Annotated in this window: 107 protein-coding genes and 1 tRNA gene (2 of these 108 only partly in view); 66 read left to right on the top strand and 42 right to left on the bottom strand. The window is 62.6% G+C overall.

What is annotated here, in order from left to right; translation table 11 throughout:
* Window positions 1–398: the 3' portion of a 50S ribosomal protein L16 gene (rplP, locus tag VOI21_RS15310; RefSeq protein ID WP_218450187.1), read on the top strand. Its footprint begins 16 nt before the window's first position; 398 of the gene's 414 nt are visible here — the last part of the coding sequence; its start codon lies beyond the left edge, outside the window; the stop codon is at window positions 396–398.
* Between the two features lie 76 nt (window positions 399–474).
* Here the strand turns inward: rplP and VOI21_RS15305 are convergent, their stop codons facing one another.
* Window positions 475–1,212, bottom strand: a complete 738-nt coding sequence (locus tag VOI21_RS15305) for a hypothetical protein (protein WP_323770804.1) — start codon at window positions 1,210–1,212, stop codon at window positions 475–477.
* A 91-nt stretch (window positions 1,213–1,303) separates the two neighbouring features.
* Here VOI21_RS15305 and VOI21_RS15300 point away from each other — a divergent pair, with 91 nt between their 5' ends.
* Together VOI21_RS15300 and VOI21_RS15295 are read left to right on the top strand one after the other, a co-directional pair.
* On the top strand, window positions 1,304–1,921 hold the full coding sequence (locus tag VOI21_RS15300) for a 2OG-Fe(II) oxygenase family protein (protein WP_323770803.1): 618 nt from the start codon (window positions 1,304–1,306) through the stop codon (window positions 1,919–1,921).
* A gap of 151 nt (window positions 1,922–2,072) precedes the next feature.
* Entirely contained in the window at window positions 2,073–2,564 is a 492-nt protein-coding gene (locus tag VOI21_RS15295; protein WP_323770802.1) for a hypothetical protein, read from the top strand.
* Between the two features lie 130 nt (window positions 2,565–2,694).
* On the opposite strand, the gene VOI21_RS15290 is transcribed toward VOI21_RS15295, so the two are convergent.
* Window positions 2,695–4,290: an ATP-binding protein gene (locus VOI21_RS15290; RefSeq protein ID WP_323770801.1), complete on the bottom strand. Its 1,596-nt coding sequence runs from the start codon at window positions 4,288–4,290 to the stop codon at window positions 2,695–2,697.
* 171 nt (window positions 4,291–4,461) lie between these two features.
* Window positions 4,462–4,752 (bottom strand): hypothetical protein, encoded by a 291-nt coding sequence (locus tag VOI21_RS15285; protein WP_323770800.1) that lies wholly within the window; start codon window positions 4,750–4,752, stop codon window positions 4,462–4,464.
* A gap of 257 nt (window positions 4,753–5,009) precedes the next feature.
* On the opposite strand from VOI21_RS15285, the gene rpmC reads away from it, so the two are divergent.
* The 11 genes from rpmC (at window position 5,010) to rpmD (ending at window position 9,485) form a co-directional block, all read left to right on the top strand.
* On the top strand, window positions 5,010–5,222 hold the full coding sequence (gene rpmC / locus VOI21_RS15280) for a 50S ribosomal protein L29 (protein WP_089280188.1): 213 nt from the start codon (window positions 5,010–5,012) through the stop codon (window positions 5,220–5,222).
* A 3-nt stretch (window positions 5,223–5,225) separates the two neighbouring features.
* On the top strand, window positions 5,226–5,534 hold the full coding sequence (gene rpsQ, locus VOI21_RS15275; RefSeq protein ID WP_323770799.1) for a 30S ribosomal protein S17: 309 nt from the start codon (window positions 5,226–5,228) through the stop codon (window positions 5,532–5,534).
* A gap of 95 nt (window positions 5,535–5,629) precedes the next feature.
* Entirely contained in the window at window positions 5,630–5,998 is a 369-nt protein-coding gene (gene rplN / locus VOI21_RS15270) for a 50S ribosomal protein L14 (protein ID WP_323770798.1), read from the top strand.
* A gap of 1 nt (window position 5,999) precedes the next feature.
* Window positions 6,000–6,311 carry a 50S ribosomal protein L24 gene (gene rplX / locus VOI21_RS15265; protein ID WP_323770797.1) on the top strand — a complete coding sequence of 104 codons (312 nt, stop codon included), beginning with the start codon at window positions 6,000–6,002 and terminating at the stop codon, window positions 6,309–6,311.
* The gene (gene rplE, locus VOI21_RS15260) at window positions 6,304–6,885 is read left to right on the top strand and encodes a 50S ribosomal protein L5 (protein WP_323770796.1); all 582 of its coding nucleotides are present in this window, start codon (window positions 6,304–6,306) and stop codon (window positions 6,883–6,885) included. The genes rplX and rplE overlap by 8 nt, the downstream gene beginning before the upstream one ends.
* Window positions 6,886–6,897: 12 nt before the next feature.
* Window positions 6,898–7,203 carry a 30S ribosomal protein S14 gene (gene rpsN / locus VOI21_RS15255; RefSeq protein WP_089280193.1) on the top strand — a complete coding sequence of 102 codons (306 nt, stop codon included), beginning with the start codon at window positions 6,898–6,900 and terminating at the stop codon, window positions 7,201–7,203.
* Window positions 7,204–7,217: 14 nt separating this feature from the next.
* Window positions 7,218–7,610 (top strand): 30S ribosomal protein S8, encoded by a 393-nt coding sequence (gene rpsH / locus VOI21_RS15250; protein ID WP_089280194.1) that lies wholly within the window; start codon window positions 7,218–7,220, stop codon window positions 7,608–7,610.
* A gap of 12 nt (window positions 7,611–7,622) precedes the next feature.
* Window positions 7,623–8,156, top strand: a complete 534-nt coding sequence (gene rplF / locus VOI21_RS15245) for a 50S ribosomal protein L6 (RefSeq protein ID WP_323770795.1) — start codon at window positions 7,623–7,625, stop codon at window positions 8,154–8,156.
* Between the two features lie 11 nt (window positions 8,157–8,167).
* Window positions 8,168–8,527: a 50S ribosomal protein L18 gene (gene rplR / locus VOI21_RS15240; RefSeq protein ID WP_323770794.1), complete on the top strand. Its 360-nt coding sequence runs from the start codon at window positions 8,168–8,170 to the stop codon at window positions 8,525–8,527.
* A 184-nt stretch (window positions 8,528–8,711) separates the two neighbouring features.
* On the top strand, window positions 8,712–9,293 hold the full coding sequence (gene rpsE / locus VOI21_RS15235; protein ID WP_323770793.1) for a 30S ribosomal protein S5: 582 nt from the start codon (window positions 8,712–8,714) through the stop codon (window positions 9,291–9,293).
* 3 nt (window positions 9,294–9,296) lie between these two features.
* On the top strand, window positions 9,297–9,485 hold the full coding sequence (rpmD, locus tag VOI21_RS15230) for a 50S ribosomal protein L30 (protein WP_323770792.1): 189 nt from the start codon (window positions 9,297–9,299) through the stop codon (window positions 9,483–9,485).
* Between the two features lie 124 nt (window positions 9,486–9,609).
* On the opposite strand, the gene VOI21_RS15225 is transcribed toward rpmD, so the two are convergent.
* On the bottom strand, window positions 9,610–10,872 hold the full coding sequence (locus tag VOI21_RS15225) for a DEAD/DEAH box helicase (protein ID WP_323770791.1): 1,263 nt from the start codon (window positions 10,870–10,872) through the stop codon (window positions 9,610–9,612).
* A 334-nt stretch (window positions 10,873–11,206) separates the two neighbouring features.
* Between VOI21_RS15225 and VOI21_RS15220 the strand changes: the two genes are divergently transcribed.
* Window positions 11,207–11,992, top strand: coding sequence for an MBL fold metallo-hydrolase (locus VOI21_RS15220; protein WP_323770790.1), 786 nt, complete (start codon window positions 11,207–11,209; stop codon window positions 11,990–11,992).
* Between the two features lie 52 nt (window positions 11,993–12,044).
* Here the strand turns inward: VOI21_RS15220 and VOI21_RS15215 are convergent, their stop codons facing one another.
* Window positions 12,045–12,791, bottom strand: a complete 747-nt coding sequence (locus VOI21_RS15215) for a hypothetical protein (RefSeq protein WP_323770789.1) — start codon at window positions 12,789–12,791, stop codon at window positions 12,045–12,047.
* Window positions 12,792–12,892: 101 nt separating this feature from the next.
* Between VOI21_RS15215 and VOI21_RS15210 the strand changes: the two genes are divergently transcribed.
* The 9 genes from VOI21_RS15210 (at window position 12,893) to rplQ (ending at window position 20,045) form a co-directional block, all read left to right on the top strand.
* Window positions 12,893–14,098, top strand: coding sequence for a cytochrome P450 (locus VOI21_RS15210; protein WP_323770788.1), 1,206 nt, complete (start codon window positions 12,893–12,895; stop codon window positions 14,096–14,098).
* Window positions 14,099–14,107: 9 nt separating this feature from the next.
* Window positions 14,108–14,560: a hypothetical protein gene (locus VOI21_RS15205; protein ID WP_323770787.1), complete on the top strand. Its 453-nt coding sequence runs from the start codon at window positions 14,108–14,110 to the stop codon at window positions 14,558–14,560.
* A 120-nt stretch (window positions 14,561–14,680) separates the two neighbouring features.
* On the top strand, window positions 14,681–15,151 hold the full coding sequence (rplO, locus tag VOI21_RS15200) for a 50S ribosomal protein L15 (RefSeq protein ID WP_323770786.1): 471 nt from the start codon (window positions 14,681–14,683) through the stop codon (window positions 15,149–15,151).
* A 136-nt stretch (window positions 15,152–15,287) separates the two neighbouring features.
* Entirely contained in the window at window positions 15,288–16,655 is a 1,368-nt protein-coding gene (gene secY, locus VOI21_RS15195) for a preprotein translocase subunit SecY (RefSeq protein ID WP_323770785.1), read from the top strand.
* Window positions 16,652–17,299, top strand: a complete 648-nt coding sequence (locus VOI21_RS15190; protein ID WP_323770784.1) for an adenylate kinase — start codon at window positions 16,652–16,654, stop codon at window positions 17,297–17,299. Before secY ends, VOI21_RS15190 begins: the two co-directional genes overlap by 4 nt.
* A gap of 261 nt (window positions 17,300–17,560) precedes the next feature.
* A complete protein-coding gene (gene rpsM / locus VOI21_RS15185; protein WP_094033605.1) occupies window positions 17,561–17,929 on the top strand; it encodes a 30S ribosomal protein S13 in 369 nt (122 codons plus the stop codon).
* A gap of 15 nt (window positions 17,930–17,944) precedes the next feature.
* A complete protein-coding gene (rpsK, locus tag VOI21_RS15180; RefSeq protein WP_089279501.1) occupies window positions 17,945–18,340 on the top strand; it encodes a 30S ribosomal protein S11 in 396 nt (131 codons plus the stop codon).
* Window positions 18,341–18,459: 119 nt separating this feature from the next.
* Window positions 18,460–19,476 (top strand): DNA-directed RNA polymerase subunit alpha, encoded by a 1,017-nt coding sequence (locus tag VOI21_RS15175; protein ID WP_323770783.1) that lies wholly within the window; start codon window positions 18,460–18,462, stop codon window positions 19,474–19,476.
* 152 nt (window positions 19,477–19,628) lie between these two features.
* Complete coding sequence (gene rplQ / locus VOI21_RS15170) at window positions 19,629–20,045, top strand: 50S ribosomal protein L17 (protein WP_323770782.1); 417 nt, start codon at window positions 19,629–19,631, stop codon at window positions 20,043–20,045.
* Between the two features lie 107 nt (window positions 20,046–20,152).
* On the opposite strand, the gene VOI21_RS15165 is transcribed toward rplQ, so the two are convergent.
* The 3 genes from VOI21_RS15165 to dapF are packed head-to-tail and all read right to left on the bottom strand — an operon-like array spanning window position 20,153 to window position 22,870.
* Window positions 20,153–20,776 carry an FMN-binding negative transcriptional regulator gene (locus tag VOI21_RS15165; RefSeq protein ID WP_323770781.1) on the bottom strand — a complete coding sequence of 208 codons (624 nt, stop codon included), beginning with the start codon at window positions 20,774–20,776 and terminating at the stop codon, window positions 20,153–20,155.
* A 4-nt stretch (window positions 20,777–20,780) separates the two neighbouring features.
* Window positions 20,781–22,034 (bottom strand): tRNA (N(6)-L-threonylcarbamoyladenosine(37)-C(2))-methylthiotransferase MtaB, encoded by a 1,254-nt coding sequence (gene mtaB / locus VOI21_RS15160; protein ID WP_323770780.1) that lies wholly within the window; start codon window positions 22,032–22,034, stop codon window positions 20,781–20,783.
* On the bottom strand, window positions 22,031–22,870 hold the full coding sequence (dapF, locus tag VOI21_RS15155; protein ID WP_323770779.1) for a diaminopimelate epimerase: 840 nt from the start codon (window positions 22,868–22,870) through the stop codon (window positions 22,031–22,033). The genes mtaB and dapF overlap by 4 nt, the downstream gene beginning before the upstream one ends.
* A 118-nt stretch (window positions 22,871–22,988) precedes the next feature.
* On the opposite strand from dapF, the gene VOI21_RS15150 reads away from it, so the two are divergent.
* The 5 genes from VOI21_RS15150 (at window position 22,989) to VOI21_RS15130 (ending at window position 30,747) form a co-directional block, all read left to right on the top strand.
* Window positions 22,989–23,064: transfer RNA gene (locus VOI21_RS15150), tRNA-Lys, on the top strand.
* Between the two features lie 163 nt (window positions 23,065–23,227).
* Window positions 23,228–24,988, top strand: coding sequence for a carboxypeptidase-like regulatory domain-containing protein (locus VOI21_RS15145; protein ID WP_323770778.1), 1,761 nt, complete (start codon window positions 23,228–23,230; stop codon window positions 24,986–24,988).
* A gap of 22 nt (window positions 24,989–25,010) precedes the next feature.
* On the top strand, window positions 25,011–26,720 hold the full coding sequence (locus VOI21_RS15140) for an AAA family ATPase (protein WP_323770777.1): 1,710 nt from the start codon (window positions 25,011–25,013) through the stop codon (window positions 26,718–26,720).
* Complete coding sequence (locus VOI21_RS15135; protein ID WP_323770776.1) at window positions 26,717–29,617, top strand: cation-transporting P-type ATPase; 2,901 nt, start codon at window positions 26,717–26,719, stop codon at window positions 29,615–29,617. The genes VOI21_RS15140 and VOI21_RS15135 overlap by 4 nt, the downstream gene beginning before the upstream one ends.
* Window positions 29,614–30,747, top strand: a complete 1,134-nt coding sequence (locus VOI21_RS15130; protein WP_323770775.1) for a methionine adenosyltransferase domain-containing protein — start codon at window positions 29,614–29,616, stop codon at window positions 30,745–30,747. Before VOI21_RS15135 ends, VOI21_RS15130 begins: the two co-directional genes overlap by 4 nt.
* A gap of 132 nt (window positions 30,748–30,879) precedes the next feature.
* Here VOI21_RS15130 and VOI21_RS15125 read toward each other — a convergent pair whose 3' ends face one another.
* Both VOI21_RS15125 and VOI21_RS15120 read right to left on the bottom strand, forming a co-directional pair.
* Complete coding sequence (locus VOI21_RS15125; RefSeq protein WP_323770774.1) at window positions 30,880–31,362, bottom strand: HMA2 domain-containing protein; 483 nt, start codon at window positions 31,360–31,362, stop codon at window positions 30,880–30,882.
* Window positions 31,352–31,618: a DUF5132 domain-containing protein gene (locus VOI21_RS15120; protein ID WP_323770773.1), complete on the bottom strand. Its 267-nt coding sequence runs from the start codon at window positions 31,616–31,618 to the stop codon at window positions 31,352–31,354. The genes VOI21_RS15125 and VOI21_RS15120 overlap by 11 nt, the downstream gene beginning before the upstream one ends.
* 375 nt (window positions 31,619–31,993) lie before the next feature.
* Between VOI21_RS15120 and VOI21_RS15115 the strand changes: the two genes are divergently transcribed.
* Together VOI21_RS15115 and ppsA are read left to right on the top strand one after the other, a co-directional pair.
* On the top strand, window positions 31,994–34,588 hold the full coding sequence (locus VOI21_RS15115; RefSeq protein WP_323770772.1) for an HAD-IC family P-type ATPase: 2,595 nt from the start codon (window positions 31,994–31,996) through the stop codon (window positions 34,586–34,588).
* Between the two features lie 64 nt (window positions 34,589–34,652).
* Entirely contained in the window at window positions 34,653–37,052 is a 2,400-nt protein-coding gene (gene ppsA, locus VOI21_RS15110) for a phosphoenolpyruvate synthase (protein ID WP_323770771.1), read from the top strand.
* Between the two features lie 146 nt (window positions 37,053–37,198).
* Here the strand turns inward: ppsA and VOI21_RS15105 are convergent, their stop codons facing one another.
* A complete protein-coding gene (locus VOI21_RS15105) occupies window positions 37,199–37,678 on the bottom strand; it encodes an Lrp/AsnC family transcriptional regulator (protein WP_323770770.1) in 480 nt (159 codons plus the stop codon).
* A gap of 110 nt (window positions 37,679–37,788) precedes the next feature.
* Between VOI21_RS15105 and VOI21_RS15100 the strand changes: the two genes are divergently transcribed.
* The 3 genes from VOI21_RS15100 to VOI21_RS15090 all read left to right on the top strand — a co-directional run bounded on the left by VOI21_RS15100 (window position 37,789) and on the right by VOI21_RS15090 (window position 44,509).
* Entirely contained in the window at window positions 37,789–41,220 is a 3,432-nt protein-coding gene (locus VOI21_RS15100) for an indolepyruvate ferredoxin oxidoreductase family protein (RefSeq protein ID WP_323770769.1), read from the top strand.
* 79 nt (window positions 41,221–41,299) lie between these two features.
* On the top strand, window positions 41,300–43,345 hold the full coding sequence (locus tag VOI21_RS15095; protein WP_323770768.1) for an FAD-dependent oxidoreductase: 2,046 nt from the start codon (window positions 41,300–41,302) through the stop codon (window positions 43,343–43,345).
* A gap of 138 nt (window positions 43,346–43,483) precedes the next feature.
* Complete coding sequence (locus tag VOI21_RS15090; RefSeq protein ID WP_323770767.1) at window positions 43,484–44,509, top strand: Fe(3+) ABC transporter substrate-binding protein; 1,026 nt, start codon at window positions 43,484–43,486, stop codon at window positions 44,507–44,509.
* A gap of 150 nt (window positions 44,510–44,659) precedes the next feature.
* On the opposite strand, the gene VOI21_RS15085 is transcribed toward VOI21_RS15090, so the two are convergent.
* From VOI21_RS15085 to VOI21_RS15075, 3 genes are all read right to left on the bottom strand, one after another.
* Complete coding sequence (locus tag VOI21_RS15085) at window positions 44,660–46,297, bottom strand: iron ABC transporter permease (RefSeq protein WP_323770765.1); 1,638 nt, start codon at window positions 46,295–46,297, stop codon at window positions 44,660–44,662.
* Between the two features lie 135 nt (window positions 46,298–46,432).
* Entirely contained in the window at window positions 46,433–49,756 is a 3,324-nt protein-coding gene (locus VOI21_RS15080; protein WP_323770764.1) for a DUF4214 domain-containing protein, read from the bottom strand.
* Window positions 49,757–49,897: 141 nt separating this feature from the next.
* Window positions 49,898–50,938, bottom strand: coding sequence for a calcium-binding protein (locus VOI21_RS15075; RefSeq protein ID WP_323770763.1), 1,041 nt, complete (start codon window positions 50,936–50,938; stop codon window positions 49,898–49,900).
* A 227-nt stretch (window positions 50,939–51,165) separates the two neighbouring features.
* Here VOI21_RS15075 and VOI21_RS15070 point away from each other — a divergent pair, with 227 nt between their 5' ends.
* Together VOI21_RS15070 and VOI21_RS15065 are read left to right on the top strand one after the other, a co-directional pair.
* Complete coding sequence (locus VOI21_RS15070) at window positions 51,166–51,876, top strand: metallophosphoesterase (protein ID WP_323770762.1); 711 nt, start codon at window positions 51,166–51,168, stop codon at window positions 51,874–51,876.
* Between the two features lie 441 nt (window positions 51,877–52,317).
* A complete protein-coding gene (locus VOI21_RS15065) occupies window positions 52,318–52,866 on the top strand; it encodes a sugar transferase (RefSeq protein ID WP_323770761.1) in 549 nt (182 codons plus the stop codon).
* Window positions 52,867–53,002: 136 nt separating this feature from the next.
* On the opposite strand, the gene VOI21_RS15060 is transcribed toward VOI21_RS15065, so the two are convergent.
* Window positions 53,003–53,218, bottom strand: coding sequence for a hypothetical protein (locus VOI21_RS15060; protein WP_323770760.1), 216 nt, complete (start codon window positions 53,216–53,218; stop codon window positions 53,003–53,005).
* Between the two features lie 394 nt (window positions 53,219–53,612).
* Between VOI21_RS15060 and VOI21_RS15055 the strand changes: the two genes are divergently transcribed.
* Window positions 53,613–53,759 (top strand): hypothetical protein, encoded by a 147-nt coding sequence (locus tag VOI21_RS15055; protein WP_323770758.1) that lies wholly within the window; start codon window positions 53,613–53,615, stop codon window positions 53,757–53,759.
* A gap of 74 nt (window positions 53,760–53,833) precedes the next feature.
* Window positions 53,834–54,631 (top strand): SLBB domain-containing protein, encoded by a 798-nt coding sequence (locus tag VOI21_RS15050; protein ID WP_323770757.1) that lies wholly within the window; start codon window positions 53,834–53,836, stop codon window positions 54,629–54,631.
* A 173-nt stretch (window positions 54,632–54,804) separates the two neighbouring features.
* Here the strand turns inward: VOI21_RS15050 and VOI21_RS15045 are convergent, their stop codons facing one another.
* Window positions 54,805–55,077: a hypothetical protein gene (locus tag VOI21_RS15045; RefSeq protein ID WP_323770755.1), complete on the bottom strand. Its 273-nt coding sequence runs from the start codon at window positions 55,075–55,077 to the stop codon at window positions 54,805–54,807.
* 171 nt (window positions 55,078–55,248) lie between these two features.
* Between VOI21_RS15045 and gmd the strand changes: the two genes are divergently transcribed.
* Window positions 55,249–56,370: a GDP-mannose 4,6-dehydratase gene (gene gmd, locus VOI21_RS15040; RefSeq protein WP_323770754.1), complete on the top strand. Its 1,122-nt coding sequence runs from the start codon at window positions 55,249–55,251 to the stop codon at window positions 56,368–56,370.
* 43 nt (window positions 56,371–56,413) lie between these two features.
* Window positions 56,414–57,385 carry a GDP-L-fucose synthase gene (gene fcl / locus VOI21_RS15035; RefSeq protein WP_323770753.1) on the top strand — a complete coding sequence of 324 codons (972 nt, stop codon included), beginning with the start codon at window positions 56,414–56,416 and terminating at the stop codon, window positions 57,383–57,385.
* Between the two features lie 78 nt (window positions 57,386–57,463).
* Here fcl and VOI21_RS15030 read toward each other — a convergent pair whose 3' ends face one another.
* Window positions 57,464–58,774 carry a cytochrome-c peroxidase gene (locus VOI21_RS15030; protein WP_323770752.1) on the bottom strand — a complete coding sequence of 437 codons (1,311 nt, stop codon included), beginning with the start codon at window positions 58,772–58,774 and terminating at the stop codon, window positions 57,464–57,466.
* Between VOI21_RS15030 and VOI21_RS15025 the strand changes: the two genes are divergently transcribed.
* Complete coding sequence (locus VOI21_RS15025) at window positions 58,760–59,245, top strand: tetratricopeptide repeat protein (protein WP_323770751.1); 486 nt, start codon at window positions 58,760–58,762, stop codon at window positions 59,243–59,245. The genes VOI21_RS15030 and VOI21_RS15025 overlap by 15 nt on opposite strands.
* Before the next feature lie 306 nt (window positions 59,246–59,551).
* Here VOI21_RS15025 and VOI21_RS15020 read toward each other — a convergent pair whose 3' ends face one another.
* The 12 genes from VOI21_RS15020 to VOI21_RS14965 all read right to left on the bottom strand — a co-directional run bounded on the left by VOI21_RS15020 (window position 59,552) and on the right by VOI21_RS14965 (window position 70,661).
* Window positions 59,552–60,316, bottom strand: coding sequence for a hydroxypyruvate isomerase family protein (locus VOI21_RS15020; RefSeq protein WP_323770750.1), 765 nt, complete (start codon window positions 60,314–60,316; stop codon window positions 59,552–59,554).
* Complete coding sequence (locus VOI21_RS15015; RefSeq protein ID WP_323770749.1) at window positions 60,313–60,963, bottom strand: aldolase; 651 nt, start codon at window positions 60,961–60,963, stop codon at window positions 60,313–60,315. Before VOI21_RS15015 ends, VOI21_RS15020 begins: the two co-directional genes overlap by 4 nt.
* Complete coding sequence (gene otnK, locus VOI21_RS15010) at window positions 60,960–62,231, bottom strand: 3-oxo-tetronate kinase (protein ID WP_323770748.1); 1,272 nt, start codon at window positions 62,229–62,231, stop codon at window positions 60,960–60,962. Before otnK ends, VOI21_RS15015 begins: the two co-directional genes overlap by 4 nt.
* The gene (gene ltnD, locus VOI21_RS15005; RefSeq protein ID WP_323770747.1) at window positions 62,228–63,130 is read right to left on the bottom strand and encodes an L-threonate dehydrogenase; all 903 of its coding nucleotides are present in this window, start codon (window positions 63,128–63,130) and stop codon (window positions 62,228–62,230) included. The genes otnK and ltnD overlap by 4 nt, the downstream gene beginning before the upstream one ends.
* A gap of 74 nt (window positions 63,131–63,204) precedes the next feature.
* Window positions 63,205–63,918: an RraA family protein gene (locus tag VOI21_RS15000; RefSeq protein ID WP_323770746.1), complete on the bottom strand. Its 714-nt coding sequence runs from the start codon at window positions 63,916–63,918 to the stop codon at window positions 63,205–63,207.
* Window positions 63,915–64,613 (bottom strand): alpha/beta hydrolase, encoded by a 699-nt coding sequence (locus tag VOI21_RS14995; RefSeq protein ID WP_323770745.1) that lies wholly within the window; start codon window positions 64,611–64,613, stop codon window positions 63,915–63,917. Before VOI21_RS14995 ends, VOI21_RS15000 begins: the two co-directional genes overlap by 4 nt.
* Window positions 64,603–65,400 carry an HpcH/HpaI aldolase family protein gene (locus VOI21_RS14990; RefSeq protein ID WP_323770744.1) on the bottom strand — a complete coding sequence of 266 codons (798 nt, stop codon included), beginning with the start codon at window positions 65,398–65,400 and terminating at the stop codon, window positions 64,603–64,605. The genes VOI21_RS14995 and VOI21_RS14990 overlap by 11 nt, the downstream gene beginning before the upstream one ends.
* The gene (locus VOI21_RS14985; protein WP_323770743.1) at window positions 65,400–66,527 is read right to left on the bottom strand and encodes a hypothetical protein; all 1,128 of its coding nucleotides are present in this window, start codon (window positions 66,525–66,527) and stop codon (window positions 65,400–65,402) included. The genes VOI21_RS14990 and VOI21_RS14985 overlap by 1 nt, the downstream gene beginning before the upstream one ends.
* A 19-nt stretch (window positions 66,528–66,546) precedes the next feature.
* Window positions 66,547–67,602, bottom strand: coding sequence for an ABC transporter ATP-binding protein (locus VOI21_RS14980; protein WP_323770742.1), 1,056 nt, complete (start codon window positions 67,600–67,602; stop codon window positions 66,547–66,549).
* Window positions 67,603–67,617: 15 nt separating this feature from the next.
* Window positions 67,618–68,433 carry a carbohydrate ABC transporter permease gene (locus VOI21_RS14975; protein ID WP_323770741.1) on the bottom strand — a complete coding sequence of 272 codons (816 nt, stop codon included), beginning with the start codon at window positions 68,431–68,433 and terminating at the stop codon, window positions 67,618–67,620.
* Window positions 68,430–69,314: a sugar ABC transporter permease gene (locus tag VOI21_RS14970; protein WP_323770740.1), complete on the bottom strand. Its 885-nt coding sequence runs from the start codon at window positions 69,312–69,314 to the stop codon at window positions 68,430–68,432. Before VOI21_RS14970 ends, VOI21_RS14975 begins: the two co-directional genes overlap by 4 nt.
* Before the next feature lie 69 nt (window positions 69,315–69,383).
* Complete coding sequence (locus VOI21_RS14965) at window positions 69,384–70,661, bottom strand: sugar ABC transporter substrate-binding protein (RefSeq protein WP_323770739.1); 1,278 nt, start codon at window positions 70,659–70,661, stop codon at window positions 69,384–69,386.
* Window positions 70,662–70,796: 135 nt separating this feature from the next.
* On the opposite strand from VOI21_RS14965, the gene VOI21_RS14960 reads away from it, so the two are divergent.
* On the top strand, window positions 70,797–71,450 hold the full coding sequence (locus VOI21_RS14960) for a GntR family transcriptional regulator (RefSeq protein ID WP_323770738.1): 654 nt from the start codon (window positions 70,797–70,799) through the stop codon (window positions 71,448–71,450).
* Between the two features lie 208 nt (window positions 71,451–71,658).
* Here the strand turns inward: VOI21_RS14960 and VOI21_RS14955 are convergent, their stop codons facing one another.
* The 8 genes from VOI21_RS14955 to VOI21_RS14920 form a co-directional block, all read right to left on the bottom strand.
* Window positions 71,659–72,102, bottom strand: a complete 444-nt coding sequence (locus tag VOI21_RS14955; RefSeq protein ID WP_323770737.1) for a DUF3592 domain-containing protein — start codon at window positions 72,100–72,102, stop codon at window positions 71,659–71,661.
* 41 nt (window positions 72,103–72,143) lie between these two features.
* On the bottom strand, window positions 72,144–72,419 hold the full coding sequence (locus tag VOI21_RS14950; RefSeq protein ID WP_323770736.1) for a hypothetical protein: 276 nt from the start codon (window positions 72,417–72,419) through the stop codon (window positions 72,144–72,146).
* Window positions 72,420–72,612: 193 nt separating this feature from the next.
* On the bottom strand, window positions 72,613–73,680 hold the full coding sequence (gene dctP / locus VOI21_RS14945) for a TRAP transporter substrate-binding protein DctP (protein WP_323770735.1): 1,068 nt from the start codon (window positions 73,678–73,680) through the stop codon (window positions 72,613–72,615).
* Window positions 73,681–73,712: 32 nt separating this feature from the next.
* Complete coding sequence (locus tag VOI21_RS14940) at window positions 73,713–75,281, bottom strand: TRAP transporter large permease (RefSeq protein WP_323770734.1); 1,569 nt, start codon at window positions 75,279–75,281, stop codon at window positions 73,713–73,715.
* A gap of 1 nt (window position 75,282) precedes the next feature.
* Window positions 75,283–75,879, bottom strand: coding sequence for a TRAP transporter small permease (locus VOI21_RS14935; RefSeq protein WP_323770733.1), 597 nt, complete (start codon window positions 75,877–75,879; stop codon window positions 75,283–75,285).
* Between the two features lie 80 nt (window positions 75,880–75,959).
* Window positions 75,960–76,469 carry a flavin reductase family protein gene (locus tag VOI21_RS14930; protein ID WP_323770732.1) on the bottom strand — a complete coding sequence of 170 codons (510 nt, stop codon included), beginning with the start codon at window positions 76,467–76,469 and terminating at the stop codon, window positions 75,960–75,962.
* Window positions 76,469–77,353, bottom strand: a complete 885-nt coding sequence (locus VOI21_RS14925; RefSeq protein WP_323770731.1) for an aldo/keto reductase — start codon at window positions 77,351–77,353, stop codon at window positions 76,469–76,471. The genes VOI21_RS14930 and VOI21_RS14925 overlap by 1 nt, the downstream gene beginning before the upstream one ends.
* On the bottom strand, window positions 77,353–78,507 hold the full coding sequence (locus VOI21_RS14920) for an LLM class flavin-dependent oxidoreductase (protein WP_323770730.1): 1,155 nt from the start codon (window positions 78,505–78,507) through the stop codon (window positions 77,353–77,355). The genes VOI21_RS14925 and VOI21_RS14920 overlap by 1 nt, the downstream gene beginning before the upstream one ends.
* A 129-nt stretch (window positions 78,508–78,636) precedes the next feature.
* On the opposite strand from VOI21_RS14920, the gene VOI21_RS14915 reads away from it, so the two are divergent.
* The 24 genes from VOI21_RS14915 to cysG all read left to right on the top strand — a co-directional run bounded on the left by VOI21_RS14915 (window position 78,637) and on the right by cysG (window position 109,626).
* Window positions 78,637–79,353, top strand: coding sequence for a GntR family transcriptional regulator (locus VOI21_RS14915; protein WP_323770729.1), 717 nt, complete (start codon window positions 78,637–78,639; stop codon window positions 79,351–79,353).
* Window positions 79,350–80,438 (top strand): Gfo/Idh/MocA family oxidoreductase, encoded by a 1,089-nt coding sequence (locus tag VOI21_RS14910; protein WP_323770728.1) that lies wholly within the window; start codon window positions 79,350–79,352, stop codon window positions 80,436–80,438. Before VOI21_RS14915 ends, VOI21_RS14910 begins: the two co-directional genes overlap by 4 nt.
* A gap of 137 nt (window positions 80,439–80,575) precedes the next feature.
* The gene (locus VOI21_RS14905) at window positions 80,576–81,304 is read left to right on the top strand and encodes an ABC transporter ATP-binding protein (RefSeq protein ID WP_323770727.1); all 729 of its coding nucleotides are present in this window, start codon (window positions 80,576–80,578) and stop codon (window positions 81,302–81,304) included.
* Between the two features lie 13 nt (window positions 81,305–81,317).
* Window positions 81,318–83,672, top strand: a complete 2,355-nt coding sequence (locus VOI21_RS14900) for an FtsX-like permease family protein (RefSeq protein WP_323770726.1) — start codon at window positions 81,318–81,320, stop codon at window positions 83,670–83,672.
* A 4-nt stretch (window positions 83,673–83,676) separates the two neighbouring features.
* Window positions 83,677–84,885 carry an efflux RND transporter periplasmic adaptor subunit gene (locus VOI21_RS14895; protein WP_323770725.1) on the top strand — a complete coding sequence of 403 codons (1,209 nt, stop codon included), beginning with the start codon at window positions 83,677–83,679 and terminating at the stop codon, window positions 84,883–84,885.
* A 214-nt stretch (window positions 84,886–85,099) separates the two neighbouring features.
* Window positions 85,100–86,131 carry a LacI family DNA-binding transcriptional regulator gene (locus VOI21_RS14890; RefSeq protein ID WP_323770724.1) on the top strand — a complete coding sequence of 344 codons (1,032 nt, stop codon included), beginning with the start codon at window positions 85,100–85,102 and terminating at the stop codon, window positions 86,129–86,131.
* A gap of 115 nt (window positions 86,132–86,246) precedes the next feature.
* A complete protein-coding gene (locus tag VOI21_RS14885; RefSeq protein ID WP_323770723.1) occupies window positions 86,247–87,551 on the top strand; it encodes a sugar ABC transporter substrate-binding protein in 1,305 nt (434 codons plus the stop codon).
* 118 nt (window positions 87,552–87,669) lie between these two features.
* A complete protein-coding gene (locus VOI21_RS14880; RefSeq protein ID WP_323770722.1) occupies window positions 87,670–88,536 on the top strand; it encodes a sugar ABC transporter permease in 867 nt (288 codons plus the stop codon).
* 12 nt (window positions 88,537–88,548) lie between these two features.
* Complete coding sequence (locus VOI21_RS14875) at window positions 88,549–89,379, top strand: carbohydrate ABC transporter permease (RefSeq protein ID WP_323770721.1); 831 nt, start codon at window positions 88,549–88,551, stop codon at window positions 89,377–89,379.
* A gap of 12 nt (window positions 89,380–89,391) precedes the next feature.
* Complete coding sequence (locus VOI21_RS14870) at window positions 89,392–90,396, top strand: ABC transporter ATP-binding protein (RefSeq protein WP_323770720.1); 1,005 nt, start codon at window positions 89,392–89,394, stop codon at window positions 90,394–90,396.
* Complete coding sequence (locus VOI21_RS14865) at window positions 90,396–91,181, top strand: L-iditol 2-dehydrogenase (RefSeq protein WP_323770838.1); 786 nt, start codon at window positions 90,396–90,398, stop codon at window positions 91,179–91,181. The genes VOI21_RS14870 and VOI21_RS14865 overlap by 1 nt, the downstream gene beginning before the upstream one ends.
* Before the next feature lie 65 nt (window positions 91,182–91,246).
* Complete coding sequence (locus tag VOI21_RS14860; RefSeq protein WP_323770719.1) at window positions 91,247–92,716, top strand: mannitol dehydrogenase family protein; 1,470 nt, start codon at window positions 91,247–91,249, stop codon at window positions 92,714–92,716.
* 389 nt (window positions 92,717–93,105) lie between these two features.
* Window positions 93,106–94,437 (top strand): flagellin, encoded by a 1,332-nt coding sequence (locus VOI21_RS14855; protein WP_323770718.1) that lies wholly within the window; start codon window positions 93,106–93,108, stop codon window positions 94,435–94,437.
* A 209-nt stretch (window positions 94,438–94,646) separates the two neighbouring features.
* Window positions 94,647–95,231, top strand: coding sequence for an ANTAR domain-containing response regulator (locus VOI21_RS14850; protein ID WP_323770716.1), 585 nt, complete (start codon window positions 94,647–94,649; stop codon window positions 95,229–95,231).
* The gene (locus tag VOI21_RS14845; RefSeq protein ID WP_323770715.1) at window positions 95,228–96,400 is read left to right on the top strand and encodes an ABC transporter substrate-binding protein; all 1,173 of its coding nucleotides are present in this window, start codon (window positions 95,228–95,230) and stop codon (window positions 96,398–96,400) included. Before VOI21_RS14850 ends, VOI21_RS14845 begins: the two co-directional genes overlap by 4 nt.
* Before the next feature lie 277 nt (window positions 96,401–96,677).
* Window positions 96,678–98,042: a CmpA/NrtA family ABC transporter substrate-binding protein gene (locus VOI21_RS14840; protein WP_323770714.1), complete on the top strand. Its 1,365-nt coding sequence runs from the start codon at window positions 96,678–96,680 to the stop codon at window positions 98,040–98,042.
* Between the two features lie 110 nt (window positions 98,043–98,152).
* Window positions 98,153–99,235, top strand: a complete 1,083-nt coding sequence (locus VOI21_RS14835; protein WP_323770713.1) for an ABC transporter permease — start codon at window positions 98,153–98,155, stop codon at window positions 99,233–99,235.
* A gap of 5 nt (window positions 99,236–99,240) precedes the next feature.
* Window positions 99,241–100,932 (top strand): ABC transporter ATP-binding protein, encoded by a 1,692-nt coding sequence (locus tag VOI21_RS14830; protein WP_323770712.1) that lies wholly within the window; start codon window positions 99,241–99,243, stop codon window positions 100,930–100,932.
* Window positions 100,929–101,870, top strand: a complete 942-nt coding sequence (locus VOI21_RS14825) for a GAF domain-containing protein (protein ID WP_323770711.1) — start codon at window positions 100,929–100,931, stop codon at window positions 101,868–101,870. The genes VOI21_RS14830 and VOI21_RS14825 overlap by 4 nt, the downstream gene beginning before the upstream one ends.
* 13 nt (window positions 101,871–101,883) lie before the next feature.
* Window positions 101,884–104,316 carry a nitrite reductase large subunit NirB gene (gene nirB, locus VOI21_RS14820; protein ID WP_323770710.1) on the top strand — a complete coding sequence of 811 codons (2,433 nt, stop codon included), beginning with the start codon at window positions 101,884–101,886 and terminating at the stop codon, window positions 104,314–104,316.
* Window positions 104,313–104,645, top strand: a complete 333-nt coding sequence (nirD, locus tag VOI21_RS14815) for a nitrite reductase small subunit NirD (protein WP_323770709.1) — start codon at window positions 104,313–104,315, stop codon at window positions 104,643–104,645. The genes nirB and nirD overlap by 4 nt, the downstream gene beginning before the upstream one ends.
* Window positions 104,645–107,275 (top strand): molybdopterin-dependent oxidoreductase, encoded by a 2,631-nt coding sequence (locus VOI21_RS14810; RefSeq protein WP_323770837.1) that lies wholly within the window; start codon window positions 104,645–104,647, stop codon window positions 107,273–107,275. The genes nirD and VOI21_RS14810 overlap by 1 nt, the downstream gene beginning before the upstream one ends.
* Window positions 107,272–108,216: a glycosyl transferase family protein gene (locus VOI21_RS14805; RefSeq protein WP_323770708.1), complete on the top strand. Its 945-nt coding sequence runs from the start codon at window positions 107,272–107,274 to the stop codon at window positions 108,214–108,216. The genes VOI21_RS14810 and VOI21_RS14805 overlap by 4 nt, the downstream gene beginning before the upstream one ends.
* A 9-nt stretch (window positions 108,217–108,225) precedes the next feature.
* A complete protein-coding gene (gene cysG / locus VOI21_RS14800) occupies window positions 108,226–109,626 on the top strand; it encodes a siroheme synthase CysG (protein WP_323770707.1) in 1,401 nt (466 codons plus the stop codon).
* Between the two features lie 70 nt (window positions 109,627–109,696).
* Here the strand turns inward: cysG and VOI21_RS14795 are convergent, their stop codons facing one another.
* The 5 genes from VOI21_RS14795 to argE form a co-directional block, all read right to left on the bottom strand.
* Window positions 109,697–110,728: an extracellular solute-binding protein gene (locus VOI21_RS14795; RefSeq protein WP_323770706.1), complete on the bottom strand. Its 1,032-nt coding sequence runs from the start codon at window positions 110,726–110,728 to the stop codon at window positions 109,697–109,699.
* Between the two features lie 20 nt (window positions 110,729–110,748).
* On the bottom strand, window positions 110,749–111,558 hold the full coding sequence (locus tag VOI21_RS14790; protein ID WP_323770704.1) for an ABC transporter permease: 810 nt from the start codon (window positions 111,556–111,558) through the stop codon (window positions 110,749–110,751).
* A 1-nt stretch (window position 111,559) separates the two neighbouring features.
* Window positions 111,560–112,480 carry an ABC transporter permease gene (locus tag VOI21_RS14785; RefSeq protein WP_323770703.1) on the bottom strand — a complete coding sequence of 307 codons (921 nt, stop codon included), beginning with the start codon at window positions 112,478–112,480 and terminating at the stop codon, window positions 111,560–111,562.
* Window positions 112,480–113,571: an ABC transporter ATP-binding protein gene (locus VOI21_RS14780; protein ID WP_323770702.1), complete on the bottom strand. Its 1,092-nt coding sequence runs from the start codon at window positions 113,569–113,571 to the stop codon at window positions 112,480–112,482. The genes VOI21_RS14785 and VOI21_RS14780 overlap by 1 nt, the downstream gene beginning before the upstream one ends.
* 200 nt (window positions 113,572–113,771) lie before the next feature.
* A protein-coding gene (gene argE, locus VOI21_RS14775) for an acetylornithine deacetylase (protein ID WP_323770701.1) crosses the window boundary here: on the bottom strand, window positions 113,772–113,795 show its final stretch. The gene runs 1,107 nt beyond the window's last position; 24 of the gene's 1,131 nt are visible here — the last part of the coding sequence; its start codon lies off the right edge, out of view; it ends in the stop codon at window positions 113,772–113,774.

The following is a 113,795-nucleotide window of genomic DNA, read 5'->3' as shown; positions in this document are numbered from 1 at the left end:
GTACTAAATTCCGCAAGGTACAGAAGGGCCGGATCAAAGGTCTGGCCAAGGGCGGATCCGATCTGAACTTCGGCACCTATGGCCTCAAGGCTCTGGAGCCCGAGCGCGTGACCGCGCGCCAGATCGAAGCCGCCCGTCGTGCTATGACGCGTCACATGAAGCGTCAGGGTCGCGTCTGGATCCGTATCTTCCCGGACACTCCGGTCACTGCCAAGCCCATCGAAGTTCGTATGGGTAAAGGTAAGGGCTCGGTCGATCGCTGGACCTGCAAGGTCAAGCCCGGTCGCGTGATGTTCGAGATCGACGGCGTCAATGAGGACATCGCCCGCGAGGCGCTGCGTCTGGCCGCGATGAAGCTGCCGATCAAGACCCGTGTCGTCGTTCGCGAAGACTGGTAAGCGGCTGGGGGAGACCCCGCTGCAATAGATTTGACCCCCGGCGCGCAAGCGGCGGGGGTTTTTTCTTGCCCAGAGGTCAGCCGGGAAAGATCTGCGCCATTGCGCTGTCAAAACGGGCCCATGTCATCGTCGCCTTGTTGCCGGCGTAGCCCTCATAATAGGACTCTCCCGAGGGCAGAGGCAGCCCGGCCCAGATCTTGGCCAGACGGTACATAAAGCTGCGGCGGGTCAGCTCGCCGCGCTGAAAGGCCAGCATCCCGGCCTCTGCCAGCAGTTCATCCGCCAGCCGGTCCTGTAGTTTGGCGTCAAAGCGTGTCGCCGGATTGACCCCGACCTTGTCCACCAGACGCCGCAGGGTGTCGGGAATGAACTGGTAGCGGCCAATGGCGTGGGGTTGGCCCGGTGTGGCGTCGATCCAGTCATAAACCTGTTGCACGGTCAGGTCAGTGGGGCGCTTGGGCGGTTTGACCTTGGCCCCGTGAATGACCGCATCATAACTGTCGGCCCCGGATTCCGCCTCTGCGATCAGGCTGCGCAGCAGGGCGGTGGCGCTGATGCCCGACAGCGGGCCGGTGGTTGTCTGCCGGGGCGGCGGCGGCGTGCGATCTGGCAGGGCGGCAAACAGCCCCTCTGTGTCCTTGCCGACAAAGAGGCTGGCGGCGCGCGCCTGCCCGGACAGGGGCGTTGCGCGGACAGGAATCAGCGGCGTGCGCGCCGCGCTATCGCCATGCGGGAACAGCGAGGCGGATTGCGCAGCGGCCACGCCGGGCAGGGCCAGCAGCGCCAATATGATCAGGCGGCGGATCGGGAACATTCTGTTCCTCCCTCAGGATTGGCCGCGACACTGCCACCCAGAGGTTGAGATTCCATTTCCCCCGCCCCGGCCTTTGGGCTAAAGCGCGGCCATGACCCAGATACGCTCGCTTTTCGCCACCCGCCTGTATCACGCCAAGCTGTCAGAGCAGGGCACCGTTGACGCCGATGAGTTGGACTCGTCGTGTTATTCCATCGCCGAGGACGACGAGGCCGGGCAGGATTGGTGCGAGGAACACGGCTATCCCGGTTACACCTCCTATGCCTCGCTGACCGATCTTCCGTGGCGGTTCCCGGTCTTTGCGGAACTGGTGAAGGTGCTGGACAAACACGTTACCGCCTTTGCCAAGGATCTGGAGTTCGATCTGGGCGATAAGGCGCTGGTGCTGGAGGATATCTGGATCAACATTCTGCCCGAGGGCGGCACCCATTCCAGCCATATCCACCCGCATTCGGTGATCTCGGGGACAACCTATGTGGCGATGCCCGAAGGCGCGTCGGCGCTAAAGCTGGAAGATCCCCGGCTGGCGATGATGATGGCGGCCCCGACCCGGCAAAAGGACTGCCGCGAGGAGTTGCGGCCCTTTGTCTACATCGCGCCCGAGGTGGGCGATGTGCTGCTGTGGGAAAGCTGGCTGCGCCATGAGGTGCCGCTGAACATGGCCGAGGAAAACCGCGTCTCTGTCAGCTTTAACTACAAGTGGGAATAAGACCCGCTCTGCCCTGTCCGGGAGACAGGTTGAGGATCGCAGGGCCGTAGCCCCCCGGCCCGTCGAATTGCGCGCAGTTTCCACAGGCCCGGTGGCCTCATGTTTACGCCCTTGGGCGAAGCTGTGAGGACAGTGAGAACGGGGGTATCACATGGAAACGCAATCCTGCTGCGCCGGACAGGGCGCAAAGCAAGGCCACCATCGGCGGGCGATGGCGGCAGAGACCACGGAACACGGCGGCTGCGGGAAATCCACGCAGTCGGTCGGGCATCGCGCCAAGGCGGCGGTGGCAGAGGCGGGCGGTTGCCTGAAACAGGGGCAGGCGGCCTCGGCCATTGCGCGAGGCGAGATGTCGATCGTGATCGAGGCGGTGTTCATCAGCCTCAGTTACAGCGAAACTTCGGTCAGCGTGACAGGCGACGCGGCCCCGCTTACGTCAGGGGCTGGGGGTCCCGGCACAGAGGTCCCGGTGGCGGCGTCCGAGACGCCCGAGCCCGAGGTGCCTGACCCTGTGGCGGCAGAGGACCCGCTGGCTGAGCCACCAGAGACAGAGGCCAGCGCCGGATACGTGGCCTCGGGGTATTATATTTCGGCTCAGGCCACGTATGTTTCGGCCAGTATCGCGCTGGAACTGCTGCGCTAGGGGCGCGACGGGCATCGCCGGGTCGTGTCGTCCTGTCCCCATCTGAGGGCGCTCTCAGGTCAGGACGGCGAGGAAGGTTGCGCAGACGGACGGCTCTGGGTCGAACGGCCCCTGTCGGCGCGGGATGTGTTCAGGCGGGTTCCGAGCTTGGCGGGTGCGCGGTTTCCAGCAGCCCGGCGATCCGCGCCCGCAACTCTCCGGCGGGGATGGGTTTGGCCAGAACAAGGTCTATGACAGCCCGGTCCGCCCCGCCTTCGAGGCGCGCCATGCCGGTCAGCAGTATCACCGGGGTCGCGGGGTTCTTGCCCTTGACCCGCGCCGCGATATCGACGCCGCTGAGGTCGCCGGGAATGTAATTGTCCAGCAGGGCAAGGTCGAAACGGTGCGCCGCGACCGCCGCGACCGCCTCTGCCCCGGTGCTGGCGACCGTGACGGTAAAGCCCCAGCGCGTCAGGTTGCGATGCAGGACATTGCGGATTGCGTCCTCGTCTTCGAGAAGCAGGACATGCAGCTTGTCGAAAGTGGACGGCTTGCCGAGGCAGGCTGCGTCGCCTTGGCTCATGGTCTCATGGTGGAGGGGAAAGAACAGGCGCACGCAGGTGCCCGCGCCGAGTTCCGAGGTGATCAGGATCTCTCCGCCCAGTTGCCGCATGAATCCGGCGGCCATCGACAGGCCAAGGCCTGATCCCTCGGAGCGCGACTTCGTCGTGAAAAAGGGTTCGGTCACGCGCGCCAGATTGTGCGGAGGAATGCCCATACCGTCGTCCTGAATGGTCAGGCAGGCATAGTCGCCCGCAACGGGCAGGGTGTTTGCAGCGTCTTTCGGGACACTTTGGATGGCGCTGGTGATCCGGATGGAGCCGCCTTCGCGAATGGCGTCGCGGGCGTTGATCAGGATGTTGAGGATCACCGACTGGAGATTGTCACGGTCGGCAAAGATCGGCAGTGCGCGTGTGCCGCGATCCACCTGAATTGTCGGCTTTTTCAGCGATGTCCGTTCGAACATAACCACGGCGCGCGCCGCCTCTTCGCCCAAGTCGAGCAGGACGGGGCGGATCGTGGCGCGCTGAGCGAAGTTCAGCAGGCTTTGGGTCAGGGTGCCACCGCGCCGGGCCGCCGAGACGATTTCAGACAAGAGTTGGCTGGGCAGGGCAGAGTCGATCCGGTCCTGCAACAGTTCGGCATTGCCCATGACCACGGCAAGGATGTTGTTGACGTCATGGGCGACACCGGCGGTCAGTTCCCCCAGCGCGGCCAGCCGGTTGGCCTGTGCCTTGCGCTCTTCGGCGCGGCGCGTGTCGGTGACGTCCACACTGCTGCCCAGACCGCGCACGACCTCGCCCGTGGCATCGTAATCCGGGGCGACGGTTTCGCGGATATAGCCGATGCTGCCGTCAGCGCGGAAAAAGCGATACTCCATCTCGATGGTTTCGCCCTTGATCAGCCGTTGATAGGCCTCCCGCAGAAGGTTGCGATCCTCCGGATGGATCATCGTCATCGGGCCTTTGAGGCCTGTAACGGTCTCGATGAAGTCACTGGGCGTCTGGCCAAAGATAGCGGCGTGTCGGACCGAGCAAAGCTCGACGATGGATTCCTTTACGTTGAAGACGAAGTAGCCCAGTTGAGCGATGCGCGCCGCCTGTTCCAGCATCACAGCATGGGATTCACCGCCTGCCCCGATACGACTATATAGCGCGTCGTCTTCGGACACGTTCTTATCGGACATGGTCAGTTTCCCTGCTGGACCCGCAACTTGTCTATCAGCTTGTCTTTGCAACGATCAACAGGCAGTCCCGGTCAGCTTGCCAATCCAGCGGTGTGGGAGGGAAAGCGGCGATTACCTGCCGCGCGGGTGCGCCGAGAGGGGCAGGGCAAAACCGCGACCGGTCCGCTTTGCCTAAAGGTGGGATTGAGGTTGCGGCGTGATTTCGGCAAAGCGCGGTGCGGGGCTGAACGGGTAGGGGGCCTGTGACACGACACAGCCATCCTGAATCCGGCGCCACGTGAGCAGGTTGAGCGACATGGAACAGCGCGCCAGAAAGCTCTTGCCGCCGACGGTCAGGCAGGCGATTTCACCCAAGGGCACCTCTTGTCCGTTGCGATTGATGCAGGCGCAGTCCGAAGTGGCCTCATCGGCGAGGGCCGGCTGAAGCGCAAGTATCAGGGCAAGGGTCAGTATCGGGCGCATGCCTTATGATACCGCAGACCGCCCGTTCCCCAAAGCCTGTGCTTTGCGGGCGGGGCTGTTGGCCGGGATATGGATCGGCGCGGCTGGTTTTTCGGGCGGAAAAGCGTCAGGCGCGCGACGTGCCTCAAAATCTATTGCCTTTCGGGGGAATCGCGCATAAAGGGGCGTTTCATCCACGGACTCCACCGGAATCAGGGTGACCTTGCGGCCAAGGCAGGCAGGGGCCTACCGGTGATGTTGTAATAAAGGAGAGGCGCATGAACGCCCACGAACTCCGTGACAAGACCCCGGACGAGCTCCGGGACACGCTTGTCCAATTGAAGAAGGAGGCATTCAACCTCCGTTTCCAGGCGGCCACCGGCCAGATGGAAAACACCTCGCGTATTCGCGTGGTCCGTCGCGACGTTGCCCGGATCATGACCATTCTCAATGAAAAAGCCGCCGCTGCGGCGTCGACTGCGGAGGCTTAACAGATGCCCAAGCGAATCCTGCAAGGCACCGTCACGTCGACCGCCAACAAGCAGACTGTGACCGTCCAGATCGTCCGCCGCTTTAAGCACCCGGTGCTGCAAAAGACGATCAAGAAGTCCAAGAAGTACCGCGCCCACGACGAGAACGAACAGTTCAACGTCGGCGACAACGTCATGATCCGCGAATGCGCGCCCAAGTCCAAGACCAAGCGCTGGGAAATCATGACCGAAGAAATGATTGCCGAGCATGAGAAGCAGCGCGCCGAAGTCGCCGCCGCCAATCTCAAGGCCGAAGCTGAAGCTGCCCACTAAGGGCGACCCGGGGCCGTTCACACGGCCCCGGTGACATTCGAAACCCCCGGGCCAATGTTCTCTGCAGAGCGGTTCGGGACGTCGGGAGAAAACTTATGATCCAGATGCAGACCAATCTGGATGTTGCTGACAATTCCGGAGCCCGGAAAGTTCAGTGCATCAAGGTTCTGGGCGGTTCACACCGCCGCTATGCCTCTGTCGGCGACATCATCGTGGTGTCGGTGAAAGAGGCCATTCCGCGTGGTCGCGTGAAAAAGGGTGACGTCCGCAAGGCCGTCGTCGTGCGCACCGCCAAGGAAGTTCGCCGTGACGATGGCACCACCATCCGCTTTGACCGCAACGCCGCCGTGATCCTCGGCAACAATGGCGAGCCGGTCGGCACCCGTATCTTCGGACCGGTTGTGCGTGAGCTGCGTGCCAAGAACTTCATGAAGATCATCTCGCTCGCCCCGGAGGTGCTGTAAGATGGCTGCAAAACTCAAGAAGGGTGACACCGTCATCGTCCTGACCGGCAAGGACAAGGGCAAGACGGGCGAGATCGTTTCTGTCGACCCCAAGGCCGGCAAGGCCGTGGTTGACGGCGTGAACACCGCCATCCGCCACACCCGCCAGTCGCAGAACAACCAGGGCGGTCGCCTGCCCAAGGCCCTGCCGCTGGACCTCAGCAACCTTGCGTTCGTCGACGCCAACGGCAAGCCGACCCGCGTCGGTTTCCGCATGGAAGGCGACAAGAAGGTGCGCTTTGCCAAGACCACGGGGGACGTGATCGATGCTTGATATGGATAACTACGCCCCGCGCCTGAAGGTCCAGTACAAGGACACCATCAAGGCCGCGATGAAGGAGCAGTTCGGTTACACCAACGACCTGCAAATCCCGTCGGTTCAGAAGATCGTTCTGAACATCGGCTGCGGCACAGAGGCCGTTCGCGATTCCAAGAAGGCCAAGAACGCCATCGAGGAACTGTCGAAGATCGCCGGCCAGCAGGCCGTCGGTACGGTTGCCAAGCAGTCCAACGCGGCGTTCCGCCTGCGTGAAGGCATGATCATCGGCGCGAAGGTGACCCTTCGTGACGTGCGCATGTACGAATTTCTGGACCGTCTGGTGACTGTCGCAATGCCCCGCATCCGTGACTTCCGCGGTGTGAAGGCCTCTTTCGACGGTCGCGGCAACTTTGCCATGGGTCTCAAGGAACACATCGTGTTCCCGGAAATCGACTTCGACAAGGTCGACGAGGTCTGGGGTATGGATGTGGTCATCACGACCAACGCCATTCCCTTTGGCGAGCACAGTGCCGATGCACAGGCGAAAGCCTTGCTGGCCCATTTCAACATGCCGTTCACCAAGGCGTAAGAGGAGCAAGACATGGCGAAAAAATCCATGATCGAGCGCGAGAAAAAGCGCGAGCGCCTGGTGGCCCGGTATGCCGCCAAGCGCGCTGAACTGAAAGAAATCGCAACCGACGAATCCAAGTCGATGGAAGAGCGTTTCAAGGCCCGGCTCAAGCTGGCCAAACTGCCGCGCAATTCCTCGCCCACACGGCTGCACAACCGCTGCCAGCTGACGGGTCGTCCCCACGCGTACTACCGCAAGCTCCGGATCAGCCGTATCGCCCTGCGCGAACTCGGTTCGAACGGCAAGCTGCCGGGCGTTGTGAAATCGAGCTGGTAAGGGAGGGTATATAGATGAACGATCCTATCGGCGATATGCTCACCCGTATCCGCAACTCGCAGATGCGCGGCAAGTCCACCGTCTCGACCCCCGCGTCCAAGCTGCGTGGCTGGGTTCTCGATGTTCTCGCGGATGAAGGTTACATCCGTGGCTACGAGTCCGGCACAGACGTGAACGGTCACCCGACGCTGGAAATCAGCCTCAAATACTTCGATGGCACCCCTGTCATTCGCGAAGTCAAGCGGGTCTCCAAGCCCGGTCGTCGCGTTTACATGAGTGTCGATGACATCCCGCAGGTCCGTCAGGGTCTGGGTGTGTCGATTGTCTCCACCTCCAAGGGTGTGATGTCGGACGCGAACGCACGCGCAGCCAATGTTGGCGGCGAAGTGCTTTGCACCGTATTCTAAGGAGGCCTACACATGTCTCGTATTGGCAAAAAGCCGGTTGAGCTGCCCTCGGGCGTATCAGCCAGCGTCTCGGGCCAGACCATCGAAGTGAAGGGGCCGAAAGGCACCCAGAGCTTTACGGCCACCGATGACGTCACACTTATCGTCGACGACAGCGCCATCAAGGTCGAGCCGCGTGGCAAGTCCAAGCGCGCTCGTCAGCAGTGGGGGATGTCGCGCACGGTCGTGGCGAACCTGGTGCACGGCGTTCAGAACACCTTCAAGAAGGAACTGGAAATCCACGGCGTGGGTTACCGGGCGCAGTTGCAGGGCAAGGTCCTGAAACTGAACCTGGGCCTGTCGCATGACGTCGACTTCCAGATCCCCGACGGCATCACCGTTACCTGCCCGAAACCGACCGAGATCATTGTCGAAGGTCACGACGGGCAGCAGGTTGGTCAGGTCGCCGCGAACATTCGCGACTGGCGCCGGCCGGAGCCGTACAAGGGGAAGGGTATTCGCTATAAAGGCGAATTCATCTTCCGCAAAGAAGGCAAGAAGAAGTAAGGACGCGGAACATGGCAAACAGCAAACGTGTACTGTTCCAGAAGCGCCGTCTGCGCGTCCGGAACAAGCTTCGCAAGGTGAACGCAGGGCGGGTCCGCCTGTCGGTTCACCGGTCGAACAAGAACATCTCGGTCCAGTTGATCGACGACGTGCAGGGCAAGACCCTCGCCGCCGCCTCGACGCTGGAGCCCGCGCTGGGCGTTGTCGGCAAGAACAACGTCGAAGCAGCGGCCAAGGTGGGTGCGGCAATCGCCGAACGCGCCAAGGCCGCGGGGATCGAAGAGGCCTATTTCGATCGTGGGGGGTTCCTCTTCCACGGCCGGGTGAAGGCCGTTGCCGACGCCGCGCGCGAAGGCGGTCTGAAGATCTGATGGCGGCGGGCCGGGCAAATGCCCGGCCTACCGTTTCTCCCGTCCGTTGTGGCGGGATGTAGGCCGGGCGTTTGCCCGGCGTGCTTTGCAGACGGAAACGTCTCGATGATCGAGGGGCCGCTTGCGGCTCACTGCGATTGAACAAAACGGTGCTCTTGGGCACCACGAGATAAAGGAATGCCTGATGGCAGAACGTGATAACAACCGTGGCGGTGGCCGTGGCCGCCGTGAGGAGCAGACGCCTGAGTTTGCCGATCGCCTCGTCGCGATCAACCGTGTGTCCAAGACCGTCAAGGGTGGTAAGCGCTTTGGCTTTGCCGCGCTGGTCGTCGTTGGTGACCAGAAGGGCCGTGTCGGCTTTGGCAAGGGTAAGGCCAAGGAGGTCCCCGAGGCCATCCGCAAGGCGACTGAACAAGCCAAGCGCAAGATGATCCGCGTGCCGCTTAAAGAAGGCCGCACCCTGCACCATGACGTCAAAGGTCATGCAGGTGCCGGCAAGGTGACCATGCGGACCGCGCCTCAGGGTACGGGTATCATCGCCGGTGGTCCGATGCGCGCCGTGTTCGAGATGCTGGGCATCCAGGACGTCGTCGCCAAGTCGACCGGGTCGCAAAACCCCTACGCGATGATCCACGCCACGCTCGACGGTCTGCGCAACCAGCAGTCGCCGCGCAACGTGGCCCAGCGTCGTGGCAAGAAAGTCGCGGACATTCTGCCCAAGCGTGATGAAGCCCCGGCAGCTGCCGCCGAGACCGAGGAGGCCTGATCCATGGCAAAGACTATCGTCGTCAAGCAGGTGGGTTCGCCCATCCGTCGCCCCGCCATCCAGCGTCAGACGCTGGTGGGCCTGGGCCTGAACAAGATGCACCGCGTGCGTGAGCTGGAGGATACTCCCTCGGTTCGCGGCATGATCCGCAAGATCCCGCATCTGGTCGAGATCGTCGAAGAGCGCGACTGACAGGTCGCGCCACTTTGGCACCCAACATAGAAAACGCCCCGCAGGAGACTGCGGGGCGTTTTTTTTGGTCTGAAGTCTGTCGGCCCGGAGGGCAGAGGGCGCGGCATGCCGCGCCCGTCGCCGATCAGGCAGCGCGGCGGCGACGCGGCGCGCGACCGCGCGACGGCTGTGCGCCACCCGGCTTACCGCCACCGCTGTTGCCCTGCGGCCTGCGGCCACTGCGGCCACCACGGCCCTTGGGTTTGGCGGCGGCGCCACCTTCCCATGCGGTGCCACCGGCCACCTCGATCTCACGGCCAAGGACCTTTTGGATGGCCTTGAACTCGCCCATTTCGGCGGGTGCGCAATAGGCCACGGCAGAGCCGTCACGCCCGGCGCGCGCGGTGCGGCCGATGCGGTGAACGTAGTTCTCGGCCACGTTGGGCAGGTCGAAGTTGTAGACATGGCGCACGTCCGGGATATCCAGACCGCGTGCCGCCACGTCCGTGGCCACAAGGATCATCGCCTCACCGCTGCGGAAGGCGCGGATGGCGCGTTCCCGCTGGCCCTGGCTCTTGTTGCCGTGCACCGAGGTGGCGGCAAAGCCTTCGGCGACCAGCGCCTTCATCAGGCGTTCGGCCCCGTGTTTGGTGCGCGAAAACACCACCGCCGCCTCATCGCGGTGTGCCGCGAGGTGTTGGCTGAGGAGGCGACCCTTGCCAGCCTGCTCGATGAAGAAGACCGATTGGTCGATCTTGTCGGCAGGTTTGCCCGGAGGCGCGGTTTCGATGCGCACGGGGTTGGTCAGGTAGGCGGTCGAGAGTTCGGCCATCTGCTTTGGCATCGTCGCCGAGAACAGCATGGTCTGGCGTTCTTTCGGCAGCAGCGACGCGATCCGGCGCAGGGCGTGGATAAAGCCAAGGTCGAGCATCTGGTCGGCCTCGTCCAGCACCAGAAACTGGGTCTGGTCCAGCTTGACCGCGCCGCGATCCAGCAGGTCGATCAGGCGTCCGGGCGTGGCGACCAGCAGGCCGGTGCCACGGGCCAGACGCTGGGCCTGTGCGTTCAGGGAGGCGCCGCCCACAACAAGGTTGACGCGCACAGAGGTCCCGTCAGCGTAGTCGCGCAGGTTGTCGTGGATCTGCTTGGCCAGTTCCCGGGTGGGGGCCAACACAAGGCCGCGTACCTGTTTGGCGTCTGGCTTGCCTTGCAGGCGCATCAGTTGGGATACCAGCGGCAGGCCAAAAGCGGCGGTCTTGCCGGTGCCGGTCTGGGCAAGGCCCATGACGTCACGGCCATTCAGCGCCTCGGGGATGGCACGCAGTTGGATAGGGGTCGGCTCTTTCAGGCCCAGAGCGTCGAGGTTGGCGCTCAGGCGGGCCGGAAGACCCAGTTCGTCGAATGTCAAATCTATGTCCTTTGTCGCGCCGCCTTTCACGTGCGGCACAGAATGGGGTCTCGTCCGTCAGGGACGATGACACGCCGTGGCTACCCATGACGCGCGAGGGGCCGAATGCCACCAGAGCCGTCAGGGGTGAGGCCCGCGCGTGAGGGGGACCCGATCGTATTGGGAATGGATCGCCGGGGACCATGTCCCACCGGCCCGTTCACGCGACGGGCAAGGCGATGGGGCTTAAGTGGGCGCTGGACGCTGAACTGTCAAGGTCAAAGAGTGCTTTGGACAGGTTGCCACACCTCGCACAGGGACTACGTTACCAAGGTGTCAACACGGAGCACATGTCATGACCCTTTCACGCCGCACTTTTCTGACCACTGCCGCTGCCGCCGGCAGCATCACGGTTCTGCCCTTTGCCGGTCGCGCTGGCGGGCATCTGCCCAATGAGTTTAAATCCTCGCAGGGTACGGTGCTGGTCCATCCCGTGCACCATGCCTCGATCGTGATGGAGACGCCGGTTGGCACGCTCTATATTGATCCGGTTGGCGATGTGGCGGACTATGCCGATTACCCCGCAGCCGATCTGATCCTGATCACGCATGAGCACGGCGACCACTACAACGCCGACGTTCTGGCCGCGCTAAAGGGTGAAAACACGCAGATGATCACCAACCCGGCGGTGTTCGACATGCTGTCGGACGCATTGAAGGTGAACACCAGCGTTTTGGCGAATGGCGACACCGCCAGCCTGACCGGCCTTCAGGTGGACGCGATCCCGGCGCATAACATCACCGAAGGGCGCGAGAACTTTCACCCCAAGGGGCGCGACAACGGCTATGTGCTGTCGATGGACGACTTCCGCGTCTATATCTCGGGCGATACCGAGGACGTGCCGGAAATGCGCGCGCTGGAAGGCATCGACCTGGCCTTTGTCTGCATGAACCTGCCGTTCACCATGACCGCAGAGGCGGCTGCCGACGCGGTGCGGGAGTTCAAGCCGACATATGTCTACCCCTACCACTATCGCGGCCGCGACGGCGGCACGCAGGATCCGGCGATGTTCGCCGAGATGGTCGGCGACGCGGCCACGGTGAAGATGGGCGATTGGTACAAGCCGGGTGAGCTAGGCTAAGACAGGCGACCAACGGCACAGGCAAAGGGCGGGGGGTTCCCGCCCTTTGTCGTTATTCGCCCCGGTGGACCAGATAGCGGATCGCCACGTCGAGATCGGTTGGGTCTGAGATCACCGGCGGCTCTCCCCATTCCTCGAACCGGAAAAAGGCGGGGGACTGCCAGTCGGTGAACTGATCGGTTGCCTTGGCATTCTTGCCAACGGACAGCGGGAAGACGGCAAAGAGATCACGGTCGATTTCCAGCGCAAGCTCGCGCTTTTCGACCTTGTAGACCATCACGTAGCGCACCAGACCAATGTCATACCCGCCTTCGGTCCGTGTCTCGATATAGGCGTAGGGGGTCACATAGGTGTCGGCGCGGTGGTAGAGCGGCGACAGCGGGCGATAACGGGTCTTTGTCTCGTCTATTGCGCCGCTGGCCACGCGGATTTCGACCAGCAGTTCGGGTCGGGGCGTGGCGAATTCCGGGGTTGTGATGCTCCATATCCGCAGGATCAGCGCCAGAGTGATCGCCAGAGGGACGCCGATCCAGACCGCCAGCGCCGTTTGCGACAGAAAAGGTTTTCCGGGCGGCAGTCGGTGCCAGCGGATCACCCCGATCAGCGCCACGATGGCCCCCAGACCCGCGCCAATCGGCGCGCCTGCGGTCGCTGCGCCCATGGCAAGCCCGCCGTCGCCAGCGTAGGTGCCAAAGGACAGGCCCAAGCCAATGACCAGAAAAAAGCCCGCGACCGCACCGACAAGCGCCCCGGCCATCAAGGTCAGGAGCGACAAAAACAGGGTCAGCGCATTCTTCATGCCTGATCCTACCAAGTTCGGGGTCGGGGCGCAGGCCCGGAATACCCGCCCCTTGTCTCTGCTTGCCGCTGGGCGCAGGATGGGGGCCGGGAGGATTGTTCATGCTGGATATCGCGGGGTTCGACCTCAACACGATCGGGCCCGATTTCATCGAGAACCCGCATCCGGTGTTGCATCGCCTGCGGGCCGAAGACCCGATCCATCGCAACGCCGACGGCTCTGTCTACCTGACGCGGCATGACGATTGTCTGAAGGTCTACCAGAGCCGGGATATGCTGTCGGACAAGACCGAGGCCTTTGGCGAGAAATTCGGCCGCTGTCCGCTGCACACCCATCACACGACCTCGTTGATCTTCAACGATCCGCCGTATCATACCGTGGTGCGCAAGCTGATCTCGGGCGCGTTCACGCCGCGCAAGCTGGCCGAGTTCGAGCCGCTGATCGGCGGTATCGTGGACCGGCTGCTGGACCGGGTCGAGGATCTGGGTGAGCTGGATCTGATCGAGGATTTCGCCAAGGAACTGCCGACCGAGATCATCAGTTTCATGCTGGGCATCCCCGAGGAATATCGCGCCCGCCTGCGCGGCTATTCGCTGGCGATCCTTGGTGCGCTGGACCCGGTGGTGCCGGCGGACCGGCTGGCAGCGGGCAGCACGGCGGTCACCGAGTTTGGTGAGATCCTTGGCGACCTGATCGACCACCGGCGCCGCAATCCGGACGGCGCACATGAGGGCGAGGTGCTGGAGGCGCTGATCTTTGGCGAGCACGAGGGGCGGCGTCTGACGCAGGAAGAGCTGATCCAGAACTGTATCTTCCTGCTGAACGCGGGCCATGAGACGACCACCAGCTTTGTCGGCAATTCCATCGGGTTGCTGCTGGACAACCCGGATCAGCACCGGCTGTTGCTGGACGATCCGGCCCTGATCGCCCCGGCGGTCGAGGAATTCCTGCGGGTGGAATCGCCTTTGCAGATCGGCAACCGGCTGGCGGGGGAGGATATCCAACTGTCGCATGGGGTGCTGCCGAAAGGCACCTATATCCATACTTCGATTGCGGCGGCCAACCGCGATCCAGAGGTGTTTGCCGACCCGGACCGCGTTGACATCACGCGTAAACCCAACCGTCACATCGCCTTTATCACCGGGATTCACGTCTGCCTTGGGGCGACGCTGGCGCGGGTCGAGGGACGGATTGCCCTTGGCCGGTTTGTGCAGCGGTTTCCGAAACTGGTGTCCAACGGACCACGCACACGGGTGCCGCTGGCGCGTTTCCGGGGCTATGCGACGCTGCCCGTGCGCGTCGGCTGAACCGCGCGGATGCCGATCTCTTATTGCATCTCGCATGAGTTGAACGTGCTTTATGCGCGCTACTTCGGCCAGATGCGGGCGGAACAGTTTGCCGATATCTACCGGGTTTATCTGGAGGATCCGGATTACCTGCTGGGGCGGCCGGAACTGATCGACATGTCGGATGCTTCGGCGATGGAACTGGACTTTGAACAGGTCAGGACGATCCTGATGGGTGTCGGGCGCGCCATCCCGAAAGACACGCCGCCGATCCGCACGGTGCTGTTGGCCCCCGGCGACGTGGCCTTTGGTCTGGCGCGGATGTACCAGTCTCTGGCCGATTACAGCGGCCTTCTGGAGGTGTCGGCACACCGCACGGAAACGGGCGCGCTGGCGGCGCTGGATTTGTCGTTTCCCAGCGTGACCACAATGCTGGCAGAGGGCGGATACACGGCCTTTCGGCACGGTCGTATCGAGACTTGAAACACCTGCGCGGCGGGGCTATACGCCCCCGGTGGTCCTATGGACCCGATTCACAAGATAAGAAAAGCCGTGGTTGGCCCAGTCCGCTTCGAGGGTCACATCCGGCAATGGAGAAGCGACATGAAACTGAATGAACTCCGGGACAATCCCGGCGCAACCAAGACCAAGAAACGCATCGGCCGTGGTGCCGGTTCGGGCAAGGGTAAAACCGGTGGCCGTGGTATCAAGGGTCAGAAATCGCGTTCGGGTGTGGCCATCAATGGCTACGAGGGCGGCCAGATGCCGCTGTACCAACGTCTGCCCAAGCGTGGCTTCAACAAGCCGAACCGCAAGGCATATGCCGTTGTGAACCTGGGCCTGATCCAGAAGTTCGTCGACGCTGGCAAGTTGGACGCCGCCAACATCAACGAGGACACGCTGGTCGCATCCGGTCTGGTGCGCCGCAAGCTGGACGGTATCCGCGTTCTGGCCAAAGGTGAGATCACCGGTGCCCTGACCATCGCCGTCACCGGCGCGTCCAAGTCGGCCGTAGACGCGGTCGCCGGCAAGGGCGGTTCGCTGTCTGTCGCCGCAGCGGCAGCCACGGAATAACGCATCGCGCCGCCCCGGCGGCGCATTCGTGACTTGTGAGTGACGTCTCAGCCGCTTACATGTCGCACAGTTTTCCAACGCACGCCGCCCGACGGAAAACCGTCCGGGCGGCGTTTTAGCGAAAAGAGAGATCCGCATGGTATCCGCAGCAGAGCAAATGGCCGCCAACACAAGCTGGGCGGCGCTTGGCAAAGCAACCGACCTGCGCAATCGCATCTTCTTCACCCTCGCCCTTTTGATCGTCTATCGCCTTGGCACCTATATTCCGGTGCCGGGGATCGATGGTGCGGCACTGCGCGAGTTTGTTGAACAGGCGGGGCAGGGCGTGGCCGGCATGGTGTCGATGTTCACCGGCGGCGCGCTGGGACGCATGGGGATCTTCGCCCTGGGCATCATGCCCTACATTTCCGCCTCGATCATGGTGCAGCTTCTGACGGCGATGGTGCCGGCGCTGGAGCAGCTCAAGAAAGAGGGCGAGCAGGGCCGCAAGAAGATCAACCAGTACACCCGCTTCGGCACCGTGGCGCTGGCGCTGATCCAGTCTTATGGTCTGGCGGTCAGCCTTGAGGCGGGCGACTTGGTGACCGATCCGGGCTGGTACTTCCGGGCTGCCTGCATGATCACGCTGGTTGGCGGCACGATGTTCCTGATGTGGCTGGGTGAGCAGATCACCGCGCGCGGCATCGGCAACGGTATTTCGCTGATCATCTTCGTCGGCATCATCGCCGAGGTGCCCGCAGCGCTGGCACAGTTCTTTTCCTCCGGTGTGTCGGGGGCGATCAGCCCGGCGCTGATCATCGGCGTCATGTTGATGGTCGTGGGGGTGATCACCTTTGTGGTCTTCATGGAAAGGGCCTTGCGAAAGGTCACGATCCAGTATCCGCGCCGTCAGGTCGGCATGAAGATGACAGAGGCACAGTCCAGCCATCTGCCGATCAAGGTCAACCCGGCGGGCGTGATCCCGGCGATCTTTGCCTCGTCGCTGCTGCTGCTGCCGGTCACGATCTCGACCTTCTCGGGCGGGTCCGACACCAGCCCGATCATGTCGACGATCCTTGCCTACTTTGGCCCCGGCCAGCCGCTGTACCTGCTGTTCTTCGGCGCCATGATCGTCTTCTTCGCCTATTTCTACACCTTCAACGTCTCGTTCAAACCCGACGACGTTGCGGACAACCTGAAGAACCAGAACGGTTTTGTTCCCGGTATCCGTCCGGGCAAGAAGACCGCAGAATACATGGAATACGTGGTGAACCGGATCTTGGTGCTGGGCTCTGCCTATCTGACGGCGGTCTGTCTCCTTCCGGAAATCCTGCGCACACAATACGCGATCCCGTTCTACTTTGGCGGCACTTCGGTTCTGATCGTGGTCAGCGTGACTATGGACACCATCCAGCAGGTCCAGAGTCATCTCTTGGCACATCAGTACGAAGGTCTTATTCAGAAGTCGCAATTGCGCGGTAAGGGTAAGGGCCGCAAGAAACGGGGAGCGCCAGCGCGTAGATGAACATTATACTTTTGGGACCGCCGGGGGCGGGCAAGGGAACGCAAGCGCGTATTCTTGAGGAAACACGCGGTCTTGTGCAACTGTCCACCGGGGACATGCTGCGCGAAGCCAAGGACAGCGGCACCGAGATGGGCAAGATCGTCGCGGACGTCATGGCTCGTGGTGAACTGGTCACGGATGAGATCGTGATCGGGTTGATCCGCGAAAAGCTGCAGACGGTGAAGGCGCCGGGTTTCATCTTTGACGGGTTCCCGCGCACGCTGGCGCAGGCCGACGCGCTGGGCGATCTGCTGGCCGAGATGGGGCAGTCGCTGGACAAGGTGATCGAACTGCGCGTCGACGATGAGGCGCTGGTGGCGCGGATCACCGCACGGTCGACCTGTGGCAACTGCGGTGAGGTCTACAATGACAACACCAAGCCGATCCCGGCGGATGGTGTCTGTACCTCCTGCGGCGAAAAGGCCGAGTTCAAGCGCCGCGCCGACGACAACGAAGACAGCCTGCGCACGCGCCTGATGGCCTACTACAAACAGACCTCGCCGCTGGTGGGATATTACTATGCCAAAGGCGTGCACAACGCGACCGACGGCATGGGTGAGATTGCGGAAATCCAGTCCGCGATCACCGCGCAACTGGACGGCTGACCGGGCAAAACCTCGCCCCGCGTTTGCTGCGCGGCGAGGTCCACAAAGCTGTTTGCAAAAAGCGCTTGACAGAGGGGTTGACCTTCTGTCCCACGGCCAATATTTAGCCCCATCCCGCGAGGGAGCCTCTGTCCGAATCGAACCACATTGATTCGGGTCAATCACCTGAGTAATGACAGACGCCTGGCTGCCGACTGGCCCGGGCTTCCGTTGTGAAAAAAGGGCCTGGAGCTACGGGCTCGCAACGAAAGGAATACAGACTTGGCACGTATTGCCGGCGTCAACATCCCGACCCACAAGCGCGTCCCGATCGCGCTCACCTATATCCATGGCATCGGCCCCGCCGCCGCCAAGGAAATCTGCACCGCCACCAACATCGACGTGTCCCGCCGTGTCAACGAGCTGTCGGACGCCGAAGTGCTGGCCGTGCGCGAATTCATTGACGCGAACCTGACCGTCGAAGGCGACCTGCGCCGCGAAGTTCAGATGAACGTCAAGCGCCTGATGGACCTTGGCTGCTACCGCGGCCTGCGCCATCGCCGCAATCTCCCGGTGCGCGGTCAGCGCACGCACACCAACGCTCGCACGCGCAAAGGCCCCGCAAAGGCCATTGCCGGCAAGAAGAAGTAAGGGAGACACACGGATATGGCACGTGATACGCGCCGCGCAGGCGGCAAGAAAAAGGTCTCCAAGAACATCGCAGCTGGCGTTGCGCATGTGAACTCGACCTTCAACAACACCAAGATCCTGATCTCGGACGTGCAGGGCAATGCGATCGCATGGTCGTCGGCTGGCACCATGGGTTTCAAAGGCTCGCGGAAGTCGACCCCCTACGCCGCACAGCTGGCAGCCGAAGACGCTGGCAAGAAAGCGCAGGAACACGGTGTAAAAACTCTCGAAGTCGAAGTTCAGGGCCCCGGTTCGGGTCGTGAATCGGCGCTGCGTGCGCTGGCTGCCGTGGGTTTCAACATCACCTCGATCCGCGACGTGACGCCGATTGCGCACAACGGCTGCCGTCCGCCGAAGCGCCGCCGCGTCTGATCCTCGGGATTTGAATTTCGCGGGGCCGGGCATTCTGCCCGGCCTCGTGCCGTCGTTTTGAAACCTCGGGCGTCAGCACCTACCGGACATGGGGCGCTGACAGGTATGGAGGGAACTGCATGATCCACAAGAACTGGGCAGAACTGATCAAGCCGACGCAGCTCGAGATCAAGCCGGGCGCCGATCCGTCGCGTCAGGCGACGGTCGTGGCCGAGCCGCTTGAGCGTGGCTTTGGCTTGACACTGGGCAACGCCCTGCGCCGCGTGCTGCTGTCGAGCCTTCAGGGCGCGGCCATCACCAGCGTGCAGATTGACAACGTGCTGCACGAATTCTCCAGCGTGGCCGGTGTCCGCGAGGACGTCACCGACATCATCCTGAACCTCAAGGGTGTGTCGCTGCGCATGGAAGTCGAAGGGCCCAAGCGCCTGTCCGTGACCGGTAAGGGTCCGGGCGTCGTGACCGCAGGGGACATCGCAGAGACCAACGGCATCGAGGTGCTCAACCGCGAGCACGTCATCTGCCACGTCGACGAAGGCGCCGAAGTGTACATGGAGTTCACCGTGAACACCGGCAAAGGCTATGTCGCCGCCGACAAGAACAAGCCCGAGGATGCGCCCATCGGCCTGATCCCGATCGACGCGATCTATTCGCCGGTCAAGAAGGTCGCCTATGACGTGCAGCCGACCCGTGAGGGTCAGGTGCTGGACTATGACAAGCTGACCATGAAGATCGACACTGACGGGTCGATCACGCCTGAGGACGCTGTGGCCTTTGCCGCGCGCATCCTGCAGGACCAGCTGTCGATCTTCGTGAACTTCGAAGAGCCCGAGTCCGCAAACCGTCAGGACGAGGACGATGGTCTGGAGTTCAACCCGCTTCTGCTCAAGAAAGTGGACGAGCTGGAACTGTCGGTGCGTTCTGCGAACTGCCTGAAGAACGACAACATCGTCTATATCGGCGACCTGATCCAGAAGACCGAAGCAGAGATGCTGCGCACGCCGAACTTTGGCCGCAAGTCCTTGAACGAAATCAAGGAAGTGCTGTCCGGCATGGGTCTGCACCTTGGCATGGACGTCGAGGACTGGCCGCCCGACAACATCGAGGATCTGGCAAAGAAGCTGGAAGACTCGTTCTAAGACCGGTGAGTCACAGACCCACCCTGCGCCTCGTGCGTAGGGTGGGTTTTCAACCCACCACACCGGGCCTTGTGCCCCAAGGAGAGCCGCTGACACGCATCGGTGGCCAGACAAAGCAAAACCGCCCGTAGAGGGCAACCGGAGTATATAAAATGCGTCACGCAAAAGGTTATCGCCGCCTCAACCGCACACATGAGCACCGCAAGGCGCTGTTGTCGAACATGGCTGGCTCGCTCATCGAGCATGAGCAGATCAAGACCACCCTGCCGAAAGCCAAGGAACTCAAGCGCGTCATCGACAAGCTGATCACCCTGGGCAAGCGCGGCGATCTGCACGCGCGCCGTCAGGCCGCCGCTCAGTTGAAAGAAGACAAGGACGTCGCCAAACTGTTCGAAATCCTCGGCCCGCGTTATGCCGAGCGTTCGGGCGGTTACTGCCGCGTTCTGAAGGCCGGTTTCCGCTATGGTGACATGGCCCCGATGGCGATCATCGAACTGGTCGACCGCGATGTCGACGCCAAAGGTGCCGCCGACAAGGCGCGCGTTGCCGAGGCAGAAGCCGCGGAATAAACGCCTCTCTTTGACACATGCGAAGGCCCTGCTGGTGACAGCGGGGCCTTTTTTCTATGTCGGTTTGTGGTCAGCGTCCCAGACGCCTGCGAGAGGGCAATGCCCTTTCATCCGGCGTCTGGTGGTGTCCGCATGTGCCGGGCAAGGTGTGTTAGCTCGCTGCCAAAGCCGGTCTCGACCGCGTCGGCAGCGGACTGGCGCACGGCATCGTCTTTGTTCTGGCCCAGCTTGAATGTGCTTTGCACCTCCGCGATCTCCAGCCGGAAGGGCAGGATCATGCGCAGAAACCGCGCCTTTGTCTCGGCGCTCATCTTGTCCATCGTCCACGGGGCCTTGCCGGTCAGGCGCGCCTCATAGGCGGCGGATTGGCGGGCCAGCAGGTCTGGGAGGTCGTCGATGGGCAGGGGGCGCAGCGTGCCGATGAGGTGAACGGCGACATAGTTCCACGTCGGCACCTGATCGTCGATGCCGTACCAGTCAGGAGAGATATAGCCGTCGGGGCCGGTGACGGCCAGTGTGACGGGCATTGCGGCGCCACAGGCGCGGACGATGGGGTTCGACCGCACAAAGTGCAGATCGGCCTTTGTGCCGTCTCCAGACAGCAGAAAGGGCACATGCGCCATCAGCGGCGCGCCGCCAGTCGAGGCGGACAGGGCGCCAAAAGTGCGGTCGCGGGCGAAGGACAGCGCCAAGGCCTGATCGGTCCGGCGAAAGGTCTGGTTCGGGTGCATGGGATCAGGCTGTCAGTTGGGTGCCGTCAACGCCGTTGATCGTGGCCCGCACGATCTGACCGACGGGCTGCGGCGTGGCAAAGCGGACCTCGGTGAACTGTTCGGTGCGGCCCATGTCGGGGGCCTCCATCAGGACGGCGTGATCCCGGCCAATCTGGGCTGCCAGATGCGCCTGCACCCGGTCGTCGCCAGCGGCGCGCAGGCGGGCGGCGCGCTGTTTGATCACCGTGCCGTTCACCTTGTTCGGGATGCGCGCGGCGGGCGTGCCGGGGCGGGAGGAATAGGGGAAGACGTGCAGCCATGTCAGGTCGCAGTCCTGCAGCAGCTTCATCGAGTTCTCGAAATGGTCTTCGGTTTCGGTCGGGAATCCGGCGATGATGTCGGCACCAAAGGTCATGTCGGGGCGCAGGCGGCGCGCCTCTTCACAAAACGCAATCGCGTCGTCGCGCAGGTGGCGACGCTTCATCCGTTTCAGGATCAGGTCGTCGCCATGTTGCAGGGACAGGTGCAGATGCGGCATCAGGCGTGGTTCGGTCGCTATGGCCATCATCAGGTTGTCATCCGCTTCGATCGAATCGATCGACGAGATGCGCAGGCGCGGGATGTCGGTCAGTTTCAGGATACGCATGACCAGATCGCCAAGGCGCGGCCCGCCGGGCAGGTCCGCCCCCCATGAGGTCAGGTCGACGCCGGTCAGCACCACTTCATTATAGCCTTGATCGCGCAGGCGCTTGATCTGGTCCACCACGACGCCCGCCGCGACGGAGCGCGAGTTGCCACGACCGTAAGGAATGATGCAGAAGGTGCAGCGGTGATCGCAGCCGTTCTGAACCTGCACATAGGCGCGGCTGCGGGTGCCAAAGCCGTCGATCAGGTGGCCTGCGGTTTCCGTCACCGACATGATGTCGTTGACCTGCACCGCCTCGCTTTCACCGATGAAATCGGCGCTCATGCCCTTCCATGTATCGGCAGCCATCTTTTCGGTGTTGCCGATGACGGCGTCGACCTCTTCCATCGCGGCAAAGCTGTCGGGGTCGATCTGCGCGGCGCAGCCGGTGACGATCACGCGCGCGTCGGGGTTTTCGCGGCGCAGCCGACGGATTTCCTGACGGGCCTTGCGCACGGCCTCTGCCGTCACGGCGCAGGTGTTCACGACCACGGCGTTGGTCACGCCCGCAGCCTCGGCCAGATCCTTCATGGCTTCGGTCTCATAGGCGTTCAAACGGCAGCCAAGGGTGGTGAATTTGGGGGCGGTCATGGGTTTGCATCCAGCCATTGGGCGGTGAACTGCGCGTCAAAGACATGGGCGGTGGGGCCAGTCATCCAGACACCATCGTCGCGCCAGTCGATATGCAATGTGCCGCCGTCTAGGTCGATTCGGACCTTGCGCCCGGTTAGTCCCCTGCGCGCGGCGGCCACAGCGGTGGCGCAGGAAGACGAACCAGAGGCCAGCGTCAGGCCGACGCCACGCTCCCACACCCGCATCCGCAGGTGATCGGGGCCGATCAGGCTGGCCACCTGCACATTGGTGCGTTGCGGATACAGCGGGTGATGTTCATAGCGCGGACCAAACTGGTCCAGCGCCACGGTCTCTGCATTCTCGACAAAGAAGGTACAGTGCGGATTGCCCATGCCGGTGGCGGTCGGGCTGCCCTCTATCGGCAGTTCCAGCGTGTCCATTTCCTCGGCCAGCGGGATTTGGTCCCAGTTCAATTGCGGTGGGCCCATGTTGACCGAGGTCAGACCATCCCCGGCATCGACCACATAAAGGGTGCCGTGGTCGGTGGTCAGGGTCAGGAGGCTTTCGCCAGTCTGATCCATCAGGTGCCGGGCGATGCAGCGGGTGGCATTTCCACAGGCTGCCGAAGTCGAGCCGTCGGAATTGTAAAAGGTCAGATGCGTCAGACCCGCGCGCAGCGAGATCACGGCCAACTGATCGAACCCGACGCCCCGGTGCCGGTCAGCAATGGCGGTGATACGGCTGGCCGTGAGAATCGCCTCACGCTCACGCGAGTCGATCACGACGAAATCATTGCCAAGCCCGTGCATTTTCATGAAGGGCAGCGGTGCGCGTGTCTGTTCCATGGCGGGCATATACGCCTGAAACCGCGTGCTTTCCAGTGTCCGAGGGGCGGTGGCGAAAATCCCGGCGAGATTCCCGATTTTTTGGGTTGACCCGGCGCGGTCATGTTCATAGTTAGGCCGCCACAGTGGGCCGTTAGCTCAGTTGGTAGAGCAACTGACTTTTAATCAGTGGGTCGCTGGTTCGAACCCAGCACGGCTCACCATTGTATACAAGGACCTCGTCAGAAATGACGGGGTCCTTTGTTTTTCCGGGCCGTCCGAAAGCGTTTTCGCTGGTTGCGGCAAATCAATGCATTTTTGCCCCCGCTCCGTTCCACTGGTCGTGTCGATCCGGATCGACGCAGGTCGCGACCGCAGGGGGGTAAGATGCGAAATCTGAACATAAGGCACGGATCGGCACGCCTGTTTCTGGCGATCCTGTGCTACCTTACGCTGGCGCATTCCCTGTCGGCACAGAGCGCGGATGCGATCAACGATTTGCTGCGTGGTGCCACAAGAGAGGCAGTCACCGCACCGCCTGCAGCAGCCCCCATGGCCGAGGCTGCGGGTTTCGGCGACCCACGGGTGGGCAAGACCGCGGATGGCAACACAACAGTCACCTACTTCGGGCAGGCGGCAGGTGACGGTCGCCAAGCGCGTATCGAATTGGTCTTTGCCGGGTCCGACGTGTCGGGCACGATCTGGATTCAGTCCGTCTGCGAAGACAATATTCGGCTGGGCGGCGCGGACCTTACCTTTGCAGCGACACTTTCGGGCGGGGCGTGGGAAAGCAAGGAGGCGGAAATCAGCGGCACTTGGCAAGGCACCGAGCATTTTTGCGGAACGGAGGTTGCGAACGAGGGAACGCTGCAGTTTTTCCTCAAGGACGATGGCTATTTCGACCCTGTCCTGCACCTGCGCCTGACGGGCAAACGCGGGCGCTATGGCTGGAACTTTGGTCAAAGCGGTCGTGTCATCGTCGAGGGGCCGGGGAATGTCATTGGTCTGGACGGCGATGTGGTGTCGCCAGGGGCCAAGGACCCGGCCGGGACAGACAAGAAAGACGACAAAAAGGGACCGCCGGTCGACGATGAGATCGATCCCGACACCGTGACAGGTTTCCAAATGTTGCCCGGATTGATGTGGCTGAAGCTGGGGGAAAGCATGCACGTGCCGTCAATCCGCGCCGTGCTTGAAGATGAGGCGCGCCTTGTCTGGGTGCCTGATACAGCGCTGAACTGGACCTTGGGGACCGGACTGGAGCGGAAGGACGGAAAGTTTTTTGTCGCGGCAAGCGCCAAGGACAAAACCGAGATTCCCTATGAGGTGCGTATCCGGCTGGGTCATCATGACACGACATTAAAGGGCCGGGTCAAGGTGATGAAGGATGTGCCTTTAGGGAGCATCTCGGGGCGAATATATTTCGAATACAGCCCACTCCTGAAACCGGTTCCGATCCTGCGCCCGCTGAGCGCCGAGGTAGAGTTGCATTTCGGCACCCGCGTCGGTGGTCCCGGTCGCGCGGTCAAGGTGGGGGCTGATGGCAGGTTTGCGTTCGACAAGTTGCGCGCCGATTATTACCGGGTCGTGGTGCGTTCCTTGGTGCCGCCTGCCTTTCCCGGCGGGTACGAACTGGACCGTGGCTCTGCGCCATGGCTGTCACAGACCATCGCCATCGGTGAGCAGCCTGTGCTTTACTCCACTCCTGAAACGATCTGGCACCATAAAACTGTTGCTGTGTTTGCCAAGGTGATCCTGCCGCCGGACACGGACGGGGCGATTTACGGGCGTGTGCATCACAATGACAAGGGTATCGAAGGAGTCACCGTCTGGGCGCATCAGGTGGGCAGCACAGGCGTCAAGCGTAAGGTAAGCTCCGGCAAAGACGGGTTCTATCTGCTGAAGATCGATGATCTGGCGGGCGGAACCTATGTGATCACTGCCGAGAAATATGTGCGGGCCGGTTGGGCCGGTCCTCAGGATCTGTTGGACGTGGCAAAGAACCGTCTGGAGAATCCGATTCTGGTTTCCAGCCCGCTGTCCGATCCACGTGGTGTCGAGATCAATATCGAGGTGGACACCCGCTACGACATCTTTGGCGGGTCAAAAACGCCCACGGAACCGATCAAGCTGCCGGGGGAGGAGTGATCGCCTGCGGCCTTGGGTGACGATGCGCGTAGACTTCGGTTTGGGTGCCGGACCATCGGGGCGGGCGAAAAGCGGCACTGCCCTGCCGGGATTGATGCGGATCAAGGGAGCAATCCGTCAGGCGTGGGATGAACGGGAACGGGCGCTGCCCGACGTCGCAGAACAAGAGGCCCGCGCCAAGATGGCAGATCAGGACGAGGTTATCGCCTTTCTGAAGCAGCCCGCGCTCTATTGTGGCGCGGAGGCCGTCGATGTGGTGCAAACGCACGGGGCCTACGTGTTTCTGGGCGGCGAAGAGGCGTTCAAGATCAAGCGCGCCGTGCGCTATGACTACCTTGATTATTCGACGCTGGACCGGCGGCGGGCATCGTTAGCGCGTGAGTTGGAGCTGAACACCCCCGCCGCGCCGTCGATTTATCGCGATGTCGTTGCCATCACGCGGGCTGACGGCGCTTTGTCTGTCGGCGGATCAGGTGAGGTTGTCGAGTGGGTCCTGCGGATGGCGCGGTTCCCAGACGCGGATCAACTGGACCGGGTCGCCGCGACGGGGGCGCTGGACCGTGAGATGGCCGAGACGCTGGGCGACAGCATCGCGCGCTATCATGCACGCGCTGTGGTGCATGAGGGGGCAGACGGCGCACGCCGGATGGCCGATATTCTGGCAGAGTTGGGACGCGAGTTTTCCGGCATGTCGGGGGATTTGCCGCAGGACGGGATTGGTACGTTTCTGGCGCGTGCGAATGCGGCTTTGTCGCGGCAGGGGGCCCTATTGGATCAGCGCGCTGCGCAGGGGCATGTGCGCCGCTGTCACGGCGACCTGCACCTGCGAAATATTGTGCTAATTGACGGTGTCCCGGTGCCCTTCGATGCGCTGGAGTTCAGTGAGGACTTGGGCACCTGCGACGTGCTGTACGACCTTGCCTTCCTGCTGATGGACCTGCGGCATCGCGGGCTGGCGGGGGCGGCGAATGCGGCGCTCAACCGCTATCTGTTACGCGCGGCAACGGGCGCGCATTTCAGTGGTCTGGCCGCCTTGTCGCTGTTTCTGGCGGTGCGGGCGGCGATCAGCGCCATGGTGTCGGTTCAGACGGCGCGGGCGCAGGGCGGCTGTGAGGATTTGTTGGCGGATGCGCGACGCTATCTGGACGATGCCTGTCGCGCTCTGGAACCGGTGCCCGCGCGGCTGGTGGCGGTTGGCGGCTTGTCGGGGACCGGAAAGACGACCGTGGCGCGGGGGCTAGCGCCCTTGTTAGGGGTGGCCCCGGGGGCTGTGCACCTTCGCAGCGACCTGATCCGCAAGGCGCTGTGCGGGGTCGATCCGCTCATACCGCTGGAGGCGACCGCCTACACGCCGGAAATCAACGCACAAGTCTATGACCGGATGGTTGCGCTGGCGCGAGAGGCCCTGAACGCGGGGCAGTCGGTGATCGTGGATGCGGTGTTTCTGCGTGAGAATGAGCGGCGTGCCATCGCGGAAATCGCCACACAAGCGGGCGTCGGGTTTGCCGGGCTCTGGCTGGAAGCCAAAGAAGAGACGCTGGTGGCGCGGGTCGCGGCGCGTGAACGCGATGCCTCGGACGCCGACGCCGATGTGGTGCGGTTTCAACTGGCAAAGGACGCGGGCCAGATCGGCTGGACCCGGGTCGATGCCTCGGGTGATGCCGATCAGACGCTTGCCGCCGGATGCCGCGCCTTGGGGATTGGCGTGCCGGCTGCGGACGGGGCGGCATGAGCCTCGCCAGCGGTATTCAGGTCATACATGAGACAGCACAAGGCCGTGTCCGCCTGCGCGTGGGCGGGATCAAGCACGCGCCCGATCTGTGCCATCGTCTGGAGTCGTTGCTGGCGGTGAGCGCGCTTTGCCTTGCGGTTGAGGTGCGGGCTGCCACGGGCAGTGTGATCCTGCAACGCTGCGCCGACGTCGCACTGGCCGAATTGGTGGGCTTGGTGAAGCAAAGTCTGCTGCGGGCACTGGCCGGCGAAGACGTGCAAGCCCCTGCGGCGGCCCCGGCACAAGAGGCCGATCTTGCGCTGCCGGTGTCTGTGTTGCTGTCGCGGCTTGGGGCGGACGGGGGTTTGGGACTGACCGAGAAAGACGCGGCGGACCGGCTGGCGCGCTACGGGGGCAACCGCCTGCCGGAAGAAGAGCATCGCTCGCAACTGGGGGTCTTTGCGCGGCAGTTCCAATCGCTGCCGGTGGGGATGCTGGGCGTGTCCTCGGCCGTGTCGCTGGCCAGCGGGGGCGTGGCGGATGCGGTGGCGACCCTGACGGTTGTCGCGCTCAACGCGGTCTTTGGCTACGTCACCGAAGGGCAGGCAGAGGCCGCGATCAACAGCCTGATGGATGTCTCAGGCACCAAGGTGCCGGTGCTGCGCGAGGGGCAGGAGGTGCTGGTGCCGGGCCGGTCGCTGGTGCCCGGAGAGATCATTCTGGCCCGTCCTGGCGTTCAGATCGGGGCGGATGCGCGGCTGATCTCGGATGATCGGCTGATGGTCGACGAATCCGTACTGACCGGTGAATCCGAAGCGGTGCGCAAGCGGCATGATGCGGTCGTGACCGCCGATGCGCCGACCGGAGCGCGGCCCAACATGCTACATGCCGGAACGCTGGTGACAGAGGGCTATGGCAAGGCGTTGGTGGTGGCGACAGGGGTGCAGACCGCCGCCGCGCGCATCGCGCTGCTGAGCGGCAAGGCGGAACGTCCGCGCGCGCCGGTCGAGGTGGAACTGGACGCGCTGGGCGAACGGCTGGCCAAGCTGTCGCTGGCAGCCTGCGCGCTGTTCTTTGGCGTCGGTTGGGCGCGGGGGCTGGCGCTGACCGAGATCCTGAAAGACACTCTGGCGCTGGCCGTGGCGGCGGTGCCGGAGGGGCTGCCGGTGGTGGCGACGACAACCATGTCGCTGGGGCTGAAACGGATGCAGAAACGCGGCATCCTCGTGCGGCAACTGGGCGCGGTCGAGGCGCTGGGCGCGATGCAGGTGATCTGTGTCGACAAGACCGGGACACTGACGCAGAACCGCCTGTCGGTCGAGATGGCAGCACCGGGCACGGCAGAGGCCGACAGCGTAACAGGGGCGGACCTGAGGCCGCTGGCGCGGCTGGCGGCTTTGGCGAGCCTTGCACAGGTGCAGGCGGGCAAGGCGGCAGGGGCTTCGGCCACGGAACGCGCGATGCTGGATTTCGCGCTGTCGCATGGGCAGGTGCCTGAGGTGCTGCTGACGGAAGTGCCGGTGGTGGACCGGGTGGACCGGAACCTGCGGCGGCCCTGGACCGGGTCGCTGCATCAGGGGTCGTCACCTTTCATGGTGATCAAGGGCGCGCCAGAGCATGTACTGGCGATGTGCGACCGGGTGGCGGAGGGGGCGCAGACTCGCCCTCTGTCACAGTCAGATCGCGCGCAGATACAGATGCTGAACGACCGGCTGGCCGGACGGCCGGCCCGGGTTCTTGGTTTTGCCGAAGGTCCATGGCCGGATGACCCGGACGCCCCAAGCGGGCTGACGTGGCATGGCCTGTTGGGCATGGTCGATCCGCTGCGGGCGGATGCACCGCAATTTGTGCGCGCCATGCACCGGGCGGGGCTACGCACGGTCATGATCACCGGCGATCAGACCGCCACCGCCCGCGCGATTGCCGAGGAACTGGACCTGTCGAACGGCGCCCCCCTGCGCATTGTCGATGCGCCGCAACTGGGGCAGATACCGCCCGATCTGCTAAGCGCGGTGGCGCGCGAAACCCATGTTTTTTCCCGCGTCAGCGCCGAGCACAAGCAGGCCATCATCCGCGCTTTGCAGCGGTCGGGCGCGGTGGTGGGTATGACCGGCGACGGGGTCAACGACAGCCCCGCGCTCAAGACCGCCGATGTGGGCATCGCCATGGGTGCCAGCGGTACCGATCTGGCGCGCGAGGTCGCCAATGTGGTCGTGCGAGACGATGAACTGGCCACGCTGGCCGACGCTGTGGCGCAGGGGCGGACAATCTATCGCAACATCCGCCGCGCGCTGGAATTCCTGATCGCCTCCAACATGTCCGAAATCGCGGTGGGCATTGTCGAGGCGGCGCATGGGCCGGGTGAGTTGGAAACCCCGATGGAACTGCTCTGGATCAACCTTGTCAGCGATGTGCTGCCGGGACTGGGGCTGGCGCTGGCGGATCCGGACCACGACGTGCTGGACCAGCCCCCGCGCAGCCCGGAAGAGCCGATCATTCCGCCGCATCACTTTCGCCGGATGATCATGGACACGACCGGGATCACCGTCGCGGCGCTGACCTCTCATTTTATCGGTTTGGCGCGTTATGGTCCGGGACCCGAGACGCGCAGCATGACCTATCTGTCACTGTCTCTGGGGCAGCTTTTGTATACGCTGTTCTGTCAGCGGTCAGATGTACGCCACCTGCGGCCCGGCAAACTGCTGGAGAACCGGGCGCTGGACAGCGCGGTGCTGGTGTCGATCGGGCTGGCGGTTCTGCCGTTCTTTGTACCGCCCCTGCGGCGGTTGATGGGGATTGCGCCCATCGGCCCGGGGGCCGTGGCGGTGGCGCTAGGGGGCGCGGTGGCCCCGGCGGCGATGGTGCTGTTGCGGCGGGGCGTGGTGTTGGGACTGGATGAAGTGGAGGGACAGCCATGAAGAATTTCGTCATGGCCTCGGACGCGGTGACGATGGGCCACCCCGACAAGCTTTGCGATCAGATCAGCGATGCGGTGGTCGATGCGTGGTTGGCCGAGGGCGCGCGCGACGGGGTGAATGCCGAATGCGCGCTTGCCTCTGGCGTGGCCTTCCTGTCGGTGCGCTCTGGTGCGGCGGCGCCGGTGGATGCGGCGCAACTGGTGCGGAGGGTCGTAGGTGCTGCGGGCTATGATGGCATCGACGAGGACCGGATGTCTGTCATTTTAGACCTGTCCCGGGATGAGACGATGAGCGCGGATCTTCTGTCCGCAGGTATTGCGCGGCACATGGTGACGGCAATCGGCTATGCCTGCGAGGGGCCGGGCGCGATGCCCGCGCCGGTGATGCTGGCGCGCGGGCTGGCCGCTGGACTGGACAGCGCGCGGGCAAGCGGGCGGCTGGGATGGCTCTTGCCCGACGCCAAGGCGCAGGTCGCCGTGCGGTTTGAGGATCGCCGCCCGGTTCAGGTGACAGCGGTGGCGCTGAGCCTTGGCACGGTGGAGGCGATGTCGGAAGAAAGCATCGCGTCGATCCTGCGCGACGAGGTCATTGCGCCGGTTGTGGCGAGGCAGGGGCTGGCACAGGCCGAGGGGCTGCGCCTGTCGGTGCAGGCCCAAAATGGCCCGGGCGGGCCCGCGGTGCATACCGGCCTGACAGGACGTAAGACCGGCGAGGATAGCTATGGCGCGTTTGTGCGACACAGCGGGTCGGCTCTCAGCGGCAAGGACCCGTCGCGTATTGACCGTGTGGCGGATTACGCGGCACGCCACGCAGCGCGGGGGGTGGTGGCTGCAGGACTGGCGCGCGAATGTGAGGTGCAGTTGTCTTACATCCCCGGCGATGCGGCCCCGGCGAGCATCGAGGTGGATTGCCACGACAGCGGGTCGATGCCAGACGCCGAGATCAGGCGCTTGCTGACTGCGAAGATCGATTTTCGCCTTGTCGCGATGGTCGAACGGTTTGGCCTGTGGGATCTTCCGGCAGCTCGTGAGGGGCGGTTCTACCAGCGGCTGGCCACTTACGGGCAGATCGGGCGGGACGATCTGCAGACGCCTTGGGATGCGCCGACCTTGGCGGCAGAACTGGGGTGAAGGTGCGCCATAGGGGCATGTCGACCGTTGGATTGCGTGGCGCATATTCCGCCCCGGACCTGATCCGGGGCCTCGTGGGGCAGGCAGAGGCCCCGGGTCAGGCCCGGAACGTGGCCCGCTGACAAGGCGATGTCACTTGCGCCGCGACAACAGTGAGTAGGCGGACATGGCGAGCGAGGCCGCTGGACTGGCGATGCGCCCGCGAGTCAGTTGAACAACCGCCCCGGCGGCCAGCATCAGCGCGATCAAGGTGCGCAGGTCAAGCGCGCCGTCGGTCTGATTGCCAATCGCCATATCCGCCTGCGCAAGACCAAGGTCTATCACCTGACCCAGCGGAGGATGTTTGAGCGGTGCAAGTATCTTGACCAGTCCGCTGTCCTGAAGCGTCTGCAAAACCGTTTCCGTCGGAACCAGTGTATCGATGATCACGCTGGCGGTGTTGGGGCGGATGCGCACGCGGTGGGCGCCATCGACCCGCGCCAGCCGATTGGCCAGTTCGCCTGAGTCGCCACCGGGCGGCGCGGTCAGGCGCAGACGCAGCCGGTGGCCGGTCTGGTGGGCGACATAAGCCTTGACCGTGTACCGCGCGGGATGCGGCGTGACATTAGTCGGCATGGCCGTCTTGGGCCGTGGCCTCTGCGGCCTCGCGGCGCTCTGCCTCCATTTCTTCGCGGATTTCGGCGGCGATGTCCTCAAAGTGTTCATAGGCCTCGGCACCGGCTTTGCTGAACTCGGAAAAGGCGGTGCTGCCGGTGCGCATCGCCGCACGGGCGAGGGGGCGTCCCGCGCGCCCGACGGCCTGCGCCACACCCGGTATCAAAAGAACCGCGCCCGCAGTGACCAAAGCCCCCAGCATGAAGTTCTTGTTCAAGGCATTCTCTCCTGTTTTTGGGACCTAGCTAGCCCTGTCAGGCTCATTTCTGCAACATATTGGACACTGGCGCAGTGCCAATGTGCGACAGCCAATCACCCCACGCGGCCGCTGAGGCGTGGGGTCACATGCCGCCCCTGACGCGGGCAGCCGTGGCGCGCAGCACGAGATGTCAGGGACGACCCTAGGCGTTGGGCGATGAATTCCCGATGACATGGATCAAGTTTGGCCTGTCCTGCAAGCGACGGCATAGCGGCCATGCGTCATCGGTTGCTTGACGCACGTCAAACAGATCGCCGATGGCTGTGTCTAGGGTGCGGGACAGGCGGCGGTCCTTTCGGGATACGACAGACAGGCGGGACAGGAGCAATTGGCATGACGGGCGACAAAAGCTATGGGCTGACGACGCAAGAGGCCGCACGCCGCTTGCAAGAGGTCGGCCCCAACCAGTTGGCCGAAAAGAAACCAACCTCGCGCTGGACCATTCTGGCTCGGCAGTTCACCAGCCTGCTCATCCTGATGCTGATTGTCGCCGCAGCAATTGCAGCCGCCTTGGGGGAAACGGTCGATGCGATTGCGATCATGCTGGTTGTCGTGCTGAACGGCATCCTGGGCTTTGCGCAGGAATGGCGGACCGAGACGGCGTTGGCAGCGCTCAAGAACATGCTGGCGACCGAGGCGCGCGTTGTTCGCGACGGCGCGCAGGTGATGATCGACACGCGACAGATTGTGCCGGGTGACCTTGTGATCCTCGAGGGTGGCGACAAGGTGCCTGCGGATCTGGTGCTGACTACGGGGATGCGGCTGAAGGTCGATGAAAGCATCCTGACCGGTGAATCGGTGCCAGTGGACAAGACGCTGGGGGACGAGGCGACGCGCCTGTTCATGGGGTCGAACGTAGTGGCGGGCCGCGCCGAAGGCGTGGTGCATGCCACCGGGTCAAAGACCGAGTTCGGCAATATCGCGGAATTGACCGCCTCTATAGATGTCGGGCAGACTCATCTTCAGGCACAGCTTGGCCGCCTTGCCCGGCTGCTTGGCGGGGTCGCCGTAGGGCTTGCGGCGCTGGTGCTGGTGGCGGGGCTGATGACGGGCCGCCCGTTGCAGGAAATGTTCCTGACCTCGATCGCGCTGGCGGTGGCCATGGTGCCCGAAGGCCTGCCTGCGGTGGTGACGATCACGCTGGCGCTGGGGGCCTCGGCGATGTTGCGGCGGCAGTCGCTGGTGCGGCGGTTACAGGCGGTCGAAACACTGGGCGCTGCGACTGTCATCTGCACCGACAAGACCGGCACCCTGACCGAAAACGCGATGACGGTAACGCGGGTCTGGACACCGGCGCGCAGCTACGATGTGTCGGGCACCGGTTATGATCCCGCCGGGCATATTGCCACCGACGGCACCCGGGTGCGCACCGCGGACGACGCACGGCTGGCAGAGTTGATCGACGTCGGCCTGTCGTGCAACCACGCCGAACTGTCGCGCATCGGCGACGGGTGGCGCATGGTCGGCGACCCGACCGAAGGCGCGCTGGTCACGCTGGCGTTCAAAGGCTGGGCGCGTCTGCCCGATGTCGCCGACCGTCTGGCCGAAATCCCCTTTGACGCGGATCGCAAGCGGATGAGCGTGGTGATGCAACGTGGTGAGCATCTTGTGCAGATGGTCAAGGGCGCACCGGAATCGGTGCTGGATGTCTGCGACCGGGTACAGGGGCTGGATGGCACGGCGCAGGCGTTGACGCCGGAAGACCGCGCCGAGATAGAGCGCGTGGCAGCGGACATGGCCTCGGACGGGCGCCGGTTGCTAGGCTTTGCGCGGCGCATTGTCGACGATCCGATGGCCGAGGAACACGGGTTGGTCTTTCTGGGGATCGTCGGGATGATCGATCCGCCGCGCCCCGAAGTGCGACAGGCCGTCGGACTGTGCCGCAGCGCCGGTATCCGTGTGGTGATGATCACCGGCGACGCGCCCTTGACGGCGGCGGCCATCGCCCGTGAGATCGGGCTGGAGGTGCACAGCGTACTGACCGGGGCCGACCTTGATGCGCTATCGGACGACGAGCTTCAGGAAAAGCTGAACGGCAACACGCATTTCGCCCGCACCGCCCCCGCGCACAAGATGCGCCTGGTCGAAATGTTGCAACAACGGGGAAACCTTGTTGCCATGACCGGCGACGGGGTGAACGATGCGCCCGCGCTGCGGCAGGCCGACATCGGTATCGCCATGGGCCAGCGCGGCACCGATGTGGCCAAGGATGCCAGCGATCTGGTGCTGCTGGACGACAACTTTGCAACCATTGTCGGCGCGGTCGAGGAAGGCCGCCGCCAATTCGCCAACATCCAGCGGTTCGTGCGCTACCTGCTGTCGTCGAACGCGGGTGAGGTGGTGGCCATTGTGATCAACCTTTTCCTTGGTGGGCCGCTGATCTTTCTGGCAACGCAGATCCTGTGGATGAACCTTGTCACCGACGGGGTGACGGCGGTGGCACTGGGCATGGAAAAGGCCGCTCCCGATGTGATGGCCCAGCCTCCGGTGCCCAAGGATCACCCGATCCTCGATGCAACCGGGTTGGTGATGATCGTCTGTTTCGGCATCTACACTGGCAGCGCCAGCCTTTGGCTTTTCTACACACACCTGCCCGAGGGTGCGGATCTGGCGCGCACAATGGCCTTTACCGGCATGGTGCTGTTCGAAAAGGTCAGCGTCTTTGCCTTTCGGTCGTTCCGCCTGCCGCTGTTCCGCATCGGGTTCTTTTCCAACCGGCCCCTGCTGATCGCCTTTGCCGCCATGATGGGGGCTCAGGTGGCGGCGGTCTACTGGCCGCCGCTGCAAAACCTGTTGCACACTGTTCCGCTGTCGCTGGAGCAGTTGCAGGTGCTTGGGTTGCTGGCCTTGCCCCTGATTGTGGTGCCGGAGGTGTTGAAATTCGCCCGTGGGTCGCGCACGCGGGGTATTTCGCAAGCACCGCGTTGACCTGAATCAACGAAGCGGCGGCGGCTTTGGCTAGGCTCTCGGTCAATCTAGGGAGGATTGACCGATGGCGCATGAGAACGGCGGGGACACGCGGAACCTGATCTGGTTCGAGCATCTCAAGCGGGGGGATGTCGCCCTTGTCGGTGGCAAGAACGCCTCACTGGGGGAAATGGTGCAGTCGCTGGATGCCAGCCGCATCCGCGTGCCGCCGGGGTTCGCGACCACCTCGCAGGCGTATCGCACCTTTATCGAGGCGAATGCCTTTGGTGAGGTTCTGCGGCAGGAACTGGACGCGTTGGCAGCGGGGCAAAGGACGTTGGCGCAGGCGGGGCGCGCAATCCGCGAGACGCTGGCCACCGGGAGTTTCCCGACTGAGATCGAGACCGATATTCTGAACGCCTACCGCGAGTTGGGCCGCCGTTTGGGGCGCGAGAACCCGTCGGTCGCGGTGCGGTCGTCCGCCACCGCCGAGGATTTGCCGGACGCCAGTTTTGCCGGTCAGCAAGAGACATTTCTGAACGTGACAGGGGAGCGCGCGCTGCTATTGGCCTGCCGTCGCTGCTATGCCTCGCTGTTCACTGATCGGGCGATCACCTACCGCGAAATCAACGGGTTCGACCATCTGGAGGTGGCGCTGTCTATCGGTGTCCAGTTGATGGTGCGCTCGGATATCTCCGGGTCCGGAGTGATGTTCTCGATCGACACGGAAAGCGGCTTTGACAAGACGGTGCTGATCAATGCGGCCTGGGGTCTGGGCGAAAACGTGGTGCAGGGCGCGGTCAGCCCGGATGAATATCAGGTCTACAAGCCGTTTCTTGACCGGCGCGACTTATGCCCGATCACGCACAAGGCGCTGGGCGCGAAAGAGATCAAGATGATCTATGGCACAAGTGCGGGCATGGCGACGCGCAACGTGCCGACCTCGAAGGCGGAGAAAGAAAGCTTTGTCCTGACGAATGCCGAAATCCTTGAACTGGCGCGGGCGGCGGTGGAGATCGAACAGCACTACGGCTGTCCGATGGATATGGAATGGGCGCGCGACGGGCTGGACGGGCAGTTGTACATCGTGCAGGCGCGGCCTGAGACGGTGCAGTCGCGCCGGGGGGCCGGTGCCATGAAAAGCTATCGGCTGGACAGCCATGGCGACACGCTGCTGAAGGGGCTCAGCGTCGGCGGGGCGGTGGCCAGTGGCGAAGTCTGCATCATCGAAAGCGCGGCGGACATCGACCGCTTTGTGGATGGATCGGTTCTGGTGACATCGACCACCGACCCGGATTGGGTGCCGGTGATGAAACGCGCCGCCACCATCGTCACGGATCATGGCGGGCGGACATCCCATGCCGCCATAGTCAGCCGCGAGTTGGGGGTGCCGGCGGTGGTCGGCACCGGAAACGCGACCCATGTCCTGCACGACCACCAGCTTGTCACCGTTTCTTGTGCCGAGGGCGAAGAAGGGATGATCTACGCCGGATTGGCCGAGGTGACGGTCGAAGAGTTGGATCTGGAGCATGTGCCAGAGACGCGCACGCAGGTGATGCTGAACATCGCCAACCCGTCCACTGCCGCGCGCTGGTGGCGGTTGCCGGTGGATGGCGTCGGGCTGGCGCGGATGGAATTTGTGGTCTCGAACGAGGTCAAGGCACATCCGCTGGCCCTGACCCGCTATGATCAGATGGGAACGGACGAAGAGCGCGCGGCGATTGACGCGCTGACCAAAGGGTACGCGGCGCGGGAGGATTACTTTGTCGAGACGCTGGCGCGCGGGCTCTCGCGCATCGCGGCGGTCTGGTATCCGCGTCCGGTCATCGTGCGGATGAGCGACTTTAAGACCAATGAATACGCCGACCTGCTGGGGGGGCGCAGTTTCGAGCCGGAGGAAGAAAACCCGATGATCGGGTTCCGGGGCGCGTCGCGCTATTATTCCGATGACTACAAGGATGGTTTTGCGCTGGAATGCCGGGCGATCCGGCGGTTGCGAGAGGAGATGGGCTTCGACAATGTCGTGGTCATGATCCCCTTTTGCCGGACCGTGGACGAGGCCGACCGGGTGCTGGAAGTCATGGGCGAACAAGGGCTGGCACGTGGGGAGAAGGGGCTGCAGGTCTACGTGATGTGCGAAATCCCGTCGAACGTGATCGAGGCGGAGAAGTTCGCCGAGCGGTTCGACGGTTTTTCCATCGGGTCCAACGACCTGACCCAGTTGACGCTGGGGGTCGACCGGGATTCCGCCGCGCTGGCCGGGTTGTTCAACGAGCGGGACCCGGCGGTGCTGTGGATGATCCAGACAGTGATTGGCAAGGCGCGCGCGGCGGGGCGCAAGATCGGGCTTTGCGGGCAAGCCCCCAGCAACGATCCGGGTTTTGCGCGTCTGCTGGTGGAGGCGGGGATCGATTCCATTTCTGTTACGCCGGACAGTTTTCTGGCGGTAAAGAAGAACGTGGCAGCGGCGGAACAGGACGGCTGAGCGGGCGCAATCATGCGGAGCGCGCTGACGCGCGCGCAGGGTGTCTCGCACTACGGCCTTTGGCCTTGTGCTCAGGTGAGGGGGCGCTGCCCCCGTCGCCAAAGGCGCCTCCCCCGGATTATTTGTGCCAAGAAGAAGCCCGGGGGTCAGGCGGTGAGGGGAACCTCGGTGCCCTGCTTGATCCGGCGCAGGACGAACATCGTGGCGGTGCCTGCGACATTGGGGTGTTCGAGGACATGGCGCATCAGGATGGATTCCAGATCGGCGATGTCGCGCACAAGGAGATGCAGCAGGTAGTCCCATTCGCCTGAGATCGAATAGACCTCTGTTATGGCCGGTTCCACCTCCATCGCGCGCTGAAATTCGGCGCGGGCGCGGGAATCCTGTGATTTCATCCGCACCTGCACAAAGGCATCCATGCCAAGACCCACGGCGGCGGGTGTCACATGGCGCACCGGGGTGCCGATCACGCCGCGTTCCTCGAGACTCTTGAGCCGACGCCAGCAGGTCGCGGGCGAACTGTTCACAGAATCGGCAAGCTCCTGCATGCTGCCAGACGCGTCTTTTTGCAAAACGGCAAGGATGCGGCGGTCGAGGTCTGTTATTTGAGGCAAATCTCTCACCATTTTCGGGTGGATGAAATGTACTCTGCAATTATTGGCGGATTGCTGCAAGTTTGGCAGCCAATATTCAGCATTAAACGCGAAAATCGCCCATCCAGCCATGAGAGGGTGCCATGACCGATTTGACTCCGATTCTGACCGACTACACCTTGGAAGACCGTTACACGCGGTTGCAGGGGCGGGTGTTCCTGACTGGCACGCAGGCCATTGTGCGGATTGCGCTGGATCAGGCCCGGCGAGACCGGGAGCGGGGTCTGGATACGCGGGGCTATGTCTCTGGGTATCGCGGGTCGCCGGTGGGCGGCATTGATCTGGAGGTGGGACGCAACGCGCGGCTGGTCGAAGACGAAGGCATCACCTTTCTGCCTGCGGTCAACGAGGAATTCGGCGCAACCCAGATGATTGGCACCCAGCAGGTTGAGACGGATCCCCACAAGACTTGCGAGGCAGTGTTTGGCCTGTGGTACGGCAAGGGACCGGGGGTGGACCGGGCAGCGGATGCGTTGAAGCACGGCAATGCCTATGGTGCCTCGCCCAAGGGCGGTGTGTTGGTGGTGGCGGGCGACGATCATGGCTGTGTGTCGTCGTCGATGCCGCATCAATCCGACGTGGCATTCATGAACTTTTTCATGCCAACGCTGAACCCGACCAATGTGGCCGAGTTCCTGCCGTTCGGGGAGTGGGGCTATGCGCTCTCACGGTTTTCCGGGATGTGGGTCGGGTTCAAGGCGATTTCCGAGACGGTTGAATCCGGCATGTCGTTTGATTTGCCGGTAGATCGTGACTTTGTGGCACCTGAGTTTACCCCGCCGAAGACAGGGTTGCATTACCGCTGGCCCGACCTGCCGGGGCCGCAGATCGAAGAGCGGATGGAGGCGAAAAAGAACGCCGTGCTGGCCTTTGCCCGCGCCAATCCGATTGACCGGGCGGAATGGGGGCATGAGGCCCGGTTCGGTATTGTGACCACCGGCAAGGCGCATCTGGACACGCTGGAGGCGCTGCGCCTGTTGGGGTTGGATGAGGCGGCGGCGCGCGAACTGGGCATCGACATTTACAAGGTTGGCATGGTCTGGCCGCTGGAAGATGTGGGCGCGTTGGCCTTTGCCGCAGGCAAGCAGGAACTGCTTGTGATCGAGGAAAAGCGCGGCATCATCGAGAGCCAGCTCAAGGAGTATTTCTACGACTTCCCCGGCCAGAAACCGCAACGAATGGTCGGTAAGCGCGATGAGCATGGCGCGCGGCTGGTGCCGTGGACACATGAACTGGGCGCTTTGATGCTGGCGCGGATCATCGCGCAGCGGTTGGATTTGAACCTTGGCACATCGCTTACGGAACGGGCCGAGGGGCTGGTGCCGCCGCCGAACCTGATCGAGGTGCCGGGGGCCGCGCGGACGCCCTACTTCTGCTCGGGCTGTCCGCACAATACCTCGACCAAGGTGCCTGATGGCAGTGAGGCGCTGGCGGGCATTGGCTGTCACTTCATGGCCAGTTGGATGGACCGCAACACGACCTCACTGATCCAGATGGGCGGTGAGGGTGTGAACTGGGTCGCGCGGTCCAAGTTCAACGGCAACCGGCATGTGTTCCAGAATCTTGGCGAGGGGACGTACTATCATTCAGGGTCCTTGGCGGTGCGGCAGGCCATCGCGGCGGGCACCAACATCACCTATAAGATACTGTTCAACGACGCGGTGGCGATGACCGGCGGGCAGACGGTGGACGGGCCGATCTCGGTTGAGGCGATTGCCCATTCGGTTCTGGCCGAGGGGGCAAAGCGGGTGGTCGTGGTGTCGGATCAGCCCGAGCATTTCCACGCGGCGGACCTGCCTGCGGGCGTGGCGATCGAGCACCGGCGTGAGATGGACCGCGTTCAGCGGGAATTGCGCGAGATCCCCGGTACGACCGTGCTGATCTATCAGCAGACCTGCGCGACGGAAAAGCGGCGTTTGCGCAAGCGCGGCAAGATGGAAGACCCTGCGAAGTTTGCCGTGATCAACCCGCTGGTCTGCGAGGGGTGTGGCGATTGCGGAGTGGAATCGAACTGCCTGAGTGTCGAGCCGCTGGAGACGGAATTTGGCCGCAAGCGGCAGATCAACCTGAACTCCTGCAACAAGGATTTCACCTGTGTGAACGGGTTCTGCCCCAGCTTTGTCACCGTCGAGGGTGCGACCTTGAAGAAGGGGCGGGGGGTGTCCGAGGCGCAATTGGCAGAATTGCAAACGGGGTTGCCTGCCCCTGTGCTGCCGTCGCTGGACGCACCTTGGGACATTCTGGTGACGGGGGTTGGCGGCACGGGCGTCGTCACCGTCGGTCAGTTGATCGCCATGGCGGCAAACCTTGAGGGCAAAGGCGCCAGCGTGCTGGACTTTATGGGTTTTGCGCAGAAATTTGGCCCGGTGCTGAGCTATCTGCGCATGTCGTCGACGCCGCAGGAGGTCAATCAGGCGCGGATTGAGCCGTCTTCGGCGGATGCGTTGATTGGCTGTGATCTGGTGGTCAGTTCCTCTCCCAAAGCCTCGATGACGTATCGCGCGGGCCATACGCGCGGCGTGGTGAACACTGCGCTGATGCCGACGGGGGATTTCACCCGCAACCGCGACGCGGACCTGAAGGCCGGTGAGCGGCTGGCGCGGATCGGGGCGGCTGTGGACAGGGCGGCGCTGCACGGGCTGGATGCCAATGCGCTGTCAGAGGCGCTGTTGGGCGATACGGTTTTTGCCAACGTGTTGATGCTGGGCGCGGCATGGCAGGCGGGTCTGGTGCCACTGTCCGAGGCGTCGCTGATGCGGGCGATAGACCTGAACGGTGTCAAACCCGATGTGAACAAGCAGGCGTTCCATTGGGGCCGGGTGGCGGTCCATGATCCGCAGGCAGTTGAGCGGATTGCAGGCACGCAGGCGCAGCCGGTGCAGTCGCTGGAGCAGATGATCGACCGCCGGGCGGCGTTTCTGGTGGACTATCAAAATGATGCTTGGGCGCAGGACTATCGCGATACGCTTGCCCCGGTGATCGCCGCAGAAATGCAGGTGGCAGGTGCGCCGGGCGCGCTGACGGAGGCGGCGGCCAAGGGCCTGTTCAAGCTGATGTCCTACAAGGATGAATATGAGGTCGCCCGGTTGCACACCCAGACCGGGTTTCTGGACGGGTTGAAGGACCGGTTTGAGGGTGACTTTACCGTCAAACACCATCTTGCCCCGCCGATGCTGTCCAAAGGCGTGGACGCGCGCGGGCGTCCCCTCAAGCGGGCATTTGGGCCCTGGGTGCAGGTGGCGTTCCGGCAGTTGGCGCGGATGAAAGGCCTGCGCGGCACCGCTTGGGACATCTTTGGCCGGACCGAAGAACGCCGGATGGAGCGGGCCTTGATCGCGGAGTATCGCACGCTGTTGGAACGGTTGGTAGCCGGGCTGACGGTCGACAACCGGGAGGAGGCCGCGCGCATTGCGGGTCTGGTCATGGACATCCGAGGCTTTGGTCCGGTCAAGGCAGAGGCGGTCGACAGCACTCGCGCGCGCATCGCGGAGGCAATGACGCCCTATGGTGGTTGAACACCTTTAACCGACCGGTCGTTTGGGCTACGTCCTTGGGCAGACGCCCAAGGCAGGGGCGAGGAGAGGAGTCCGCACAATGACCACTGACAGCCCCGTTTCCGTCACCCGCGAAGGCGATCTTGCCTGGGTCACCATCGATAACCCCCCCGTCAACGCGACCAGCACGGCAGTGAGGGCCGGATTGGCGCGGGCCGTGGCTGAGGTTCAGGGCGCGCGGGTCGCGATCCTGACCTGTGCGGGCAAGACATTTGTCGCGGGCGGCGACATGTCGGAATTCGATGCGCCCCCGGTAGAGCCGCATCTGCCAGACGTGGTGCAGATGATCGAGGACAGCGGGACGCCGTTTGTGGCGGTGATGCAGGGCAATGTCCTGGGTGGCGGGTTTGAGATTGCTTTGGGCTGTGCGTGGCGGATCGCGGCAAAAGGGACGCGGTTTGGTCTGCCAGAGGTCAACGTGGGCTTGATCCCCGGTGCGGGCGGGACCCAACGCGCGCCGCGCCTGATCGGGATGGAGGCGGCCATTGATATGGCGGCCTCTGGCATGATGCTCGACGCCGATGCGCTGCTTGGGCTGGGCGGTCTGGATTTGGTCGCTGAAGGCGATCTTACGGCGGCCGCGCGCGGGTTTGCGGCGGAGTTGCCCGTCCGACCGGGCAAGGTTTCCGAACGTGAGGCCGCGCCAATCAGTGCCGAGACGCTGGAGGCCAAGCGCGCGGCGGTCGCCAAGCGCGCGCGCGGGCAGGCCTCGCCCCTGTTGAATATCGACGCGCTGCAATGGGCCTATCTGCCGTTTTCCGATGGCCAACCCAAAGAGCGCAAGTTGCATCTGGAGTTGCGGCAAAGCGCCGAAAGCCGCGCCTTGCGCCATGCCTTTTTTGCCGAACGAGACGTGGCGCGCCCCAAGGCGGCAGAGGGGGCCGTTCCGCGTGACCTGAAACGGATTGCCGTTGTCGGCGGTGGCCTGATGGGCGCAGGCATTGCGGTGGCGAGCCTTGGCGGTGGGCTGGAGGTTGTTTTGATCGAACGCGATGCGCAGGCGGCGGCCTGCGCAGCGGACCGCGTTGCCGGGTTGATCGACGGTGCCGTCAAGCGCGGCAAACTGAGCGAGGCAAAGGCGGCAGAGCAGAAAGCGCGGTTCACGGCGACGGCGGACTATGCGGATGCGGCGGATGTCGATCTGGCAGTCGAGGCAGTGTTTGAAGACCTTGAGGTCAAGCGCGCGGTGTTCCGGCAATTGGCCGACGTGGTGTCGCCGGACACGATCCTTGGCACCAACACCTCCTACATCGACCCGAGCGAAATCTTTGATGGTATTCCCAACCAGTCACGCTGCCTTGGGCTGCATTTCTTCTCACCTGCGCATGTGATGAAACTGCTGGAGATCGTGGCGTTGCCCGACACCTCGACCGATGTGCTGGCGACCGGCTTTGCCTTTGGCAAACGGCTGCGCAAGGTGTCGGTTCTGGCGGGCATCTGCGACGGGTTCATCGGCAACCGGATGTTGGCGGAATATCGGCGGGTGGCGGAATACATGCTGGCCGACGGGGCGCTGCCGCAAGAAGTGGACGCCGCCGCGCGGGAGATCGGTTTCCCGATGGGACCATTCGAATTGCAGGACCTGACGGGGTTGCAGATCGCCTGGGCCAACCGCAAGCGGCAGGCGTCCACGCGCGATCCGGCGCTGCGGTATGTCACCATCTCAGATCAAATCTGCGAGGCGGACAGGCTGGGCCAGCGCAGCGGAAAGGGCTGGTATGACTACGTCGAGGGGGACCGCAACCCGCGCCCGTCGGCAGAGGTCGAGGCGGTGATTGTCGGGTATTCCAAGGTGCAAGGCATCACGCGCCGCAGCTTTGACCGCGAGGAGATCGTGGCGCGTATCCTGTCGGTTCTGGCCAATGAGGGCGCGCGGATTGTCGAGGAAGGGATCGCCGAGACAGAGGCCGCCGTCGATATGGTGCAGATCCACGGCTATGCCTTTCCGCGTTGGCGAGGTGGGCCGATGCAGGCGGCTGAGGAACTTGGCTGGGACGAGGTCGCAGCGGTGATGGCGCGGTTGGCCGAGGAAAGCCCCGGCAGTTGGGTTCTGAGCGAGCGGGTTCGCAACGCCGGGGGTGTCTAACGCCGCCGGGCGGGTCTGATTGCGCCATCACAAACAGGGAAAACAATTCTGACTAAAATGATCAGCAAAGCTTGCATCGCGTCGCGGTTTCTGAAATTGACTAAAAGCATAAGGAATTGCACCCAAGAGGAGCACAGCATGAAACTGACGTCGGGACTTTCCGCGCTGACCTTGATCGCAACGGCGGGGTTGACCCCCGTGGCGGCCATGGCAGAGGGCGAGGTCAACATTTATTCTTCGCGCCACTACGACACCGATGAGCGGCTTTACTCGGACTTCGAGGACGCGACCGGCATCACCATCAATCGCATTGAAGGCAATGCAGATGAGCTGATCGCGCGGATGCAGGCAGAGGGGCGCAACTCGCCCGCGGACGTGCTGCTGACGGTCGACACCTCGCGTCTTGAGCGCGCCAAGGATGCCGGTGTGCTTCAGCCGATTGAAAGCGCCGTGCTGGAAGCGCGCGTACCGGGCTATCTGCAGGACGCCGGAAACGAGTGGTTCGGCTTTTCCCAGCGGGCGCGGATCATCTTTTACGACAAGCAGGACGTGACGACCCCGCCCGCGACCTATCAGGATCTTGCCGACCCGATGTACAAGGGTCAGGTCTGTATCCGGTCGGGCACCAACTCTTACATGCAGACGCTGCTGGCGTCGCTGGTCGAGCATCTGGGCGAAGACGGCGCTCGGGACTGGGCCGCTGGCGTGGTGGCGAACTTTGCCCGCGATCCGCAGGGCGGCGATACCGACCAACTGCGCGGCATCGTGTCGGGCGAATGCGATATCGTCCTGTCGAACACCTATTACTTTGCCCGCACTTTCCGCATGGATGTCAGCGGCGTGACCGAGGGTCTGGACCAGATCGGCTGGGTCTTTCCCAATCAGGACGGCACCGGCGCGCATATGAACCTGTCCGGCGGCGGCGTGGCTGTTCATGCACCGAACCGCGAGAACGCCATCAAGTTCCTCGAATACCTGTCGAGCGATCAGGCGCAAAAGTATTTCTCGGCGGGCAACGATGAATACCCGGCGGTTCCGGGTGTCGGTCTGAGCCCATCGGTGGCGGCGCTGGGGTTCTTCAAACCTGACGATGTGGACCTGAGTGCTGTGGCCAAGAAGATCCCGACGGCGCAGAAGATCTTTAACGAGGTTGGCTGGAAGTAAGCTCGCAGCAACAGGCAGAACAATAAGGCGCGGGGGCAACCCTCGCGCCTTTTTTCGTGGGTGTGGGGCGGAGGTACCGGGGTAAGCCCGGGATGGGGGCGGGGTCAGCAGTTGTGAGCCGGGCCCACCGACAGAGATCTCTGAACGGGCTCAGGTGTCCTTGCGCATCCGGTGGATCAGCAGCACCACCGGCAACAGGCCCAGCACCGCGATCACAAGGCTGGGCACGGCGGCCCCCTCCAGCCGTTCATCGGCCGCCAGCCGGTGGGCCTGCACCGCCAGCGTGTCATAATTGAACGGGCGCATGATCAGCGTTGCGGGCAGTTCCTTCATCACGTCGACAAAAACGATCAGCGCGGCGGTCAGCAGGCTGGGTCTGAGCAGCGGCATGTGGACCCGGCGCACCGTGCCCACGGCGTTCTGGCCCAAGACCCGCGCGGCGGCGTCCATATTGGGACTGACGGCGGAAATGCCGCCCTCATAGGCCCCGATGGCGGCGGCGAGAAAGCGGATCATATAGGCCCCGATCAGCACCCAGATCGAGCCGGTGAACAGCAACCCGGTCGAGACATCGAATGTGTCCCGCATCCAGCTATCCAGCGCATTGTCGAAGGCGGCGAAGGGCACCATCAGGCCAACGGCGATGACACCGCCCGGAACCGCATAGCCCAGCCGACCGGCATAAAGCGCGGTGGCCGAAAACCTGCCGGGCAGGATGCGGCTGACGCTGCCAAGGATGATTGCCGCGGTGACAGTCACCAGCGCGGCCACAGTGGCGAGTGTTAGTGAATTCTCGATAAAGCGGATGTAACGGCGGCTGAAGAGATCCTGTTCCGACCCGATGGCCATGGTCAGCAGCGCCGTGGCCGGGATCAGCGCGCCCAGAAGAACGGGCAGGCTGCACGCGGCGAGCGCGGCGACATTCATCCCTCCCGTCAGACGGGCGCGGGGGATCGGCTCATTCCGGCGTCCCGCGTGATAACGAGCCTGCCCCCTGCTGTTGCGTTCCAGCACGGCCAAAAGCAGGGCAAAAGCCAGCAGACCAAGCGCCAGTTGCGCGGCCCCGGCCCGATCGGCCAGGGAGAACCAACTGGTGTAGATTCCCGTGGCAAATGTCTGGACCCCGAAATAGGACACGGTGCCGTAGTCGGCGATGGTCTCCATCGCGGTCAGCAGCACACCCGCCGCGATGGCGGGGCGCGCCATGGGCAGGGTCACGGCAAAGAAAGCGCCCGCCGGCGTACGGCCCAGAGAGCGGGCGGCAAAGATGGTTGTTGCGCTCTGACTGACAAAGGCCGCGCGGGCCAGCAGGTAAACATAGGGGTAGAGCACCAGCATCAGCATGGCCGCTGCTCCGCCGGTGGATCGGATTTCCGGGAACCAGTAGTCGCGCGGCCCCCATCCGGTGATGTCCCTTAGGGTGGCCTGCACGATACCGGGATGGTCCAGCAGGTGCGTGTAGGCATAGGCGATCACGTAAGCAGGAAAGGCCAGTGGCAGCACCAGTGCCACCTCCAACACCCGCCGTCCGGTAAATTCGGTCATCACTATCAGCCAGGCCGCACCGGTGCCGATCATGAAGGTGCCGATGCTGACCATTACCAGCAGGATCAGCGTCGTCCCGGTGTAGCGACCCAGCACCGTGTCGGCGAGATGGGCCAACGTATCGCTTTCGGCGGACAGCGCCGCCAGCAGGACGCCGATGTGGGGCAGGGCGCAAAAGGCGGCGATCAGGACGGCAATCCCGACGATCAGCCGTTCGGTCACGGTCCGATGCTGTTTTTGCATGTGCTGCCTCCTTCGCACCCGGGCCTTGTAGCGGCACAGCTATTCCCGCACGATCCGAGCATTTTTATCGGGATTGGCGGGGATCGGAAGGAGAGTCAAGCATCCCGCCCGATGAGGGTGGGCGGGATGCGTAAGTTAGAACAGGGAGAGCATGTCGTCGGTGATGTCTTCCATCTCGACGTTCGAGAAAATCACCGTCACGCCCTGGTCGCGAAAGACGACATCGTCGCCCTGTTGGTGCATGTGGGCAAAGGCGGCATCAACATCGGCATAGTCAAACTGGGAAATATCGATGGTGTCCCACGATTCTAGGTCGGTCACGGTATGTGTCCCGTCGTCAGTTGGATCGAAGACGAAACTGTCGGAATAGAGCCCGCCGGACAGGATGTCGTTGCCGCTGCCCGCCTCCAGCACATCGTCGGGCCCCAGCGCCAGCATGAAAGCCTTGACCGCCGGTTCCAAGGCGGTGACGACCTGAGGTGAATTCATGACCTCCATAATCACGTCTGCCCGGTTGAGCCCCGCGTTCAACGCAGTTGTCCAGACCGCCATCTGGCTGCCTGCGGGGGGGCTGCCGAGTGCGTTTACGTACAGGAGGGTGACGAACTCTGCATTGGTGGTGGCCCCAAAGCTGTCCTGAAACTCCGGCGATGCCATCAGCGCGTTGACCGCTCCGTCGAGCGTTCCGCCGTTCGAGAGGTTCTGCATCCATTCCTCAAACTCGCCCGCATCGGGCGCACGGTCAAAGACGGTCTGAAACAGCCGAAAGACATCATCCGTGTAGGTGGTTGCGTCCCATTGCGTGTCGAATTCGATCTGGCCGTCCAGTGTCGAGACCTTGTTTTCCGGGCTTTCCGCGAAATGCCGAACCACCATCTGACGCGACATGCCGTCCGACAGGTTCGACAACCACGCGTTCAGTCCACCGGTGTCTGGCGCGCGCCCAAGCACGTTCTGGTAAAGGAGGGTGACAAACTCCACATCGGTCGTCGTGCCGTATGTGTTTTGGAACTCCGGCGACGCCATGAACCCCTGAGCGATTTCAGCGTGTGACTTGGCGGTCGAGGCAAGCTGCGTGACCCAATACTGGTGCCCATTGACGTCCGGCTCGCGCCCGAAAACCGCCTTGTAGATGCGGTAGACCTGTTCCGAGGCGTCGGTGCCGTACAGGCCGCGCGTCTCGGCAATCAGCAGATCTGTTCCGTCGCCGCCCATCAATGTGTCATGCCCGCTGTGACCGACCAGAATATCGTGGCCCGCGTCGCCGCTGAGCAGTTCATCATCGGATGAACCGTTCAACTTATCGTCGAAAGCGGTGCCTGTTTGGCCCTTGGGCTGGCTCCCCGAGCCGCCCAGCCCGTTCAGGTAGTTGGCGACGGAAATGGTCTGGTCCTTGAAGACAAGTGTTTCCACCCCGTCGATGCGCGCTTCGAAACCGTCACCGACAAGACGCAATTGGCCGTTGACCACCGTGGCGGTGTAGGTGTCGGCGTTCGCGTCAAGCTTCAGAGTGTCCGTCCCGGTGCCGCCATGAATGACCTTGGTGCCGCTGCCCGCGACGATAAAATCATCGCCAGCCCCGGCAAACACAGTGTCGTTGCCGCCTCCGGCGTTGATGGAGTCATCGCCCGATCCGGCGTCAAGAAGGTCGTCCCCAAAACCGCCTTTGAGCGTGTCGCTGCTTTCACCGGTCGAAATCGTGTCGTTTCCATCGCGCCCCAGCACCACGTCCATGCCGATCCCGCCAGTAAAGATCTCATCGGCGGTCCCGCCTTCCTGCACCCACTTCTTTTCAATCACGATCTGAGCCACGTCATAGGGCATCATATTCAGCGCAACGGTGCCGCTTTGCAGGAAGTTGCCAGTGACTGCGACAAAGAGCGGATCAACGTCGGTCTCGGTCGTGAAATAGTAATCGTCGATGGAGTCCGGGTTTCCCGTCAGTGCGACGATGCCTGTGGCCGTGGGCAAATAGGTCCGGTACTGGCCATCGCCGACCGTCTGGACATGGTTCTTGTTGGTGTCGTCGAAAAAGGCCAGTTGCGAAAGCACGGCGTATTCTTCGGCATCGATGTAGCGGCGACCAAGACGGTTGAGACCGTTGTCGTCGGCCAGGTCGCTGAACCCGTCGGACGACGAGGGGTCCATCGTCATGCGGGTGACCTCGACAGAGACGGCTTCGTCCAAAAAGGGCTGAATGTCGAAGTTGACGGTGCCCGGCTCTAATTCGCGCAGCGAGACGTAGATCACGTCATGGTAGGGGCTGGCGTAGTAGTTGACCTCGACCTCGCCATCGCTGCCGGACCATTCCGTGCGGATGCTTTCGAAACTTTCGATATGTCCGGTTTCGGCGCTGGTTTCCGGGCGCAGATTGTCGGCCATCATCTTGAATGCGCCGCCACCGGCAGAGAGATCCATGCCGTCGTCAGTGCGGTTCCCGGCAATGGTATTTGAGGTGCGGTGTTGCAGCGGCCAGATAAATGCATCGGCGGTTTCGACCTGCACCATGTACTCGAACATCTCCAACAGGGTTGAGGCGGCGGCCATCCCCTGCTGGTTCATGTTGGTGTTCAGCACGTTCCATTCCGTAATGTAGAGCGGGACGTCGCGGCCGAGGTGTTCGTTGAAATTGTCGATGCGCTGGTCGAGACTGCGCACTTCTTGATAGGTGCCTTCAAAGGCCTGCGTTTCGACGTGCGACTGGTTATAGTAGTAATGTGCGACAGCCCCGTCGATGGCGTCGAGCGCGCGCGTGTCCAACCATTCGAGGATCGCCTCGTTGGCCTCGTCCCAACTGCCGTTGCCCTTGTAGGCGCTGCCCGCGCCGTTGGTGTCGCCCAACTGGATCAGGATCGCCGGATCATGGCCAAGTCCGGGGCGGTCTGCGGCCAGTCGGTCGATGGCGTCCTGTGCCGCGTTGATCACCCGGTTTGCGGCAATGCCATATTCCGACTCTGTCATGGACGAGACAAAATCGCTGTCGGGGATGTCCTCTGGGTGGGTGCTTCGGTCAAAGCCTTCGACCCGTTTGCCGATCGAGTATTCGTTGCCGATCTCAAGGCCCGAAATGTGATCGCCATATTGTTCGAGCAGCAGGTAGACAAACGCCTCGATCTGCTCGGCCGGAATATCGATCTTGGTGGGCAGGACAATTGTGACCTGAATCATGTTGTCCGGCGTGCTGTTGGCGACAACCCAATCCATAAAGGCCCGAACCTCGGCGCGGATCTGCCCGTTTTCCAGACGCGTGACGTCCAGCGTGTTCTCGGTATGTCCGCCGGGATACCGCATATGCGTCAGGTCAAGCGCATCCACCGCCGCGGCAAACCCGTCGTGGGGCAGCATGTCGCCGGTCGTGCTGATGTTGACATCATGCAGCGCATTGGTCCCGAAATGATAATCTTGAACAAAAGTCCCGGTCGCGGTCGCCGACGCAAGGGACACGTTGTAGGACGCCATGTCTCACCCCTCATATTGTGGGGCAGAATTGCCATTGGCGGGGCCTTGGCTGCGGCCAATCTGTGGCGGAAAATGGAACTTAACTTGCTTTTTTAATTGGTTTTTATTTCTACGCGTCCGCTTTGTCAGGTGGCCGGGCGATTAGCCGAAATGGCGGACTGCCGCCTCTTCAAGGTCAAGGTCGGCCAGCGTGCTTTCGGCGATCAGAACGACATTGCCCAGATCCGGGGCATCCTCGGTCGGCAGAGTTGCCAACACGTCGTCCCCCAGCAGGATCTCTGTCATCGACGGATTTGTTGCGTTCAGGCGCATTTCCAGTTCGGGGGCATCGCCGTGTTCTGCGTCATCGTAGACCACCATCAGTTGATCCTCTTCGTCGTTGTAGTCGAGGACCTCTGCACCGGCGCCGGTCATCCATTCGCCCAGAACCAGAACGTCCGCACCCGCGCCGAGCGATACGATGTCGTCGTCCCCTGCAAAAACTGTGTCGTCACCATCACCGCCATTCAGGTAGTCGCGTTGATCGATGTCGTGGCCGTCGCCATCAAGCCGCAGGCCAGAGATCAGATCGTTGCCGTCGCCGCCGAACATTGTGTCCTCGCCACGGTCGCCAATAAGCGTGTCGTCGCCTGCGCGACCGTGCAAAGCGTCGTCGCCGGTGCCGCCCCGCAGGATGTCATCACCTTCGCCACCGTTCAGCGTGTCGTCCCCGGTGCCGCCCGAGAGCATGTCCGCACCGCCACCGCCGTAGATGTCATCCGTACCATCATTGCCCTCGACTGTATCATCGCCTTCGGCACCATCCAGCGTGTCGCTGCCGTCAAAACCTTGGATGAGTTCGTCGGCGTCGGTGCCAATGATCAGGTCATCCCCGTCGGTGCCGTAAAGAGAAAGGTCGTACTTGTCGGTTGCTGCGGCGGCATCCTCAGCTTCTGTCTGTACTGCAACCGCAGTTGCTGGCTGGTGGTCGCGTGCTGCGTCCTGCGACACCTCGGCGTCATCACCTTCCGGCTGCAATTGAAAGAGGTCATCGACTGGATCGCTTGAGGCAGACGACTCTTCCGATTCTTTCATCGGGTCGAAACCGTCTTCGTCTTCGATGTCATCGTCGTCAGATCCAAAGCTGAAGAACGCGAAGGATCCAATCGCCATCATGCCCAAAAGGCCGGTCAGAAAAAACATGGCTTTGCCTCTTGCAGCTTGCGTCGCATCGCGCGAAGTGTCGCGTTCAACGCGTCACAAGGCAAACCTCATCGTTCCAATAGGTTAATGGGGGATTAGTCCGAGGCGAGACCCTTGTGGAGTTCACCACGAACTTCTTCCCACTTTGCCTAAGTGGATGAAGTGCTTAAGTGTGTGCCATGATTCTGCGTAGCACAAAACAATCGTCTGGTGGAGCCGATAGGCCGATGTCCCAGATCCGCCCGGATGTCCCGTTCTTCGCTGTTGGGGACCTGCATGGATGCGACCGCCTTTTGGATCAATTGCTTCAAAAGCTGGATAGCTTGCGCCACCCCGAAGCATTGCTGGTGATGGTGGGCGACTACGTCGACCGCGGCGAGGAAAGCCGCCGTGTTCTGCGCAGGTTGTTCGTACTGAGCCAAGCGGCAGGGGACCTGATGCACTGCCTGATGGGCAATCATGAAAAGATGTTGCTGAACGTTCTGGATGATCCCGTGTCGCACGGCCCGCGCTGGCTGCGGCACGGCGGGCTGCAAACTCTGGCCAGTTACCGGGTGCAGCCCGTTCTGGGTGACGGCAAGGAGACGGCCTGGATCGACATGCGTGACAAGCTGGCCGAGGCCGTCGGCGATGAGGTCATCACTTGGTTGCGTGGGCTTCCTTTGTTCTGGCAGTCGGGCAATGTCGTCGTGGTGCATGCCGGTGCTGACCCCGATCTGCCAATCGGCGAACAGGAAGAAGGCAACCTTCTTTGGGGGCACCCAAAGTTTCGCCACAAGCCACGCGCCGATGGGCTTTGGGTGGTACACGGCCACACCATCACCGAACAGCCTCAGGTCGCTCATGGCCGGATTCCGACAGACACCGGAGCCTATGCAACGGGGATCTTGACTGCCGCGCTGGTCGAACCGGACAACGTCAGCTATATTCACGCCTGATGAGCGGCGCAGCGGGTATAGCGCTGGTTTGGCCAACTGGTCGTCGCGCATGCCCTGCTGTCAAACCCTGACAGGTCGGTTGAACGATGGTCTGACCGCTTGGAGCGGCTGGCCTTCGCGGTGCTTGAACCCTGCGGTTTTCTGCGCTTGCGAAGGCTTGAGGGGGCATGGCGCACACCCTTGAGTTGATTTTTTAAGCTCAGTATTCCTAATTAGGGAAAATATAGATTTGCGCCTCGCTACTCGCCAACTCCTTGGCAAAGGTGAGAAATCTGGTCTCGACTAAAATTCTAGGCAAAATTGCGCCACTAGCCAATCAGCACTTAATCTTTAATTTTTTGTTAATTGACTTGGCATCGAGGGATGACGTACACCAACGTATAGCTTCGTTTGTGTGCAGGTGCAGAGCGCCGACTTACTTATTACCTCTATGGGGGCAGCATGTTTGACCTAAGGCTTTTGGACGACACAGCAATTTCCGCTGGCCTGTCGCGCCAAAACTCCAATATCGTGAATACTGTGGCTTTTCGAGTTGCGAAACGCAGTTACGATATCGCCATGAGTGTACTTCTCTTGCCACCGCTGCTCGTGCTCGCGCTGGCTTTGTTTGTTTTGAACCCCTTCTACAACAAGGGGACTCTGTTCTATGTCCAGCCACGCATGGGGCGAGACTGTAAGCCCTTCAAGGCAATCAAATTCCGCTCGATGCGTGCCGTGAGCCAGATCAGCCGCGGCGCTGACAGCCCGCTTGAGACCGACCGTATCACCCCGCTTGGGGGGATTCTGCGCAAGTCACGTATCGACGAGTTGCCGCAGGTCATTAATGTCCTGCTCGGTCAGATGAGCCTGATCGGTCCGCGACCGGACTACTTCGACCACGCGGTCGAATATCTTGAGAAGATCCTCGGCTACCGCGAGCGTCGTACAGTGCGGCCGGGTATCAGCGGGTCGCGCTTTTTTTTGGGGGGGCACCCGAATTTCTTTAGATAGACACCTCCTATCTTGTCTGATGAAAGATTAATTCTTTTTTCTGCTGTGTCTGATCTGCTCCTTGTTGGTTTCAGGGAGTGGTGTTGCGCAAAGTCAGTGCTTCCTTTCCACTGGCGGTCTGAGCTATTCACGAGTTTCACATTGTAGAAGGCTCGCTTTTAGATGATAATTGGATTGGTCGATCATTCTCCCTTTGGCGCGCAATGGAAATCTTCCCTTCCGCGTTATTCATTTCTTTTTCAGCGATCTTCGCAAGAATACGGATTCCTTCTGCGGTATGGTTTAGACTTTCATTCTCGGCGAATTTGCTGAGGTCAGTTAGTACGTCAAGTATCCATTCGTAGTTCTTCATGCTTTTACCTGGTTCATTTTCATGGTGGGTTTTCCAAGAAGCGGTTCACATTTTGCACAGTTCGGACGCTGGCATATGTTGGTTAACGAGAAGCTAAGGAGGTTTAAAACGAAGTGTTTGCATCCCGTTCAACTGGTATTGTTGCCCAAGTGCCCTGTTTCCCTTTGCTTTTCCTTTGCTGGTCAACATATCACAACTGATTCCCTGCAAAGTGCGGCTATCCGTAAGTATACTGGGCGTATACATAGGTATACGCAGGCGCCTATGGCAGCACTGCGGGTGCCGGTGCGCTGCCGGCGGCACCCTACCTTCCGGATGAGACGCGTCGCCAGTTGGAATACCGCCCCTGCCGGACATCAACCCCCAGCCTTACCGGATTGGCGTCGGCGATGTTGTGCTGCTGGCAACCCGTGGCGCGGCGTCGACTATTGAGCAACTCTCGGGCCTGTTGGCCGCACAGAACCAACGTCAGGGCTACACGGTGCGCGACGACGGCAGCATCGCGATCCTAGAGATCGGCGCAGTACAGTTGGGGGGCTGACCCTTCAAGAAGCTGAAGACCGGCTCTTTCAAGCCCTCGTTTCAAACCAGATCGACCCGTCCTTCAGCCTCAAAGTGGCCGAGTTCAACTCGCAGCAGGTTGCCGTTGGAGGCGCTGTAAAATCGTCGACGCTGGTTCCGGTCACTCCCAGAAACCTGACCCTTGGTCAGGCGCTGATCACGGCTGGCGGCTTGGCGGTTCGGGACGTGGAATTTGCCTCTATCCGCATATACCGTGATGGTACTCTGTATCAAATCCCGGTCGAAACGTACCGTGCGCAACCGCAATTGAAGGACAAATTGCTGGTGGCCGGAGATGCGGTTTACGTGGACACGACCTATGACCTCGACCGTGCATTCGAATTCTACAAAACGAAACTCGATGTTATCTCGCTGCGCTCTTCGGCGCGTAGTGATGTTTTGCGGTCCCTCGAGACGGAAATTGGTATTCGGCGCGGTTCGCTTGACGAACAGCGACGGCTGTTTGAGACGCGGACGAAACTTGACGGCGAAAAGCGGGATTTCGTTTACCTCAGTGGCGAAGTGACCAAGCAAAACCGCTTTCCTCTGCCCTATGGGCACCAAGCGACGCTCGCGGATGTCCTGTACAATGAAGGTGGGTTTGACAACACAACCGGCGATCCGACAGAAATTTATGTTCTGCGCGGCAGCAGTGATCCTGCCAAAGTCGGAGAGATTGTCGCCTATCATCTGGACGCGGGGAACGCTGCGAACATCATCCTGGCGACCTCTTTCGAAATGCGTCCGAATGACGTGATCTTTATCGAAGAGCAGCCGATCACCAAGTGGGGTCGCGCGTTGCAACAGGCGTTCCCGGCGATCCTGAGCTCCGCAAGTCGGGCGGCACTCTGACATCGAAATTTCTGGCGCGCCCAAGACATGGCGCGCCAGATTGGATTTGTCGGGTGTCCTGAGGCGGTATTGTCGTCGAAGTGGATTTGACTACGCCTCAGCCCCACAACGTTTTGAATCTGCGGACCAGTCGGCCTGCGAAAGTGATTGCGTTCTGACCAGATTTTCCGTCGTTATAGCAGTGTAAGACCGGGCCGGGACACTGGCCGACGCCGATGGAAGTCGTGGCAAAGCAGCCGCATCCGGTCATCGTCGAATTGGTCCATGCCGGCCAGCGGCGGCACTCCCTGCGCAATGTTACCTTCAATGATCAGAACAACATTTCGCAGCTCGCCATCGTATGGATCGGACTGGTGCACCTCTGTCAGTCCTTGCCGCTCCAGCATGGCAGCAATGGACGTGGTGCCAGACCGGTCAGACTCAACCTGAAAATATCTGGACACCATGAGGCACCCGCCTGATGCGTGGGCTTTGATTGGGCATTTTTTCGCCCGGTTCGGCCCCCCCCGCGCCTCCAGCCGCTTTGGCGTTGCGCCGCTCCTCAAAGTTGGGATATTCGACAGCCGACGCCTACCCCGGTCACTTCGGTAGCCGATGCAGAAAAGAATGGTTGATTGATGAAGAAAGCTCTTATCACCGGTGTGACCGGTCAGGATGGTTCCTACTTGGCGGAATTGCTCCTTGAAAAAGGTTATGAAGTCCACGGCATCAAGCGACGCGCATCGCTTTTCAATACTGAACGCATCGACCACATTTACCACGACCCGCACACCAGCGGTAAGAATTTTACGCTGCACTACGGTGACCTGACCGACACCTCGAACCTGACCCGCATCCTGTCTGAAGTGCGCCCCGATGAGGTCTATAACCTCGGCGCGCAAAGTCATGTGGCCGTGTCGTTCGAGGCCCCCGAATATACCGCCGACGTGGACGCCACAGGCACTCTGCGCCTGCTGGAATCGATCCGCTTTCTGGGCATGGAAAAGACCACGCGCTTTTATCAGGCGTCGACTTCGGAACTCTACGGTCTGGTTCAGGAAATCCCGCAGACCGAAAAGACTCCGTTCCATCCGCGCAGCCCCTACGCTGTTGCCAAGATGTACGCCTATTGGATCACAGTGAACTACCGTGAGGCCTATGGTATGTATGCCTGCAACGGCATCCTCTTTAATCATGAGAGCCCGCGCCGGGGAGAGACATTTGTCACCCGTAAGATCACCCGCGGCATGTCCAATATCGCGCTGGGTTTGCAGAACTGCCTGTTCATGGGCAACATCGACGCACTACGCGACTGGGGCCACGCCAAGGACTATGTCCGCATGCAGTGGATGATGCTGCAACAGGACGTGGCCGAGGATTTCGTGATCGCCACCGGGGTTCAATATTCGGTGCGCGAGTTCATCAAGTGGACCGCCAAGGAACTGGGGATCGAACTGGAATTTTCCGGTGAGGGCGTGAACGAGATCGCCACAGTCGTGTCTGTCACCGGCGACAGCGCCCCGGCGGTCAAACCGGGGGACGTGATCCTGCGTATTGACCCGCGCTATTTCCGCCCCGCCGAGGTGGAAACCCTGCTGGGCGATCCCGCCAAAGCCAAGGAAGTGCTGGGCTGGGTGCCCGAGATCACGGCGCAGGAAATGTGCGCAGAGATGGTCGCTTCCGATCTCAAGGCCGCCCGCCGCCATGCCCTGTTGAAAGAACACGGTTACGACATTCCCGTCGCGCTGGAGAACGGCTAAGGCCAGTCGCGCGCGGCCGCCATTTGACGTCAGGAGGCACATTATGCCCAAGATCTACGTAGCAGGCCATCGCGGTATGGTAGGGGGCGCGATCACTCGCCAGCTCCAGCAGCGACAGGCGGCGGGGGAGGACATCACCCTTGTCACCCGCACCCACGCGGAGCTGGAACTGACCAATCAGGTGGCGGTCCGGGACTTCATGATGACCGAAAAGCCGGACATCGTGATCCTTGCGGCGGCCAAGGTCGGCGGCATTCTGGCCAACAACAGCTATCCGGCAGAGTTCATTTACGACAACCTGATGGTGCAGTGTAACGTGATCCACGCCGCTTGGGAGGCGGGGGTGGAGCGGCTGTTGCAGCTGGGGTCGTCCTGTATCTATCCGAAGGCCGTGCCGCAGCCAATGCGTGAGGCGGCGCTGCTGACCGGCCCTCTGGAGCCCACGAATGAGCCTTATGCGGTTGCCAAGATTGCGGGCATCAAGATCTGCGAAAGCTACAACCGTCAATATGGGGTGGACTATCGCTCGGTCATGCCGACCAACCTATATGGCCCCGGTGACAACTTTCACCCGGAAAACAGCCATGTGATGCCGGCCTTGATCCGCCGCTTTCACGAAGCCGCGCAAGAGGGCAAAGATGAGGTGGTGATCTGGGGCAGCGGCAAGCCGCGGCGTGAGTTCCTGCACGTCGATGACATGGCCGCCGCGTCGCTGTTCGTGATGGATCTGGACAAGGCAACCTACGATTCCAACACCCAGCCGCAGCTGAGCCATATCAACGTCGGCTCCGGCGTTGATGTCTCCATTCTGGAACTGGCGCAGATGGTGGCCGAGGTGACCGGCTACAAAGGCAAGATCGAGCTGGACCGGACAAAGCCTGACGGCACCATGCGCAAGCTGATGGATGTCAGCCGCCTTGCCGATATGGGCTGGAAGGCGTCGATCGATCTCGAAAACGGTGTGCGCGAAACATACCAGTGGTTCCTCGACAATCAGGACAGCTTTCGCCGCTGACCTTGTCTCCGGCCCACAATTGACAGTGAAACGCGTCGTGCCTTGGGTACGGCGCGTTTTCTTTTTCAGGTTCGAAACTCAGTCAATCGGCAGGCCGGAGGGGACACGGTCAGGCCGACCCAGAGGCCGCGCAGTCACGCTTTGCCCGGTCAGCGCGTGCAGGAAAGCCACAAGTTCCGCGACCTCTGCGTCTGACAAGGGCAGGGGGCGCACGTCTAGCGCCCGCGCTTGTCGTGCCATCTCGCGGCTGTCCTGTCGGATCAGAAAATCACCCTCGGCCAGCCACGGCACATCCGGCAGCGCGGCCTCGGCCACTTGCCACGCGTCCGCGCTGGCTCCGGGATCAAGGTGATGCCGCACGATCCCATCGAGTGAGGCAAAGGCCCCGTTGTGGCCATAGGGCGCGGTCAGTGCGACGTTGCGCAGCGAGGGCGTGCGAAAGCGGTACGCGTCCTCTATCAGGTTCGTCTCCCCCATCCGGCCGACGTCTCGGGGCATCGGGTCAAATGCCCGCGTCCGCCCCGGCCCAAAGGCGGGCAGCCCTAGCGCGTGAAACTCTTGATCGGTGAAAAGCGGGCCGGAGTGGCAGGTGCTGCACTGGGCCTTGCCAAAGAACAATTGGCGTCCGCGTTCGGCGTTGCCTGGCAAGGGCGTGCCGTCGCGTTGCCAGGCATCATAGGGGCTGTCGATGCTGATCCATTCCGACGCCATGAAGGCCCCCAGCGCGTTGCCGATCTCGACAATCGTCACCTCCGCCGGGGTGTCGATGTGATCGTAGGCCCCGACAAACAGCGCGCCGTATTCCGGGATCGTGCGCACGCGTTTGGCGATGATAGGCCAGCCAAGGTCGATCCGGTCGTGGACCGCGCCGGTGACGTCGTTCTCACCCACGTTGCCTGCCATCTCGAACTGGGCGGTCAGGGGGAAAAGCGCCTGCGCGGCGAGGATGCTGTTCAGTCCCTGCGGCAGCCATTCCTCAGCCGGGCTGTCAAAGCCGTTGCCGTATTGGTCCGAGATTTCCAGCCGTCCGTCGTGAAAGAGGACACGCACGGATTTGTGGCCAAGGTTCCACAGGGCGGGGGCGTTGCGGGGGATGCGTTTGCGGATCGCTTCGGGGCCGGTTCCGGGCGTTCGGTCCCGGCCAAGGCCGCGCCCGCCCTCGCCGATGCCAAGGCTGAGGCCGTCACCGCTGGCGAGGCTGTGGTGATGGCATGTCCCGCAGGAGATGTTGCGATTGCCGCTGAGAATGGGGTCGTAGAACAAAAGCTGGCCCAAGCGGGCTTGCGCCGGGTCGACGCTCAGGAAATCATCCATCGTGATGGGGTCGGCCCGGGAAGGGCCGGTGAGGATGAGGAAGCAGAGAAGATGCAGGGCATGAGACAGGCGCATGGGATCATTCTGGCAGGGTTGCTGGCGCTCTCAAGTCCTGTTTTGGCCGCCGATCTGGAGGAGGCGCGCGATTTGATGGAGGCGGGGGCGTTTTCCGCCGCGATGGATCAGTTTCGGGTGCTGGCGCGGTCGGGCAATGCCGACGCGGAGGAATTGATCGGGGTGATGTATGCGCTGGGATTGGGCGTGGAAAAGGACCCGGAGCGGGCGTTTGAATGGTATCTGAGGGCCTCGATGAAGGGCCATCCGGGGGCGCAATCGGGGCTGGGGTGGTATTATGAACTGGGCCTTGGGATGCCCGCGCCGGACCTTGTGCGGGCCTATCTTTGGTATGCTTTGTCGGCCATCGGGGGGGATGTGGACGCGCCGGATTCATTGGAGGAATTGACCCCGAGGATGGGCCGGGACGCGCGGAAAAGGGCGCAGGTTCTGGTCGAGGATTATCGGGTCTGGATGTATCCGTTTCGGTGAGGCGAAAAGGACGTGTCCACGCGTGGACAGCTTTGCGCCTATGGAAAATCAAGGGGTTACAGAGGCGAATTTAGAGATCGTTAACCTTTGTGCCTTGCGCGGACGTGGCTGCGGTTCGTTGACAGCCTGTGATTTTTGGGCATCCGGAAGCCGCCGTTGGACAGGTCGGCGCAAACCGGACCTTGTCCGCAAGAGGGGTTTTTGTCAGTCGCGGATAGGGAGGCTGACCGTCCAAGGGCGGACAAACCAAAGGTGGAAAATCCGCAGGCATCAGGACGGGTCGGCTAGAGTTAGACTACGCCGCAGTCAGTCCCGATAACGCGGCAGCCAGCCGAGTGTCTTTTCGGTTGGGCCTTGCGGCTTGTACTCGGCACCCAGCGGTGCCGTGTATCCCAGTTTGGCGATCAGGTTGAAAAGATGCTCATAGCGCAGCTCTCCCTGATCGGGCGGACCGCGGTCAGGGACTGAAGCGAACTGGATATGACCGATGCGGGGCAGCAAGGACTCGATCCGGTGGCTGAGATCCCCTTCCATCAATTGCACATGGTAGCAATCGAACATCAGCTTCAGGTTGGCGGCCCCGACGTCATCCATGATCGAGATGGCCTGTTGGGTCGTTGTCAGGAAGTAGCCGGGGGCGTCGTACCGGTTCAAAGGTTCGATCAGGATCGTGATGCCATATGGCGCGGCGGCACTGCATGCGTAGGAAAGGTTATCGCAGAACGTCGCATGAGCCTGCTGCCCCTGCGCAAAGCCAGCCATGACATGAATACAAGCGGCCTCTATGGCGCGCGCATAGGCGATCGCCTCGTCTATGGCGGCTCTGGCGTCGTCGATCCGGTTCGGCAACGCGGCCAGACCATTGTCACCCGCAGCGACATCGCCGCGGCGCGTGTTGAGACCCAGCATCCGCAAACCGGTCCGGCGCAGGGTGTCGGCGACGTCTGCCGCGGGCGTGTCATAGGGCCAGTGGCATTCCACGGCGTCAAAGCCAGCGGATGCAGCGGCCTCTATCGCCTCTGGCAGCGAAAGCTCGGTCCAAAGAAATCCAAGGTTCGCTGAAAACTTCATTGGTCCCACTCCACATTGAACGTTTTGACCAGATTGGCCACTTCGCTGTCTGACAAGCTGCGCGGGGACATGCCACGTGTCATCATCGCAAGCCGTGCCGTGTCTTCGAGTTCTTCAATCGCATTACATGCGGCCTCGACGTCTTTGCCCGCAACAACGGGACCGTGGTTTGCCAGCATGACGGCAGACCTTTTGCCCGCCAAGCCGCGCACCGCTTCGCCCATCCCGGCATCTCCGGGCAGGAAGAACGGCAACAGCTTGACCTTGCCCAATTTCATGATCGCATAGGGCGTGAGCGGCGGCAGGAAGTTGTCGACATCCACGTCCGGCATCATCGAAAGCGCAACCGAATGACACGAGTGCAGGTGGACAACGGCACCGGCTGTCGAACGGGTGTCGTAGAACGCCTGATGCAACGGCATTTCCTTTGTCGGCGGATCGCCATCGACCAGCGTTCCGCTGTCATCGAAGCGGCTGAGGCGGGCCGGATCGAGCCTGCCAAAGCTTGTCCCGGTCGGACTGACCAACAGCCCCCCGTCCGGCGTCCGGGCAGAGATATTGCCGGTGCTGCCACCGGTCAGGCCACGGTCAAACATGGATTTGGCAAGCAGGCAAATCTGCTCTCTCAGGCGGGTCTCTGCGGTCATTGGGTGTTGAGGACCTCTTGTGCGTCGGTAAAGAACGTCGCCTCACCAAAGTTCCCCGATTTGAGCGTCAGGGCGATGTGATGCCCGCCCGAACGACAGAATGTCCACGGGACGCCGGGGGCGATTTCCGCGCCGATGTCCAGCCGATCCGCCCCGAGTGCCTGTGTCACCGCGCCGGATGTCTCGCCACCTGCGACGATGATCCGCCGCGCGCCGGCATCCCGCGCGGCAACAGCACAAGCGGCCAGCGTCTTTTCGATGATCTCACCGGCCTTCGCCACGCCGAGCTCTTTTTGCGTCGCCCGCACGCTGTCCGGATCGGCAGTGGCATACATCAGCGGCGCGCGACCAAGGTCCTGGCCTGCCAACCAGTCCAAGACTGGTTCTTGCCCGGTTTGTGCCAAGGTAAGCGGGTCCAGCTGGTATGCGGGTGCGCCGGTGTCAAGATAGGCTGCGACCTGCCGGTTGGTCATCGCCGAACAACTGCCTGACAGAACAACGCTGTGTGGCGGGATCTGCGGCACCGCCATGCGCGGTGCATCCGCTGACAACAGCCCGTCCGCAAGGTAGAGCGCAGGCAGCGGCATGGCGACGGCCGATCCGCCTGTCATCAGCGGCATGTGGCGACAGGCCTTGGCAATGACCGACAGGTCCGCATCGGCAACCGCATCGACGACGACATGGGCGATACCGTTTCGCGCGTGCTCATCCAGAGCGTTGCGCAGAGCGTCCGCCCCCTTGTCCACTGTCAGCCGGTCCGCAAGGCCGACGGGCCGTGTGACCTGTGGGGCCAGCAGTCGCAAAAGATTGCTGTCGCGCATGGGGGTCAGCGGGTGATCCTTCATCGGGCTTTCGGCCAGCGGCTGCTGCCCGACAAAGAGGTTGCCCATAAAGATCGCGCGGCCATTCTCGGGGAAAGCGGGGCAATAGATCGTCTGTTCGGTGCCAAGCTCGGCCATCAGCGCCTCGGCCACCGGTCCGATGTTGCCCTCGGGCGTGCTGTCGAAAGTGGAGCAATACTTCCAGAAAAACCGCTGGGCGCCTGCGCGTTGCAGCCATGCCAGAGCGGCGCGGGCCTCGGCGACGGCCTGATCGACGGGCGCGGTCCGCGATTTCAGGGCGATCACCTCGAACGGGCTGGTTTCGTCTGGCGGCTCTGACGGGATTCCGATCCGCAAAGAGACACGCACGCCACTGCGCGCCAGCAGGCCCGCAAGGTCTGTGGCACCGGTGAAATCATCCGCGATGCAGCCAAGGATCGTGGTCATGGGTTCCGCTCCGCGTCGCCGGGCAGGGTCAGCCCGACGTTCCGGGCGTATACTTTGGCCACGGCGGCGTCGTCCTCGGCACCCAGCCCCATTCCGGCGGCGACAAGGAATTGCTGCAGGGCGGCGGCGGTGACTGGCGCGCCGAACTTTGCGCCGTGCGCGATGTCCAGCACGATGCCCAGATCCTTGGGCCAGATATTGACGGAACTGTGGGGGGCATAATCGCCCGCCACCACATGCGGTGCCCGGTTTTCCAGCATCCAGCTGGTGCCCGCGCATTTGCTGATGACGTCGACAAAGGTTTCTGGCGCAATGCCTTGGGTCATTCCGAAGGTCATCGCCTCGGCCATGGCGGCAATGTGTATCCCCGCTAGCATCTGGTTCACCGCCTTCATCGCGCTGCCGGTCCCGGGGGTATCTCCAAGCGCGAAGACGGTTTCCGCGATGCTGTCGAGCGCGCCGCGCAGCGCCGCGAACGCCTCTGGCGTGCCCGAGGCCATGACGGACAAACGCCCCTCTGCCGCCTTGATCGACCCGCCAGAGATCGGCGCGTCAAGATAATGCACGCCGTGGTCTTCGCAGCGCGCGGCCATTTGCCGGGCGAAATCCGGCGGCACTGTCGCGCTGGACAAGACCGCAGCGCCCGGGCGCAAACGGGGAACGATACCGTCGGGTCCGAAAAGCACCGTCTCTGTCTGCGCGGCGTTCAGGACGACAACGATGACCGCATCAAGCTGGTCCGCGTGGGCGTCAATGCCGCCGGGCTGCCCGCCGTCGCCCTGGAACCGCGCCACGGCGTCCGGATTGATGTCGACGCCCCAGACAGAGTGCCCGCCGCGCAGCGCTGACTTGGCGATGCCATAGCCCATTGAGCCCAGCCCGATGACCGCCAGTTTCATGTTTTGATCCTTGCCCAATTCTCATCCCCCGCAATGTGTTTGGCGTGCCACGTTAGGTGGTCGCGCGCCGCGTGTCATGTCCTCGCCCGTTCGAAACGCGCCCAGAGGGCCTCGAATTGAGCGAAATCGACTGGCCCCTCCTGCAAGGGGTAAAGGACGATGGCTTCTGATGAAAGGAGCCGATCAAGCGCCGCGATCAGCGTGTCCTGCACATCACTCGGAATGTTGACAGCGCCATGTCGGTCCGCGTGGATCAGATCGCCCTCGTGGACGGTCATGCCGAACACCTGCACCGGCGTGCCGATCTCTTGGACATGCACGAAACCGTGGCTGGGACCAATCGCTCCGGCCAAGACCGGGAAGCCCTGAGGCATGTCGTCGAGGTCGCGCATGACGCCGTTGGTCACGGCACCGTTCAAGCCAAAGACCTTGTCGTGGATTTGCGCGTGGATCTCACCCCACCAAGCCCCGAAGGCGGCGTCACCATCCATATCCTCGACCACCGCAATTCCGGGTCTTGGGCCGTTTGCCATCGACCGGAAATATTCCATCCGACGCGACCGGATAACCTCGGGAGGGTCTTGCGGCGGGAGGCGTCCCGCGATGCGCGCGGTGCGCGCAAAGCCGACAATGCGGCGGTCGGACGGCGCAGACCAATGCATTGTCCGCTGCGTGAAGCCGTCAAACCCACGGCGGCCTTGGGCCACTTCGATTGCATTGCAGATCGTCGGCGTATCGTGGGTTTTCAGCCGTTCAATCAGGGCTTCATCATGATCCAGCGACCTCATCGAAATGTGTCCTCCATCGCGACAACGGCCTGCGCACAGGCGGCAGGGTCTTCCATCAAGGCATAATGACCAAGCTGCGGCAGCAGCCTGAACCGGCCGCACGGTGCGGCCTCTGCCGCGGCCTGTCCCTGCGCTGCCGGGGTCATGCGGTCTTCGGCCCCGGTCAGGATCAGGACCGGCGGCACTGCGCGCGACAGGGCCGCAATCGCGCCGGGCCGGGTCAGCGCAAGGTGTGTCTGCGCCTCGATCTCCGGGGCGGTGGCGTCGGCCATGGCAAGCAGATCGGCGCGGGCCTGATCAGGGGTGGCCCCCAGAAGCGGAGGCAGGCGTGCCCCCAGGGCAGACGCGCCGCCCATCGCCATGACATCGCGGGCAAGGTCATGCCGCCCAGCCTCCTTTGCCGGATCATCGGGAAAGGGATTCACCCCAAACAGGATGATCCGGTGCGCGGACAGCCGGTCCGCATGGTGCGCCGCAACGATCGCCCCAAGGGAGAACCCGCAAATGATGCTGCCCTCAGACTGAGACGTCAGAGCGGTCTGGTAGGCGGCGATTTCAGGGTGACACAAGGACACCGGTTTCCTACGCGCAGCGGCTATGCCCAATGCATCCAGAAACCCGCGAAAGACGTCGCCGGTACACAATGTTCCGGGCAACAGAACCCAGTCGCGGTTGCGCAGGTCGTCAATAGCCATGCTTTGCGACAGCTTGGGCCGGAGGTGCGAGCGTGTCATCGGCCAGCACGCGCACTGCGTCTTTCATACTGCGGGTCAGGTGGGCGAAATCGTTGGCTGGGGTGACAAGCTGGAACCCTTGGGTGGCACGGTCGCGGGCCTCTTCCGCCGATCCGCAGAAAATCCCCGCAGGAATGCCGCGACTGTTGGCGGCTTTGAGAACCTCGCCAAGTGCCGTTTCGGACTTTGGACGCGGGTAGCCGACATGGCCATCAAGTTCGAACGCCAGATCATTCGGACCGACGTAGACCATGTCGATCCCGCCGACGTCCAGAATCTCGTCGATCCGCCGGACCGCTTCGGCGGTCTCGATCATCGGGATGACCATGATCGTCTCATCGGCGGTGGCCACATAATCGGAACCGCCATAGAGAAAGCCGCGCGACGGCCCAAAGCTGCGTTTGCCATTTGGGGCATATCGGCAGGCCGCGACCAGTTCCGCCGCCTGTTCCGGCGTCGAGATCATCGGGCAGATGATCCCGTACGCCCCCGCGTCCAGAAGATGCATGATCTTTGCCGCATCCAGTGAAGGAACGCGCACAAGGGGCGTGGCTGGTGTTGATGAAATCGCCTGCATCATCGTCAAGGCGTCGGAAAAATCCAACATCCCATGTTGCAGATCGACCGTGACCGAATGCACGCCGCTATGGCCAACGCCCTCGGCGGAATAGCTGGACCCGATGGACAGCCAGCCGTTGACGACAGTCTTTCCGGCCTTCAGGCGCGTTCTTATCTGGTTGGGGCGCATCAGCTGGCCCGCCCATAGACGGGCAACAGCGATGCCTTGGCGACGAACCCGCTGGCATCCAGCCCCAGCCCGGCGTCCTGCGCCGCCTTGATCACCGCTGGCGCAAAGGTCGGGCGCTTGCGATGGTCGCCCGAGACAACGACGAGGATCTCGACCGGGGTGTCACCCAGCGCAGTTATCGACCGCATGATCCCGCCGGGGACAGAGTAGGTATCCCAAGCGTCCACATCGACAGAGACGTCATCGCCATCTGCGAGTTCAAGACGAAACCGGCCTTCGTGTCCGATCAGCACCATCTTGTCATCAATCGCGAAAGGCCCGACCGATTGCCCCGGCTGAAGACGCAGCCATTCGGTCGAAAAGCCGTGCGGATTGGTGATCGGAGCGCTGTGTTCACGGTTCTGGGTGATCCCGTAGCCGATGACCGGCGCGATCTGGGCACCGCCCCCCGGAGAGGCCTGATCAATAAAGCCCGGCCGGAAATCCCGGTTGTCACGGGCGACGACCCGCGACAGCATCTCTTCGCGCGACACCTCGCGCAGATCGGCCACGTCCTGATCCGGCATTGGCGGAATGCGGCCGTCCTCTGTTGGCACGTCATCGCCACGAGAGGTGTCGATCAGCCGGTTGTCGGAGGAAATGTAGAGCCCGTAGTCGGCGGCTTCGCGGATGATCTCGGGGTGGAAGATCACGCCACCGGTGTTGTCGCCCCCCAGTATCGTAAAGAGCCAGCCGTCATCCGGCCCGGAATTGGTGAAGCCGCGGAAAATCCATGTCGGCACAGAGACGATATCCCCGGCTTGGCCGACCACTTCGTTCTCGCCCTGCGATCCCCAGCGGAAGGTCCATGTCCCCCGCTGGACGATGAACACCTCGGCGGTGAAGTGGATGTGCAGGTTGTTGGTGATCCCGTTGGGCATGGCTGCCGCGCCGATGTTGAAACCGTGCGCTTCGGGCAGGTTGATGATCTGCTCATCCGACGAGGTCACACCCGGGCCGATGATCGAATAGTTCTCTTTCAGATGCGACCCGGGCTTCTTGCAGTCGATGAACGCGACCGTGCAAGACACGTAGTCATCCCGTTTCACGTGCCGCGCGTCGGCTTGTTCTTGCGTCATGGTTGCCATGCGTTTTCCTTTCGAGATTTCAGCCGTCTACCCGCTGACCGGACTTGCGGTCGAACAGGTGGAAACGGGCGCCCGGTTTGGGCGTGAGGTGACAGGGGGAATCGATGGGGGCCTCGAAATCGGCCGGGCCGCGGGCGCAAATCGACGTCTTGCCTGCGCGCAGCGTGACCAGCGTGCTGTCGCCCGTCAGCTCCAGCGCGTAAAGCTTGCCACCGATCGGCGCGGAGGCGTCTGGTGACAGCGCCAGTTCTTCGGGCCGGATGCCCAGCACAACGTCATCGCGGTCGGCAAGCGATACCGGCACCTCGATCCCTTCGGCGCGGAACTTGCCGCCCCGAACCGAGCCGTCGATCAGGTTCATCGACGGCGATCCGATAAAGCCAGCAACGAAGAGATCGGCAGGTTCGGCGTAGATCCGCTTGGGCGTGTCCAATTGCACGATCCGGCCTTCGCGCATGACCGCCACCCGGCTGGCCAGCGTCATCGCCTCCATCTGGTCGTGCGTGACATAGACCGTGGTCACGCCCAGTTCGTGATGCAGATGCTTCAACTCGGCCCGCATCGTGACGCGCAGTTTGGCGTCGAGGTTCGACAGGGGCTCATCCATCAGGAAGATCTTGGGCGTCCGGACGATGGCGCGGGCCAGAGCCACGCGCTGTCGCTGTCCGCCCGACAGTTCCGAAGGCCGCCGGTCCAGAAGAACGCCAAGTTCGACCTTGTCGGCGGTCTCCTGAACACGTTTCCTGCGCGCGGCCTTATCCATGCCGCGCAGTTTCAGCGGGTACTCGATGTTCTGGCGAACGGTCATGTGCGGATACAGGCCGTAGTTCTGGAACACCATTGCGATGTCGCGGTCCTTTGGTGGCTTGTCGTTGACCTTTTCGCCCGCGATCATCAGGTCGCCAGAGGTGATGTCCTCCAGCCCGGCGATCATCCGCATGGTTGTGGTCTTGCCGCAGCCCGAGGGGCCAAGCAGCACCAGGAATTCGCCTTCTTCAATGGTCAGGGTTTGTTTTGGAACGGCAAGAAAGTTGCCATAGCGCTTTTCGATGTCGACGAGACGGACCTCGGCCATAGGGGGTTCCTTTGTTTACTTGACCGCGCCGGCCGTCATGCCGCGCGTGAAATGTTTCTGGATTAGGAGGGCCATGATGAAGATCGGAACGGTGATCATGACGCCCGCCGCGCTCATCAATTCCCAAAGGTCGCCACGTTCGGTGCGAAAGCTGACAAGCCCCACCGGCAACGTGACCGCATCCCGACGTGAGAGGATGAGTGCGAAGAGGAACTCGTTCCATGTCAGGATGAAGCAGAAGATCGACGAGGTCAGGATGCCCGGCGCCGCCATCGGCAGGACGATGTCCTTGATCACGCGCAGGCGGGACGCCCCGTCGATCATCGCGGCCTCTTCGCTGTCGGAGGGAATTGCATCGATGAACCCTTTGATCATCCAGATCACAAAGGGTGTCACGATGGCGAGGTTGACGATGATCAGCGCGATCCGGGTATCAAGCAGGCCAAGGCTGCGGAACATCAGAAAGAAGGGCAGCACAACCACCACCGCAGGAATGAACTGCGTCGACAGGATCAGGAAGAACAGGAACTTGCGGCCACGGACCCGAAACCGGGAGAAGGAATAGGCCGCCAGTGACGCACAGGGCACGGCGATCGCAACCGTCACGGTTGCCACGATCACCGAGTTCATCACCATGCTGCCCAGGTTCCAGGGGTCCGAAAAGACGGTGACGAAGTTTTGCAGCGTCGGCGCAAAGTTCAGCGACACCGAATACGCATCGCGGGGCTGTTTGAACGCGGTGAGGAACATCCACGAGATCGGGAACAGCACCACGGTCGAGATCAGAACCAGAAGGGCGCGTTCCCCCCACCAAGCGAGAAGTCGTTTCATGCGGTTGCCATCTTTCGTTCACTGAGAAGCATGCGGACATACCAGGCCGAGATCAGCATCATGATCGCCGTCAGGATCCACGCGAGCGCCGAGGCATAGCCCATATCGAACCACTTGAAGCCGACGTTGAAGATGAAGAAGGCCATGGTTTCGGTCGAGGTGCCCGGCCCGCCGCCGGTCAGGGTCACGACCTGATCGAACATCTTGAGCGCGAAAATCGTTTTCAGAACTGCCGTGACCATCAGCACGCCGCGCATTTGCGGCAGGACGATCCCAAAGATGATGCGCAGGTTGGACGCGCCGTCGATGCGGGCGGCTTCTTCGGTTTCGCGTGGGATCGATGCCAGACCGCCAAGGCACATGAAGGTCATGTAGGGCGTCCAGTGCCAAACGTCCGTCAACACAAGGATCGCCATGGCAAGGTCGGGATCCGCCAGCCAGGGGGTGCCCTCCAGCCACGGGAAAATCGCGCCGATCCCTTTGGCCAGGACGCCAAATTCCGGGTTGAACATGAACCGGTAGCTGACGCCGATCAGGGCCGGGCTCATGGCGAAGGGAAGGATCAGAATGATCCGTGTAAAGGTGTGCATCCGGCCTTTGCGACGCAGCAACAGGGCAAGCGACATTGCAAGGATCAGGGTCAGGATGACGCTGGTGACAACAAAGATCGTGGTGACCCAGAGGGAATTCTGAAAGCCGCTTTCTGACGCGGCATGGACATAGTTTTCGACCCCGACAAAGCCTCCGGGGCGCCGCTGTTTGGTCAGGTCCCATTCCCGAAACGACGTGATGAAGGAATAGGCCAAGGGATACAACGTTGTCGCCAAGACGATCACGAAGGCCGGGACCAGTAGCAAGTAGGACAGTGTGCGCTCTTTCACGACAGGTCTCCGTGTCATGTTGCGTAAAAAAAGGGGCAGGTGCCATGCAGCCCGCCCCTTTCTGTGGGGTCAGCGGATCGCGGCGATCTCTGCGGCGGCCTTGTCGAGCGCTGCCTTGGTGTCGCTTTCCTCACCCGAGGCGAGGCTGGAAATCGCGGTTTCGAGGATTTCCGAGATGCGCGGCCAGTTGTCTCCGAAGTCGACGCCGTCAGCGGTTGCCAGTGCATCGGCCGCGGCCTGATGCATCCCGCCCCAGCGCGCATTTACATCCGGGTCGGTGAGGTTTGACATATGAACCGCCACGACTTCGCTGAGAGCGGGGTCAAGCAGCACGTCGCGCTCCAGCGCCGGGTCGGTCAGCCAACCGAGGAATTCCGCCGCCGCGCCCTTGTTGTTGGACTCGGCGGTGACGCTGAAAATCCACGTGTTGGTAAAGGTGGTTCGATCCGCACCGGCCACCGCGGGCAGGGAGGTAAAGCCGACCTGATCGGTCGTCAGTTTCGACTGTTCTGGATCGGTCAGCTGCGAGCGGACCCACCACCAGACCGGCAGCATCGCCGAATTGCCCTGCTTGAAGCTGTTGACGGCGTCCTGTTCGACAAAGACGGCTGATCCGGCCGGGGCGATCTTGTCGTTTCGCAAAAAGGCCACATACATGTCCGTTGCCGCGACGCCCGCATCAGAATTGAAGATCGGGTTGCCATCAGCATCGAACAGATCGCCGCCCTTGCCCCAGAGCAGGTTCATCCAGACCATCAGGTTCTGGCCGTTCAGCTTGCCATAGGGCAAGGCCACGCCAGCGGCATCGCTGCTGTCCTGAATGGCTTTGGCGGCTGTGACCATGTCTTCCCAGGTCTGCGGCGGCGTGACGCCCGCGGCCTCAAGAAGGTCTTTCCGATAGAACAGCAGTTGGACATGGCCGCGAACCGGCAGGCCGACAAGCTCTCCGTTCAGCATGCCGTGCCGAAGGTGTGCCTTGGGGAAGTCGCCCAGATCGGCGCCCTGCGCCGCGATTTCGTCGCCGATCGGCTGTATCAGCATCTGAAGCGACGGCACCCACTGATCCATGATCGACACGACGTCATAGTCGCCGCCCCCGGCGACCATTTCCGTGGTCAGGGCTTCTTTCATGTTGGGAAAGGGCACGTAGTCATAGACGACGTCGATCCCCGTTGCGTCTTCGAAGGCGGCCACCCGTGCCTCATGCGCTTCGAACTGGCTCGACTTCACTGCGAGCACGTTGACGGTCTGCCCGTCATAGGGGCGTCCCTCGGTGGCTTCCCAGGCGAATGCCTGCGCGCCAAAGAGCGAAGCTACGATCGCAAGGGTGCTGGTAATGGATCTCATGTCGTCCTCCCGGTTGTTTCGGCGAGAGTACGCAAAGTCAGGTCATTTCGTCAATAAGATTATCGATAATAATATCGTGGTGCGGCGACGGTGCCTGTGCTAAGGGAGTGTCAAGGCATCCAGCGGAGCACCCAAATGCCAGACTCTTTGGCCGAAGACTTGGAAAACGATATCATTTTTGGATTCTTCGCCCCGGGCGCGCGGATCATCGAAGATCGCGTGATGGAGCGTTACGATGCCAAACGACACGCGGTCCGGAACGCCTTTGCGGCGCTGGAAGCCCGGGGGTTGCTGGTCCGCAGGCCTAACCGAGGGGTCGAGGTCGTCGAGTTCACCCCTGACGAAGTCGATGCGCTGTATGATGTGAGAATCGTTCTGGAAAGCGCAGCGGCAGAGCGCACCCAACTGCCCTGTTCCGCGGACCTTATCGACCGGCTCGAAGATATTGCGCGGAGGCATGAAAAGGCCTCGAAGGAAAAGGATTTCCGCGCCGTGTTCTGGCTGAACCAAGAGTTCCACGAGGTGCAGTATTCCTGCTGCGGCAACCCGCGCCTTGCCGACCTGATCGGCAGTCACGCCCGGGCCGCGCAGCCTATTCGGGTGGTCAAATATGACGATGCGGACCACATGAAGACGATCGTGACCCAGCATTTCGACATCATCGATGCGATGCGCGGCACGTCGACCGAGGCGCTTGTCAAAGCGGTTCGTGCGCACCTTCCCGCCTCTGCCGAGGCGTATCGCACGCTTTATGAGCGTCGGTTCGGCGCGCGGGCGGCATCAGCCTGAGAGGCGCGGTTCTGGCGGGTTTGAGGAGAGGTAGAGCCGCCGGAATATTTTGAGGTGGGAGTGACCCAAGGGGTGGGCCGGAAAAGGCGTGTCCACGCGTGGACAAGGCTACCTGTGTTTGAAATCAATGGCTTACAGAGACGATTTTACGAGTCGTTAACCTTTGCACGCTTAGGGGCGCTACGTCCGGACTGTCGGTTGTGCTGGGTCACCCTTGGAACGCGACCGTCCCCCAGAGCGCCAGAAATGCCGCGCAGCCCAGGCCGAACAGCAGCATGACCGCGCCGAACACCAGCCGGGTCCAGCGCGACACGTACACGATGTCGGGCTTTTCAAAATCCACCAGAATCTTTTGCTGGCTTCCGACCATGGTGCCGTTGGTATGGTCATAGCTGCCGGCCTCGCCCCGCAGGAGTAAGCCGTCCGGGGCCGCGAACTCATAAATCGGCTGATACGAGAATTTCTGTGAGTTGACCTGACCGGCGTGGTAGATCTGCTTGACCTCAATCACGGTGCCGACAACCCACGTGCCATGTTTGAGCGCCCGCAACGCGCTGCGCAGGACGCCAAAGCCCAAGACCGCGAACAACAGCGCCAGCGCAATGCAAAACAGCATGATGACGGCAAGCACCCAGTCCGGCAGTGTGTCCATGCTGTTGCCCTTCCGCAAAGTCTATCAAAGGGGCGGTCGGTTCAGCCCCCGTGGTCGCCGCAGAAATCGCGGATCAGGGTGTATTGGTCGTCGCTGACGTTGGTGCCGATGGAATACGAGATATTGCCGTCTTCGGTCAGCCAGCGCACCTCAAATTCCTCGCCGTCCTGACATTTGCCCCAGATACTGCCGTATTCGCCGCCGTTGTAATCATCCTCCAGAAGGATCGTGTAGGCCTGTGCGGTGCTGGCAAGGGTCAGCGAGAGGGCCAAGGACGGGGCGAGGGCGGAAAACACGGCGCGGAATGTGAAAAACATGTTGGAGTCCTCTTCGATGAAAAAGTCATGCGTGGAAAAAGCGCGTTGGTGTCAGCCCGCCCACTGTCACACGGTAACGTCAGTTTGGACAGCGGCGTAGAGGGGCGGTCGTAAGAACGGCCCCGAAGATGCCTTCGGGGCCGTTAGGTTTGTCACAGCTTGGCCGGTGTCATGGCACGGGCCCCAAGCCCGCTTATTGCAGGTCCGCGCCGTAATCCGAGGCAAGCTCTGCCTCGGCCTGTGCCACGGCCGAGATCAGCGCATCGAGGATCTTGTCGCCGCCGTCTACATTCGCGCGGAACCAGTCCTGCACCGGCTTGGCGGCCTCGGCAAAGGCTGCCTTTTCGTCGGGCGAGGGGACGTAGATGTCCCCGCCGCCTTCGACGAAATCGGCATAGGCCTGGATCGCGCCGCGTTTGGGCGCGGCAAAGGTGGCCTGTTGCAGCGCATAGAAGCCGTCCACCACGACGCGCTTCATGTCGTCATCCATGCCCATGAACTTTTCATTGCTCATCCACCACAGCGCGCCCATGTAGGCGTGGCCGTCCAGCGTGACGTATTGCAGGCCCGCATCGGGGAACTTCATGCCCATGATGTCGGTGATGCCGTTTTTCGATCCGTCCACGACGCCGGTCTGGAACGAGGTGAACAGTTCCGGCCAAGGGATCGGGGTGGGGGCAGCGCCCAGAGCCTTGACCAGTTCCTGCGGCAGGTCGGCAACCACGGTGCGGATTTTCAGCCCTTCCATGTCGGCGGGCGAGGTGATGCGGCGCTTGGTATTGGCAAAGTTGCGCCAGCCGCCGGTGTTGCCGATGGTCATCAGGCGCACGGTGTTGTCGCTGTCCTCCAGCGCCATGTTGCGCATGGTGCGGACAAAATCGCCGGTCAGCACCTTTTCGGCGATGCGGTCATTGGCCATCAGGTAGGGCAGGTCGAGCACCTGCACATAGGGAAAGATGCCGGCCGCGCCGCCGGAGGTGGAGATGTAGACGTCGATGGAGCCCTCTGCCACGCCCTCGATACATTCCGCGCCGGTCGAGCACAGCTGCGTGCCCATGTAGATCTCAACCTCGATGGCGCCGTTCGAGGCGGCCTCGACGTAGTCCTTGAACACGATCAGGCCGGCGTAGTCCTCATCCGCCTCGTTCGAGTTGGCAGTGGCGACGATCTTGATCGGATCGCCATGTGCGGCGGCAAAGGCTGCGCCGCCGGTCAGGGTTGTGGCGGCGAAGGTCGCCGCGGTGAAGAGATGTTTCAGCATGAGTACCTCCCGTTAGGTGCTGTCGTTTCTGGTTACTTGGGTAGCGGTGCCGGACTGATGCAGGCCATGAAACCGGCATCTGGCGGACATTTGATGAAATCCGCCAGATAGGGGACGGTCATGGAGATCGGTGGAAAATAGGTGATCATGAAGATCACCAGAACCTCAACCGCGAGGAAGGGCAGGATCGCCCGTGCGATGGTTTCGACCTTTTCGCGGCTGACGGTGGAGGCGACAAACAGCACCAGCCCCATGGGCGGCGTGGCCAGCCCGACGGTGAGGTTGACGCTCATGATGATGGCGAAGTGGACGGGGTGGACGCCCAGTTGCACAAAGATCGGTCCAAGGATCGGGCCAAGGATGATGATGGCGGGGCCTGCGTCCAGAAACATGCCGACGATGAACAGCAGGATGTTGATGAGGAACAGCAGCACCAGCGGGTTTTCCGACAGGCCAAGGATGATGTCGGTCAGGATTTGCGGCGCGTGCGACAGCGAGACCACGGTTTTGAACGCCACCGCCGCGCCGACCAGCAGCAGGACGGCGGAGGTGGACAGGGCCGAGCGGGACAGGACCTGGCCGAGGTCGCGCAGGGTCATGGAGCGCAGGACGAGAAAGCTGATAACCAGCGCATAGGCGACGGCGACGGCGCTGGCCTCTGTCGGGGTCATGACGCCGATCAGGATACCGCCAAGGATGATGATGGGGGTTTGCAGCGGGGCGGCGGCCTTTTTGCAGATGATGCGGAAGTCAGGGTCGACGTTGCGACGCCAGTACATCATCAGCGCGTGGGCGATCACCAGCATCAGCGCGAAGACGATCCAGAGGTTCAGGCTGTGGATCTTGTCGCCGTTGTCATCGAGGCGGGCGAGGCCGAGGGGGACGGCAAGGCCTGAATAGGCGGCCATCAGCAGCCCGCCGGTGTTGAGGCGGACAAGGGCAAAGCTGACCCAGTATTCGGTTGTGCTGATGGTCTGGTTGCGGTGGACGATGCGTTCGGCCTTGGGCAGGTCGTAGCGGTCTGCCATGAGGCGCACCATGACCATCAGGCCGACCCCGACAAGGACGCCCGGCACGATGCCCGCAAGGAACAGGGCGGCGACGGATTCGCCCATGACATAGGCGTAGATGATCATGATGCCCGAAGGCGGGATGATCGGGCCGATGACGGAACTGGCGGCGGTGATCGCGGCGGCAAAGCGGCGGGTGTAGCCGTTCTTCTCCATCGCCGGGATCAGGGTGGACCCAAGGGCCGAGGTGTCGGCCACGGCGGACCCGGACAGGCCCGCAAAGAGGATCGAGGACAGGATGTTGACGTGGGCAAGGCCGCCGCGCAGGTGACCCATGATGGCTTGGCTGAACTCGACAAGGCGGATGGTGATGCCGCCGCGGTTCATCACCTCACCGGCCAGCATGAAGAAGGGCAGCGCCATCAGGGGAAAGCTGTCCATGCCGTTGTAGAGGTTGCGGTAGAGGACCGAAAGTTGGCGCGATTGGTCGTCCATCACCAGCAGGCCAAAAGGCGCGGCGAGCAGGGCAAAGACCACCGGCAGGCCGATCATGATGAGGATCAGGAAGACGGGCAGGAACCAGATCAGCATGTCAGTCGGCCCCCGCCATTTCGTCCGTGTTCAGGCGGGTCAGGCGATCGCCGCCGCCCAGAAGGGTGATGAGTTGGCGCAGGATCAGCTCGACGTTGACGAGGATCAGCAGGTTCACCCCGACCCAAAGCGCCGCGTATTGATACTGGTTGGCGAACTTGGCCTTGCACTTGCCGATCTCGATCCCGAAAGGCCAGCGCAGAGAAGAGGAACAGCCGCGACCAGAGAGGCTGTCGACGTGGTTGTTCAGGCCCTTGTCCCACGCGATGACCAGCACCCAGAGGGAGATCGCCAGCAGGACCAGCGTCAGCAGCGCGGCCAGCAGCCGGGGCAGGGCGCGTTCCAGCATGTCGATGGCGACAAACCCGCCTTGGCGGTAGGCCAGCGGGGCCATCAGGCCGACCAGCCAGAGCATCCCGAACCGCGCGCCTTCCTCTGTCCAGTTGGGCGCGTCGTTGAGCGCGTAGCGCCAGAAGATCTGGCCAAGGATCAGGCAGACCATGATCGCCAGCGCAAGCACCGCGATGACCCGGCCCACGGACAGGATGCCCGTGTTCAGCCGCTCCAGCGGCCAAAGCAGTATCAGCAGCACCGGCATGGCGCTCCTCCCAAAAGCGGGGCGTGATGCGCCCCTTGTCGTTCGGGCCGGGATCTTGATGCCCCGGTCCCCTTGTGGTGTCAGCCTTTGAGGCTGACGAAACGGCCGCCCTGAAACAGCAAGGGCAGGCCGGGCCGGAAGGCCGCGCCAAGGACGCGGCCCACGATGATCACATGATCGCCCGCGTCATGCACGGCCTCTTGGCGGCAATCGAACCGGGCAAGGCAATCGGCCATCTGCGGCACGCCGTTATCATCCGCCGCCCAGTCAAAGCCGTCAAAGGCATAGGCGTCACGGGTGAAGCCGTTGCAGATGTCCTTTTGGTGCCCGTCGAGGACGTGGATGGCGTAGTGGCGCGCATCCCGGAAAGTGGGAAAGCGCCGCGAGGCTTTCTGTGGCGACCACAGCACCAGCGGCGGGTCCAGCGACACGCTGGCAAAGCTGGACGCGGTGATCCCGACCGGCCCACGGGGGCCAGAGGCGGTCACGACGGTCACGCCGGTGGCAAAACTGCCAAGTGCGGCGCGAAAGGCGCGGGAATCCTCGCTGGGGTCAAAGGCCTGCATCGCGTGGCTCCAGTCGCCGTCCATCACGGAACCTCATGTCCCTGCGCGGCGGTATAAAGCTCGAACCACAGCGGGCGCGTCATGTCGACCTTGAAGGCGGCGGAAAAGCGTTTGATCCGCTCAATCGTGTTGGTGCCCATGACGGGCAGGATACCGGCGGGATGCGCCAGCAGCCATGCAACGGCCACAGCGGCGCGGTCGACGCCCTGATCGGCGGCGATGCGGTCCATGACCTTGGTCAGCGCGGTGTTGGAACTCATCAATGCGCCGCCGCCCAGCGGCGACCATGCCATCGGCGCGATGCCGCGTTCCTGAAGATAGGCCAGATCGCCGTTGGTGAACCCGTCAAGCGCGCTTAGGCTGAGTTCGATCTGGTTGGTGACCAGCGGAGTCTTGGTGGCCGATTGCAGCAGCGTCCAATCGTGCTGCTTGAAGTTGGACACCCCCACGGCGCGGACTTTGCCAGAGGCCACGACCGCATCCAGCGCGGCCCCGGTTTCGCGGTGGTCCATCATCGGATCGGGGCGGTGGATCAACAGCAGGTCGATCTGTTCGATCTTCATCAGGCGCAGCGAGTGATCGACCGAGGCCATGATATGCGCGCGGCTGGTGTCATAGTATTTCACCGGCGCGTCGGCGTAACGGCCCACCGGGGCGACAATATCGCACTTGGTGACGATTTCGACCTCTTGCCGCAGGTCCGGCGTCATGGCCGCGCCAAGAATTTCCTCAGCCTCATAGCCGCCGTAGATATCGGCCTGATCCAGCGTGGTGATGCCCTGTTCAAGGCAGGCGTCGATCTTGGCGCGGACATGGGCGGGGGAGGTGTCGGTATCGTCGCCCAGACGCCACATGCCATAAACGATGCGGCTAAAGCTTAGCCCCTGTTGCAGGTCTACGCGTTGCATTATTTGCGCTCTCCCACGCCAAGCGGCGTTGCCGGTGTTTCGTTTGGGACGCGGCCATATTCATGCGGCAGCGAACAGGTTTTCAGCTCTGGCATGACCAGTTTGCCGAAATATTTGCATTCATCAATGTGCGGATAGCCCGAGAAGATAAAGGCGCGAATGCCCATCTTGCGGTACTCTTCGATCTTGGACAGCACCTGATCGGCAGAGCCGACCAGCGCCGCGCCACAGCCAGAGCGTGCGCGCCCGACGCCGGTCCAGAGGTTGGGTTCGACATAGCCGAATTTATCCGCCAGTTCGCGGGCGCGGGCCTGGTGCGAGACCCCCAAAGAGCCGCTGTCATGGGCGCGGTTGCGGATCAACTGGCCGTATTCGTCATTCAGCTTGGATACGAGGCTGTCGGCATATTCGCGGGCCTCTGCCTCTGTGTCGCGGACGATCATGTGGACGCGCAACCCGTAGTCCAGCGTGCGGCCATAGCGGGCGGCCACGGCGTTCACGTCGGTCATGCGCTGGGCAAGGGTGTCCTTGGGTTCCGGCCACATCAGGTAGACGTCGCAGTGTTCGCCACACAGGTCCAGCGCGGCGGGGGAATAGCCGCCGAAGTACAGTAGCGGGCCGCCGGTCTGATAGGGTTTTGCCGGGTCGGTGGTGAGGCCTTTGAAATTGTAGATCTCACCGTCAAAGTTGATCTCGTCCTGCGTCCACGCCTGTTTGAGGATCTGCACCACCTCGCGGGAGCGTTGGTAGCGATAGCCGCTGTCTGCCGTTTCGCCGGGGAAGTCAGAGGAGATCACGTTCAGTGTCAGCCGTCCCTTCATCATGTGATCCAGCGTGGCAACGGTCCGGGCCAGCATGATCGGGTGCATCTCACCGCAGCGGATGGCGGCCAGCATGTTGATGGTGCTGGTCAGCGGGGCCATGCCCGCAACAAAGGACAGGGTGTCCTGTCCGATCTGATACGAGGACGGCGCAAGGATGTTGCGGAAACCTTGATTTTCGGCCTCCAGCACGATGTCGCGGCAATGTTCAAAGGAGGACCGCAGCGCGCCGTCGGGCACGCCAAGATAACGGTAGTCGTCCGAGCACAGGGCCGAGAACCAGCTGACCTCTGACGCGTCGAGATCGGATGAGGTGACGGGCACGACGGTCATGTCGGGGTCTCCCAAAACTGCGCCGGATTCGGCGGCGATTTCTTCTTGCGTAGCATCCGGGAATTAATGCATCAATAGTGTATTAATTTTCGATGCCTGAAATGTGGGCATCCGGTGGAGGAGACAGGCTTGACGCGGGGACGGACCTCGGCGGCGTTGCCCAAGCACGCCCAGATCAGCGAAATGCTGATCCGTGACATCGCAGCCGGACGGCTGGCGGATGGCGCGCGGCTGCCGCCCGAGCGCGAGATGGCGGAGCAGTTGGGAATCGCGGTGGGGACGCTGCGCAAGGCACTGGAAACGCTGTCGAACGAGGGTCTTTTGGATCGCGTTCAGGGGTCTGGAAATTACGTGCGGGCGCGGGGCGGCGTGGCCTCGATCTATTCGATGCTGCGGCTGGAGCTGAAGGCCGGGGGCGGGCTGCCGACGGCGGAGTTTCTGGGGGTGGATCGCCTGCCGAAACCGCCGGGGGTGACTGCGTTCGGACCATCGGATGCGGGCTGGCGCTTTCGCCGGTTGCGATTCCTTGGCGGGGTTCCGGCGGCGCTGGAAGAGATCTGGCTGGACGGGGCGCAGGCGGCAGAGATCGCGGCAGAGGACGTGTCGGAGTCGCTGTACCTGTTCTACCGTGAGCGGCTGGGTCTGGTGATCCTCTCGGCAGAGGACCGGGTCAGTTTCGCCCCGGTGCCCGACTGGGGCGATGCCCGGTTCCCGCCTGTCGCGGGGGCTGCGGCGGGCTATGTGGAACGGATCGCGCGCGATAGCGCGGGCGCGCCGGTGGAATTCTCGCGGACATGGTTCGACGCGGACACCGTCATTTACATCAACAGGATCGGCAAGGCATGAGCATGGTGCGTTACGGTGTGATCGGCTGCGGGATGATGGGCCGTGAGCATATCCAGAACATCAACCTGTTGCCGAATGGCCGGGTGACGGCGGTGCATGACCCGATGCGCGATCTGGCGCTCAGTGCGGCGGACCTGGCGGGCGGCGCGCAGGTCTGCGACACGCTGAAGGCGTTGCTGGCGGTGCAGGATCTGGACGCGCTGGTCATCGTCAGCCCGAACGATTGCCACGTGCCGCAACTGCGCCAGATCGCGGCGACGCGCGCCCTGCCGATCCTGTGCGAAAAGCCGCTGTTCACCGCGCCCGAGGATGAGGCGTTCCTGACCGGTTTCGCGGCCAGTTACGGCGCGCCGGTCTGGGTGGCGATGGAGTACCGCTATATGCCGCCCATCGCATTGTTGCGCGATGAGGCGCAGGCGGCGACGGGTGGGATTTCCATGCTGACGATCCGTGAGCACCGCTTTCCGTTCCTTCCCAAGGTCGGCGCGTGGAACCGGTTCAATTCCCGCAGCGGCGGCACGCTGGTCGAGAAATGCTGTCACTTCTTTGACCTGATGCGGCTGATCCTGCGGGATGAGCCGGTGCGCGTCATGGCCAGCGCCGGGCAGGCGGTGAACCACAAGGACGAGACCTATGACGGTCGCGCGCCGGACATCTGGGACAACGGCTATGTGATCCTCGATTTTGCGGGGGGCGCGCGGGCGATGCTGGAACTGTGCATGTTCGCCGAAGGCGCGCGCTATCAAGAAGAGATCAGCGCCATGGGTCCGGCGGGCAAGATCGAGGCGCGGGTGCCGGGGCCGGGGCGGTTCTGGCCCGCGCATCTGGGCGCGGCCCCGGTGCCGCAGGTGATCGTATCACCGCGCGTGCCAAAGGGGCCGCGTGTCATCGACGTGCCGGTGGACGCGGCGTTGCTGGAGGCAGGCGATCACAACGGATCGACCTATTACCAGCACGAACGGTTCAACGCGGTTGTGCGCGGCGAGGGCGGCCCCGAGGTCTCGCTGGCGGACGGCATTGCGGCGGTGCGGATCGGGTTGGCGGCACAAAAAAGCGCCGCAACGGGGCAGGCGGTCACGCTCTGACCTGATTTGCCGGTGGGAAACTGCCCGCAACAGAGGCGATGGCCGCATTTCCGCGAAAGAATGCGGCCTGCCTTGACACGGATCATGACGCGCAGGGATTTCTGACGGCAAATTGCACGCGAAACGCGGAGCAGGTCATGACGCAACCCGAGGGCACGGCCCGAGAGGTGGTCTTTCGTACAGAAGGGCTTACCAAGGTCTACGACACCGGAGAGGTGAAGGTGCACGCGCTGGCGGGCGTGGATCTGGAATTGTACGGCTCGGAGCTGACGGTTCTGCTGGGGCCGTCCGGGTCTGGCAAGTCGACGCTGCTGAACATCCTTGGCGGACTGGACCGGCCCTCTGGCGGGCGGTTCTGGTTCCGGCAGACCGAACTGACCGATGCGGGCGACCGGCGGCTGACGCGCTATCGGCGCGATCACGTCGGTTTTGTCTTTCAGTTTTACAACCTCGTGCCGTCGCTGAATGCGCGTGAAAACGTGCAACTGGTGACGGATGTGGCCAAGCGGCCAATGAAACCGGCCGAGGCACTGGAACTGGTCGGGCTGGGTCACCGGATGGACCATTTCCCGGCACAGATGTCGGGCGGTGAGCAACAGCGCGTCGCCATCGCGCGCGCCATCGCCAAGCGGCCAGACGTGCTGTTGTGCGATGAGCCGACCGGCGCGCTGGACAGCAAGACCGGGACGCAGGTTCTGGGTACGCTGCAACACATCAACGACGAATTTGGCACCACCACCGTTGTCATCACCCATAACGCGGCGATCCGGCAAATGGCGCACCGGGTCATCCGGTTTCAGGACGGCAAGATCGACCGGATCGAGGAAAACGACACCCGACTGCCCGCCGCAGAGATCCAGTGGTGATCTGATGCACGCAATGGACCTGAAACTGTTCCGCGATTTCCGCAGGCTTTGGGTGCAGGGGCTGGCGATTGCCTTGGTGTTGGCCGCTGGGGTGGCGGTGATCCTGATGTCATCGGGCATGAGCCGCGCGCTGAACGAGACGCGCAGCGCCTATTACGATGCCAACCGCTTTGCCCATGTCTTTGCCTCTGCCCGGCGCGCACCGGACAGCCTGCTGTTTCGGCTGCGCGATATCGAGGGCGTGGCGCAGATTGAGACGCAGGTCAGGAGCTACGCGATCCTTGATATTCCGGGGCGGGCGAAACCGGCCACCGGCCTGCTGATCTCGCGCCCGGAAAGCGGCGATGAGCCGCTGCTGAATGTGCCCCTGTTACGGTCGGGACGCTGGCCCGAGGGCACCGGAGAAGTGGTGGTCAACGAACCCTTTGCGCAGGCCAACGGCTTTGACCTTGGCGATGTGTTCGAGGTCAATCTGAATGGGCGCAAGCGTGCGGTGACAATCACCGGCACCGCGCTGTCGCCCGAATTCATCTATACCATCGGCCCGGGCGCGTTGATGCCGCAGAATGAGACGTTCGGTATCCTGTGGCTGGAGGCCGAGGTCATGGACGCGGGTTTTGGCATGGCGGGGGCGTTCAACACCGTGGCGCTGACGGTATTGCCGCGCACCCCGCTGGAGCCGGTCAAGGAAGAGGTGAAGTCGATCCTTGATCCCTATGGCGCGACGTCCCCGCAGGGGCGCGACACGCAGACCTCGAACGCCTTTCTGGACGCGGAAATCCAGTCGCTTGAGGTTTTGGCATGGGTGCTGCCGCCGGTGTTTCTGGGCATCACCGTGTTTCTGGTGAACATGGTGATGGGCCGCATCGTGCAACTGGAGCGGGCCGAGATCGGGCTGATGAAGGCCGTGGGCTACACCAACTGGGAGATCGGCCTGCACTACCTGATGCTGGCCGGTCTGATCGCGCTGGTGGGCATCGGGATCGGCTGGGGCGTGGGCACATGGCTGGCGCAGGCCATGGCGCAGATCTACGCCAAGTATTACAACTTTCCGTTTCTCGTCTTTGGCGTGCCGTTGAGCATCTATGCGGGCTCTGCCATCCTCGGGTTGGCGGCGACCAGCGCAGGGGCGCTGAACAGCGCCATGCGGGCCGCGCGGCTGGCCCCCGCTGTGGCGATGGCCCCGCCCACACCGCCGAATTTCCACGGCTCGGCGCTGGACTGGTTCGCCGATCTGCTGCGCTTGAGCCAGCCGACGCGGATGATCCTGCGCAGCCTGATCCGCTGGCCGCTGCGGGCGGCGATGACCATGCTGGGGATGGCGCTGGCCGTGTCGGTGCTGGTGGCGTCGAACTTTTTCCCCGACGCGATGGATGAGATCATCGACAAGGGGTTTTACCAGTCGAACCGGCAGGACATCCTGTTGCTGTTCGACCCGGACGCCCCGATCGAGGCGCTGGGCGAAGTGGCGCGCCTGCCGGATGTGTTGCAGGTCGAGCCACAGCAATACCACGCCGCGCGGCTGATCCACGGTCACTACGAGAAACAACTGGCGATCTCGACCGTGGCCGAGGTGGCAGACCTTGCGCGGGTGGTGGATGAGGACGGGTCGGTGATCACGCCCGATCCCTATGGTATCCTGCTGTCGGACCGGCTGGCGGCGGCACTGCACATCGGGGTTGGCGACATGCTGACCGTCACCTTTGAAAGCGGGCTGCGCGAGACCTATGAGGTGCCGGTCAGCGGGATTGTCACGCAGTTCTTTGGTCTTGGGGCCTATTTCGCCCATGACACGCTGAACACACTGTTCCGGCAAAGCCCGCGCGTGTCGACCGTGAACCTGACGCTGGCAAACCCGGAGGCGGCGGAGGCGTTTGAGGAAACCATCAAGGATTTCCCGCGCCTTATGGGCACGATCAACATGTCCGAGAACCGGCGCAGCTTTCTGGAAACGCTGAGCCAGAACATTCTGGTGGCGACGACGGTTTACGGCATCCTTGGCACGATCATCACCGTGGGCGTCGCCTATAATGCCGCGCGGGTACAGTTGTCGGAACGCGCGCGCGAACTGGCCTGCCTGCGCATCCTTGGCTTTGGCAAGGGCGAGGTGGCCTATATTCTTGCCGGTGAGGTCCTGCTGCTGGCCATTCTGGCGCAGCCGGTGGGCTGGTGGATCGGCTACGGGGTTGCCAAGCTGATGACCGACGGGTTTTCCAGCGATCTCTACGCCATCCCGCTGGTCATGGAACCCGCCACCTATGCTCAGGCCAGCCTGATCGTTCTGGGGGCGGCGGTCGTTTCGGTCGCTTTGGTGGCGCGCCGTCTTGGGCGGCTCGATCTGATTTCTGTCATGAAAACGAGGGAGTGAGCGCATGACCTGGTCCCTGCGTACAATCGGACTTTCCGCTGTCGGTCTGGCATTGGTGGGAGGGTTGGTCGTCACCGCCTTTCGCACCGATCCGATCCCGGTGGACACCGCCGCGCTGGCGCGTGGCGCGCTGAGCGTCACCGTGGACGCCGAAGGCAAGACACGGATCAAGGAGGTCTACGAGGTCTCGGCCCCGATCTCCGGCACGGTCTTGCGCCTGCCGGTAGCGGTGGGCGATCTGGTGGCGCAGGGCGTGACGATGGTGGCCGAGGTGCAACCCGCAACGCCCACGCTGCTGGACGCGCGCAGCCGGGCGCAGGCGGTGGCCGCCCTGCACGAGGCCGAGGCAAATGTGAAATTCGCCGAAGCAGAGGTGACCCGGACCGAGGCGCAAGAGGCCTTTGCCCGGTCGCAGTTCAACCGCGCCAAATCACTGGCCGAGAGCGGGACAACCTCTTTGACCGCGCTGGAAACGGCGACCCAGCAGTATGATCTGGCACAGGCGGACCGGCAGTCGGCAGAGGCGCGGCTGGCCATGTCGCGTGCGGCGCTAGAGAGCGCGCAGGCGGTGTTGGTCGATCCCGAAGAGCCGAAGGGCAACGGAGGATGTTGTTTGCCGATCCTTGCCCCCGCCGATGGCGTTGTTCTGTCGGTGGAAGGCAAGAGCGCGCGTCCGGTGGCCGCAGGCGCGCCGCTGCTGACAATTGGCGATCCCGGTGATCTGGAGATCGTGGTCGATCTGTTGTCCTCGGAGGCGACCCGGCTGTCGCCCGACGCACCTGCGCGGATCGAGCGATGGGGCGGAGACGGCGAACTGGTTGCAAAGTTGCGGTTGATCGAACCCGCCGCGCGCACGGTGATCTCTGCGCTGGGAATCGAAGAGCAACGGGTGGATGCGGTGCTGGATTTCACCTCGCCGCCCGAGATGTGGGCCGGGCTGGGGCAGGCCTTTGCGGTTTTTGTCCGGATCGAGGAGTGGCGCACAGAGGATGCGCTGCTGATCCCTCTTTCGGCGATCTTTCGGCGTGACGGCCAGTGGTACAGCTTTGTGCAGGAAGAGGGCGTCGCGCGCGAGGTCGGGATTGAGGTCGGCCGCCGCGATGGTCGCAGCGCCGAGGTGCTGGCCGGGCTGAAAGCGGGTGATCGGGTGATCCTGCATCCGCCGGATTCGATTGCTGACGGGATCGCCGTTGTCGAACGCCAATGGCAATAAGAGGCGGCGGCATCGACCTTTTATGGCATTGCGACCTCCGTCCGGGGTGATACACCAGTAAGCCAATCGAGTTGACGCGCGAGAAGGATTTTCTTGACGGAAGATCGGATTTCTCACAGGCTAAAATTACGCGCGTCAAGAAATCCGGAAAATTCCGGACTGGGCTGCCTGGAAATGCCTCCGTGGTGTGCAAGATGGCTGACGGAGAGAAGCAATGGATGATCGCAAGATCCGGAACATGGAGGAATTCGCAGAGGTCAGCGGGATTTCACGCCCGACCCTGTCGAAGTACTTCAACGACCCCGACAGCGTACGCAAGTCCACGCGCTCGCGGATCGAGGGCGCGCTGGAGCAGTACGACTACCGGCCCAACATCTTTGCCATCAACCAGAACCGGAAGCTGACGAAAAATATCGGCATTGTCGTGCCTTATCTGGCCGACCCCTTCTTTGCCGAGATTGCCCGCAATCTGGAGATGCTGGTCATCGGTTCCGGCTTTCGTCCTATCCTGCTCAGCTCGCACGGGACGACCGAGCAGGAGAACGACAACCTTGAAAGCCTGCGCGCGATCAAGCCGGCCGGGGCGCTGTTGGCGCCGTTGGGGCGGCGTTCGGACAAAAGTGCTGTGGAAAGTTTTTGCAAAGCGGTGCCTTCTGTTCTTTTTGATAGCAATCTCAGTGGCATGGGAGAGGCATTCGTCGGGCATGACAATGATCAGGCCACGGCTCTGATCTGTGATTACCTGTGCCGGACGGGGCAGTCGCCTGCCTTTTTCGAAATGCGCACACCGACCAACCCGAACGCCTACCGCCGCCGCAAGGCCTATTGCGATGCGATGGATAAAATGGGTCATCCGGTGCACCTGTTGCAGGTTGATGGCGACGGGTGGGACTTTGAGAAAATCGGCCTTGAGGGGGGCATGCGGTTGATAGACGGTGGCGAGCTGCCGTCAGACACGATTCTGTGCAGCAACGACCGTCTTGCGATCGGATTTCTGGCGGCGGCCTATCAAAAGGGGCTGCGAGTCGGTCTGGGTCCGGGGTCCGCTCTGCGCATCGCCGGACACGATGATCACCCGTTTTCACGCTATACCTGCCCGCCTCTGACCACGGTTTCGCAAAACTACGATGCAATCGCAGAACGCAGCGTGGAGCGCCTGTTTAGCCTGATCGAAAGCGGCGAACGTGCTGAAAAACGCGATGAAATTTTCCTCGAAGGGCGTCTGATCATGCGCCAATCTGCCTGATAATGCTGCGGCGCGGCAAATTATAAGTTTACTCCCGTAAAGTTTTTGTTTGACTCGTTCCTCTCCCTACGTCACGATGTCTGCGTGAACTATGAGATCCAAGGGAGGAAATTGGATGACTTTGAAAGGCGCATTTTTTGCGGCTTCCGCGCTCGTGTCGGTGTCTGCCACCGCTCTGACTGCCGAAGTGCTGACCATCGCAACCGTGAACAACGGTGACATGATCCGCATGCAGGGCCTCACGGCCGACTTCACCGAAAAAACCGGACACGAAGTGAACTGGGTCACGCTGGAAGAAAACGTTCTTCGCCAGCGCGTCACCACCGACGTCACCACCAAGGGTGGTTCCTTCGACATCATGACAATCGGCATGTACGAGACCCCGATCTGGGGTGCAAACGGCTGGCTGGTTCCGCTGAATGATCTGTCGGAAGAGTACGACGTCGACGACCTGCTGCCCGCCATGCGCAACGGTCTGAGCCATGACGGCACGCTGTATGCGGCACCGTTCTACGGCGAAAGCTCGATGATCATGTATCGCACCGACCTGATGGAAGCCGCCGGTCTGGAAATGCCCGACGCGCCAACATGGGAATTCATCCGCGAAGCGGCTGTCGCCATGACCGACCGCGAGGCTGAGATCAACGGCATCTGCCTGCGTGGCAAGGCCGGCTGGGGTGAAGGCGGCGCGCTGATCACCGTGACGGCGAACTCGTTCGGCGCTCGCTGGTTCGACGAAAACTGGACACCCCAGTTCGATCAGCCCGAGTGGGAAGAGGCGCTTACTTTCTACGTGAACCTGATGAACGACGCGGGCCCTCCGGGATACGCGACCAACGGGTTCAACGAAAACCTGTCGCTGTTCCAACAGGGCAAGTGCGGCATGTGGATAGACGCCACCGTTGCGGCGTCTTTCGTGACCAACCCCAACGACTCGACCGTGGCTGACAAGGTCGGCTTTGCTCTGGCACCGAACCATGAGGGCGTTGAAAAGCGCGCCAACTGGCTCTGGGCATGGGCGCTGGCGATCCCGTCCGGTACTCAAAAGGCCGACGCGGCCAAAGAGTTCATCGAATGGGCCACCTCGAAGGACTACATCGAGCTGGTAGCCGCCAACGAAGGCTGGGCCAACGTTCCTCCGGGCGCGCGGACCTCGCTGTATGAGAACCCCGAGTACCAGAAGGTTCCCTTCGCTCAGAAGACCCTCGACTCGATCCTCGCAGCTGACCCGAACAACCCGACGGTCAAGCCGGTTCCCTATGTCGGCGTCCAGTTCGTCGCCATCCCGGAGTTTGCCGGTATCGCGACAGACGTAAGCCAAGAGTTCTCGGCGGTCTATGCCGGTCAGCAGACCGTGGCAGAAGCGCTGGAAAAGGCGCAGGCCCTGACGGTCGACGCAATGGAAGCTGCAGGTTACTGAGGCATCCTCCCAGTCCGGAGGGCGGGGGCAACCGCCCTCCGGATCCTAAACTACACCCACTCACCCAATGACATGAATTGAAATGGCGACCCCGCGTCGCCAAGGGAGGAGGCGCGCCATGGCGACCCAGCATTCGCGATCCGCAGCCCGTCTGATGATGGCCCCCGCGGTTTTTCTGCTTCTGGTCTGGATGCTCGTCCCGTTGAGCATGACCCTGTGGTTCTCATTCCGAAAGTATCTGCCGCTGCGCGGCGGGGACCTGGGATGGGCCGGTTTTGACAACTACGTCCGTTTCGTAACGTCGAGCGCGTTTTGGCCCAGCGTTATGACCACCCTGATTATCGTGGGTGGGGTTCTGATTATCACTGTCGTTCTCGGTGTGCTTCTGGCGATGTTGCTGGATCAGCCGATGTGGGGGCAGGGGATCGTCCGTATCCTTGTTATCGCACCGTTCTTCGTGATGCCGACCGTTTCGGCGCTGGTCTGGAAAAACATGTTCATGGACCCGACGAACGGATTGTTCGCCCACCTATGGAAATTTTTCGGGGCAGAGCCGGTGTCGTGGCTTAGTCAGGCGTCGCTGGAATCGATCATCATGATCGTCAGCTGGCAGTGGCTGCCCTTTGCGACACTGATCCTGCTGACCGCGATCCAGTCGCTCGACAGCTCGCAACTGGAGGCCGCCGAGATCGACGGGGCCAAACCGGTGTCGCGCTTCTATCATATCATCCTGCCGCATCTGGGCCGCGCCATCACAATTGTGGTCCTGATCCAGACGATCTTTCTGCTGTCCATCTTCGCAGAGATCTTTGTCACCACGGGCGGTGCTTTCGGCACCAAGACGCTGACTTATCTGATCTTCCAGCGTGTGCTGGAAAGCCAGAACATCGGTTTGGGGTCCGCGGGTGGTGTGTACGCAATCATTCTGGCCAATATCGTCGCGCTCTTCCTGATGCGCATCGTCGGCAAGAACCTGGACGCCTGAGGAGGGAACACCATGGCACGCGCTGTCACGTCACAACGCAAAGCACTCAATACCGCCTTCGCATGGGGTATTGGTCTGCTGATCTTCTTTCCGATCCTCTGGACGATCCTGACCAGCTTCAAGACAGAGGCGCAGGCGATCAGCGATCCCCCGGTCTTTCTCTTCTTTGACTGGACGCTGGAGAACTACGCGGTTGTTCAGGAACGCTCGGACTACATGCGGTTCCTGTGGAACTCGGTCATCATCGCGGGCGGGTCGACCATTCTGGGGGTGATCATCGCGGTTCCTGCCGCCTGGTCGATGGCCTTTGTGCCCTCACCCCGGACCAAGGACATCCTGCTCTGGATGCTCTCGACCAAGATGCTGCCTGCGGTCGGCGTTCTGTACCCGATCTACCTGCTGTTCATCAAACTGGGCTGGCTGGATACACAGATTGGTCTGGTCATCGTCCTGATGCTGATCAACCTGCCGATCATTGTCTGGATGCTCTACACCTACTTCAAGGAAATCCCGGGTGAGATCCTTGAGGCGGCACGGATGGACGGCGCCACGCTCAAGTCGGAAATCCTGTATGTGCTGACGCCAATGGCAGTGCCGGGCATCGCCTCGACCCTGTTGCTGAATGTCATCCTTGCCTGGAACGAAGCGTTCTGGACGCTCAACCTGACGGCAGCCAAGGCGGCACCGCTGACGGCCTTTATCGCCAGCTATTCCAGCCCCGAGGGCCTGTTCTACGCGAAACTTTCGGCGGCCTCGGTCATGGCCATTGCGCCGATCCTGATCATGGGCTGGTTCAGCCAGAAACAACTTGTCCGGGGCTTGACCTTCGGCGCAGTGAAATAAGGGGGGGGACCCATGGGACGTATTCAACTCAAGCAGGTCAAGAAATCCTTTGGCGACGTGACGGTTATCCCGCCGCTGGATCTTGAAATCAACGATGGCGAGTTCGTGGTATTCGTCGGCCCGTCGGGCTGCGGTAAATCCACCCTCCTGCGGCTGATCGCCGGGCTGGAGGACATGACCGCCGGCACAATCGAGATCGACGGTCTCGACGCCACATCACTGCCCCCCGCCAAGCGCAAGCTGGCGATGGTGTTCCAGTCCTATGCGCTGTACCCGCATATGACGGTGCGCAAGAACATCGCCTTCCCAATGCGGATGGCGGGCATGGATCAGGCCGAGCAGGACAAGCGGATCGCCTCGGCGGCGAAGGCGCTGAACCTGACCGACTACCTCGACCGTCGCCCGGGCCAGTTGTCCGGTGGTCAGCGTCAGCGGGTCGCCATTGGCCGCGCCATTGTGCGGGAGCCAGAGGCGTTCCTGTTCGACGAACCGCTGTCCAACCTTGATGCCGCACTGCGAGTGGGCATGCGGATGGAAATCAGCGAACTGCACAAGAAGCTGGCGACCACGATGATCTACGTGACGCACGATCAGGTCGAAGCCATGACAATGGCCGACAAGATCGTGGTGTTGCAGGCCGGCGTGATCGAGCAGGTCGGCAGCCCGCTGGAACTGTACCGCACACCGCGCAACAAGTTTGTGGCTGGTTTCATCGGCTCGCCCAAGATGAACCTGATCGAAGGCGCTGAGGCGGCCAAGCACAACGCTCATACCATCGGCATCCGCCCCGAGCATGTCGAGGTGTCGTCCACCGAAGGTTTGTGGAAGGGCACTGTCGGCGTGGCCGAGCATCTGGGATCGGACACCTTCATTCACGTCCACGGTGTTCCGGGCTGTGACCCGATGACCGTGCGTGTGGGCGGCGAAATCCCGGTGGGTCACGGTGACACCGTCTATCTGACGCCGAATCTGGAACACCTGCATCGTTTCGATGCAGAGGGGCTGCGCATCGCATGATGCGGCTTGACGGCAAATCCGCCCTGATCACCGGGGCCGCCCGTGGCATCGGTAAGGGCTTTGCCGAAGCCTATGTTCGCGAAGGCGCCACCGTGGCCATCGGTGACATCAACATGGAGGCGGCGGAAGCCGCCGCCTCTGACATCGGCAAGGGTGCCTATGCGGTGCATCTGGATGTAACCCAACAGGACAGCATCGACACAGCTATTGCATCGGTGGTGGACCGGGCGGGCAAGCTGGACATCCTGATCAACAACGCTGCGGTCTTTGACGCCGCGCAGACGGTCGACATCACCCGCGACAGCTATGACCGGCTGTATGCGATCAACGTGGCGGGGACGTTGTTCACCATGCAGGCTGCGGCCAAGCAGATGATTGCGCAGGGCCCCAGACAACCCGGGGATCACGGCAAGATCATCAACATGGCCTCTCAGGCGGGGCGGCGCGGCGAGTCGCTGGTGCTGGTCTACTGTTCGACCAAGGCTGCGGTGATCTCGATGACGCAATCCGCCGGGCTGAACCTGATCAAGCACGGCATCAACGTGAACGCCATCGCGCCCGGCGTGGTGGATGGCGAACACTGGGTCCATGTGGACGCGATGTTCGCCAAGCTGGAAGGCAAGGCACCGGGCCAGAAAAAGCGCGAGGTCGAGGCCAGCGTGCCCGCAGGTCGTTACGCGACGCCTGCGGATCTGGCGGGCATGGCCGTGTTCCTCGCCTCACCCGAGGCCGATTACATCGTGTCGCAAACCTACAACGTCGATGGCGGTCAATGGATGAGCTGACCGCCTCCGCTGCGCGCCAAGAAACGAGACCGGGGGTAGTCCCCCGACAACCACGTGAGGATCCCATGGCGATCAAGCTTTGCTCGGCCAATCTGTCCGACCTGCCGGAAGGCGTGGCCGTTCCCACCTATGACCGGACCGGGCTGACGCCGGGCATCGTGCATATCGGTCTTGGCAATTTCCATCGCGGACATCAGGCTTGGTATTTGCACCGGCTGATGCAGCAGGGGCTGGCGCAGGACTGGGCCATCGTCGGCGCGGGTATGCGCCCCTACGATGAGGCGCAGCGCCTGAAGATGGCCGAACAGGACTACCTGACCACGCTGATCGAACTGGACCCGGCGGGCAGTTCCGCAGAGGTTGTGGGCTCGATGATTGACTATGTGCCGATTGTCGAAGGCAATGGCCCGCTGATCGCGCGGATGGCAGACCCGGCGATCCGCATCGTTGCGCTGACCGTGACCGAGGGTGGCTATTATATTGACCCCGTCACAAAGGGCTTTGACGCCAAGCACCCCGATATTCAGCACGACGCCGCAAATCCCGCGACGCCGCGAACCGCCTTTGGTGCAATGATTGCCGCGCTGCGGCTGCGCCGCGACGCGGGCACCGGGCCGTTTACGGGGCAAAGCTGCGATAACCTGCAAGGCAACGGCGCGATCCTGCGCCAGACCGTGGTGTCGCTGGCACGGCTGTCCGATCCGGCGCTGGCTGACTGGATCGACGCCAACTGTACATTTCCAAACGCCATGGTCGACTGCATCGTACCGGCGACCGGGCCGAACGAACTGGCGCTGGTGCGCCAGCTTGGCATCGATGATGCGGTGCCGGTCACGCATGAGAACTTTCGCCAATGGGTGATCGAGGACAACTTTTGCGCCGGGCGACCGGATTGGGACAAGGCGGGAGCGACCTTTTCCGACGATGTCCACGCCTACGAGACCATGAAAATCCGCATTCTGAATGGCGGGCATCAGGTCATCGCCAACCCCGGTGAGATCCTTGGGGTCGAAACCATCGCGGGCTGCATGGCGCATCCGCTGATCGGGCCGCTGTTCCATAAGCTGGCCAGCGAAGAAATCGTTCCGCATGTCCATGCGGTGCCGGGCATGGCGCCTGTCGATTACGTGGACCTGATCCATCGGCGTTTTTCCAACCCCCTGATAGTCGACACTACGCGGCGCGTGGCCTTTGACGGTTCGTCCCGTCATCCGGGCTTTCTGTTGCCGACCCTACGCGAGGCCTTGGCGGCAGGTCAGCCCTTTGAGGGGCTTGCTCTGGTCGAGGCGCTTTGGGCGCGGATGTGCGCGGGCACGCGGGAGGATGGCTCTGAGATCGCGCCAAACGATCCCTTCTGGAGCGATCTGCACGCCGCGGCGATGACGGCCAAGGAAACGCCGCAGGCCTGGCTGGAGCAGCGCCAGATCTATGGCGATCTCGCCGACCAAGCTGATTTCGCCAGTGCATTTGCGAAAGCCTTGCAGACGATCTGGGGTGACGGGACAGAGACGGCCATCCGCGCTTATCTGGGCTGAATCGCGCCAGTCTGCAGTCCGCTTGATCCAATGTCCGGTGTGGGTGTGGATGGCGGGGCAGAAAAATCAATAAGTTAGATCGACATTCAGTGAATGTCCTGACCCTTACCCCCGGCAGTGCCCTGCCGGGGGTAAGACGTTTTCAGGCCGGGATCCATGCATTTGGACGCGGTGCGCCGGACCGACCTTTCAGGTTTCAGACAAATTCTATGCAAGCACGAACCGGGTTTTAGGCTTCTGTTCATTCGGAACGGTGAGGTTGGCGGCGCACCTGAAGCGGTGGCGCGGTCCGAAACCAAGGTCTGCATCCGTCAGAACGACGTCAGCAAAGCCGCATGCGGCAAATGAAACCGGCGCAAAACGCGCTTACGAACAGCAAGGGCAAGAATATGTCTAGCATCCTGACGAACAACGGCGCCATGGTGGCGCTACAAACCCTCAAATCCATCAACGCCAGCCTCTCTGATACCCAGTCGGAAATTTCGACCGGCAAACGCGTCGCAACCGCCAAGGACAACTCTGCCGTCTGGGCGATCTCCAAGGTCATGGAGGCCGATGTCAAAGGCTTCAAGGGAATCTCCGACAGCCTCAATCTGGGCCAATCGACTGTTTCCGTGGCACGCCAGGCCGCCGAAACCACAACCGATCTTCTGACCGAGATCAAATCCCGCATCGTCGCGGCGCAAGAAGAAAACGTCGACCGCGCCAAGATCCAGGATGACATCAACGCGCTGCGCGACCAGATCTCTGCGGTGGTGGGCGCGGCGCAGTTCAATGGTCTAAACCTGCTGTCGAACACCGAGACGACTGCCGGGACAGGCCGGGTCAACATTCTTGCCTCGCTGGATCGGTCGGGAACGGGTGTGACCGCGTCGGACATCACCGTCAACAAGCAGGATCTGGGCACATCGGCGGCGTCGATCGACGTGGCTTCAGCCTCGGCCACAGCGGTCGGCACGGACGCTGCGTCGGGGGCGGCCAACACCGCAGCGGTGGCCCTGACAGGCAACGCGACCCAGCCGACCACCTTGGCCGTCATCGGCCAGACCGCGGGTGCGGGCACGGCAACAGTTGCCGCAGGCACCGGCTTTTCGATTGAAATCACGGCGGGTGCGGCTGGCCTTGCCACCTTTAACACCACCGCAACAGCCGGCGCGCAGGAGATCACGTATGTCGCCCGTGACGGCGATACGGAGGCCGATGTTACCCGCGGGCTGGTTGCGGCCTTCAACAAGTATGTCGCGGACAATTCGGACATCACCGATGGTCTGGGCATCGCGGCATCCGTCAACGGCACCAGCGCCAACCAGCTTGATTTCACTGGCGCGAACAACACCGGTGACAACTTCTCTGTCCAGGTGCGCAGCTATGCCGTGACCGACACCACAATCGGTGGCCGCCTAGAAGAACTGTCGAATATCGATGTGACCACGCAGGCGGGTGCGGATTCCGCGCTGACAGAGGTGGAGGCCCTGATCGATATCGCCATTGACGCGGCTGCGGCCTTTGGCTCGGCCCAAGGCCGGATCGAGACACAGTCTGATTTCGTGTCGCAGCTGACCGACGCCCTGAAATCCGGCATCGGCGCGTTGGTCGATGCCGACATGGAAGAGGCCTCTGCCCGTCTGCAGGCGCTTCAGGTCCAGCAACAGCTGGGTGTTCAGGCGCTGTCGATTGCCAACCAGGCACCGCAGTCGCTGCTGTCTCTGTTCCAGGGCTGATCAGGAAGACTGGTCCCGTGGTCCGCTTGGGCGACGGGTCATGAACGGGGCGGTGCGCATGCGCCGCCCTTTTCGTTTATGTACCGGTCATCGCGCTTTTTCCGACCGCACCTGACCGGGCGACTAATATTTAGGCATATGCGATGTGCGGCGGCATTCCATGAGGCAGGCCGCCTTGCCCGGAGCATTGCAAGCTGAGACAAACCGGCATGAGTGACCGGATCACCATTGTTGTCGTCGAGGAAGACCGCGAACGCGCCATCGCGATCGTGGATGCCTTGCAGGCGTCCGGTCCCTACGAGGTGCATGTGATCGGCAATGCTTCCAGCCTTGCGCGCCGCATTGCCGCGCTGGCGCCAGACGTGGTGTTGATCGACGTCGATAACCCGACCCGTGACATGCTGGAGGAACTGACCCTTGCCTCTGGCCCGATGGAACGTCCGGTGGCGATGTTCGTTTCCAGCGCGGCGGGCAACCTTGCACGTGAGGCGGTTGAGGCCGGACTGTCGGCCTATGTGGTCGACGGTATGAAGCCCGAGCGCGTGAAACCCGTGCTGGACGCCGCGATTGCCCGGTTCCAGATGGTGCGCCAGATGCGCCGTGAACTGGCCGAGACACGCCGCGCCCTTGAAGAGCGCAAGGTCATCGACCGCGCCAAGGGCCTGCTGATGAAAGCGCGCGGCATCGAAGAGGAAGCGGCCTATGCCCTGTTGCGCAAGGCCGCAATGGATCAGGGACGCCGCGTGGCCGAGGTGGCAGAGGCTTTGGTGACCGCGTCGGGGCTGCTGTCATGAAGTCAGTCACCCTGCCGGTCGCCTTTGTCCCGCTGGTGGATGCCGCGCCGTTGATCGTCGCGCATGAGATGGGATTTGCGCGCGAAGAGGGGATTGAGCTGGATCTCATATCCGCTCCGTCGTGGTCCTCGGTCCGCGACATGCTGGCCTTTGGCCGGGTGGACGCGGCACAATTGCTGTCGCCGGTTCCGGTGGCCATGGCGTTGGGGCTGGGGGGCGTGACGCAACCGATTGCTGCGGTCTCCGTGTTGTCGGTGAATGGCAATGTGATCGGGGTCAGTCGCGCATTGGAACAGCGGTTGCGGCAAGCGGGCTATGGGTTCGATTTCCACGACGCCGCCGCCGCCGCCCGTGCGCTGGCCGCCGCTGCCGACCGTCCGCTGGTGTTTGGTGTGCCTTTTCCCTTTTCGATGCACGTGGAACTGCTGCACTACTGGCTGGAGGCATCGGACATGGCGCGCGTCGGGTTCGAGGTGCGCACCGTTCCGCCCCCGCTGATGGCGCAGGCCTTGGCCGAGGGTGACGTCGATGCTTTTTGCGTCGGAGAGCCGTGGGGGTCGGATGCGGTGGAATGTGCGGCGGGCGCGTTGTTACTGCCGGGCAAGGCGATCTGGTCGCTGGCACCGGAAAAGGTGCTGGCTGTGCGCACCGACTGGGCAGAGACGGAACCGCATCTGCTGGGCAAACTGATGCGGGCGGTCTGGCGCGCCGGACGTTGGTTGGATTCCCCCGATAGCCGCACCTCTGCGGCTGAAATCCTTGCGCACAAAGCCTATCTGGATGTGCCGTCAGAAGTGATCGACCGCGCGCTGACCGGGCGGTTCACGATCTCCGGCCATGCCGAACAGCGTGAGGTGCCGGGTTTTGTCGGCTTTCACGACGGGGTCGCCAACTTTCCATGGCGCAGTCAGGCCAAATGGATCGCCAGCCGTCTTGCGCGCCGTTTCGGGCTGGATGAGGACGCGGCCAGAGCCAAGGCCGCAAAGGTCTTTCGGACGGATATTTACCGCCAACAACTGACCAGCACGAGCGCGGATCTTCCGGGCGCATCCGAGAAGCTGGAAGGCGCGATTCGCGAAACCACGGCGGTCGCATCGCAAAAGGGGCAGATTTTGTTGCCGAGGGATGCGTTTTTTGACGGGCGCATTTTTGACCCTGACGCCAGTTGACGCCCAAGAATGCGGCAGCGCAGCGTGATCTTGCCCTGGAAATCGGGATTTTCGCGGCAACGCAGCAAAATCGCTTGATCGCAGAGACGCTTTCGCAAATCCTGAGTTCACCGGAGCACAACGACGTGCCCCGCGCGACATACCTCCCACCGACTGGGATTTTCCCGAGCAACGCCGCTCACTCTCTGCCTGCCATAGGCGGAGCGTGTTTGCGGCTTTTTGTCTTGCCCGGTGTTTCGCGACGGACCCGGGTGCCCCCATAAAAGGAACCGACCGAATGAAGTCTTTCCTCTTCTCCCTCGCGGCGACCACTGCGCTTGTCAGCCCCGCCTTTGCCGAAATGCTGGAGCTTGAAAAGGACGAGCTGACCTTTGGCTTTATCAAGCTGACCGATATGGCGCCGCTCGCGGTGGCCTATGAAAACGGCTATTTTCTGGACGAGGGCCTGTTTGTCACGCTGGAGGCGCAGGCCAACTGGAAGGTGCTGTTGGACGGCGTGATCGGCGGACAGTTGGACGGCGCGCATATGCTGGCCGGTCAACCGCTGGCGGCGACCATCGGGTTCGGCACCGAGGCGCATATCATCACCCCCTTTTCGATGGACCTGAACGGCAACGGCATCACCGTCTCGAACGAGGTGTGGGAGATGATGAAGCCGAACATCCCGCATGAGGACGGCAAGCCGGTCCACCCAATCAGTGCAACCGCATTGGCCCCGGTGGTCGAGCAGTTCAAATCCGAAGGCAAGCCGTTCAACATGGGCATGGTCTTTCCGGTGTCGACCCACAACTATGAATTGCGGTACTGGCTGGCCGCTGGCGGGTTGCACCCCGGGTTCTATTCGCCGGACAACATCACCGGCCAGATCAACGCCGATGTGCTGCTGTCCGTGACGCCGCCGCCGCAGATGCCCGCCACGCTGGAGGCAGGGACGATCCACGGATATTGCGTGGGGGAGCCTTGGAACCAGCAGGCGGTGTTCAAGGGCATCGGCGTGCCGGTGATCACCGACTATGAGCTGTGGAAGAACAACCCGGAAAAGGTGTTCGGCATCTCTGCGGAATTCGCCGAGGCCAACCCCAACACCACCATCGCGGTGACCAAGGCGCTGATCCGCGCGGCCATCTGGCTGGACGAGAACGACAATGCCAACCGCCCCGAGGCGGTCGAGATCCTCAGCCGCGCGGAATACGTCGGTGCGGACTATGACGTCATCGCCAACTCGATGACCGGCACGTTCGAATACGAAAAGGGCGACAAGCGCGAGGTGCCCGACTTCAACGTCTTCTTCCGCTACAACGCGACCTATCCGTTTTACTCCGACGCGGTCTGGTATCTGACGCAGATGCGCCGCTGGGGCCAGATCGCAGAGCCGAAGTCGGATGACTGGTTCGATGAGGTCGCCAAGTCGGTCTATCGCCCGGACATCTATCTGGATGCGGCCCGCATGCTGGTCGACGAAGGCCTGGCAAATGAGGCCGAGTTCCCTTGGGACAGCGATGGCTACAAGGCGCCGACCCCGGCGGCCGATATCATCGACGGCATCGAATACGACGGTCGCGCGCCCAATGCCTACCTCGAAAGCCTGCCGATTGGCTTGAAGGGCGCGCAGACCGTGGTCGGCGCAGAGGTCAAAGGCTGACACCAGCCTAACCCTGAGGCCCCGGATCAGATCCGGGGCGCGTTCCACCAAGTACATCGCGCCCCGGGCGTAGACCCGGGGCCTCCCCCTCAGATCGAGGACCGCAAGACATGACGACCGTAGATCCCGAATTCACCGCAGCCGAAGCCAAGGAGGCCCGCCGCGCCCGACTTTTCACCCGTATCAACACGGCTGACAAATGGTTGCAGGCCTTTGGTCTGAACTGGATCACACCGATCCTGCGCGTTGCCGCGGGGGACAATCCCGCCGCCCAGATGAAAGAGATCTGGCGTCTGCTGGCGGTGCCGCTGATCGCCATCATGGTTTTTCTGATGCTCTGGGGCACGCTGGCCCCCAAGGTGCAAACATCGCTGGGCGCGGTCCCCGGGCCGGCGCAGGTCTGGGAAGAGGCGCTGAACCTGCACGATGACGCGCTCGCCAAGGCCGCCAAGCAGGCCAAGTTCGAGGCCATGGTTGAAAAGCGCAACCAGAAGTTCATCGACGCCGGTGAGCCGGACAAGGTCAAATCCGTCGCCTATACCGGCGCGCCCAGCTATTACCAGCAGATATGGACCTCGATCAAAACGGTCTTCTTCGGCTTTTTGCTGGCGACGATTGTGGCGGTGCCGCTGGGCATCATGGCCGGTCTGTCGGCCACGGCAAATGCCGCGATCAACCCGCTGGTACAGATTTTTAAACCTGTGTCCCCGCTGGCGTGGCTGCCGATTGTCACCATGATCGTCTCGGCCATGTACACCAGCAATGACGGGCTGTTCGCCAAGTCGTTCCTGATCTCGGCCATCACGGTGACGCTGTGTTCGCTCTGGCCGACGCTGATCAACACGGCGCTGGGCGTGGCGAGCATCGACAAGGATCTGGTGAACGTCTCGAAGGTGCTCAAGATGAACACCTACACCAAGATTACCAAGCTGGTGCTGCCCTCGGCGCTGCCGCTGATCTTTACCGGGCTGCGGTTGTCGTTGGGTGTGGGGTGGATGGTGCTGATTGCGGCGGAAATGCTGGCGCAGAATCCCGGTCTTGGAAAATTCGTCTGGGATGAATTCCAAAACGGGTCGAGCCAATCGCTGGCCAAGATCATGGTGGCTGTCCTGACCATCGGCATTATCGGCTTCCTGTTGGATCGCGTGATGTTCGCGCTGCAGTCCTTCTTCACCTTCTCGAACAATCGGTGAGCGACATGGCTGTGATCGAATTCAAGAACGTCTCCAAAAGCTTTGGCACCGGCACCCATGCCAGCCATGTGCTGAAAGACATCGACCTGAGCGTCGAAGAGGGGGAGTTTCTGGTGCTGCTGGGCTTTTCCGGCACCGGAAAGACCACGTTGATCAACCTGATGGCCGGGCTGGAACAGCCCACCAAGGGCAGCGTGACGTTTCGTGGTCAGCCCATCACCGGGCCGGGGCGCGAACGCGGGGTGATCTTTCAGAACTACTCGCTGATGCCCTGGCTGACGGTAGAGGGGAACGTACGGCTGGCGGTGGACACGGTGTTCCCGAAGATGCCCAAGGCGGAAAAAGCCGAAAAGGTCGCGCAATATGTGCAGATGGTGGGCCTGTCCCACGCAGCCACACGCCGTCCGGCGGAGCTGTCGGGCGGGATGCGCCAGCGGGTGAACGTGGCGCGGGCGCTGGCGATGTCGCCGGAGGTGCTGCTGCTGGATGAGCCGCTGTCGGCGCTGGACGCGCTGACGCGGGGCAACCTGGCCGAAGAGATCGAGCACATCTGGGAGGCGGACAAGAAGACCTGCGTGCTGATCACCAACGATGTGGATGAGGCGATCCTGCTGGCCGACCGCATCATCGCGCTGAACCCGGACGGGACTTTGGGTGAAGAGTTCAAGGTGGGCATCGACCGCCCGCGCGACCGCACGGCGATGAACCATGACGACCGGTTCAAGGCACTGCGCGCCGCTGTCACCACCTACCTGATGGACGTGGGCATCAAGGCGCGCGCCGAGGGTAGCAAGGTGCTGCCCGACGTGACGCCCATCCACGGCGTCCCGAAGGTCATCAAAGACGCGCAGGCCGGGATGATCGAGGAACGCTTTCTCGACTTCAGCCAGTTGCACAAGGTCTATGCGACGCCCAAGGGCCCGCTGACGGTGGTCGAGGATTTCAACCTCAAGATGGACCGGGGAGAGTTCATTTCCCTGATCGGCCATTCGGGCTGTGGCAAGTCCACGGTGCTGACCATGGCCGCTGGTCTGAACGCGATCTCCAAGGGCGCGATCAAGCTGGACGGCCGCCATGTCGAGGGGGCTGATCCCGAACGCGCCGTGGTGTTCCAGTCGCCTTCGCTGTTCCCATGGCTAACGGCGCGCGAGAACTGCGCCATCGGTGTCGACAAGGTTTACCCCCGCGCCAGCCGCGCCGAGCGGCAAGATGTGGTGGATTACTATCTGGAACGCGTCGGTCTGGCGGATTCGATGGACAAACCCGCCGTCGATCTGTCGAACGGCATGAAACAGCGCGTCGGCATTGCGCGGGCCTTTGCCCTGTCGCCCAAGCTGCTGCTGTTGGATGAACCCTTTGGGATGCTGGACAGCCTGACCCGCTGGGAGCTGCAAGAGGTGCTGATGGAGGTCTGGTCGCGGACCAAGGTCACCGCCGTCTGCGTCACCCATGATGTCGATGAGGCGATCCTGCTGGCGGACCGCGTGGTGATGATGACCAACGGCCCGCAGGCGACGATTGGCAAGATCGTCAACGTTGATCTGCCCCGCCCGCGCACCCGCAAGGCGCTGCTCGAACACCCCGATTACTACCACTACCGTGAGCAGGTTCTGGGCTTTCTCGAAGAATACGAACACGGGTCCAAGCCCAAGACGGCCACCGCCGCCCCCAAGGCTGACAACAAGGAGGCCGCATGATGGACGTGGTTATCGACACCCCCACCCGCACATTCATTCAGGTCACAGAGGTCTGGGTGCCAGAGGGCGGCGTGCTGAAGCTGGTCGAGGGCAGCTATGGCGATCTGACAGCCTTTGCGGAGACTTCTCGCGGGACGGAACTTGCCAAAGGCGAGGGCCTGCCAGGCAAGGCGTGGGCCGAAGAACGCCCCGTGGTGCTCAAGGGCTTTGACGGCTCATACTTCAAACGGACAGAGGCCGCGACAGAGGCGGGCCTGACCAGCGCCGTGGCGATGCCGATCTTTGACGAGGACGACCTGAAGGCGGTTCTGGTGGTGCTTTGCGGCGATGATGACGCCCGCACCGGCGCGATCGAGGTCTGGCACGAAGAGGACGGGCTGCTGTTGCTGGATGACGGCTATTACGGCGCGGCCAAGCATTTCGAATGGGTCAGCCAGCACACCAGTTTCCCCAAGGGACAGGGCCTGCCCGGTGGTGTCTGGGTTTCGGGGCATCCGATGCTGATGCGCGACCTTGGCTCTGGCTATCGGTTCATTCGCGCGGAAAGCGCGGGTGAGGCGGGTCTGACCACGGGTCTGGGGCTGCCGGTGCCGGTGCCGCACGACAAGACCTATGTCATGACGCTGCTGTCGGCGCGCGGCACCCCCATCGCCCGCCGGTTTGAGCTGTGGGACGCGCGCAAGGCCCGCGCCGGGGACAATGCCGCGCTGCTGGTGGATGGCATCTGCGCGCGAGAGGGCACCTTGGGTGATCCTGACAACGCGGGCAACGAACGCCGCGTGACCGCCTTTCAGGGGGCTATCGGGCGGGTGATCGGCACCGGGCTGCCCGTGGTGCAATCCGGGCAGGCCGGGCTGAGCGCCGGGTACAGCACCATGGTTGCCGTGCCGATCCATCAGGGCGGTGAACTGGCGCATATCGTCGCCTGGTACATTTGAGAGGTCACATGACATGAAACAGAAACTTGTCGTCATCGGGGCCGGAATGGCCTCTGGCCGGGTGCTGGAGCATCTGACCGACGCAGAGCCGGACAAGTGGGACATCACCCTGTTCAACGCCGAGCCGCGCGGAAACTATAACCGCATCATGCTGTCGCCGGTGTTGTCGGGTGAGAAAACATACGAAGAGATCATCACTCATGACGCCGATTGGTACGCCGCGCGCGGTGTGACCTGCCGCTTTGGCGAGGCGGTGACCGCCATCAATCGCGACACCAAGACGGTGCATGGCGCCGGGGGGGACGTGCCCTATGACAAGCTGGTGATTGCCACCGGGTCGGCACCGTTCATCATTCCGGTGTCGGGCAAGGACCTGCCGGGGGTGATCACCTACCGCGATCTGGACGATACCAACGCGATGGTCGAGGCGGCGGGCAAAGGCGGCAGCGCCGTTGTCATCGGCGGCGGTCTGTTGGGGCTGGAGGCGGCGGCCGGGCTGTCCCTGCGTGGGATGGATGTCACGGTTTTGCATTTGAACGGCCACCTGATGGAACGCCAACTGGACGAATCCGCAGGCTATCTGTTGCGCCGCGATCTGGAAAAGCGCGGTATCACCATCAAGACTCAGGCCTCGACCACGGCGATTTTGGGAGAGGACCGCGCCGAGGCGGTACTGCTGGAAAGCGGTGAGACTTTGCCCGCCGATCTGGTGGTCATGGCCGTGGGCATCCGGCCGGAGATCCGGCTGGCCACGGATGCGGGCCTGAGCGTGTCGCGCGGCATCGAGATCGACGCGCAGATGATGACGTCAGACCCGGATGTTTTCGCGGTTGGCGAATGTGTCGACTTTAACGGGCATCTCTTTGGTCTTGTTGCGCCGCTGTACGATCAGGCCAAGGTGCTGGCGCAGACCCTGATGGGGGAACCGGCGGCCTTTGTCGTCAAGGACATCGCGACCAAGTTGAAGGTCACCGGCTGTGACCTGTTCAGTGCTGGTGACTTTGCCGAGGGAGAGGGGCGCGAAGACATCGTTTTCCGCGACCCGGCGCGCGGCATCTACAAGCGGCTGGTGCTGGAGGACGACCGCCTGATCGGGGCCGTGATGTACGGTGACACCGCTGACGGCAACTGGTTCTTCGGGCTGATCAAGGACGGCACCGACATCGAAGAGATGCGAGAGACGCTGATCTTTGGACCCGCCTATCAGGGAGGTGGCCAAACGGACCCTCTCTCAGCCGTTGCAGCCTTGCCGCCTGAGGCGGAAATCTGCGGTTGCAACGGCATTTGCAAAGGACAGATCGTCGAGGCGATCGCGGCAGGCGCTACCGATCTTGGCGCGATCAAGGCCACGACCAAGGCCAGCGCGTCGTGCGGGACATGCACCGGGCTTGTCGAGCAGGTCTTGCAGGTAACCTTGGGCGACAGTTTCCAGATGCCGACAGCACAGCCGATCTGCACCTGTTGCGATCTGACCCATGAAGACGTGCGCCGTCTGATCAAATCAAAGGAACTGAAATCGCAGGAGGCGGTCTGGCAGGAACTGGGCTGGAAGACCCGCAACGGCTGTCACGTCTGCCGCCCGGCGGTGAACTTTTACCTGCTGGCGGATTGGCCGGTGGAATACCTCGATGATCCGCAGTCGCGGTTCGTCAATGAACGCAAACACGCCAACATCCAGAAGGACGGTACCTTCAGCGTGGTGCCGCGCATGTGGGGCGGGATCACCACCGCCGATGAATTGCGGGCCATTGCCGATGCGGCGGACAAATACAACGTGCCAACCGTCAAGGTGACGGGTGGCCAGCGCATCGACCTGCTGGGCGTCAAAGGGGCGGATTTGCCGTTCATCTGGGACGATCTGAACAAGGCCGGGATGGTCAGCGGGCACGCCTATTCCAAGGGGCTGCGCACGGTCAAAACCTGTGTCGGCACCGATCACTGCCGCTTTGGCACGCAGGATTCCACCGGGCTAGGGATCAAGCTGGAAAAATTGCTGTGGGGGTCGTGGACGCCGCATAAGGTAAAGCTCGCGGTCTCTGGCTGTCCGCGCAACTGCGCCGAGGCGACCTGCAAGGACGTGGGCATCATCTGCGTCGACAGCGGCTATCAGGTCAGCGTCGCGGGCGCGGCGGGCATGGACCTGAAGGAAACCGAAGGGCTGGCCGTCGCCGCGACGGAACAAGAGGCGATCGACCTGACCGTCGCCTTTGTCCAGCTTTACCGCGAAAACGCCAAGTATCTGGACCGGGCGTATAAATGGGTCGCCAAGGTCGGTCTTGATTGGGTCAAGGAGCGGGTCGTTGACGACATTGAGGAACGTCAGCGTCTGATCGCGGCGTTTGAGCTATCGCAGCAGATCTACCGCAAGGACCCATGGGAAGAGCACGCACAACAGGCCGCGCGCTATCAGCCGCTCGCCGATCTGACACTGGAGGCGGCGGAATGAGCTGGATCGACATTGGCGCGATTGATGAGGTGCCCCTGCGCGGCGCGCGGGTTCTGAAAACCAACGTCGGGTGCGTTGCGGTGTTTCGCACTGGCGCGGATGAGGTTTTTGCCGTCTCCGACACCTGCCCGCACAAGGGCGGGCCGCTGTCTGACGGCATCGTACACGGGCAGTCGGTGACCTGCCCGCTGCACAACTGGGTCTTTGATCTGAACACCGGTCAGGCGCAGGGCGCGGACGAAGGACACATCGCCACCTATCCGGTGCGCGTCGATGCCGGGCGTATCCAGATCGACGACACGGTGCTGCGCCAGCGGAGCGTCGCGTGATGGACGGGGCCGGTTGTGGAACGGTGCGTTCGACCTGCCCCTATTGCGGTGTGGGCTGTGGTGTTCTGCTGACGCCGGATGGCGCGGGCGGGCTGGATGTGCGCGGCGATCCCGACCATCCGGCCAACTACGGGCGGCTGTGTTCCAAAGGCTCGGCGCTGGGCGAAACCGTGGGGCTGGGGCAGCGGTTGCTGGCCCCGCGTATCGACGGGCAGGAGGTCGACTGGGACACGGCGCTGGACACGGTGGCGACGCGGTTTTCAGAGACCATCGCCCAACACGGCCCCGACAGCGTGGCGTTTTACGTCTCTGGCCAGTTGCTGACAGAGGATTACTACGTCGCCAACAAGCTGATGAAAGGCTTCATCGGCTCGGCAAACATCGACACCAACTCGCGGCTTTGCATGGCCTCGACCGTGGCGGGGCACAAGCGCGCCTTTGGCACGGACACGGTTCCCGGCACTTATGAGGACCTCGAAGAAGCCGACCTTGTGGTTCTGGTGGGGTCGAACCTCGCATGGTGCCATCCGGTTCTGTACCAGCGCGTGCTGGCGGCGCGAAAGGCGCGCGGCACCAAGATCGTGGTGATAGACCCGCGCCGTACCGCCAGCTGCGACGGGGCCGATATGCATCTGGCCTTGCAGCCGGGATCGGACGTGGCGCTGTTCAACCGCTTGCTGGTTGAGATCGACAGGGCCGGTGCGCTGGATCACAGCTATCTGACCCACACGCAGGGGCTTAAGGCGGCGCTAGAAGCGGCGGCGTTGGGTGACGATGCGGTCACCGGGTTGGATGCCGCGCAGATCGCCGCGTTCTGCCGCCTGTGGATCGGCACCGAAAAGGTCGTCACCCTCTTCAGCCAAGGGGTGAACCAGTCCAGCAGTGGCAGCGACAAGGTCAACGCGATCCTGAACTGTCACCTTGCAACGGGTCGCATTGGCAAGCCCGGTTCTGGCCCGTTGTCCGTCACCGGCCAGCCCAACGCCATGGGCGGGCGCGAGGTGGGCGGGCTGGCCAATATGCTGGCGTGCCATCTTGACCTTGAAAATGCCGATCACCGCGCCGCCGTGCGCGATTTCTGGGATGCGCCGTTCGTGCCGGACCGACCGGGCCTCAAGGCCGTCGACATGTTCCGCGCCGTGGGCGACGGGTGGATCAAGGCGCTGTGGATCATTCACACCAACCCCGCCGTGTCGATGCCCGATGCCGATGCCGTGCGCGACGCCATCGCGTCCTGCCCCTTTACGGTCGTCAGCGACATCACAGCCGCCACGGACACCGCGCGGCTGGCCGATGTGCTGCTGCCCGCCAGCGCCTGGGCGGAAAAGGACGGCACCGTCACCAACTCTGACCGGACCATCAGCCGGCAGCGCGCGGCGTTGCCCGCACCCGGCGCGGCGCGGCCCGATTGGGAGATCTTGGCAGAGGTTGGTTGCCGCATGGGGTGGCGGGATGCATTCGACTATCAATCGCCGGTCGAGATCTTTCGCGAATACGCGGCGCTGTCGGGGATTGCGGGACGGTTCGGGCGGGACTTTGACATCTCCGGCCTGCAAGACCTTGGCGCAGAGGGTTACGCCGCCCTCAGCCCGACCCGTTGGCCGGTCACGGCGTCCCGTCAGGGTGGGCGCTTTTTCGCGGAGGGTGGTTTTTATCATGCCGATGGCGAGGCGCGTATCCTGCCCGTTTCATGGCGTGCGCCCGCAGCCCGGACCGCGCCGCGCTATCCCTTTGTACTGAATACCGGACGCACCCGCGACCAGTGGCACACGATGACCCGCACAGCCCTGTCGCCGCGTCTGTCCGCCCATCTGGCAGAGCCGTTTGTCGAGATTCATCCGCAGGACGCGCGCACTCTTGGGATCGGTTCCGCCGATCTGGTGACGCTGGACAGTCCACAGGGCGCTGCCATCCTGCGGGCGCGCATCACCGATGCGGTTCAGCCCGGACAGGTTTTTGCGCCGATGCACTGGACCGGGGAAACCGCGCCCGCGGCCCGGATTGATGCGCTGGTGGCTGCCGTGACCGATCCGGTCTCCGGCCAACCCGAAAGCAAGGCCAGCGTTGTGCGTGTGACCCGCCTGCAAGCGGAATGGTACGGGTTCGCCGTGTCGGCTCGCCCGATGGCACCGACCGCCGACTATTGGGCGCTTAGCACGACTAGGGCAGGGTGCCGCGCGGAGCTGGCGGGGCTGGACACGCCGCCCAACTGGGAGGTCGCAGCGCGTCGCCTATTTGATCTGCCACAGGCGGAACTGACTTCTGTGCATGGGCCGGGACACGGTGTTGCACGGCTGGCGTTCCGGGAAAACGGGCGGCTGGTGGCGGCGCTGTTTGTGTCGCCCGCGCCGGTTGCGGTGATGCGCGACTATCTTGCCACCTTGCCGGATGCTGCGGACCAAAGCCTGCTGTCAGGGCGGTCGCCTGCGGATGTGCCGGATCCGGGGCCGATCCTGTGCTCCTGTTTCGGGGTGGGTGTGAACACCATCCTCGCCGGGATCGAGGATCAGGGCCTGATGTCGGTCGAGGCCATTGGCGCCGCGCTACAAGCGGGCACCAACTGCGGATCGTGCCGTCCGGAACTGGCGGACCTGCTGACCATGGTGCAGGCGCGGGAGGCGGCGGAATGAGCCTGTCGGACCATGTGCGCACGCTTGGTCGCGGGCCGGGCCGGTCGCGGTCGCTGACCGAGGATGAGGCGGCCGACGCCATGGCGCAGATGCTGGCAGGGGCCGCTCCAGAGGCTGTTGGCGCGCTGCTGATGTTGCTGCGGATGAAAGGCGAGACGGCGGAGGAAATCGCCGGGTTGGCCCGCGCCGCACAGGCCCCTCTGGCGGACTGGCCGCGGGCCGATCTGGACTGGCCCTGCTATGCGGCGGGCCGCACGCGCGGGCTGCCATGGTTCCTGCTGGCGGCGAAACTGGTCGCGGACAGCGGCGCGCGCGTGCTGTTACACGGGTGGAACGGGCCAGACCCGGCCATCCGGCAGGGGCTGGATGCGCTAGGCATCCCGATGGTTGAAACGCCCGAGGCTGCGATCCGTGCATTTGACGCACACGGTATCGCCTATCTGCCGCTTGAGGCCGCGCATCCGGCGCTGTTCCGCCTGCTGGACCTGCGGCGCACTCTGGGCCTGCGGTCCTGCGTCAACACGGTTTGCCGGATGCTCAATCCGGGTCGTGCCAGCGCCAGCGTGCAGGGGGTCTTTCACCCGTCCTACCGCCTGTTGCAGGCGGATGCAGCGCAGCTGTTGGCGTGGCGCAATCTGAGTGTGATCAAGGGCGGCGGTGGTGAATTTGAACGGCATCCCGGCATGGAAATCGCGGGCTTTGGCCTGCGAGACGGCGCGCCATGGCAGGGCAGCTATCCGGCCCGCGTGCAGGATCACCGGCGGCTGTCCGATCTGGACCTGCCGACTGAGGCGCTGACCGCGCTTTGGCAAGAGAACAATGGCCCCGAGTTTGCCCGCCAGATCGTGCTGGGCACCGCCGCGCTGGCCTTTGACACATTGGGCACCGCGCCCGACCTGACCGCGCTCTGGCGCGCCCGTTCCGTCCTGCAATCGGCCTAGGAGACAGCCATGAAAAGCTTTCCGATGTTCATTCGTACCTCGGGCCGCCGCGTCGTGATCGTCGGCGGGGGAGAGCAGGCGGCACAGAAGACCCGGCTGATCCTCAAGACCGATGCAGAGATCGTTCTGGTGTCGCCCGATCTGGACGCCGAATTGCAGGCGCTGGTGGCAGAGGGGCGGGCGCGTCATGTTCCGCGCCTGACGGCAGAGGTGTTCGGGAACGCGGCGATGGGGTTCATCGCCACCGGTTGTCCGGGTCTGGACGCGGCGGTGCACGGGCTGGCGCAGGCGATGCGTTGCCCGGTGAACGTGGTGGACCGACCCGATTTGTGTGACCTGACCACCCCGGCGCTGGTGGACCGCGACCCGGTTGTGATCGCCATCGGCAGCGAAGGCACCGCGCCTGTGCTGACTCGCGAGATCAAGACGCGGCTGGAGGAAAGTCTGCCGCCGAACCTTGGCGGGTTGGCGGCATTGGCGGGGCGCTTGCGCCCGGTGGTTGAGGCGCGTGTGCCACGCGAACAGCGCCGCCCCTTTTGGGCATGGGTATTCAAGGGCGGGCCGCGTGCCACTTGGACACGGGGACACGAACGTGAGGCCGCGAAAGAGATCAAGACGGCTATTGCTGCGGGCGGTGCGCCGCAGGTTGAGGCCAAGGGTCATGTCTCTCTGGTCGGAGCGGGGCCGGGGGCGCGCGACCTGCTGACCTTGCGGGCGGTCGAGCGGATGCAAGAGGCCGACGTGATCTTTTACGACCGTCTGGTCGATGCAGATGTGCTGGAACTGGCGCGGCGCGATGCCGAGCGGGTCTATGTGGGCAAAGTGGTCGGCGCGCATGCCTGGCCGCAAGACCGCATCAACGCGGTGATCGTGGCCGAGGCGCGCAAGGGTCGCCGCGTGGTGCGGCTGAAATCCGGTGATCCCGGCGTCTTTGGCCGCGCGGGCGAGGAACTGACCGCCATCCGTGCGGCAGGAATCGAGGTCGATGTGGTGCCGGGCATCACCGCCGCCTCTGCCGCTGCCGCCGCAATGGGGGAGCCGCTGACCGAACGCGGGGTGTCGGACACGCTGATCCTGACGACCGGTATGGCGCAGGCGGGCGCGGCGCTGCCGGACAGCACGCGGCTGGCCTCTCCGGGGACCACGTCAGTCTTTTACATGTCCGTGCGGCAGGCGGGACGTATCCGCGACGATCTGCTGGCGCGCGGCCTGCCACCTCAGACCCGCATCCGTGTCGGTGTCGACGTGTCAAAGCCCACTCAGCAATTGCTGGACTGTCCGGTGGCCGCCTTGGAAGAGACCTTGCGCGCGGCGGATTGCGACGGCTGTGCCGTGATCCTTGTGACGTGGCCCGCGTATGGCGCGGCCGCTCAGGCGGGCATGGCATTGGCCGGGGTCCGCGTGGCCTGAGGCCAGACAAGGGTTGAAACGCAAGGAGGAGCGCATTGCGCTCCTCCAGTCGTTTCGCGGGTACAAGAGTTCACTTTTTCAGGTTGGTCCAGATCTGGTCGTAGACCTCTTGCGTGGCCTGATCGCAGACCTGAATGAACACGCCCTCGCCTGCCTCGGCGGGTGGGTTGGATTCCGGTTGGGTGGCCAGCGCTGGGTCAAGGAAGGGTTCTACCCCGGCAACGCCCGACACATAGCGCGCATAGTTGGTGACGGCGGCGATGTTTTCCGGTTCCAGCAGGAAATCCATGAACTTCAGCGCGTTGTCTCGGTTCGGCGCGTCCTTGAGCAGCACGACGTTGTCCATCCAGACAACGTAGCCCTGAGTCGGAAAAGCGTATTCGGTGTTTGCGCCTTCTTCACGGGCCTTGGCGGCGAAACCATCATAGATCTGGCCAACGGCGGCGTCGCCCGACACCAGCACCTCTTTTGCGGTGTCAGAGTTGAAAGAGGCCCAATGCGTCTTGGCCTCTTGCAGCATGGCGTTCAGCGACTTGAGCTGGTCGCGGTCGGTCGAACATTGCGGGATACCCATGTGCAACGCGGCCATGGCCATGACCTCACCCTGACTGTCCAGCATGTTGATCTTGCCCGACAGTTCGGCTGGCGGATTGAACAGGATGTCGGTGGTGTTGATGTCACCGTCATAGACGTCCCGGTTCACCGCGAAAGAGGTAGAGCCCCACTGGTAGGGGATCGAATGCGCGCGGCCCGGATCAAAGGACGGGTCGGCCCATTGCGGCAGGATGTTGCCCTTGTTTGCCAGTTCACCGTCCTTGATGGTGTCCAGCAGCCCCTCACCGGCCATGATCTGCACCATGTAGTCGCCCGGAACGGCCACGTCATAGGTGCCGACGGCCCCCGCCTTGAGCGAGGCAAGCAGCGCCTCGTTGCTGTCGTAGGTGTCCATGACCACCTCGACGTCATATTGTTCGCTGAAATTGTCCAGCACCTCTTGCGGGATGTATTCGAACCAGTGGTAGACCACCAGTTTGCCCTCGGCCGCCGCCATGCCAGCGGTCAGCGCCAGCGCCGCCACGGTTGTCGTCATCAGTTTTTTCATTGTCGTTCCCCTCTGTTGGTTCATTTTGTCTTGTCCCTTCGGCTGATCAGCCACGACAGGGTGACCATGACCACGGATATGCCTAGAAGCATGGTGGAAATGGCCATGATGTTGGGCTTGATGCCCTGTTTGACAGCGCCAAAGATTGCGGTGGGCAGGGTTTCGACCCCGGCCCCTTTGACGAAGTTGGTGATGATGAAATCGTCCAGCGACACGATAAAGGCGAGCAGAAAACCCGACACAATCCCCGGTGCCATCAGCGGCAGCAGGATGCGGGTGAACGCCTGCCTGCGGGTGGCGTACAGGTCCATCGCGGCCTGTTCATAGGTCGCCTCGATCCCCTGCATCCGGGCCGAGATCGGCAGGTAGGCGAAGGGGATGCAAAAGGCGATATGCGCCAAGAGGATCGTCAGCAGACCACGGTCAAAGCCGATGGCGTTGAAAAAGATCAGCGTCGCCACGGCGGTCACGATCTCCGGCACCATCAGCGGCAGAGAGATCAGGCCAAAGGATACCATGCGCAGCTTATACTTGCCGCCGCGCAGGATCGCCGTGGCGGATAGGGTTGCGATACAGGTGGCCATCGTCGCGGCGATGATCGCGATGACAAAGCTGTTGCGCGCTGCCAGTTTGAACTTGGCGCTTTCCGGGCCGGTAAAGACATCGGCGTACCAGCGCAGGCTGACGCCTTCCCAATTGGTGATCGAGGGAGAGGCGTTAAAGCTGTAGACCGTCACCACCACCAGCGGCGCATAGAGGATCACAAGGCAAAGGATCGTGATGGCGCGAAAGCCGGGGTAGACGCGCAGGTCGTATTTTCCAACGCTCATCTCAGGACCCCGCCTTGCTTTGTTGCCGGGCAAGGACCAGCAGGATGATCAGCACCAGTGACAGCAGGATCATCGAGGCCGCCGCGCCAAAAGGCCAGTTGCCGGCGTTGCCCTTGAACTGTTCCTCTATCAGCGACCCGATCATGAAATTCTTGGCCCCGCCCAGCAGATCAGGCGCAAGGAACGATCCCATCGAGGGCACAAACACAAGGATGCAGCCCGCGACGATCCCCGGTTTCACGGACGGCAGCAGGATGCGTCGCAGCACCGTCCAGCGCGGGGCGTAAAGGTCTGAGGCGGCCTCGGACAGGGTGAAGTTATAGCGTTCCACGGCGGCGTAGATCGGCAGCACCATGAACGGCAGGTAGGAATAGAACAGCCCCAGTTGCACCGCGACATTGGTGTTCACGATGGACAGCGGTTCACTGATGATCCCGATCCCCATTAGCGCCTCGTTCAACGGGCCTTGGTCGCGCAGAAGGAACTTCATCGACACGGTGCGGATCAGCAGGTTGACCCAATAGGGGATGGTGACGAGGAACAGCCAGAATGTGCGCTGCGCCGGGGCGCGGGTGGCGATGAAATAGGCGGTGGGAAAGCCGATCACGAGGCTGAGCAGCGTCGCTGCCCCCGCCTGCCAGATCGAGCGCCAGAAAATCAGGATATAGGTCCATTCGATCCGTGGCGGGTCGTCCCCGAACAGGCCGCGGTCGAAAAAGAACTGGTCATAGGCGGACAGGCTGAATTCCCAGATCACGCCGCCGCGGAATTCCTTGGTCAGGAAGGAATAGATCAGCATCATCGTGACTGGGGCGAGGACGAGAATGCCCAAACTCACCCATGCGGGCAGCAACAGCCAGCCGCGTGCCGGCGCATAGGTGTCGCTGGTGGATGATCCGCCTGTGGCGGCACCGCCTGCCATCAGTCCATCAGGAGGCGCGCGGCCCCCTGCTCCATGTTGACGAACACCTCTGTGCCCGGATCAAAAGTGCGCCTGTCGCCCCGGCTGGAATTGGGCGCGCGCACGCGGAATTCCGGTCCGTCGTCGAGGTCCAGTATGGTCGAGATGTCGGTTCCAGAAAAGATGTTCTCGCGCACGCGGCCTTTCAGGCTGTCGCCCTGTGTGGGGTCAGACGACAGGGTCAGACGTTCGGGGCGCAGCGACATGTGGACCTTTGCGCCCGGGCCGATGCCCTCGACCGCGTCGCAGGTCAGACGATGCCCGCCGCCAAGGTGGCAGGCGGCCTGACCATCGGTGACGGTGTCGACCGTGACCTTTATCAGGTTGGTCTCGCCGATGAAATCCGCGACAAACATGTTGCGGGGACGATCATAGATCTCACGCGCGTCGCCCAGTTGCTGCACCTCACCGGCGGACATGACGGCGATCCGGTCGGACATGGTCAGCGCCTCTTCCTGGTCGTGGGTGACAAAGATAAAGGTGATGCCGGTGTCGCGTTGCAGGTGCTTCAGCTCGATCTGCATGGCCTTGCGCAGCTTGAGGTCCAGCGCGCTCAGAGGTTCATCCAGCAACAGCACCTTGGGGCGGGGGGCCAGCGCACGGGCCAGCGCCACACGTTGTTGCTGACCGCCGGACAGTTGAGACGGCTTGCGCGCTGCGAATTGCGACAGTTGCACCATCTCCAGCACTTCGCCCGCGCGAGCGCGGGCCTCGGACTTGCTGTTGCCCAGCATTTCCAACCCAAAGCCGACGTTCTCCAGCACGGTCATGTGCGGAAACAGCGCGTAGTTCTGGAACACCGTGTTGATGGGGCGCTTATGCGGCGGCAGGCTTACGATGTCGTCGCCGAACAGGAAAATCGCGCCTTCGGTCACGTCCTCAAACCCGGCGATCATCCGCAAAAGCGTGGTCTTGCCACAGCCAGAGGGGCCCAGCAGGGTAAAGAACTCATTGTCCCGGATAGAGAGCGAAACGCGCTTGAGCGCGGTGAAATCGCCGTATCTTTTGACCGCGTTTTGCACGTCGATCGCATTGGATGTTCCTGTCGCCACGCGTGTCTCGTCCTTGTCCGTATCGGTGGCAGGAGCATAGGAAGACCGCCCGAGGGTCAGAAGCAACGACTGCCTCAGCGATCGTTAGCCTTTGCCTAAGGCCTGCCGATCAACGGGTTTTCCTGCCAGTGCCCGCATGGTTGCACAAAAATGGATCGTGATCGCGTGATTATTGGGCGTTTCCGAAATGCGATGTGGGCTCAGCCCAGCGTGTCGAGCAGTGA

The organism is Antarctobacter sp., assembly GCF_034670325.1.
In the GTDB taxonomy this organism is placed as follows: Bacteria; Pseudomonadota; Alphaproteobacteria; order Rhodobacterales; family Rhodobacteraceae; genus Antarctobacter.
This window is presented reverse-complemented; position numbering and strand designations above follow the sequence as displayed.

Bases quoted from the DNA above. Each gene is read 5' to 3' on its own strand.
- nirB (WP_323770710.1), top strand. From the start codon at position 101,884: ATGAAACAGAAACTTGTCGTCATCGGGGCCGGAATGGCCTCTGGCCGG.
- VOI21_RS15085 (WP_323770765.1), bottom strand. From the start codon at position 46,297: ATGCAAAAACAGCATCGGACCGTGACCGAACGGCTGATCGTCGGGATT.
- VOI21_RS14890 (WP_323770724.1), top strand. From the start codon at position 85,100: ATGGATGATCGCAAGATCCGGAACATGGAGGAATTCGCAGAGGTCAGC.
- VOI21_RS15065 (WP_323770761.1), top strand. From the start codon at position 52,318: ATGTTTGACCTAAGGCTTTTGGACGACACAGCAATTTCCGCTGGCCTG.
- VOI21_RS14910 (WP_323770728.1), top strand. From the start codon at position 79,350: ATGAGCATGGTGCGTTACGGTGTGATCGGCTGCGGGATGATGGGCCGT.
- VOI21_RS14990 (WP_323770744.1), bottom strand. From the start codon at position 65,400: ATGCGCCCCAACCAGATAAGAACGCGCCTGAAGGCCGGAAAGACTGTC.
- rpsQ (WP_323770799.1), top strand. From the start codon at position 5,226: ATGCCCAAGCGAATCCTGCAAGGCACCGTCACGTCGACCGCCAACAAG.
- secY (WP_323770785.1), top strand. From the start codon at position 15,288: ATGGTATCCGCAGCAGAGCAAATGGCCGCCAACACAAGCTGGGCGGCG.
- VOI21_RS14885 (WP_323770723.1), top strand. From the start codon at position 86,247: ATGACTTTGAAAGGCGCATTTTTTGCGGCTTCCGCGCTCGTGTCGGTG.
- VOI21_RS14870 (WP_323770720.1), top strand. From the start codon at position 89,392: ATGGGACGTATTCAACTCAAGCAGGTCAAGAAATCCTTTGGCGACGTG.
- VOI21_RS15220 (WP_323770790.1), top strand. From the start codon at position 11,207: ATGACCCTTTCACGCCGCACTTTTCTGACCACTGCCGCTGCCGCCGGC.
- rpmD (WP_323770792.1), top strand. From the start codon at position 9,297: ATGGCAAAGACTATCGTCGTCAAGCAGGTGGGTTCGCCCATCCGTCGC.
- VOI21_RS15205 (WP_323770787.1), top strand. From the start codon at position 14,108: ATGCCGATCTCTTATTGCATCTCGCATGAGTTGAACGTGCTTTATGCG.
- rpsH (WP_089280194.1), top strand. From the start codon at position 7,218: ATGAACGATCCTATCGGCGATATGCTCACCCGTATCCGCAACTCGCAG.
- rpmC (WP_089280188.1), top strand. From the start codon at position 5,010: ATGAACGCCCACGAACTCCGTGACAAGACCCCGGACGAGCTCCGGGAC.
- VOI21_RS15100 (WP_323770769.1), top strand. From the start codon at position 37,789: ATGACCGATTTGACTCCGATTCTGACCGACTACACCTTGGAAGACCGT.
- mtaB (WP_323770780.1), bottom strand. From the start codon at position 22,034: ATGACCGCCCCCAAATTCACCACCCTTGGCTGCCGTTTGAACGCCTAT.
- VOI21_RS14880 (WP_323770722.1), top strand. From the start codon at position 87,670: ATGGCGACCCAGCATTCGCGATCCGCAGCCCGTCTGATGATGGCCCCC.
- ltnD (WP_323770747.1), bottom strand. From the start codon at position 63,130: ATGAAACTGGCGGTCATCGGGCTGGGCTCAATGGGCTATGGCATCGCC.
- VOI21_RS15175 (WP_323770783.1), top strand. From the start codon at position 18,460: ATGATCCACAAGAACTGGGCAGAACTGATCAAGCCGACGCAGCTCGAG.
- VOI21_RS14955 (WP_323770737.1), bottom strand. From the start codon at position 72,102: ATGGACACACTGCCGGACTGGGTGCTTGCCGTCATCATGCTGTTTTGC.
- rplO (WP_323770786.1), top strand. From the start codon at position 14,681: ATGAAACTGAATGAACTCCGGGACAATCCCGGCGCAACCAAGACCAAG.
- VOI21_RS14860 (WP_323770719.1), top strand. From the start codon at position 91,247: ATGGCGATCAAGCTTTGCTCGGCCAATCTGTCCGACCTGCCGGAAGGC.
- VOI21_RS15285 (WP_323770800.1), bottom strand. From the start codon at position 4,752: ATGCGCCCGATACTGACCCTTGCCCTGATACTTGCGCTTCAGCCGGCC.
- rplQ (WP_323770782.1), top strand. From the start codon at position 19,629: ATGCGTCACGCAAAAGGTTATCGCCGCCTCAACCGCACACATGAGCAC.
- VOI21_RS15125 (WP_323770774.1), bottom strand. From the start codon at position 31,362: ATGCCGACTAATGTCACGCCGCATCCCGCGCGGTACACGGTCAAGGCT.
- gmd (WP_323770754.1), top strand. From the start codon at position 55,249: ATGAAGAAAGCTCTTATCACCGGTGTGACCGGTCAGGATGGTTCCTAC.
- VOI21_RS14875 (WP_323770721.1), top strand. From the start codon at position 88,549: ATGGCACGCGCTGTCACGTCACAACGCAAAGCACTCAATACCGCCTTC.
- VOI21_RS14905 (WP_323770727.1), top strand. From the start codon at position 80,576: ATGACGCAACCCGAGGGCACGGCCCGAGAGGTGGTCTTTCGTACAGAA.
- VOI21_RS14930 (WP_323770732.1), bottom strand. From the start codon at position 76,469: ATGGACGGCGACTGGAGCCACGCGATGCAGGCCTTTGACCCCAGCGAG.
- VOI21_RS15300 (WP_323770803.1), top strand. From the start codon at position 1,304: ATGACCCAGATACGCTCGCTTTTCGCCACCCGCCTGTATCACGCCAAG.
- VOI21_RS14960 (WP_323770738.1), top strand. From the start codon at position 70,797: ATGCCAGACTCTTTGGCCGAAGACTTGGAAAACGATATCATTTTTGGA.
- fcl (WP_323770753.1), top strand. From the start codon at position 56,414: ATGCCCAAGATCTACGTAGCAGGCCATCGCGGTATGGTAGGGGGCGCG.
- rplX (WP_323770797.1), top strand. From the start codon at position 6,000: ATGGCTGCAAAACTCAAGAAGGGTGACACCGTCATCGTCCTGACCGGC.
- VOI21_RS14855 (WP_323770718.1), top strand. From the start codon at position 93,106: ATGTCTAGCATCCTGACGAACAACGGCGCCATGGTGGCGCTACAAACC.
- otnK (WP_323770748.1), bottom strand. From the start codon at position 62,231: ATGACCACGATCCTTGGCTGCATCGCGGATGATTTCACCGGTGCCACA.
- VOI21_RS15305 (WP_323770804.1), bottom strand. From the start codon at position 1,212: ATGTTCCCGATCCGCCGCCTGATCATATTGGCGCTGCTGGCCCTGCCC.
- VOI21_RS15015 (WP_323770749.1), bottom strand. From the start codon at position 60,963: ATGACCGCAGAGACCCGCCTGAGAGAGCAGATTTGCCTGCTTGCCAAA.
- VOI21_RS15210 (WP_323770788.1), top strand. From the start codon at position 12,893: ATGCTGGATATCGCGGGGTTCGACCTCAACACGATCGGGCCCGATTTC.
- VOI21_RS15145 (WP_323770778.1), top strand. From the start codon at position 23,228: ATGCGAAATCTGAACATAAGGCACGGATCGGCACGCCTGTTTCTGGCG.
- VOI21_RS14825 (WP_323770711.1), top strand. From the start codon at position 100,929: ATGATGGACGTGGTTATCGACACCCCCACCCGCACATTCATTCAGGTC.
- rplN (WP_323770798.1), top strand. From the start codon at position 5,630: ATGATCCAGATGCAGACCAATCTGGATGTTGCTGACAATTCCGGAGCC.
- VOI21_RS14965 (WP_323770739.1), bottom strand. From the start codon at position 70,661: ATGAGATCCATTACCAGCACCCTTGCGATCGTAGCTTCGCTCTTTGGC.
- VOI21_RS15090 (WP_323770767.1), top strand. From the start codon at position 43,484: ATGAAACTGACGTCGGGACTTTCCGCGCTGACCTTGATCGCAACGGCG.
- VOI21_RS15030 (WP_323770752.1), bottom strand. From the start codon at position 58,774: ATGCGCCTGTCTCATGCCCTGCATCTTCTCTGCTTCCTCATCCTCACC.
- VOI21_RS14790 (WP_323770704.1), bottom strand. From the start codon at position 111,558: ATGAGCGTTGGAAAATACGACCTGCGCGTCTACCCCGGCTTTCGCGCC.
- VOI21_RS14950 (WP_323770736.1), bottom strand. From the start codon at position 72,419: ATGTTTTTCACATTCCGCGCCGTGTTTTCCGCCCTCGCCCCGTCCTTG.
- VOI21_RS14850 (WP_323770716.1), top strand. From the start codon at position 94,647: ATGAGTGACCGGATCACCATTGTTGTCGTCGAGGAAGACCGCGAACGC.
- VOI21_RS14835 (WP_323770713.1), top strand. From the start codon at position 98,153: ATGACGACCGTAGATCCCGAATTCACCGCAGCCGAAGCCAAGGAGGCC.
- VOI21_RS15020 (WP_323770750.1), bottom strand. From the start codon at position 60,316: ATGAAGTTTTCAGCGAACCTTGGATTTCTTTGGACCGAGCTTTCGCTG.
- VOI21_RS14935 (WP_323770733.1), bottom strand. From the start codon at position 75,879: ATGCCGGTGCTGCTGATACTGCTTTGGCCGCTGGAGCGGCTGAACACG.
- VOI21_RS15105 (WP_323770770.1), bottom strand. From the start codon at position 37,678: ATGGTGAGAGATTTGCCTCAAATAACAGACCTCGACCGCCGCATCCTT.
- VOI21_RS15060 (WP_323770760.1), bottom strand. From the start codon at position 53,218: ATGAAGAACTACGAATGGATACTTGACGTACTAACTGACCTCAGCAAA.
- VOI21_RS14995 (WP_323770745.1), bottom strand. From the start codon at position 64,613: ATGGCTATTGACGACCTGCGCAACCGCGACTGGGTTCTGTTGCCCGGA.
- VOI21_RS15190 (WP_323770784.1), top strand. From the start codon at position 16,652: ATGAACATTATACTTTTGGGACCGCCGGGGGCGGGCAAGGGAACGCAA.
- VOI21_RS14940 (WP_323770734.1), bottom strand. From the start codon at position 75,281: ATGCTGATCTGGTTCCTGCCCGTCTTCCTGATCCTCATCATGATCGGC.
- VOI21_RS14900 (WP_323770726.1), top strand. From the start codon at position 81,318: ATGGACCTGAAACTGTTCCGCGATTTCCGCAGGCTTTGGGTGCAGGGG.
- VOI21_RS14975 (WP_323770741.1), bottom strand. From the start codon at position 68,433: ATGAAACGACTTCTCGCTTGGTGGGGGGAACGCGCCCTTCTGGTTCTG.
- VOI21_RS14785 (WP_323770703.1), bottom strand. From the start codon at position 112,480: ATGGCAGGCGGTGCCGCCACAGGCGGATCATCCACCAGCGACACCTAT.
- cysG (WP_323770707.1), top strand. From the start codon at position 108,226: ATGAAAAGCTTTCCGATGTTCATTCGTACCTCGGGCCGCCGCGTCGTG.
- VOI21_RS15025 (WP_323770751.1), top strand. From the start codon at position 58,760: ATGAGACAGGCGCATGGGATCATTCTGGCAGGGTTGCTGGCGCTCTCA.
- VOI21_RS15295 (WP_323770802.1), top strand. From the start codon at position 2,073: ATGGAAACGCAATCCTGCTGCGCCGGACAGGGCGCAAAGCAAGGCCAC.
- VOI21_RS15070 (WP_323770762.1), top strand. From the start codon at position 51,166: ATGTCCCAGATCCGCCCGGATGTCCCGTTCTTCGCTGTTGGGGACCTG.
- VOI21_RS15290 (WP_323770801.1), bottom strand. From the start codon at position 4,290: ATGTCCGATAAGAACGTGTCCGAAGACGACGCGCTATATAGTCGTATC.
- ppsA (WP_323770771.1), top strand. From the start codon at position 34,653: ATGGCGCATGAGAACGGCGGGGACACGCGGAACCTGATCTGGTTCGAG.
- VOI21_RS14840 (WP_323770714.1), top strand. From the start codon at position 96,678: ATGAAGTCTTTCCTCTTCTCCCTCGCGGCGACCACTGCGCTTGTCAGC.
- dctP (WP_323770735.1), bottom strand. From the start codon at position 73,680: ATGCTGAAACATCTCTTCACCGCGGCGACCTTCGCCGCCACAACCCTG.
- VOI21_RS15000 (WP_323770746.1), bottom strand. From the start codon at position 63,918: ATGAGGTCGCTGGATCATGATGAAGCCCTGATTGAACGGCTGAAAACC.
- rplF (WP_323770795.1), top strand. From the start codon at position 7,623: ATGTCTCGTATTGGCAAAAAGCCGGTTGAGCTGCCCTCGGGCGTATCA.
- nirD (WP_323770709.1), top strand. From the start codon at position 104,313: ATGAGCTGGATCGACATTGGCGCGATTGATGAGGTGCCCCTGCGCGGC.
- VOI21_RS15045 (WP_323770755.1), bottom strand. From the start codon at position 55,077: ATGGTGTCCAGATATTTTCAGGTTGAGTCTGACCGGTCTGGCACCACG.
- VOI21_RS14980 (WP_323770742.1), bottom strand. From the start codon at position 67,602: ATGGCCGAGGTCCGTCTCGTCGACATCGAAAAGCGCTATGGCAACTTT.
- VOI21_RS15115 (WP_323770772.1), top strand. From the start codon at position 31,994: ATGACGGGCGACAAAAGCTATGGGCTGACGACGCAAGAGGCCGCACGC.
- VOI21_RS15095 (WP_323770768.1), top strand. From the start codon at position 41,300: ATGACCACTGACAGCCCCGTTTCCGTCACCCGCGAAGGCGATCTTGCC.
- VOI21_RS14805 (WP_323770708.1), top strand. From the start codon at position 107,272: ATGAGCCTGTCGGACCATGTGCGCACGCTTGGTCGCGGGCCGGGCCGG.
- VOI21_RS14830 (WP_323770712.1), top strand. From the start codon at position 99,241: ATGGCTGTGATCGAATTCAAGAACGTCTCCAAAAGCTTTGGCACCGGC.
- rpsE (WP_323770793.1), top strand. From the start codon at position 8,712: ATGGCAGAACGTGATAACAACCGTGGCGGTGGCCGTGGCCGCCGTGAG.
- dapF (WP_323770779.1), bottom strand. From the start codon at position 22,870: ATGCCCGCCATGGAACAGACACGCGCACCGCTGCCCTTCATGAAAATG.
- VOI21_RS15080 (WP_323770764.1), bottom strand. From the start codon at position 49,756: ATGGCGTCCTACAACGTGTCCCTTGCGTCGGCGACCGCGACCGGGACT.
- VOI21_RS14845 (WP_323770715.1), top strand. From the start codon at position 95,228: ATGAAGTCAGTCACCCTGCCGGTCGCCTTTGTCCCGCTGGTGGATGCC.
- VOI21_RS14810 (WP_323770837.1), top strand. From the start codon at position 104,645: ATGGACGGGGCCGGTTGTGGAACGGTGCGTTCGACCTGCCCCTATTGC.
- rpsN (WP_089280193.1), top strand. From the start codon at position 6,898: ATGGCGAAAAAATCCATGATCGAGCGCGAGAAAAAGCGCGAGCGCCTG.
- VOI21_RS15215 (WP_323770789.1), bottom strand. From the start codon at position 12,791: ATGAAGAATGCGCTGACCCTGTTTTTGTCGCTCCTGACCTTGATGGCC.
- VOI21_RS15130 (WP_323770775.1), top strand. From the start codon at position 29,614: ATGAAGAATTTCGTCATGGCCTCGGACGCGGTGACGATGGGCCACCCC.
- VOI21_RS15075 (WP_323770763.1), bottom strand. From the start codon at position 50,938: ATGTTTTTTCTGACCGGCCTTTTGGGCATGATGGCGATTGGATCCTTC.
- VOI21_RS14795 (WP_323770706.1), bottom strand. From the start codon at position 110,728: ATGAAAAAACTGATGACGACAACCGTGGCGGCGCTGGCGCTGACCGCT.
- rplR (WP_323770794.1), top strand. From the start codon at position 8,168: ATGGCAAACAGCAAACGTGTACTGTTCCAGAAGCGCCGTCTGCGCGTC.
- VOI21_RS14985 (WP_323770743.1), bottom strand. From the start codon at position 66,527: ATGGCAACCATGACGCAAGAACAAGCCGACGCGCGGCACGTGAAACGG.
- VOI21_RS15140 (WP_323770777.1), top strand. From the start codon at position 25,011: ATGCGCGTAGACTTCGGTTTGGGTGCCGGACCATCGGGGCGGGCGAAA.
- VOI21_RS14925 (WP_323770731.1), bottom strand. From the start codon at position 77,353: ATGCAACGCGTAGACCTGCAACAGGGGCTAAGCTTTAGCCGCATCGTT.
- rpsK (WP_089279501.1), top strand. From the start codon at position 17,945: ATGGCACGTGATACGCGCCGCGCAGGCGGCAAGAAAAAGGTCTCCAAG.
- VOI21_RS14920 (WP_323770730.1), bottom strand. From the start codon at position 78,507: ATGACCGTCGTGCCCGTCACCTCATCCGATCTCGACGCGTCAGAGGTC.
- VOI21_RS14865 (WP_323770838.1), top strand. From the start codon at position 90,396: ATGCGGCTTGACGGCAAATCCGCCCTGATCACCGGGGCCGCCCGTGGC.
- VOI21_RS14895 (WP_323770725.1), top strand. From the start codon at position 83,677: ATGACCTGGTCCCTGCGTACAATCGGACTTTCCGCTGTCGGTCTGGCA.
- rplE (WP_323770796.1), top strand. From the start codon at position 6,304: ATGCTTGATATGGATAACTACGCCCCGCGCCTGAAGGTCCAGTACAAG.
- VOI21_RS15165 (WP_323770781.1), bottom strand. From the start codon at position 20,776: ATGCACCCGAACCAGACCTTTCGCCGGACCGATCAGGCCTTGGCGCTG.
- VOI21_RS15135 (WP_323770776.1), top strand. From the start codon at position 26,717: ATGAGCCTCGCCAGCGGTATTCAGGTCATACATGAGACAGCACAAGGC.